Consider the following 113,299-nt stretch of genomic DNA (forward strand, 5'->3'; position numbering starts at 1 on the left):
ACAGCGCGGGCACCTTGGTCTCGGCAGTCGTCGCGGTCTGTACGGCGAGCCGCGCCATGTCGGCCGACTCGGCGAGATGACCGGCGGCCGCCGCATCGTCGGCGGCCCGGGTCAGTCGGCGGGCACGCTCATCCGGTTGCGTTCCGGGCGTACGGTCCGCGCTCAGCCGCCAGAGCGTCGCGGCGGCACCGGGCGCACCACGACCGGCGGCGACGGTGGCCGCCTCCTCGATGGTGCCGGCCAGCTCCGCGTCGGCTTCCTGGGTGGCCAGCGCCCGGTGGGTCGCGTTCTCCACCGGTTCGTCGACCACGGCCGCGAGTTGGGCGTGCGCCTGGCGACGGGCGGCCGACGTTGCTTCGGCGTACACGAACTCGCGCAGCAACGGGTGGGTGAAGCGGAGCCGCTCGGCCGAGATGTCGATCAGCCCCAGCGTCTCGGCCTCGACCAGCTCGGCGTCGATCGGGCGGCCGAGCGAACCGGCGAGCTGGGTCGTGGTCGGGCGCGGCGATGACGCGGCGTGCAGGAGCAGCTCGTGCGCGCACGGCGTCAGGTCGGAGAGCCGTTCGCCGAGCAGGGTCTTCAGCCGGCTCGAAACCGGGAGCGGGTCGTTCGGCGAGACGTTCTTCGGGTGCCGCAGGACGGCCCGGCCGAGCTCCAGGGCCATGAACGGGTTGCCGGCGCTCGCGGTGAAGATCCGGCGGGCCGTACGCACCGGGAGCGGGTCGGACAGTCGCTGGCGGAGCAGCCCGAGCACGTCCGGTTCGGTCAGCGGCGGGACCTCAAGCTGCAGCGCGGGCTCCGGGCACGCCTCGGCCATGACCGGGAGGTCACCGTCCGCGACCTGCTCGGTCGCCAGCATGTGTACGCCCTCGGACAGCCGGCGCGCACAGAACGTGAGCACCTCCAGGCTGGACGGGTCGACCCACTGGATGTCGTCGACGACCAGCAGGACCGGCCCGGTCGTGGCGAGTCGCCGAAGCACATGCAGGACGGCGAGACGTACCGCCAGCTCGTCACGCACCGTGTCCGGCGCGCTGGCCTTGAGCAGGGCGACCTCAAGCGGCTGCCGAAGGTGGTCCGGCAGTACCTGCCAGCAGAAGTCGAGCTGGCTGGACAGCAGATCGAGCAGCGTGACGTACGGCAGGCCGGCCTCGGAGTTGGACGGCGCGGCGCTCAGGATCCGGCAGCCCTTGCGCCCGAGATCCGCGACCAGCGCGCGACCGAGCGCCGACTTGCCGATGCCGGTCGGGCCGTACAGCAGCACGCTGCCACTGGTCTCGAGCTGCTTGGTAGCACGCTCGGCCAGCGCTGTACGTCCGACCAGCTCGTCAGTCATCCAGTCTCCTCGAAGGCCACTCCTTCATGATGCGGCCCTCGCCGAATGTCACAGCTTCTGACCGTTCGACACGGCGAGTGTCACATGAGGAAAGTTTCCGGTCACCATCCTGTCATCGTTCGCTGCTCAGTTCCGAGCAGTCAGCGCGGCACGATCGTGCCGGGGCACCGAACGGTCTCCCGGCGTACCAAGGGTCAGATCGACTCCAGATCACGCTCGATCGCGGCCAGTTCGGCCTCCGTACCCTGCACTTTCGGGCCGGTGAACCAGTGCCGGGCCGAGATGAACCAGTACGCCGCCGCGAAGCCGAGCACGACCAGTACCGCGACCGGCGTGTAGTTGAACGTGCTACCGGTCACCGGGCTGACCTGCGGCAGCATGAACAGGATCGTGATGAAGCAGACCCAGACGATCGCGACGATCCCGATCGGGCGGCTCCAGCGGCCGAGATGCCACGGTCCCGGCTGGAAATGGTCACCCTGCAACAGCCGGAGCAGCGTCGGCAGTACGTACGCGATGTAGAGGCCGATCACCGCGATCGAGGTCACCGCGGCGTACGCGGTCGCGTTCCACAGGTACGGCAGACCGAGGACGAAGGCGCCGCCCGCGGCCAGCCAGATCGCGTTCGTGGGTGTCCGGGTGCGGTGGTTGATCCGGTGCCAGAGCTTGGAACCGGGCAGCGCGCCGTCGCGGGAGAACGCGTAGATCATCCGCGAGTTCGCCGTCACCGAGGACATCCCGCAGAACAGCTGCGCGCCGATCACCACCAGCAGCAGGATCTTGCCGGTCACCGATCCGACCGCGTCGATGAAGATCTGCGCGGGCGGTACGCCGGTCTTGCTGCCGAGCGCCCCGTCGTAGCTCTGGATCGCGAAGGTCAGGCCGATCAGCAGCACCCAGCCGGCCACCAGCGACACGATGATCGACATCACGATCCCGCGCGGACCGGAGCGGGCCGCGTCCTTGGTCTCCTCGGTCATGTGCGCGGACGCGTCGTACCCGGTGAACGTGTACTGGGCGAGCAGCAGGCCGAGCAGCGCGACGTAGAACGTCGATCCCCAGCCGGTGTTGTTGACGAAATGGCCGAACACGAACGAGGCCGACTGGTGCTTGTCCGGCACGATCACGAGCGCGCCGACGATGAACAGTACGCCGAGGATGTGCCACCAGACGCTGATGTCGTTCAGCTTGGCCACCAGGCGTACGCCGAGTGAGTTCAGCAGGGCGTGCACCAGCAGGATGATGCCGAACAGCAGGATCGTGTGGCCGGGCGTCGCGCTGAAGCCGAACTGCAGGTCCAGGAACGCGTTCAGGAAGAACGCCGCGCCGAAGTCGATCCCGGCCGTCACGGCGACCTGACCGAGGAAGTTGAACCAGCCGGTGAACCAGGACCAGGCCGCGCCGTTGGACGGGGCGAGTTTCGCGGCCCAGTAGTACAGACCGCCGGCGGTCGGGAAGCTGGAACACACCTCGGCCATCGCGAGCCCGACGAACAACGTCATCAGCCCGACCACCGGCCAGCCCCAGACGATCAGCACCGGGCCGCCGGTGTTCATGCCGAAGCCGTAGAGGGTCAGGCAGCCGGACAGGATCGAGATGATCGTGAACGACACCGCGAAGTTCGAGAACCCGGACATGGTCCGGGACAGTTCCTGGGCGTAACCCAACTGGTGCAGGCGTTTCTCGTCGTCGGTCATCGGGGCGGATGCGGACAGTTCCTCGCTCACTGGGGCCTCCTCGGCACAGCCGTACGCCGCAATGGTCTCCCCGCAGACCTTTAACTCATTGAGGCATGGGTCACATCGGCTGTCAAGAATCAGCGCGCTTCCAGCTCCCACCCGATCAGGCCAGACCAGCCCGATCAGGCCAGGAAGGCACGGAGCAGGGCGGCCGTACCCGACAGGTGTTCCTGCATGGCGCGGCGGGCGGCGGCCGGGTCGCCGGTCAGGATCGCGGTGACGATCACCGCGTGCTGCACGTTCGAATGCGCGATGTTGCGTTCCAGCAGCGGGATCGCGTCGAGCAGTTCGTTCAGGCGCATCCGTACATCGGCGACGGCCGACGTCAGGGACGGTGATCCGGTCACCTCCGCGACCGCGAGGTGCAGGCGCGAATCCAGCCGGCGGTAGTCGGTCAGGCTGGCGGCGGCGTTCTCGTCCAGGCAGCGCCGGAGGTGGTCCCGCTCGGCCGTCGTCAGCTCCCGGGCCGCGGCGGCCTCCGCGGCACCGGTCTCCAGGACGTTGCGCAACGTGAGCGCGTCCTCCAGGCCGTCGGCCAGGTCACGGGCGATGCGTTTGGCCGGCGTACGCGGTGGTTTCGGCAACTCGGCGTTGACGAACGTGCCGCCGTACCGGCCGCGGCGGGACTCGACGTACCCGGCCTCGGTGAGCGCGTGGATCGCCTCCCGGAGGGTGACCCGGCTGACGCTCAGCCGGGCCGCCAGCTCACGCTCCGGCGGCAACCGGTCGCCCGGGCCGACGACCCCGAGCTTGATTGCCTGCAGCAACCGCTCGACCGTCTCCTCGAACGGGTTCCCGGCCCGCACCGGCCGGAACACCGCTTCGTCTGCCTGAACGACCATGCCTCAAGACTAGGCGCCACGCCGAGCGCGCCGCGGGAGGCGACGACGCCGGCCGCGCCCACCCGCCGCGTGGACTAGAGCGGGGTCACGTAGGCGCCGGAGATTCCCCCGTCCACCAGGAAGGTGTTCGCGGTGATGAAGGAGCTGTCGTCGCTGGCCAGGAAGGCGACGGCGGCGGCGATCTCCTCCGGTTCGCCGAACCGGCCCATCGGGACGTGGATCAGGCGGCGCTGGGCCCGCTCCGGGTCCTTCGCGAACAGCTCGGTCAGCAGCGGCGTGTTCACCGGGCCGGGACAGAGCGCGTTCACCCGGATCCCCTGCCGGGCGAACTCGACGCCGAGCTCCCGGCTCATCGCCAGTACGCCGCCCTTCGACGCCGAGTACGAGATCTGCGACGTGGCCGCGCCCATCACCGCGACGAACGAGGCGGTGTTGATGATCGACCCCTTGCCCTGCCGCTGCATGTACGGGATCGCGGCCTTGCAACACAGGTACACCGAGGTCAGATTTACCTCCTGGACCTTCCGCCACGCCTCCAGCCCGGTGTCCAGGATCGAGGCGTCGTCCGGCGGCGAGATGCCCGCGTTGTTGAACGCGATGTCCACCGCGCCGTACGTGTCGAAGGCCTGCTTGAACAACTGGTCGACCGCCGCCGGATCGGTGACATCGGTCGGCACGAACAACCCGCCGACCGCGTCCGCGGCATCCTTGCCCGCGACCGGGTCGACGTCGCCGATCACGACCCGCGCGCCCTCCGCCGCCAGCCGCCGAACCGTCGCCAGGCCGATCCCGCCGGCGCCGCCGGTCACCACCGCGACCCGGCCCTCGAGCCGATGCGCATTGCCACTGATGTCAACAGGCATTCAGTCCTCCGTGGAGATGAAGATGTTCTTGGTCTCGGTGAACGCGGCCGGCGCGTCCGGGCCCAGCTCCCGGCCGAGGCCGGACTGTTTGTAACCGCCGAACGGCGTCGAGTACCGGACCGACGAGTTGGAGTTGATCGAGAGATTGCCGGCTTCGACGCCGCGACCGGCCCGGATCGCCCGGCCGAGGTCCCTGGTCCAGATCGAGCCGGACAGGCCGTACTCGCTGTCGTTCGCGATCCGGAGCGCGTCGGCCTCGTCCGTGAACGGGATCACCGCGACGACCGGGCCGAAGATCTCTTCCCGCGCGGCGCGTACGGTCGGCGGCGCGAGCACGGTCGGCGGGAACCAGTACCCGTCCCCCGACGGCGCGGTCCCTTGAAACGCAGGGTTCTCGACGTACGCCGCGACGCGTTCCAGCTGCTGCCGCGAGATCAACGGACCCATCTCCGTGGCCGGATCATTGGGGTCACCAACCTTGAAGTCGCGGACCGCCGGTTCGAGCAGTTCCATGAACCGGTCGTACGCGGTCCGTTCGACCAGGATGCGACTGCGCGCGCAGCAGTCCTGCCCGGCGTTGTCGAACACGCCGTACGGCGCCTGCGCGGCCGCCTTCTCCAGATCCGCGTCGGCGAACACGATGTTCGCGGACTTGCCGCCCAGCTCCAGCGTCACCCGTTTCACCTGGTCCGCGCACCCGGCCATGATCTGCTTCCCGACCGTCGTCGACCCGGTGAAGACGATCTTCCGGACCGCGGGATGGGTGACGAAACGCTGCCCGACCACAGTCCCCTTGCCGGGCACGACTTCGAGTACGCCGGGTGGCAGACCGGCTTCCAGCGCGAGTTCGCCGAGCCGGATCGCGGTCAGCGGAGTGAGCTCGGCGGGTTTGAGTACGACGGTGTTGCCGGCCGCGAGCGCCGGGGCGAATCCCCAGCCGGCGATCGGCATCGGGAAGTTCCACGGCACGATGACGCCGACCACGCCGAGAGGTTCCTGGAAGGTCAGATCGATGCCGCCGGCAACTGGGATCTGCTTGCCGAACAGGCGTTCCGGGGCGGCCGAGTAGTACGTCAGCACGTCGCGGACGTTACCGGCCTCCCAGCGGGCGTTGCCGATGGTGTGGCCCGCGTTCTCCACCTCGAGCGCGGCCAGGTGCTCCAGGTCCTGGTCGACCGCGTCGGCGAACCTGCGCAGCAGTCGGCCACGGTCGGCCGGTGCCACGTTTCGCCAAGTTTCAAAGGCGTTCGCGGCCCGGGCGATCGCGGCGTCGGCGTCGGTTTCCGAGGCGAGCTGGACGGTCCGGATCACCTTCTCGGTGGCCGGGTTGATCACGTCGTACGTCATCTGGTGCTCCTGATCAGGGCTGTGAAGAGCCGCAGGTCATCGCGGGTCTCTTCCGGGTGCCACTGGATGCCGAGGGCAAAGGCGCGGTCCGCCACTTCCGCCGCTTCGATCGTCCCGTCGCCGGCGCGGGCGGTGACGGTCAGGGCGGGCGCGAGTACGTCGATCGCCTGGTGGTGGTAGCAGCTGCCGGTCGCCTGCGCGCCGAGGATGCGGTGCGTCAGGGTACCCGGCTCGACCTTGATCTCGGTGCTGCCGAACGCTGCCGGCGCCGGGCGATGGTCGTCATGGGCAACTACTTCCGGCAAGTGCTGGTGGAGGGTGCCGCCGAGGGCGACGTTCAGTACCTGCAGGCCGCGGCAGACCGCGAGCAACGGCAGGCCAACTGGTCGGCCAGGACGCTCCCATTCCAGGGCCGCCTGGATCAGCGTGGCGTCGTGCTGGTCTCGGCCGGGACTGGTGCCGATGGTCTCGGGATGGGGCGTCGCGCCGTACGCTGCTGGGTCGACGTCGCATCCACCGGCGATGACGAGCCCGTCGAGTACGCCCAGGACCGAGGGGTCCGTGCCGACCGGGGGCAGCAGTAGTGGCGTGCCACCGGCCGCGACAACCGCGTCCAGGTAGACGCGCGGAAGCAGAGCTGCCTCGCGTTGCCAGATCCCCCAGATGGCCGGTTCGAGGTACGTGGTGATGCCGATGCGCGGCCGGTCAGAGGCGTTCGAAACCACGGACTCGCTCCCAGTCGGTGACGGCGGCGTCGTACGCGTCCAGCTCGACCCGCGCCGCGTTCGCGTAATGGTCGACCATTTCGTCGCCGAAGGCCGTCCGCGCCAGTTTTGAGCCGGTGAAGAGCGCGGCCGCTTCGCGCAAGGTGGCCGGCACGTGCTCCTTGTCGGACTCGTACGCGTTGCCTTCCAGCAGCGGCTCGAGCTCCAGTTCGTTCTCGATGCCGTGCAAGCCGGCCGCGATGATCGCGGCGACCGCGAGGTACGGGTTCACGTCGCCGCCGGGGACGCGGTTCTCGACCCGGAGCGAATCGCCATGGCCGACCACGCGCAGCGCGCAGGTGCGGTTGTCGAGGCCCCACGCGACCGCGGTCGGCGCGAAACTTCCCTTCGCGAATCGCTTGTAGGAGTTGATGTTCGGGGCCAGCAGATAGCTGAACTCGGTCAGGCAGGCGAGCTGACCGGCGATGAAGTGCTCCATCAGCCGGGAGAACCCGTGGTCGCGATCACCGGCGAGTACGGGCGCGCCGTCGGTGGACCGGAAGCTCAGGTGAATGTGGCACGAGTTTCCTTCACGTTCGTCGTACTTGGCCATGAACGTGAGGCTCTTGCCATGTTTCGACGCGATCTCCTTCGCGCCGGTCTTGTAGATCGAGTGGTTGTCGCACGTCGCCAACGCTTCGGCGTACCGGAAGGCGATCTCGTGCTGACCGAAATTGCACTCACCTTTCGCGGACTCGACGTACAGGCCGGCACCGGTCATGCCGTTGCGGATGTCCCGGAGCAGCGGCTCGATCCGGGACGTACCCAGCAGCGAGTAGTCCACGTTGTACTGGTTCGCCGGCGTGAGGTCGCGGTACCGCTTGTCCCAGGCCGCTTCGAAGGTGTCGCCGAAGACGATGAACTCCAGCTCGGTCCCGACGTACGCGACGAGATCGCGCTCCGCGAGCCGGTCCAGCTGCCGCCGCAGCACCTGCCGAGGCGAGGCGATCACCGGCGTACCGTCCAGCCACTCCACGTCGCACATCACCAGGGCCGTGCCTTCGAGCCAGGGCAGCAGCCGCAACGTGTCTAGGTCCGGAGCCATCACCAGGTCGCCGTAGCCTCGCTCCCACGACGACATCGCGTACCCGTCCACCGTGTTCATGTCCACGTCGACCGCGAGCAGGTAGTTGCACCCCTCGGTGCCGTCCTTCAGTACCTCCTCCAGGAAATACCGAGCGCCGCACCGCTTTCCCTGCAACCGCCCCTGCATGTCCACGATCCCCACCAGCACCGTGTCGACCACACCCCCCTCAACCAGCCTGCGCAACTCGCCAACACTCAGCACGACCACTCCCGGAGTCTATTGGTCTACGTACAGTCCATTGACGCAGGCCGGGCCGACCGGTGTCAACGGCAGGCGCGGCGGTGCCGTGGCACTGAACTGTCAGTGAACGGGTTGGCACTGTGCGGAATCACGGCGAAAATCTCCGGATTCGGCCGCACCGCCCAAGCGGCCCGATCCTGGAGGACCGCCATGCAGTCTTCAATACCTTCCCCGCCCCACCACCCCGGTCGGTTCATTACCCGCCCCCGTGTACTGGCTGTCATGCTGGCCGGTACGGCGCTGGTGTTCAGTCCGCTCGGAGGGCAGGCCAACGCGCAACTGCCTGCCGATCAGACCGGGAACCCAGCCTGTTTCACGCCTGAAGAAGGAGCCGCCGCCCGCGGTGGGTTCGGCGCCGATCACCGGGACCTGTCGGTGACCGAGCAGAAAGCGATCGAGGCCCGGACCGCGCAGATCCTGAAGGCCAAGCAGGCGCGTGGACTCGCGCCGAAAGCCGGCAAGCTGGCGGCCGCGACCGTGCCGGTGTACGTGCACGTGATGCGGAGCGCGAGTGGTGCCGGGGATGTCACCGCCACCCAGATCAGCAACCAGATCGCCGAGCTGAACCAGAACTTCGCGGGCGGTGAGTCGTCACAGGCCGCCAACACCGGGTTCAGCTTCACCCTGGCCGGCACCTACCGGTACAACAACGACACCTGGCACCGCGACGGCGCGAGCACCACGTACCGGTCCCAGACCCGCAAGGGCGGGAAGAACGCGCTGAACATCTGGCTCGTCGACTTCTCCTACCTCGGGATCGCGACCTTCCCGTGGGACTACGCGAACAACCCGTCGATCGACGGCATCCGGGTGCAGTACACCTCGCTGCCCGGTGGTTCGGCGACCAACTACAACCTCGGCAAGACCGCCTCCCACGAGGCCGGGCACTGGTTCGGGCTGTACCACACGTTCCAGGGCGGCTGCACGAGTACGAACGACTCGGTGGCCGACACGCCCGCCCAGAGCAGCGCCTCCAGCGGCTGCCCGACCGGCCGTGACTCCTGCTCACTGCCCGGCCTGGACCCGATCCACAACTACATGGATTACTCGTACGACTCCTGCTACAACCAGTTCACCCCGGGACAGTCAACCCGGATCAGCAACATGTGGACTGCCTATCGCGCATGAGACCCGTTTGTGACATCTGGACCATCGGCCAACTAGAGTGCGGCCGATGCGTTTGCTTCTGACGGCTTGCGCGACCGCCGCACTGGTGGCCGCCGGGCCCGTGACAGCGACCGCCGCCGGCCAGGGCTCACAAGGCCCGGTCGGCGGCGACCTGCTGACCGCGAAGCCGACGGTGGTCGCCACGGGGGCGTCGCCGCCGGCGGTGCAGGCGTCGGCCTTCGTGGTCGCCGACCTGGACACCGGTCAGGTACTCGCGGCCAAGGCACCGCACGCCAAGCTCCGCCCGGCCAGTACGCTCAAGACGCTGACCGCGCTGGTGCTGCTGCCCCGGCTGAAGAAGACCGATCCGGTGATCGGCTCGGACGCCGACGCCCGCATCATCGGCAGCAAGGTCGGGGTGTACCCGGGCCTGCACTACACCGTCGACCTGCTCTTCCAGGGCATGTTCCTGGCCTCCGGGAACGACGCCGTGCACGCGCTCTGCGCCCACGACCAGGGCGGCGTCCCGGCCACCATCCAGCGGATGAACGCGAAGGCCAAGGACCTCGGCGCGCTCGACACCACCGTCACCGACCCGACCGGCCTCGACGCCGACGGGCAGTACTCCAGCGCGTACGACCTGGCGCTGTTCGCGCAGGCAGGACTGTCCCGGCCCGACTTCGCCAAGTACGCGTCGACGAAGTTCACGAACTTCCCGAATGCCGGCAACAAGGGCACGTACCAGGTCGCGAACCAGAACAAGTTGCTGTTCAGCTACGACGGAGCGCTCGGCGTCAAGACCGGGTACACGACGCTGGCCCGGAACACGTTCGTCGGCGCCGCCCGGCGGAACGGTCACACCCTGGTGGTGACGATGATGAACGCGCCGCACGGCATCACCGAGGACGCCGCCAACCTGCTGACCTGGGCGTTCGCCAACTACGGCAAGCTCCAGCCGGTCGGCACGCTGGTCAGGCCGGCCGCCACGCCGCCGAAGACCACGACCGACCACAAGGCCACCACCACCGGCCCGGAACCAGGCCCGGACCGGCCCGACCGCAGCCGCACCGTACTCAGCCCCGGCCAGGCGATGCAGTCCCTCGCACTCCGGATCCCGATCTGGGTGTACGCGGCCCCGCCCGTCCTCCTACTCGGCCTGTTCCTCCGCCGCCCCCGAACCCTCCGCCGCGGCCGCCGCCACTAAGCGCTAACGCCTACGCACCGACCGGGCAGCACGTACGGCACCAACGGCCAATGTAGTCAGAGTCGCACCGAGTACCGCGCCGGCTGCTACCGCGACCGTATCTGCCTTTCGCTCCGGGATCGGCACCACCTTGTACCGCTTCCCCGGCGGCCCCAACAGCAACGGCTCCTCGGCCGCCTGTGCCGCCACGGGAGCGTCCTCGGCCTCCTCGGCTGTTCGGGCATCCAGGGTTGCTTCCTTTGCCCAGGCGGCGATCAGCATGATCACCCGGGTCATCAGGTAGATCCAGACCAGCAGCGCCAGCGGAAGCGCGAGGGCGCCGTACGCGGCGTTCGAACCGATCACGTGGTCCACGTACACGTTGCCGAGCTTCTGAGCCAGGTAGAACACGACCCCACCGGCCGACGCGGCGATCAGCGCGACCTTCCGCGGCAGGATGATCCGCGGCAGAGCCGTCTCCAGGTACAGGAAGAGCACCGCGCCGGCGCCGATCCCGACGACCACGCTGATCAGGTCGAAACCCCAGTTCGCCAGCCAGGTACCGGACAGGTCGGTGGCCTCGACGATGCGCTTGGACAAACCGGTCAGCACCGACGACGCGCCGGTCGCGATCAGCCCGATCAGGCCGAGGCCGATCATCGCGGCCAGGTCCGCCAGCTTCAGCTTGATCGCGTTCCCGGGCTGGTCGTCCAGCTCGTGCATGGACCGGATCGACGCCCGCATCGAGTCGATCCAGCCGAGACCGGTGAGCAGCAGCGACACACCCGAGATCAGCCCGATCGTGCCGGCGTGCTGGATCAGCCCGTCGATGTCGATGTTCTTGCCGATCCCGGGCAGGTTCTGCTGGATCGCGTCCTTCAGCGCCGCCACCGCGTGCTCGCCGAGCAGCGGCCCGGTGATCGCCGCCGCCAGCACGATCAGCGGGAACAGCGACAGGAACCCGAAGAAGCTGGTGGCGCCGGCCAGCCGGTTCCCGCGCCGGTCACCGTACCGGTTCCAGGCCCGCCACAGCCGCGTACGGCTGAACCGTTTCCAGGCGGCCTTCAGCGTCTTCATCGTTCTCCTGTACCCGTGCCGAGGAGAGTCAGCCTGCCAGCGGGAACGATCGTTGCGGCCGCCACACGCCGTCGGCACCGTGTTCGTACCGGCTGAAGTACTCCACGTCGAAACCACAGTCGTACTCGGACAGGGCGTCGTACGCGCGGTCCAGCGCGTCCTTGCCCAGGTCGTGCGCGACCGTGACATGCGGGTGGTACGGGAACTTGAGCTCGACCTGCAACGGGCCGGACCGGACCTGCGACTGCAGCACCTCGCAGGACGAGATGCCCTCCGCGAGCGGCACGAACACCACCGGCGAGATCGGCCGGAAGGTCGCCGTACCACGCAGCCGGATCCGGAACCGCGGGAACCGGGCCGCGACCGCGAGCAGGTGCTCGTCGATCGCCGCCAGGTCGTCCGCCGCGATCTCGGTCGGCGGCAGCAGCGTCACATGGGTCGGGATCGACGCGGCCATCGGATCACCGAAGTCGGCCCGGTACTTCTGCAGCTCGCTCCCGTACGGCTCCGCGATCGGAATCGCGACACCGATCGTGGTCATGCGGTGGCCGGGCCTGGTACGAAGCCGAGGCGGTCGTACACCTTGGCCAAAGTCGGCGCGGTGACCGCGCGGGCGCGCTCGGCGCCGGCGGCCAGGATCGCGTCCAGCTGGGCCGGGTCGTCCAGGTACGACAGCGCCTTCTCCCGGAACGGCGTGACGAACTCGACCACGACGTCGGCCAGGTCCTTCTTGAAGTCGCCGTAGCCACGGCCCGCGTACTCGTCCTCGAGCTCGCTGATCTTCCGGCCGGTCAGGGCCGAGTAGATGGTCAGCAGGTTCGCGACGCCGGGCTTGTTCTCGACGTCGAAGACCACGTCCCGGCCGGAGTCGGTGACCGCGGAGCGGATCTTCTTCGCGCTCGCCTTCGGCTCGTCCAGCAGGTCGATGATGCCGGCCGGTGACGAGCTGGACTTGCTCATCTTCGCCGTCGGGTCCTGCAGGTCGAAGATCTTCGCGGTCGCCTTCACGATGTGCGCCTCGGGCAGCCGGAACGTCTTGCCGAACCGGTGGTTGAAACGCTGCGCCAGGTCGCGGGTCAGCTCCACGTGCTGGCGCTGGTCCTCACCGACCGGGACCCGGTCCGCCTGGTAGATCAGGATGTCCGCGGCCTGCAGGATCGGGTACGTGAACAGGCCGACGGTGGCGCGGTCCGCGCCGCCCTTCGCGGTCTTGTCCTTGAACTGGGTCATCCGGCTGGCCTCGCCCATGCCGGTGATGCAGGACAGCGCCCAGGCGAGCTGAGCGTGCTCCGGCACCTGCGACTGGACGAACAGGGTGGACCGCTCCGGGTCGATCCCGGCCGCGAGCAGCTGCGCCGCGGACCGGCGGGTGCGCTCGCGGAGCGCCTTCGGCTCGTACTCCACCGTGATGGCGTGCAGGTCGACGACGCAGTAGAACGCGTCGTGGTCGTCCTGCAGAGCCACCCACTGCCGCAACGCGCCGAGGTAGTTGCCGAAGTGGAAGGAGTCCGCCGTCGGCTGGATCCCGGAGAGCACGCGCGGGCGTCGCTGGGAACCGGCTGCGGAGGGGTCAGACGCAGCATGGGACATGGGCCCGATTCTGCCAGCGAGGAGAGATCACTCCACACCCGGGCGGGTCTATGCGTCCATAAGCCAAGAACTATGCCCGCCTCGCTCCGCTCGGCGGGGTTGTTATGGGGGGGGCAACCGGGCGGAGGTGGTGCCGGGCCGACGCGCACCCCTCGGTGCGAAGTGACGCCCAGGCGTGGGGTTACCAGGTCCAGCCGCGGGCGGAGAGTTCTTGTTCTTCTTGCCAGCGTTTTTGTTCGGAGTGGGGTTGGGCGGGGGTGGTGGGGACGCCGGCCAGGCGGCAGGCTTCGTCCAGGAGGTCGTCGTAGGCGGCCTCCAGTGCCATCAGCCGGTGCGCGCGGGCGTAGATGTGCGGGGTGGACTCGACCGTGCGGATCTTGCTGGACAGGCAGGTCAGCCGGGTCTGCAGGCGCAACGTGTCGAACGGATCAGGAACCGGCACCGGCGGCGGGCGCAAGCGTGCAGGCAACCGGGTACGCAGGCGGGCGTGCAGCCAAGCGCGGGGGCGCTTGAGGCGTCGGGTGATGCGGTCCTGCAGGTCGCGGCGCCGGCGCGAGGGTGGTGGGTTCGGCAGGATCAGGCCGAGCAGGACGCAGAGCACCAGGAACAACCCCAGTGAGAACAGCCACGCCATCGCACTCACTCTCCACTTCAGAGCGTACGGCGCCAACCGCCCGACCGCGACGGCAAATCAGCCAGTCGTCGCCGGATTCCCGTCCGCCGCGGCCGCGAGCTTCGGTACCAGGTCGTCGAGCACGATCGGCAAACTGAGCACCGAGACAAAACTGATCGCGCCGTACAGCGGGTCGTCGTAGTTCTCCTCGACGAACACGTCCCGCCGCTCGGTACGTACCTTCAGGTTCCGGTAAAGCGGATCAGCTTTCAGCTTCGCCGTACCGCCCTTGGACGGGAACCACAGCAGCACCTCCTGGTCCAGCAACGTGATCCGTTCAGCACTGAGATTCCCGCCGAACTTGTCCCCGATCACCTTGTCCAGCCCGGCCGGCAACGTGAACCCGAAGTCGGTCAGCAACCGCGACCGCGGATCCTGCGACCCGAACACGAAGAACCCCTCGTACGGCGAAGCGATCAACGCGCTCTTGCCCTTGAACTCAGGATGTTTCGACCGCACCTCCGCGAACCGCTGCTCGATCCCCCGCACCAGGTCATCGGCCTGCCGCGCCTTCCCGACGGCCTGACCGACCGTCCGCGCCACCACCTGCCACGACACGCCATAGTCCGGTACGCCGACCGGCTGCGCGACCGTCGGCGCGATCGCGGTCAGTTTCTTGTAGTCGTCCGCGGAGATCCCGGAGTACAGCCCGACGATCAGATCCGGCCGGAGCGCGGCGATCTTCTCGAACTGCAGTCCGTCCTTCTCGCTCAGCACCTGCGGCAGCGCGGCGTCCCCGAGCTTCGCCTTCGCCCACGGGAACAGCGCCCCGGGCTTCTCGCCGAACCACTCGGTCGTCGCCACCGGTACGACACCCAGCGCCAGCATCGCGTCCTGCTCGACCAGCCCGACCGTCACGATCCGCTTCGGCGCTTCCTTGACGACCGTGTCGCCGTACTTGTTCTTGATCGTGACCGGGAACCCACTGCCCTGGTCCGCCGCGGCTTGTGGCGCCTCGTCGGCACCGCTTCCGCACCCGGTCAGGGCGAGCAGGAGTACGGCCAGGAACACCAGCGGACGCATGCGGACCTCACAGATTCGAGTTAGGTTGCCCTAACCTAACCCGAAACTCATCCCCGGCGGTACTTGGTGATCGCGTCGTCCGCTTTGAGCTTGTCGGCGGCGGCCTGAATCCGGGCGGTCCACTCGGACTGCTGCAGTCCGCCGGCCAGGTACTGACCGGTGGCCGCCGCGGCCTCGTTCGCAAAGGCCGGGTACCAAGTGTCGAAGTACCAGGCGATGGTCTGGTCGCCCGCGGCCGCCAGCAGATCCCGAGCCGACCGAAGCGCCGAGCCGATCTCCAGACCGTCCGCCGCGCCCCGCACGATGGTGAGCTGATTGGACTCCGAACTCACCTGCGCCGCGACGTCCTGGGACAACTGCGCCCGCAGGTACTCCAGTCCACCGGCCGCATTCTTCGCCTTCGCCGGCACCAGGAACGGCGCGGTCGCCGCGACATGCAGCCCGCTGACCAGCGCGGGCGACGTGTCCAGCGCCGGTACGGCGAACATCGTCAGCGCGAAGTCGGCCGGGATCTGGCCCTTCATCTCGTTCTCCAGCCAGTTCCCGCACGGCAGCATCCCGGCCTTCCCGGCCAGGAACCGTTTCTGCGAGCCGAGATGGTCGTACTTCGCACTGCCCGGCGCGATCAGCCCGCGCTTGGCGAGCTCACCCACCGCGGCGATCGCCCGGGTGACGTGCTCGTCCTTCCAGGCGCCCGCCTCCAGGTTGTCGATCCGCTTGAGCACGTCCGCGCCGCCGGACTTGGCGGCCAGCGTGAGTACCAGCTCGAGCAGGTAGTACGGGTGCGTGCCGGCGTAGATGAACGGGCCGATCCCGGCCGCCTTCATATCGGTGCCCAGGGCAAGCAAATCCGGCCAGGTCCGTGGTACGTCCCAGTTGTGCCGCTGGAACAGGCTCGCGGAGTACCACAGCCCGTACACGGTGACGATGTAGTTGAGCGTGCGCTGCGTACCGTCGTAGCGCCCGGCATTGAGCAACGGCAGGAGCTGGTCCTTGACCGTCTTGTTCGGATCGTCCCAGGACGGTGCGGTGAGGAGCCGGCTGAGATCGCTGAGCTGGTTGTCCTTGACCAAGCGGCCGAGATCCAGCGCGCCATCGCCGCTGCTCAGCACCACATCGGGTGGCGTACCGGTGGCGAAGCGGGGCAGCAACTCCTCCGGCAACTGAGCGGTCAACTTCGGCGTGACACTGGCCCCGGCGTACTTCTTCCGGTACGCGGCCGCGCCGAACCCGCCGTACTCGTCACCGATCACCACGTCGACCGCGGCGGCGCCGTCGACCTGGAACGGGTTCTGCGGCGACACGGTCGGAGCCGTCGTCGACGGGCCCGACGAGCAGCCACTCAGGACCGCGCCGCCCAGCACTCCCTGCAACAAGGTCCGCCGTTTGAGCACCACCGCAGGCTAGTCCTTCAGAGTGCCGCGGCGGCCGGCATCATGCCGACCGCCACGGAACGAATCTTTCAGGCAGTACGCCGGATTCGGCCTTCGTACCGGGCTTCCAGGGCGTGGTTGTGCTCGTCGCCACCCGGGATGTTCGCCGACAGGTACACCGGCGGGGTCTCGCCGGCCTCGGTCATCCGGCGCAGGACCTCCGCGACCAGCATCTGCGCGATCAGGGCCGCGGTGATGGACGAGACCGCGCAGACCTTGCCGCCACCGTCCGGCAGGTCCAGCACCGAATCGCCGAACGGCGCGTGGTTGTCGAGCACGACGTCCGCGAAGTCGATCAGCTTCTTGCCGGACGGGTGCCGGGACTCCATCCCACTGGTGTGCTGCATCGAGGTGATCGCGATCAGCGGGTGGCCCTTCTCCTTCACCACGCTGGCCAGTTCGACGATCGAGCCGTTCACGCCGGAGTTCGACGCGATGATGAACAGGTCGCCCTCGCGGGCCGCGGACAGCTCGTAGAGCTTCCGCGAGTACGCCGGGTCGCGCTCGAGTTCGGCGCTGCGGAGCAGTTCCTTCGGCTCACCGCCGAGCAGGACCAGGTCGCGCAGCGCGATCCGGTTGCTGGCGATCAGGCCGCCGGCCCGGCCGGCGATCTCCATCGCGAGCGCCTCCGAGTGCCCGGACCCGAAGGCCTGGATCACCCCGTTCGCGCGCAGCGACGTGGTCATCAGGTCGGCGGCGGCCTGGATCGGGCCGTCGATCTGCGCGGTCACCGCGGACAGCACCGGCATCAATGTCCGCACATAAGCCTGCGCGCTGACGCCCGAAACGCTCGCGCCGTCCCCCGAAACACTGCTGGCCATCAGCGGCCCCACCCCTCGATTAATCTGTTCACTTCGGCAGGCTCGATGCCGACAAGTGCGCAGGTTTGCGGTTTGCTGGACAGAACTTTTCTCAACTGACAGCTAAAGTCAAGGCTCATCTAGAGGATCTCCTCAGATCGGGACCGTTGCGTGACCTTGTTCTATTGTGCTTGTTAATAAGCTCTTTTGAGCAGTTTGGAGCATTGAGTATGTCGGTAGAACGCCCTCTGCCGGACCCTGCCGACACCGCCGCCGGCCAAGTGGTCCAGGCGCCGGCCGGTCCGCTGGTCCTCGGCGGGGACCTCGGTGGCACCTCCACCCGAATCGTGATCGCGGACTCCGAGGGCAACGTAGTCGGTCGCGGTGCCGCCGCGGGCGGAAATCCGACCAGTCATCCGGCAAGCGCGGCGGCCAACTTCGGTCAGGCGCTTCACATCGCCGTCACCGGGCTGGACCCCACGACCGTCCGCGCGGCGGTGGTCGGCATGGCCGGCGGCGTGGCGCTCGCGCGGCCGGACGTGGCGGCCCAGTTCGAGGCGGCGTGGACGGGCGCCGGGCTGACGGTTCCGCCGCGGTACATCGGTGATCTGGAGGTCGCGTTCGCCTCCGGCACGCCGGAACCGGACGGCACCGTGCTGATCGCGGGCACCGGCAGCAACGCCGGCCTGATGCGCAACCACGAGCTGGTACGGATGGCGGGCGGGCACGGCTGGTTGCTCGGCGACGACGGTTCCGGCTTCTGGCTCGGGCGCGAGGCGGTACGCAGTGCCTTGAAAACGCTGGATCTCCGGGAGCCGCTCGGGCCGCTCGGGCAGTCCGTCGTGCTGGCGATCCTGCCGGAGCGGACCGCAGAATCGATTGCACAGGGTGAAGGATACGATACTCTGCGTGACGATTTGGTGCGTACGGTGAACGGGCGGCCGCCGGTCATGCTGGCCGAACTGGCGCCGGCGGTGATCGCGGCGTACGCGGCGGGTGATGAGACCGCTCAGGCGCTGGTGAAACGCGCAGCCGAGTTGCTCACGGAAACCGCCGCGCGGCTGCAGACAACGTCGGACACCGGCCCGATGGTGCTGGCCGGCAGCGTCGCGGGCGAGTCCTCGCCGGTCGGGCAGCTGATCCGGAAGTTCTTCGACGGCGACGTCCGGACCGCCCGGGACGGGGTGAGCGGCGCGACCTGGCTGGCCCTCGACCGCCTCGACCCCGCCCTCGCGACGGAACAAACCCACTCCCGCCTGGTCCTGTCCTAGAACCCGGTCCTGTCCTAGAACCCGGCCCTGTCCTAGAACCCGGCCCTGTCCTAGCACCGGTCCGATCCTGGAACCGGCCTTGTCCCCAGGACCGGACCTGGCCTGGAACCGGCTCAGTCGAAGACCGACACCGGCCGGACCTCGACCGCGCAGAACTCGGCCTCCGGAATGGTGGCCGCGATGTCTTCGGCGCGGCCGGGTCCGGCCACGTCGATCAGGAAGACGCCGGCCAGTTGCTCCTTCGTCTCCGAGTACGGGCCGTCGGTAGTGGCCCGGACGCCTTCGCGGACCCGGACCACCCGGGTCTTCGCCGGCGGGTCGAGCGGGACCGCGCTGATCAGCTCACCGGACTCCTGGAGCTCGCCGAGCAACTTCTCGAGCTGCGCCGACAACGCGGCCCGGGCCTGCTTCGGCAGCGCCTTTCCCCGCTCGGTGTTGAGGAACGACGGGTGCCCCCAGGTGACCGGGTTGCTGTGAATGAGCAGCAGGTACTTCATGGTCGAACTTCCTTTCGGACAGCGAATCTTTCGCAGCAGAGGTCGGAAGCGATCCGGGCCACTCGACATTTCGGCACTTAGAGGGTGTCTGAGGACACCCTCTTAGGCTGGCCGGCATGGATGAGATCGATTTCCGCCTGGCGGATGGACGGATTCTGCACGGGTACGACAGCGCGCCGGGTGACGACAGCCGGCTGGTCGTGGTCTGGCATCACGGCACGCCCAATCTGGGTACGCCGCCCGCGCCGCTGGCCGACGCGAGTGAGCAGCTCGAGATTCGGTGGATCGGCTTCGACCGGCCCGGGTACGGCGGATCGACGTCCGCGCCGGGCCGCACGATTGCCTCGACGGCAGCCGATCTGACCACCGTCCTGGACACCCTGGGGATCGCGACCTGCGCCTTGATGGGGTACTCCGGCGGCGGCTCGTTCGCGCTCGGCGCCGCCGCGGTACTCGGTCCGCGCGTCACCGCGGTCGCCACTCTCGCCGCGGTCGCGCCGTACGACGTACCCGGCCTCGACTGGTATGCCGGGATGATCCCGTCCGGCGTCGCATCACTCGAAGCGGCGGTCGCCGGGCGGGACGAGAAGCTGCGGTACGAGACCTCGGGCGTCGAGTACGACCCGGAGTTCACCGAGTCGGACGTGGCGATGTTCGGCGGACCGTGGGGCTGGCTCGGCTCGGTCGCCGGAGAGCCGGCGATGCCGAACGGCCCGGACGGCCTGGTCGACGACGACTGCGACTACGTCCTGCCGTGGGGCTGCGACCCGGCAACGATCACCGCCCCCGTACACCTGATCCACGGCACCGCCGACCGAATCATCCCCAGCACCCACTCCGAGTGGCTGGCCGCCAACCTCCCGAACGCCACCCTCGACCTACACCCCGGCCTAAGCCATGTCTCGATCCTCACCCACGCTACCCCCGCCCTGACCTGGCTCCGCCAAGCAGTACCGAAGAACAGGTAGTCCTTCCCCAGTCCCGGCGTGCCGCCGCCCATCCGCGGCGTGTCGGGCGACTTGGGCCTACCACTACCTGTCGTTCGGTGCGCGGCTCCGATTCCAAGCAACAGCTTGACATCTGACTGAGGCATGCCGCATATTCCAAGCATGTCTTTGGAGAATGACCCGCGGCGTACCCGGTTGCTGAACGATCCGCTGGCGATTCGTGCGATGGCGCACCCGGTCCGGCTGGACCTGCAGGCGTTGCTGGGCCGGGAGGGGCCGATGACGGCGGCGGACGCGGCCCGGCGGCTGGGGATCAGCCAGGCGCTGGCGTCGCATCACCTGCGGCAGCTGGCGAAGTACGACTTCGTCGAGCCGGCGCCCGGGAAGGACAACCGCGAGCGCCCGTGGCGACTGGTCTCGACCTCGCAGTCCTGGCGTGACGCCGGCGCCACTCCCGAGGGCGCCGCGGCCGCCGAGGTACTGGAGCAGTTGCTGGCCGAACGCGCCCTCGACTCACTCAGCCAGTGGCAGCAGCAACGCCCGACCGAGGACGCGGTCTGGCGGGACAACTCGGGTATCGGCCAGAGCGGCTTCTACCTGACCCGCGACGAGCTGGCCGAGCTGGTCACGCAGATCGACGCGCTGCTGCAGCGCTGGGTCGACGAGCGCCCGATCGACGACAAGTCCACCCGCCCGCCGGGCAGCCGGCACGTCCAGTTCACCCAGATCGTCACCATCTCCCCCGAAGAGGAGTAGCCATGAAGGACTTGTGGGGCGTCCTGGTTCGGCAGCGTGACTACCGGCTGATGCTGAGCGCCGGCCTGATCTCGCTGACCGGCGATTGGCTGCTGCGTACGGGCCTCGCCTTCCAGGTGTACGTACTGACCGGGTCGACGCTCGCCTCGGGCGGACTGCTGCTCGCATCGTTCCTGCCCGCGGTCGTACTCGGTTCGCTGGCCGGTGTCTTCGTGGATCGCTGGGACCAGCGCACCACGATGCTCGTCACGAACGTACTCAACGTGGTCGTCCTACTGCCGCTACTGGCGGTCCACGGCGCCAGCACGATCTGGATCGTGTACGCGGTCGTGCTGGCGCAGAGTTGTCTGCAGCAGTTCTTCACGCCGGCCGAGCAGTCACTCGTACCCGTGCTGGTCAGCTCCGAGCAACTGGTCACCGCGAACGCGTTGAACAGCCAGATCCGCGATCTCGCCCGATTGATCGGCGCGGCGCTCGGCGGACTGTTCGCGGCCATCGGCGGCCTCACGATGCTGGCGATCGGCGATGCGGTGACGTTCCTGATCGCGGTCGCGCTGGTCGCGGCGATGCGGTACCGGCGTACCCACCCGAACCAGGCCGAAGAGACAACCTCGGAAGAGACTGCAGGCGGCGCGATCCGGCGGCTGAAGACCGAGTGGACCGAAGGTTTGCGGCTCTGCGTGGCCGGGCCGGCGATCCGGTTGCTGTTCGTCTTCTCCCTGGTCACCGGGGTTGGCGAGGGCATCATGAGCACGCTGTTCGCGCCGTTCGTCAGCGCCGAGATCGGCGGCGACGGCAAGGTGTACGGCCTGATCGTGTCGTCGCAGGCGATCGGTGGCATCGTCGGCGGCCTGATCGCGGCCGCGATCGGCTCCCGCTGGCCGGCCGCGACGCTGTGGGGACTCGGCGCGTTCGCCTTCGGCGTGATCGACGTCGCGCTGTTCCTCTACCCGTTGGTCTCGGACAGTACGTTGCCGGCGTTCGTCTTCATGATCGTCGTCGGCCTGCCCGGCGCGCTCAGCCTGGCCGGGATGATGACGGTCTTCCAGCACCTGACCGCCGACGGCACCCGGGGCCGGATCTTCGGTGCGATCGGCGCCGCCGAGAGTGTCGCCGTCCTGGTGGGGATCACCTCGGCCGGTTTCCTCGGCGACGCCGTCGGCATCATCCCGGTCCTGGTCGTCCAGGGTCTCGGGTACGTGGTCGGCGGGCTGGTCGTGTTCAGCCGCCGGCGGGGGCTGCTGCCTCAGAGGGCGGTTGCTCCTCCGCTGCCGGCGTGACCCGGTGCAGCCGGACCCGCGCGACCCGGCGGCCGTCCATCTCGGTGACGGTCAGGGTGTGGGTACCGAGCGGGACCTCGTCGCCGGTGGCCGGGACCTTCCCGAGCGCGGCGGCGAGGAACCCGCCGACGGTCTCGTACGGACCGTCGGGCAGCTCGATCGTGGTCGCGTCGGCGAAGTCGTCCAGGTTGAGCAGGCCGTCCACGACCAGGTCGCCGCTGCCCAGCCGGGTGGTCTCGGCCGCTTCCTCGTCGTACTCGTCCTTGATGTCGCCGATCAGTTCCTCGACCAGATCCTCCAGCGTGACGATGCCGGCGGTGCCGCCGTACTCGTCCAGGACGATCGCGAGGTGGGTACTGCGGCGGCGCATCTCGGTCAGCGTCGGCAGCAGCTTCGCGGTGTCGGGCAGCATCAGCACTTCGCGGGCCAGGTCGCCGACCCGGACCGAGCGGGTCGCGACCGCCGGGTCGAACAGGTCCCGGACGTGGACGAAACCGGCGATGTCGTCCGCCGAGCCGTGCATCACCGGGTACCGCGAGTGTGGCCGCTCGGCGGCGAACTTGACCGCCTTGTAGGCCGGCATCTCGGCGTCGACGAAGTCCACCTCGGTCCGCGGCAGCATCACCTCGCGGAGCTGCCGGCTGCCGGCCTCGAAGACGTCGTCGACGATCTTCCGCTCCTCCTCGCCGAGTGACTCGTGCCCGGAGACCAGGTCGCGGAGCTCCTCGTCGGACATCACCTCGCGGTTCGCGTTCGGGTCACCGCCGAGCGCGCGGACGACCAGGTCGGTCGACTTCGACAGCAGCCAGATCACCGGCCGGGCGCCGGAGGCGATCCGGTCGACCATCGGGCCGAGTACCAGCGCGAACCCTTCGGCCCGCTGCAGCGCCAGCCGCTTGGCCGCCAGCTCGCCGACCACGATCGAGACGTAGGAGATGCAGATGGTGATCAGTACCAGCGCGACCGTGTTCGCCACCGAGGCCGGCAGGCCCAGGGCGCGCAGGTGCGGCGCGAGCGCGTCGGCCAGGGTCGCGCCACCGAAGGCCGCGGACAGGAACCCCATCAGCGTCACGCCGATCTGCACGGCGGAGAGGAACCGGTTCGGGTTGGCGGCCACCTTGGCGACGATCTCGCCGCGCCGGCCGCGGTGCGACAGGGACTTGAGCTGGCTCTCCCGGAGTGAAACCAGGGCCATCTCGGCGGCGGCGAAAACGCCGCCGATCAGTACGAAGACCAGAATCAGAACGATGTTGAACAGGGTTTCGTTCATGGGTGGGATGTCCTAGCGCCCTCTCGTCAGACCACGAGAGGGCGGGCGTTGGGCGTAATCGTCGTCCATTTCCCAATCGTACCGGCAGCGCGACTGTTCGACTTTGTTGGTTTATGCTGATTCCTGGCCGGACACGTCGAACGGCCGGGAGGGCCACACGATGAACACACCCCGCGGAGTACGCCGGACCGGTACCACCCTGTCCGACGGACGCGAGCTGATCTACTACGACCCGGCCGACGCGCCGGTACGAGTACCGCTCGAGGACAGCCGTGGCCTGCCCGCGCCCCAACCGCAGGTGGAGCTGCGTACGGACCCGCTGACCGGCGACGTGATCACGTACGCGACCCACCGCAACACCCGGACCTACCTGCCGCCGGCCGATCAGTGCCCGCTGTGCGCGAGCAAACCCGGCAACCCGACCGAGATCCCGGACCACGACTACAACGTGGCCGTGTTCGAGAACCGGTTCCCGTCCTTCGCCGGCCCCGGCCGGACCGAGGTGGTCTGCTTCACCAGCGACCACAACCGGTCCTTCACCGACCTGTCCCAGGGCCAGGCCCGGCTGGTCGTCGACACCTGGGCCGACCGGACCGCCGAGCTCGGCGCCCGCGACGACGTCGAGCTGGTCTTCCCGTTCGAGAACCGCGGCCGCGAGATCGGCGTCACGCTCAGCCACCCGCACGGCCAGATCTACGCGTACCCCTTCGTCCCGCCGCGGATGCGGAACCTGCTGACCCAGGCGCGCAAACACCAGGAAGTTGCCGGTAGCAACCTGTTCGCCGATGTCCTGGCCGCGGAGCGCAAGGAGGGTACGCGCGTCGTCGCCGAGAACGGGAACTGGACCGCGTTCGTGCCGGAAGCCGCCCGCTGGCCGGTCGAGGTGCACCTGTACCCGCACCGGCAGCTGGCCGGGATCGACGAGCTGTCGGTCGGCGAACGCGACGACTTCGCCGAGCTGTACCTGGACGTCCTGCACCGGCTCGACGGGCTGTACGGCGAGCCGCTGCCGTACATCGCCGCCTGGCACCAGGCGCCGGTACGCGTCGACCGTGAACTCGGATACCTGCACCTGGAGGTGTTGTCGATCCGGCGGGCCGCGGACAAGATCAAGTACCTGGCCGGTTCCGAGTCCGGGATGGGCGCGTTCATCAGTGACACCCGGCCCGAGGACGTGGCCGAAACCCTGCGGAAGGCCGGTTCGTGAGCTCCTTCGAAGATCTTTTCGGCAAGCCGGCGGACGGCAGCTGGCGGGCACCCGGCCGGGTCAACCTGATCGGCGAACACACCGACTACAACGACGGCCTGGTCCTCCCGATCGCGTTGCCGAACCGGATTCTGGTCACCGCCGCCAAGCGCGACGACGGCCGGATCGCGGTCTCGTCCGCCGGGCGGCCCGGGGTGATCGAGTTCGGGATCGACGAGCTGGCGCCTGGTTCGGTCGGCGACTGGGCCGCGTACCCGGCCGGGGCCGCGTGGGTGCTGCGCGAAGCCGGCTACCCGATCGGCGGCGCGAACCTGCTGTTCGACTCGGACCTCCCGTCCGGCGCCGGACTGTCCTCGTCCGCCGCGTTGCTGTGCGCCACGTTGTCCGCGTTACTCGGCCTGGCTGAGGCCGAAGTCGATCCGGCCGAGGTCGCGCGGCTGGCGCAGCGGGCCGAGAACCAATATGTCGGGGCGCCGGTCGGGCTGATGGATCAGATGGCCTCGATGTGCTGCACCGCGGGGCATGCGCTGTTCTTCGACATTCGCGCGATGGCCACCGATCAGATCCCGTTCGATCCGCCGGCCGATGGTCTCGCGCTGCTTGTGGTCGACGTGAAGGCGCCGCATCGGCATGTCGACGGCGAGTACGCCGCCCGCCGGAAGAGCTGCGAGCAGGCGGCGGCCGAGCTCGGCGTACCGGCGCTGCGGTCGATCGCGTACGCGGACCTGGACGATGCGCTTGCCCGGCTGAAGGACGAGGTCGTACGAAAGCGCGTACGCCATGTGGTCACCGAGATCCGGCGGGTCGAGGACGCGGTCGCGTTGATGCGGGCCGGCAAACTGCGCGAGGTCGGGCCGCTGTTCACCGCGTCGCACGCTTCGTTGCGGGACGACTTCGAGATCACCGTGCCGGAGCTGGATGTCGCGGTCGACACCGCGCTCGCGGCCGGTGCGCTCGGCGCGCGGATGACCGGCGGTGGTTTCGGCGGCTGCATCATCGCGCTGACCGAGGCGGACGCGGCCGAATCCGTCCTGGCCGCGATTGAGAAGGCCTTTGCCGAGCACGGTTTCAGCGCCCCGAGTTCGCTCGCCGCGACACCGTCAGCCGGCGCTTCCCGCCTCAGCTGACGCCTTCCCGGGATCAGCTTGTGGTTCCCGGGATCAGCTTGCGGTTCCTGCCTCGGCTGCGGCCGTCGTGGGGGCTGAGGCGCGTACCTCGCGCCGGATCAGCGGTGCGGACACGGCCGTGGCGACCAGTTGCAGCACGCCGAGGGCGAAGTACGGCGTCCGCAGGTTGGTGGTGTGGGCGAGGAAACCGGCGCCGACCGCACCCACCGGCGCGGCGCAGAACGCGACCATCCGGTAGACCGCGGTCACCCGGCCGAGCAGCTCGGCCGGGACGATCCGCTGCCGCAGGGTGATCGACACGACGTTCCACCAGGTGCCGCCGAAACCGAGCATGATCGACGCGCCCGCGACCACCGCGAACACCGGAACCAGGCCGAAGACGATCGTCGCCACACTGCCGATCACCATCGCGCCGACCAGGTTCACGGTGATGCCGAACCGGCGCGACAACCGCGGTGCCAGGAACGCGCCGGCGACGCCACCGACCGCGTAGATCGCGACCAGCCAGCCGAAACCCTGCGCCGGCAAGTGCAGCACCTCGAGTACGTACAGGACCAGGATCGAGATGATCCCCGCACCGACACCGTTGACAACGGTCAGCAGCAGGCAGAGCGTACGCAGCAGTTTGTGCTGCCAGAGGTAGACAAGTCCTTCGCGAAGTTCACGCCCGAGATGCCGGTCGGGCGCGCGTACGCGGGCCGGCGCCGCGCGGCGAACCGTCCACACCAGCAGGGCCGCGAGCGCGAACGAGATCGCGTTCAGCAGCATCGGCAGCCCGTGGCTGAGGACGAACAACGCCGCGCCGAGCGGCGGGCCGATCAGGTTGCTCAACAGCAGCAGGGACGCCTGGTTGTAACCGTTGGCGCGTTCGAGGGCGGCCGGTGCCACGACGTCGATCACCACCACCGATGCCGCGTTGTCGAAGAACGGCGCCAGCATGCCGAGCAGGAACGCGGTCACCAGCAACAGCGGGATCGTCACCAGACCGGACAGCACGGCGGCCGCGAAGACCCCCGCGAGCACGGCCCGGACCGCGTCGACGATCCACATCGTGCTCGTCCGCCGCCAGCGGTCCACCATCACGCCGGAGATCAAACCGAGCAGCAACCACCCGACGTTCCCGGCCGCTTCGCTGAGCGACACGATCCGCGGATCCCGGGTGATCGACGCCGCCAGCAACGGCAACGCCCCGAACATGATCCCGTCCCCGGCAAACGAAACGGCACCAGCGGTCCAGAGAATCCAGTAGGACCTGCCGAGCTTCATGAAGCGACGACTAGGTCACATCCGGTGTCGCGCATCGCTTTGCGGGCGGCCGTGGAGAGGCCGTTGTCGGTGACGATCACGTCCAGGTCGGACCAGGTCGCGAACGTACTCAGGCCGACCGTCCCCCACTTGGTGTGGTCGGCGACCACGACCACCTCACGGCTGGCGGCGATGAACGACCGGTTCGTCTCGGCTTCCATCAGGTTCGGCGTACTCAACCCGTGCTCCGCGTCGACACCGTGTGCCCCGAGGAACAACAGGTCCAGATGCAGCGATGCCAGCGCGGCGGTCGCGATCGGGCCGACCAGAGCATCCGACGGCGTCCGGATGCCGCCGATCAGGACGACGGTACGGTCCGAGCGGCCGTTGCCGTGGAACACGTCGGCGATCCGCGCCGAGTTCGTCACGACGGTCAGGTTCTCCACCCGGAGCAGCTGCCGGGCCAGCGCGTACGTGGTGGTGCCCGCGCCGATGCCGATCGCGCTGTCCGGTTGGACCCGGGTCGCGGCCTCGGCGGCGATCGCCTGCTTGGCCGCGGACTCCTGCGTCAGCTTGGCGTCGAAGCCCGGCTCGTGCGCGCTGCGCAGTCCGACCGACGTCGCGCCGCCGTGCACCTTGTGCAGCAGGCCGCTGGAGTCCAGCGCGTCCAGATCGCGCCGGATCGTCATGTCCGAGACCCCGAACCGGTCGACCAGCTCGGCCACCGTGATCGCGCCCCGGCTGTTGACCTCGGCAACTATCGTGGCCTGGCGCTGGGCGGCCAGCTGGCCACCGCGGCCCCGTGGCGGTTCTGCTCCGGCTCCGTTCACAGCAGCCACAATAGCCCCGCGAGCGGTGAAACGCGTTCAAATATGTTGCTTGCCCGGGGGCAGCGGGTCACCCTGAAGCATGCGATTTCCCGAAGATGTCCCGGTCCTGACCGACGGCGTGGTGACCCTGCGTGCACACTCGGCGGACGACATCGACACCGTGTTCGAGATGTGCCAGGACCCCGTGATGCAGCGCTGGACCACCATCCCGGTCCCGTACCTGCGCGAGCACGCGGTCGGCTTCCTGACCGAGCAGATCCCGGCCGGCTGGCGGGAGAACACCGGCTGGTCCTGGGCGATCGAGTACGACGGCGCGTACGCCGGCACCGTCGGCCTGCACGACGGCGAGGGCGGCGTCGGCGAGATCGGGTTCGCGGTCGGCCCGGCGGTCCGGGGCCAGGGTGTGATGACCCGGGCGGCACGACTCGCGGTGCGGTACGCGTTCGACGAACTGGACTGGACCCGAGTGATCTGGCGCGCGTTCGTCGGCAACTGGGCGAGTCGCCGGGTGGCGTGGAAGACCGGGTTCCGGGACCTGGTGACGATTCCGGACGGCGGCCGGGCGCGCGGCGTACGCGAGGACGAATGGGTCGCGTCCGTGAGTCGCGGCGACGAGCTGGAACCGCAGGGCAACTGGTGGACCGTGCCCGTACTTGAGGACGGTGGCGTCCGGCTGCGGCGGTTGCGGGAGACGGACGCACGGCGCGTACAAGAGGCTTGCAGTGACGAGCGGACGCAGTACTGGCTCACGGGCATGCCTTCGCCGTACGAGCTGAGCGACGCCGAGAAGTTCATCGCCGGGGAAACGGCCGGGCAGGCGAGCGGACGGGTCGTGTCCTGGGCAATCGCCGATGCCGTCAGCGACGAACTTCTCGGCAACGTGAGCATCTTCGACCTGGACAACCGGTTCGACCCGACCAGCGGCGAGATCGGGTACTGGGCGCACCCGGATGCCCGCGGCCGCAAGGTGATGACAACGGCGGTCCGGCTGGTCATCGCGCACGCCTTCACCCCGATCGCGGACGGCGGTCTCGGCCGGCGTCGCCTGGTCCTGCACGCGGCGGACGGGAACACCGCCTCCGCCCACGTCGCCGAAGCCACCGGCTTCACCCTGGTCGGCACCGAACGCCTCGCCAGCCCGCGCCGCGACGGCACCCACAACAACCTCCTCACCTTCGACCTCCTCCAAACCGACCACGCCACCGATCCGCCGGCCAAAACCATTTGAGTGGTTAACCTCCGGCGCTGTCCCTTCGCCCCACGCATGCGGGTGGTGAAGGGACAACCGCGGTGGTTCACCTCTGAAATGGCGTGGGGTTGGGGGTTGCGCGGTGGTGTGGGGCGGGGGTAACGGTTACCGGGTGGAGGCGGAAATTTACGGCGGGTTGGTGAGATGCGACACCGGTTCCCCTCGCCGTGCGGGGATCGGGCTGCTTGAATCGACGGGTGAGAGATCGTGAGGAACTCGTCCGCCGTTGGCAGGCCGGGTGGTCCGTCTCGCGTGGCTGGACCACGGTTGAGGACGACAACGACGGCATTCTGACCGTCCGCGCAGGTGAGGAGAGCCGACCGACGGAGTACGTCGTACTGGACGCGGACGACAAGCCTGAACGGGTGGAACGAGCGGCGCAGCTGGCCCTCGCCGACGGCGGAGGCCGCGGCGCCGGGTGGATCACCCTGGCCACCGACGACAAGGAAGCCCGGATCGAGCAGTTGGAGGATCTCGGTCTGGAGGTCCAGCAGGATCAGGACTGGCTGATGACCATCCAGCTGTCCGAGCAACCGGCGCTCAAACTGCACGAGCGGTACGCGTTGCACACCGAGCTCGAGGACGACCTGATCATCACCCGGGCCACGTTGCACGGCGGCGTGGTGTCGAGCGGCCGGATGGCGGTCGTCGGCGAGGACGCGGTCGCGGACCGGATCGAGACCGACCCGGCGCACCGGCGGCGCGGACTGGGCAGCGCGGTGATGGCGTCGCTGGTCGAGGCAGCGGCGGCGAAGGGCGCGAAACGCGGCATCCTGATCGCGTCGATCGACGGCCTGCGGCTGTACCGAAGTCTGGGCTGGAAGGTCATCGCGGACATCGTGATCGCCCGCTCGACGGCTTGATGCTCCGGCCGTTTGAAACGGTTGCGATAGTCAAAGGTTCGTGAAGGGGCCGGGTACGGCGGCATCGGCAACCGCGTGCCCGGGCAAGGCTGCACGACATGACGAACCACCGACGGTCCCGGGCAAGTGGTGTGGCCGGGCCGCTGATCGCATCGTTGTCGGCGCTGGTACTGCTGGCGGGGGTGGGGTGGTTCGTTCTGCGCGAGTCCCACCCGGGCAAGGTGGTCAGCCAGGAGGGTCTGGTCACCTCGGTGACGCCGGCTGGCGACGACGCGACGACGAGCGCCTCGGCGCGGCCTTCCGCATCACCGCCAGCATCACCGTCCGCATCGGCACCGGCCTCGGCGTCCGCGTCGGCGTCGGCGTCGGCGTCGGCGTCGGCCAAGCCGCGTGTGACGCCGGGGCGTACGAGTAGCGCGCCGAGTCGCGGGAGTACGCGTACGCCGAGCCCCACCAAGACGACGTCCACGCCGACCCACACTCCGACGCCGACACCCACGGCGAAGAAGACGAAGACCAAGGCGCCCAAGCCCGATGGCGGGTCAGGGCCGGCGGAGGCGCAGGTGCTCGCGCTCACCAACCAGGAACGCGCCAAGGCCGGCTGTGGTCCACTGCGGACGAACAGCGCACTCACCAAGGCCGCCGCGGCGCATGCGGCCGACATGGTCGACGAGCACTACTTCGCGCACGACAGTCTGGACGGGCGCAGTCCGTTCGACCGGATGAAGGCGGCCGGGTTCGGCGGGGGTTCGATGGCCGAGAACATCGCGGTCGGGTACACCAGTGCGGCGGCCGTACTGAAAGGCTGGATGAACAGTCCCGGTCATCGCGCCAACATCCTGAACTGCGCGTACTCCATGATCGGGATCGGCTACGACAGCGGGCGGGTCAAGGACGACTGGGGCAACGGCAGCTGGGTGCAGGACTTCGGCGGCTGAACATCGGCCGCCGAGCCGCAACACGTTCAGTCAATCGTTTTCTTCAGGGATTGTTAAGAGGGTTCTCGGGTTTGTAACGATGACCTCGCGCGTCGGTTAAGGTCGCTGTTCGGTGACCAGGGGGGGACCTGGCAGGACCAACGGGGAACGACGCGCACACGGTACGACGAAGAACAAAGGATTCGCCCAGCCATGACGGATTCGCCTACCCCCCGGCGGCACCGCGGCAGCAGACGAGCTCCCCGGCGGAGCCGTGGCCTGATCGGCCCGATCGTCAGCGCGCTGTCGGTACTGCTCGCGATCGGCCCGGTGGTCTGGCTGATGTCGCGCGACACCTCGCACACCAACGACGCCACCACCGTGCTGAACGTCGCCGAGAACAGCCGCGTCGACGGCGGGTCGAGCGAAGGTACGTCCGGTACGCCGCTGATCACCATCACCAAGACACTGCCGGACGGGCGCACGACGACCGCCGTGATCGGTACGCCGGCGCTCGGAACCGGGACGACCTCGACCTCGACGTCGACGACACCGGCCACGACCGGTACGCCGAGTGACAGCCCGAGCAGCTCACTCACCACCCCCACGGTGTCGACTGTGCCGACTGTTGGGGTGACGACCGTGACCGTGCCGCCGACCCCGGGGCGCACAGACCACGGAGCCGGGAAACCGCGGCCGACCCGGAGTACGAGCAGCACGCCGCGGGACACGCCGACCAAGACGAAGACGACCGAGCCGAAGCCGAGCGATACGCCGGAACCGCCGCCCAGCGGAGGCGGTACGAACGCGCAGGAGCGGCAGGTGCTCGACTACACGAACCGGATCCGTGAGCAGCAAGGCTGCGGACCGCTCCGGCTCGACAGCGCGCTGGTCGAGGCGGCCGGGCGGCACGCGTCGGACATGGTCCGGCGGCACTACATGGACCACAAGAATCCCGACGGCGAAGGGCCGGGCGACCGGATGGCGGCCGCCGGGTACCGGGGGTCGGGCTGGGGCGAGAACATCGCCGCCGGGTACGACTCCGCGCAGAAGGTGGTCACTGCCTGGATGAAGAGCGACGGCCACCGGAAGAACATCCTGAACTGCCGGTTCACCTCGATCGGAGTCGGGTACGACCCCGGCCAGGTGAAACCGGACTGGGGACCGGGCAGCTGGGTCCAGGATTTCGGCCGGAGCTGACCGGTGCCGCTTGTTCAGGTTGTACCGGCTGTCACTGTTGTCCCGGATGTCACTGTGCTGAAGACACCGAGTGTTGATGAAACGTTGTGTCACGCTCACAATGTCCGGCCGATTCGCGGCCGGTCGTGGCGGGTAGATCCGTCCTTGTCCTGTCGCCGGGCGTACCTGGGGGGCACCGGTGAGACGGCTGATGAGGCACGTCTTGGGGGCGCGACTTTGAGAGGAACAACGAAATAATGTCCGAGTCCGGCAACGGCCGGTACAAACCGCGCCGGAAGGCGACCCGAGCGGCGACCCGCTCGTCGCGCTCCGGCAACCGGTCCACCCCGCCCGCGGAATCAACCCCGCCCGCACCACCCGAACCACCACGCTACGCACCACGCTCCACCGACGACTCACCGTTCTGGGCCCAGAACACGAGCACGTCGAACGAGTCCCCGTTCTGGGCCGGAAGCACCCAATCCCGCCCAGCCACCCCGCAGTACGCACCCCGCACCGCCCTACCCAGCTACACGGCCCCAGAGAACAACCCCCCGGCCTCAACCGCCGACGCCGGGTCGTCCGATGGGTCGGCTGCTGGGCCAATTCCTGGGTCGTATGCCGGGTCGTCCGGTGGGTCGGTTGCTGGGCCGATTCCTGGGGTTGGGTCTGGTTCCGGGTTGGGGCAGCGGGCGGCGGGTGGGAATCCGTCGTGGGTCGCACAGTCAATTGCCGGCGTGGACCCTGAGCCGACGCCGGCCACTCCACCACCGAGCCGAGCCCGCCGCGCGGCCCGCCGCACCCCGGCACCAGACCAGCCGACAGCCAAACCTCCCGCCGGCGCCACCACTGGTACGACCGCCGGTGCCGCTGATACTGCCGCTGGTACTGCCGCCGGTGCCGCTGGTACGACTGCCGCCACCACCGCCTGGTCCTCCCGCCAGGTGGCCGACGACTGGGCTTCCCTCGGCGACGCACCAACCACCCCGGTCACCACACCCACGAACACCAACCACCCCGCCCACACCACCGGCGCGGGCGCTGCAGGTACAGGTGCTGCCGGAGCAACCGGTGGCCTGGGTGCTACCGGGTCGACGGGCCGGCCGGGCGCTGCGGGGGCAGGCGCGGCCGGTGTAGGTGCTGCCGGTGCGACCGGTGGTGCGGGTGCTGCCGGGTTGACCGCTGGTGTTGGGTCGATTGGGGGTGTTGGGGTCTCGAGCAGTGCCTCTGGTGAGCGCGTCGTTGGCGCGGGAGTTGGTTCGTCGGCGGCTGCTGCCGGTGACTCGAGTGCTGCCGGTGCTGCCGGTGGCTCGAGTGCGGCGGGGACGAGGGCTCTTGGAGGGGCTCGTACTTCAGGGCGTAGTGGATCCGGTGCTGGTGGGTCCGGGGCTGGTGGATCCGGCGCTGGTGGTTCCGGCGCTGGTGGATCGGGTGCTGGTGGGTCCGGGGCTGGTCGGTCTGGGGGGCGTGGGGGTCGGGGGGAGCGGCCGGTTGGGCGGGGGCGGCGGGCGGTGGTTGCTATTGGTGCTGTGGTGGTGGTGATTACGCCGGTTTCGTGGATCTTGTTGCATCAGCCGCAGAACGACAACGCGGATGCTTCCGTGCCGGTTGTGACGCGGACGGATGACACGTACATCACGCCGAGCACCAAGGCGGCGAAGTCGACTCCGTCGGCGCCGGTGAGTACTCCGCCGAGCGCGACGCCCACCGGTACGCCGACGGTCACGCCGAGCGCCACGCCGACCGCGACACCGACGGGTACGCCGACCAACTCGGCGTCGCCGACCACGGTGCCGACCGGTACGCCGACCGACTCGCCGACGGATGGACCGACGTCCGCTCCGACCTCGACGGAGCCGACAACGGGACCGACCTCGCCGGGACGCACGATCACCACGTCGAAGCCGACGCCGACGAAGACCACGACGTACACACCGCCGCCTCCCCCGCCGGTGGACGGCCGGATGACCAGCACCGAGAAGCAGTTGTTCGATCTGATCGACAACGCGCGGGTGGACAACGGGTGCGCGCGCCTGAAGCAGGACCCGAGCCTGACCGGCGGCGCCCGGTCGACCGCCTCCGACCGCGCCGCGTCAGGCCAAAACCTGAACAGCGGCACCGGAGCCGGCGGCAACAAGATGACTGCACAGCAGGCCTACAACCGGTTGATGAAGAACGCCCAAAGCACCGTGCTGAATTGTGGGCTGACCACTCTTGGTGTCGGTTTCGATTCCAAGCAGACATGCACGTTGCTGATCATTTGCACCGACCGCAACGCGTGGGTGGCGAAGTTCTCGTAGGTGGGTTCGGTTGTTTCTCGTGGGTTGGTGGGACCATGGGCGTAGGTGCCTGGTTCACCGACCTGCGGGAGGCTGGATGTTTTTCGAGCGGGACGATGTGGATCGGGCCGGGCCGGCGCATTTCGGGATTCATCCGGACGCGTTCGCGGCGGAGCGGCCGGATCGGCGGCCGGAGGAAGCGAAGCGGATGGGGTTGAGCCGGCACACCGAGGAGGGCGCGGTGCTGTCGTTCGCCTCGTCGCTGGACCGTGGCAAACCGGGGCACCGGATGATCGCCTGGGTGCTGCTCGTGACGTTCGCGGCGCCGGCGATCTACACCCTGTTCGCGCTGCTGTAGAACTCCTGCCGGTGCCGTTGGGGTGTCGTTCCGAGCACCGAGTGGAAGTGGTGCCGGAGCGTGTCCGCGCTGCCGAAGCCGCTCTCGGACGCGACCCGCTCGACCGGGCGATCGGTTGTCTCCAGCAACAATCGGGCCCGGTCCAGCCGCTGCCGCAGTAGCCACGCCTGCCCGGAGCTCCCGGTCCGGGCCCGGAACTGCCGGGTGAACGTCCGCCGCGACATCGCCGCCACCCCGGCCCACTCGTCCAGCGACACCGGCCGGTCGAGCCGTTCGCGGGCCCACACCATCGCCTTCTCGATCGGGTCGTCGGCCGGGTCCGCCGGTACGGGCACCGGGATGTACTGCGCCTGCGACCCGCTCCGGTGTGGCGCGACGACGATGTCGCGGGCCACCTGCTGCGCCACCTCGACGCCATAGTGCGTACGCACCAGGTGCAGGCAGCAGTCCAGCGACGACGCCGTACCGGCCGAGGTGATGACGTCACCAAGGTCCGACCAGAGCACATCGGCGCGAACCGCGAGGCCCGGATAGCGCGTACGCAGCTCGTCCGCGAAGCGCCAATGCGTACACACCTCCCGGCCGTCCGCGATCCCGCTCGCCGCGACCAGGAACGCCCCGATGCACAGCCCGACCACGGTCGCCCCGCGCGCGTGCGCCCGCCGGATCGCGGTCAGCAACTCGTCCGATGCGTCGAGGCCTGGTTGCCAGCTGGGCAGTACGACGACGTCGGCCTGGTCCATCGCGTCCAGGCCGTGCGGGACGCTGATCCCGAAGCCGGCGTTCGTCCGCAGCGATCCCGGTTCCCCGGCGCAGACGCGTACGTCGTACCGCTCCGCCGGCGCGCGTCGTTCGCCGAGCACCAGGCACGGTACGGACAGGTGGAACGGGCTGATCCCGTCGAAGGCGAGGACCGCGACTTTACGCACCCGTCCAGTATGCGTCAGGTTGGCCCGATCTTCGGCATCCATGACTCGCGGGCCACTGTTGGAGCGTGCTCGCGGCGGCGAGGATCGTGGTCATGAAGATCACGCACATCGGCGGCCCGACCGCCGCCTTCGAGCTCGGTGGCCTGACGTTCCTGATCGACCCGGCGTTCGACGAGCCGCGCGAGTACCAGCTGCCCGGCCGGGTGATGCGGAAGCTGACCGGCCCGGCGGTACCGTTCGCCGAGCTCGGCCGGGTCGACGTCGCGCTGGTGTCGCACGACCAGCACAAGGACAACCTCGACGACGCCGGCCGGGAACTGCTGCCGTCGATCCCGACCGTCCTCTCGACACCGGACGCGGCGACGCGGATCCCCGGCGTACGCGGCCTGGCGAACTGGGAGTCGATCGAGCTCCCGCGCCCGGACGGTGGCGTACTCACGGTGACCGGCGTACCCGCGCTGCACGGCCCGGAAGGCGCCGAGGCAGTACTGGGTGTGGTGACCGGATTCGTCCTACAGGGCGACGGTCTGCCGACCGTGTACGTGTCCGGCGACAACGCGAACGTTGGCCTGGTCAAGGAAATCGCCGACCGTTTCGCCCCGATCGACGTCGCCGTCCTGTTCGCCGGCGCGGCCCGCACCACGCTCTTGGACGGCGCCAACCTCACCCTCACCTCAACCGACGCGGTCGAAGCAGCCCGCCTACTCGCCCCGGCCACCATCATCCCCGTACACACCGAAGGCTGGACCCACTTCTCCGAAGGCCCCGACACCTTCGTCGCCGCCTTCGAAGCAGCCGGCCTGGCCGACCGAGTCACCCTCCTACAGCACGGAGTCACGGCAACCCTGAAATGACCCCTTGACGAGCACGGAGCGTGACAGCTAGCGTGTGCGTCCGCCGGGGGGAACCGGCAGCTTTCACTCATCGGGCCGGGGGGACATCGGCCCACTGCCGAAGGGGATTCCGTTGTCCGTACGACGCTTCCGCACGCTCATTTCCGCTGCCACCGCCGCGGTTGTCCTGGCTGGGTCGGTGGCGATTGCGCCGTTGACCGCGTCGGCGGCGATCACGGTGGTGCTGAGCGGCATCCAGTACGACCCGCCGGGGCCGGATGTGCGGACGAACGCGCAGTTGAACAACGAGTTCTTCACCGTCCGGAACCTCAGCAGCCGGCCGATCAACCTGTCCGGGTACCGGGTGCTGGATGCGGCGAACCACAAGTTCGTGTTCCCACGGGGGTACGTGCTGCCGGGGCGGACGACCGCGATCGTGCGGACCGGGAAGAACCGGAACCGGGCGCAGACGCTGTACTGGAACCAGGGCAACTACATCTGGAACAACACCGGCGACACCGCCCGGTTCCAGACGCCGGCCGGTAAGACCTTCGACACCTGCACCTACAAAGCAGTCAGCGGTCGCGCGCGGGTCGGCTGTTAGCTACAGGCGGCTGTTAGGTACGAGTAGCCGGGGCGGGGTCCGCGCCCTCGGCGATCCATTCGTGGACGGTGATTTCGTCGCCTACGTGGAGGGTTCCGGGGGTCAGCACGGCGGCTTTGATGCCGAAGCTGACCCCGCCGCCGTACGCCGGTTCGCGCCGGTACGTCGCCAAGGTCCGGGTCGGTTCGGGGCCGGACTTGGTGCCGGTGGCCTGATCGACGGTCGGTACGGCGCAACGGATGCCACGCGCGGAGTACCCGATCTCGACCGTCCCGGCGGTCATCCGGAGCACCTGGTCCTCGGTGTGCGGCTCCGGCCAGCCACTGATCACCAGGTTCGGGCGGAAGCGGTTCATCGGGATCGCGGCGCCGCCGTGTTCGAGGATGCGCGCGTTCAGGCCGTCGAGTGATGCCAGCGACGTGACCATCAGCGCGTGCGCGTCGCCGAAACCGGTCAGCCCGCGGTGCGCGCCCCAGCCGGGCCGTTCGTGTTCGGGCGTCACGCGGACCAGCGCGGCGGACGTACCGAGCCGGGCACTGAACCACTCGTCCACGGCCGGCTCCTGTACTACGCCCAGGCCGAACCACTTCCCGAACAGACTGACATCCCGCCGCTTGCCGTCGTACCGGATCGGCACTTCCAGGTCAGGGGCATCGGCGGCCGACAACCGGAGCCGGTCGCCGGCCAGCTCGGCGCGCAGCGTCGCCATCGCGGGCAACTTGCGCTGGCTGAGGAACGTGCCGTCGGGCTCGACCAGCATGAAGTTCCGGTCGTCGAGCAGACCCGTCGGGCCGACCTCGGCCTGCTCGACGGGGATCCCGGCCAGACCTTTCACCGGGTAATAGGCCAGGGCGGAAACCGTTGCGACAGACACGTCCCCAAGCCTAACCGGCTTCTTGATCTGTTGAATGATGTTGAGTTATGTTTAAACGCGTGGATGACTTCGCGGCTGCCTTGGGTCGGGTCCGCCGGCACGCCGGGCTCACGTACCGGCAGTTGGCCGAGCGGGCGCACTACTCGCATCCGCAGCTGATCCGCGCCACCAGCGGGAAGCAGCTGCCGACCTGGGCGGTGACCGCGGCGTACCTGACCGGTTGTGGCGTACCGGCTGATCTTCTGCCGGTGTGGCGGCGTCGTTGGGAGCGAGCGTCTCGTGATCCGCGCGACCTTGTGCAACTGCTGGAGAACGCGGAGAGCCTGACTGACCTCGGTGCCGCTGTCGCCGCGCTGGTGCGGCCGCGATCGTCGAGGACCCTCGAACAACTGACGGGCATCCCCCGCACGACCATCCAGGCCTGGCTCCAGGGCACGCGCCTACCGGGTCGTGACCGGCTGGACCACCTGATCCAAGCGACCGGCGCGACGCATGCGGAACGATCAGCCGCCGCCCGCGCCGTCGACCGAGTCAGCTCGGCGCGAGCAGACGCCCGCGACCAGGAACGGCTCAGGCCCGGAAGCCAGGACGAGGTCAGGTGCGGAAGACAGCGGGTGGTGCCTGCGGTGTGACGAAGCCTTCGGCGTCGGTCAGCGGCGCTGCCTTTCCGGCCATCTCCCCCAGCGGCTGCACGTCGTACGGCGGTTGTGCCCGCCGACCCGCGTCAACCAGCTCCGGTACGGGTTGCGCCGACGCGACCATGATCACGTTGCCAAATCCCTTGCCTCGCAAGATCTTCCGCTCCGCGAGTACGACCCCCGCCCCAACCACCGACTGCACGGTCGCGGCGGTCCGCCGGATGAACGGCAACCCGGCCTTCCCGTCGATCAGATTCGCCACCAGTACGCCGGTCGGCCGCAGTACGCGCCTGCACTCCGCGAAGAACTCGGCGGTGACCAGATTCGCCGGTACTGCCTCGTGCTCGAACGCGTCCAGGATCAGCAGATCCATCGAGTCGTCGTACAGTTCGCCGATCCCGGCACGGCCGCTGACCGGCCGTACCTTGATCCCGGCCCGCTTCGGCAGCGGCAGCGCCTCCCGGACGAAGTCGGTCAGGTCCTCGTCCGGTTCCAGCACGATCTGCCGGGATCGCGGGCGGGTCGCGGCGACGTACCGCGGCAGGCTGAGCGCGGCCCCGCCGATATGCGCGACCGCGACCGGCTGCCGCCGCGGCGCGACCGCGTCGACGACGTCACCGATCCGGCGCATGTACTCGAACGGCAGGTGGGTGGGATCGGCGAGATCGACCTGGGACTGAGGCGTGCCGTCGATCCGCAGTACGAACGTACCGTCGGCCTGTGCTTCCACGCTCGCGATCCCGGAGCCGACCTGTCGTTCCACCCACCCATCCTGTCAGCTACCTACTTGCCGTCGCGCTCCTCGGCGACGGCGATGTCGGTGTTGTCGGTGAACAGCCCGTCGATCCCGGCGCGCCGGAACGCGGCGATCTCGCCGAACAGGTTGCCGGAGTCACTCGGGTTCGCGGAGCTGTCGTACTCGGCCGGCAGGAAGGTGTTCTCGACCCGGAAGGTGTACGGGTGCACGACCAGGCCCGCCCGGTGCGCGTCCGCGACCAGGCTGGTCGGCTTCCCGAGCTTGCCGGCGGCATCGAGCGGAATGACCTGGTCCTTGCTCGGCCCGACCCCGGCGGCGTACGTCGCGACCTCGCGCAGGCCCAACGCGGTGACCACATCGGCGTACGTGCGCTTGTCACCGGCGACCACGAAGTCGTACGGCGCACCGGACGCGCTGGTCAGCTGCACCAGCGGGACGCGAAGCTCCTTGTGCAGCGCCTTCAGGTTGGACACCTCGAAGGACTGGACGTACACCTTGGCGTCCTTCTTGTTCAGGTTGTTGCGGTTCAGGGTCTTCACCAGCGCGGGCTCGAGCGCGAGGCCCTGCTGGCGGAAGTACGTCGGGTGCTTGGTCTCCGGGTAGATGCCGATCGGCCGGCCGAGCTCCTTGGACAGGCGGCGGCTGAGGTCGATCACTTCCTGGAAGGTCGGCACCTGGTAGCGCCCGTCGAAGACGGTGTTGTGCTGACGGGTGGCGGGAATCCGCTCCTTGGCGCGCAGCGTCTTCAGCTCGGCCAGCGTGAAGTCCTCGGCGAACCAGCCGGTGACCGCGACGCCGTCGAGCTGCTTGGTCTTCTTCCGGGCCGCGAACTCCGGGTGGCTCGCGACGTCGGTGGTGCCGCCGATCTCCGGTTCGTGCCGGGCGACCAGGACCCGGTCCTTGGTGGTGACCAGGTCGGGCTCGATGAAGTCGGCACCCATCCGGGCGGCCAGCTCGTACGACGCCAGGGTGTGCTCCGGCCGGTACCCGGACGCGCCGCGATGACCGACGATGACGAAGTCGTCGTGCTTGCTCGCGGCGGCGCTGTCAGCGCCACCCATTGGGGCCGGCTGCCCGGACGGTAGTGCCTGCGGGACGATGGCGGCCGCGGCGACCGCGAGGGCCGAGGCGGCGACCGGCACCAGCCGGCTGGACAGCTTCATGGGCTTCTCCTTACAAGTCAGGGGACTGCGAGCCACCCTCGGGTACGGCATCGGCGCCGCGACGTACGCCGGATGACCGATCGGTGAACGATGCATTGGGATGTGAGCTATTCGGCTCCCCCCAGCGTTGGTCGGCAACGTACGGCTTGCTAGCGTCCGAAGCACACAATCGGATGAGCTAGGAGCGTGTCGTGAGCACTACACCGGTGAAGGTGGCCGTCACGGGGGCCGCGGGGAATGTCAGTTACGGCCTGCTGTTCCGAATCGCGAGCGGCGCGCTGCTCGGGCCCGACACCCCGGTGGAGCTGCGGCTGCTGGAGATCACCCCAGCGCTGAAGGCCCTCGAGGGCGTCGTGATGGAGCTCGAGGACAGCGCCTTCCCGGGGCTGGCCGGGATCGAGATCGGCGACGACCCGAACAAGGTCTTCGACGGTGTCAACGTCGCGCTGCTGGTCGGCGCGCGGCCGCGGACCAAGGGCATGGAGCGCGGCGAACTGCTGGCGGCGAACGGCGCGATCTTCACCGGCCAGGGCAAGGCGCTGAACGACCACGCCGCGGACGACGTCCGGATCACCGTCACCGGCAACCCGGCGAACACGAACGCGCTGATCGCGAAGACCAACGCGCCGGACATCCCGGCCGAGCGGTTCTCGGCGCTGACCCGGCTGGACCACAACCGGGCGCTGGCGCAGCTCGCGAAGAAGGCCGGCGTCCACGTCACCGACCTGAAGAAGATGACCATCTGGGGCAACCACTCGGCCACCCAGTACCCGGACATCTTCCACGCCGAGGTAGCCGGCAAGAACGCCGCCGAGGTCGTGAACGACCAGGCCTGGCTGGAGAACGACTTCCTCCCGACCGTGCAGAAGCGCGGCGCCGCGATCATCGAGGCCCGCGGCGCGTCCTCGGCGGCCTCGGCCGCGGCCGCCACCATCGACCACACCCGCGACTGGCTGCGCGGCACCGCCGACGGTGACTGGGTCTCGATGTCGGTCGTCTCCGACGGATCGTACGGCGTGCCGGAGGGCCTGATCTCGTCGTTCCCGGTGACCACGAAGGACGGCAACTGGGAGATCGTGCAGGGCCTGGAGCTCAACGACTTCTCCCGCGGCAAGATCGACGCCTCCGTCGCCGAGCTGGGCGAGGAGCGCGCCGCGGTGAAGGACCTCGGCCTGATCTGAGCCAACGAAAACAGCAGGTCCCCGGGGCGAGCGGGGGCCTGCTGTTTCGTTGTGGGGCGGATCAGCGGCTCGACAGGAGGTGTCCGGCGGTGACCTGGTGCACCTGAGCGTGATCGCTCTTCCGTGTACGGTGTTTCGCCGGTGCACTACCTGTCGAACTGCAGATGGTCACCGCTGGTTGTAGGCAGCGATGACGGTTTGGGTGGTGGTGTTGCCGGCCGCGTCGGTGGCGGTTGAGCGCAGGGAGACCGACTTGCCGGCGGGGGTTGGGAAGATCGCCTTGCCGCCGGTGACCGGCGCCTGCCGCCAGGTGACGCCGGCGTCGCCGGAGTACTCGATCTTCAGCTTGCTCACCGGGCCGCCCTGCACCTGAACGGGCAGGACCGTGACCGGCTTCCGGGCCATCGTGTTGGTCCCGTCCACCTCCGGCCGGAACCCGACCGTGTGGATCGCGACTCCGGGCTGATCTGCCGACGAGGTGAAGGTTGCCTCCAAATCGATCCTGGTCGAGAACGGCAGCACCGCCTGCGTCCCGGTCGCGACCAGCTTGTACGACGCCTTGCCGGCCGGCAGACCACTGGCAACCAGTTCGTAGAACGAGTCGGCCGAGGCGATCTCCGTCCCTTCCCGGTAGAGCTTCATGCCCCCGGAAGTCGTGTCCACCCAGCCCACATGACCGTCGGCATCGGCGAGGTTGGACACCGACAGCGCCAGCGCGTCCGCGGACCGCTTCGCCGTCCGTACCGACGGCACGAACGTGGCCGCGTTCCACCGCTCCTGGTACGACCGGCCGGACCGGTAGTTCACCGGAGCCTCGTCAAGCCGCCAGGCCGGGATAGGAATCGGCAGGTGGTCGGTGTCCGGTTCGATCGCGCCGTTCCAGCCGTCCGCGATCTCGTCGAGGTAGTACCGGATCGTTCGCGGCGCGTCGACGCGAATGACGCGCGCATACCCACCGCTGCCGTTCGGGGCGTTCGGGAACATCAGCTTGAACATCCGCGCCCCGTCGGTCGCGTTCACGGTGCTGTCCACGGTGGCGAGGTCGGACTGCTTGACCTGCCGGTGGAAGCCGGTCGGCAACTCGCCCGGGATGTAGTCGGCGATGCCGTACAGGTACGGCGTGTTCGAGTACAGTCCGTCGGCGCCGGGTACGCCCCACTGGGACGTGATCTCTCCGTTCAGCTCGGCAGCGGACAGCTTCGGTCCGGTGCTGTACGTGAACATCGTTCCGGACTTGAACCCGGCCGCTCCGTACGAGTACGGCGCACCCTGGTCGACGACCCGGGTGTACCCGATGAAGCCGTTCGCCTGCTGGGCGTCGGCGCGTGGCACCGTCGTCGTCACGGGCTTCGCCTTGCGGGCGTCGAGGACCACTGTCCGGTCGGAGGTCAGCTCGATCTTCGGGGCGGTCAGCACGAAGAAGATCCAGTCCTCCGGTCCCCGCTCGAACTCCTGGAACTGGTCGACCAGGTACTCGCCCTGCGGCAGCCGAAGCGTCACGGTACCGGTCGAGTCCGGCAGGTACCTTTCCGAGACGTCCTTGTCGATGCCGAGCAAGTGCACGTCGTAATCGGTGTTCGGCTTGCCGTCAGCCTGAACCGTCTTGACGGTCAGGTTGTAGACCGGACCTTCCTTGTTGACACCCGCCGGGACGACAACCGTCTGGCCGCCGCCGGTTGCCGTGATGCGGCCGCTGTACAGACCGTCCGCACCGCCCAGCGAGGTGTCTGACATTGCCTGTACGGACGCCGTGCCGCCGGCCGGGACAGTCACCGAGTCGGCGCTCAGCTTCAACGCACCGGCCGGTGCCGGCGACCCGCCTGGAGCAGTGAGCTCCGAGGTCAGCGACAGTGTGACGGGGTCACCACCCAGGTTGCGGAACGTCACCGCACGAGTCACCGGCTGGTCGTCGGTGTGGGGAAACAACGCCTTGCCGAAGGAGATGCTGCCGGGCTCGGCGACCACGGTCTGCTTGATCGCCTTGGTCAGGTCGATCCGGCCCGCGCCCTGCTGGAAGGAGGTCTGATCGGCGACCACCTTGGCCGAGCCCATCAGTGCGGACTTGACGTCGGCCGGCTTCCAGGACGGGTGCTCCTGCAGCAGGATCGCGGCCGCGCCGGCGGTGTGTGGCGTCGCCATCGATGTTCCGGACAGTTTCAGGTACTTGTCGCCGACCGGCTCACCGATCGACGAGTCCTTCGACTTCGCCGCGACGATGTCCGTACCCGGCGCGGTCACATCCGGCTTCAGGGCACCGTCACCAACTCGCGGGCCACGACTGGACGTCTCGTTGAGGGCATCCTGCTTCGTCACGTTGCCGACGGTAAGGGCGGCGTCGGCGCTGCCGGGCGAGCCGATCGTGCCGTCACCCGGTCCCTCGTTGCCGGCCGAGATCACGAACAGCGTGCCGGTCTCGGCGGTCAGCCGGTTCACCGCTTCTTCCACCGGGTCCAGCTCCGGGGTGTCCGTGCCGCCGAGACTGAGATTGACGATGTTCGCCTTGACGTCCTTCGCGGCCCACTCCATCCCGGCCAGGATGGCGGAGTCCGCGCAACCCCGGCCCGTACAGACCTTGCCGTCGTAGATCTTCGCGTCCGGCGCGACACCCTTGTACTTACCGCCGGACGCCGCGCCCGTACCCGCGATCGTCGAGGCGACATGCGTCCCGTGGCCGATCAGGTCGTCGGTCGACTCGGTCGACTCGGTGGTGAAGTTCTTCGCGCCCGCGATCTGGGTCGCGAGGTCCGGATGGGTCGCGTCGACACCGGTGTCGAGGACCGCGACCGAGACGCCCTTGCCGGTGTACCCGGCCTGCCACGCGACCGGACCACCGATCTGCGGCACGGACTGGTCAAGGGTGAGCTTGCGCTTGCCGTCCAGCCAGAGCTTGCTGAAACCGGCCGTGCTCAGGAAGGTTTTCGCGTTGTTCTTGCTGACTTTCAGGGCCGCGCCGCCGATCGACGGCAGTTGCCGGGTGAGCTTCGCGCTCTTCGGCACGGCACGTTTCGCGGCTTTGGCGTACGTCGTCAGCACCGGAATCGTACTGGTCGACGTGTCGTCGTAACCGTCCTTCACCAACTGCGTCACGTCGAAGAGCCGGCGATCGATCCGGCCGGCGCCGACGTCCTTCGTCACATCGGCCGGGATGAAATACGTGTGATCCTTCAGGCTGTAGGTGGTGAAGCCGACGTTCTCCCGGCCCGCCGCCGGCTCGACGGCCACCTTCTTCGTGTCCCCGCCCGGCAGCCGCACCTTGTCGCCGGTGATCAGCGTGACGCTGACGTCCTTGCCGGACTTGGACGTTTCTGCCGCCGGGGCGGAAGCCGCCGCGGGTGGTCGGGCCGTCGGTTCGGCCTGGGCGGGTGCTGGTAGGGCGGCGGTGAGGCCCGCGATCGCCACGGCGGCGATCGCGGGCCTGCCTCTACGCACGGATTTCGGACTCAAGGCCACTGAAGGTCTCCCAGGAAGTCGGATTCGTCGACGTACTGCCAAAACGTGACGACCGATCTCCCTGGTTGCACCGTCAGCGAAGGTTGTACGCGGTGATCACCGTTTGGGTAGTGGTGTTGCCGGCGGCGTCGGTCGCGGTCGAGCGGAGCGACACCGTCTTTCCGGCCGGGGTGGTGAAGGTGGCCGTCTTGCCCTTGACCTCGGCCTTCTTCCAGGTGCTGCCGCCGTTGTCGGAGTACTCGACGGTCACCTTCGTCACCGGACCACCCGCCACCTCGAACGGGATGCTCGTCATCGGCTTGCGCGCGACCGTGTTCTTGCCGTCCACGTCCGGCCGGAACGCGACGGTGTGCAACGCGATCTCCTGCTGATCCGCGGCCGAGCTGAACGTCGCTTCCAGATCGATCCGGGTCGAGAACGGCACCAGCTTCTGCGTACCCGTCGTCACCAGCCTGTACGTCGTCTTGCCGGCCGGCAGGTCCTTCGCATCCACCGTGCCGAACGAGTCCGAGTTACTGACTATGGTGCCGCCGCGATAGAGCTTCGTACTGGCTGACTGCATCCGTACGCCACCGAGATGACCGTCCGCGTCGGTCAGGCTGGCGATCACGATCCCGAGCCAGTCGGAAGTACGCGCGATCCGCCGCACCGCCGGGCCGAACACCGCCGCGTTCCAGCGTTCCTGATAGTGCCGACCGACCTGGTAGCGCGTCGCCGGGCTTTCGATCGTCCAGTCCGGGAACGGGACCGGCTTACCCGTGATGTCCTGCTGGACCGCGCCGGACCAGCCGTACGCCGTCTGGTCCAGGTAGTAGCGGATCGATCGGGGCGCATCGAGACCGATGACCCGTGCCCACCCGGTGTCGCCACCGATCAGCTCCGGCGCCATTGTCTTGAACACCTTCGCGTCGGTCGCGTGCACGGTTTGGTCCACCACGGCGAAGTCCGACAGCTTCGCCTTCCGGTTGAACCCGGTCACGACCGCGCCGGGCTTGAAGTCGGCGGTCCCGTACAGGTATGGCGTGTTGGTGAAGCGCCCGTCCGCACCCGGCACACCCCACTGTGAGGTGATCCGCCCGACCAGTTCCTTCGGGCTGAGCGTCGGTCCGGTGCTGTAGGTGTAGACCTGGTTGAGCGCGGTGGCCGTCGTCGACCCGTCGCGGTAGTCGGCTCCGATCTTTCGGTTGTACCCGATGTCCAGATTCGCCAGCGCCGCGCCGGCCGTCGGTACCGTCACGCTGACCGGCTTCGCCTTCCGCGCGTCGAGGACGATGGTTCGGTCGGACGTCAGCTTCACGCTGGGTGCCAGCAGTTTGTAGAACACCCAGTCGTCTTTCTTCCGTTCGAACTCCTGGAACTGGTCGAGCATGTACTCGCCCTGCGGCAGCCGCAGCGTCGCCGTGCCGGTCGCGTCCGGCGTGTAGTCGTTCGAGCTGGCGTTGTCGATGCCGAACGCGGTCACCGGGTACTGCTTGTCCGGCTTGCCGTCGGGCCGGATCAGCTTGACCTTCAGGTTGTACGTCGGGCCTTCCTTGTCGAGCCCGATCGGAACGGTGACGGTCTGGCCGCCACCTGTCGCGGTGATGCGGCCGCTGTACAGACCGTCCGCGCCGCCGAGCGTGGTGTCCGAGGTCGCCTGTACGGACGCCGTGCCGCCGGCCGGGACCTGCACCGAGTCGGCGCTCAGCTTGAACGCACCCGCCGGCGCCGGCGAACCATCCGGAGCTGAGAACACGGACGTCAGGGCGAGCGTGACCGGCGCGGTGCCCAGGTTGTGGAACGTCACCGGACGAGTCACCGGCTTGTCGTCGGTGTGCGGGAACAACGCCTTGCCGAACGACACACTGCCTGGCTCGGCGACGACCGTCTGCTTGATCGCCTTGGTCAGGTCGATCCGGCCGGCGCCCTGCTGGAACGACGTTTGATCAGCCGCGATCTTGGCCGATCCCATCAGCGCGGACTTCAGGTCGGCCGGCTTCCAGGACGGGTGCTCCTGGAGCAGCAGCGCGGCCGCGCCGGCGGTGTGTGGCGTCGCCATCGACGTACCGGACAGTTTCAGGTACTTGTCGCCAACCGGCTCACCGATCGAGGAGTCCTTGGACTTGGCGGCCACGATGTCCGTACCCGGCGCGGTCACGTCCGGCTTCAGCGCGCTGTCGCCGAGGCGCGGGCCGCGGCTGGACAGCTCGTTGAGGGCATCCTGCTTCGTCACGTTGCCGACGGTGAGGGCGGCGTCGGCGCTGCCGGGCGAGTTGATCGTTCCATCGCCAGGCCCGTCATTGCCGGCCGAGACCACGAACAAGGTGCCCGTCTCGGCGGTCAGGCGGTTCACCGCTTCTTCCAGCGGATCGACCTCGGGCGTGTCCGCGCCGCCGACGCTCAGGTTGACGATCTTCGCCTTGACGTCCTTCGCGGCCCATTCCATCCCGGCCAGGATGGCGGAGTCCGGGCAGCCGTCCAGGCCGCAGATCTTCCCGTCGTAGATCTTCGCGTCCGGCGCGACACCCTTGTACTTACCGCCGGACGCCGCGCCCGTACCCGCGATCGTCGAGGCGACGTGGGTGCCGTGACCGACCAGATCGGCGGTCGACTCGCTGGTGAAGTTCTTCTCCCCCGCGAGCTGCGTCGCGAGGTCCGGATGAGTGGCGTCGACACCGGAGTCCAGTACGGCGACCGAGACGCCCTTGCCGGTGTACCCGGCCTGCCACGCGACCGGACCACCGATCTGCGGCACGGACTGGTCAAGGGTGAGCTTGCGCTTGCCGTCCAGCCAGAGCTTGCTGAAACCGGCCGTCTGCAGGAAGGTCTTGGCATCCGGCTTGTCCACCCTCAGCGCGGCGCCACCGATCGCCGCGAGCTGCCGGACAAGCTTCGTGCCTTCTGGTACGGAACGCTTCGCCGCTTTGGCGTACGTCGTCAGCACCGGAATCGTACCGGTCGACGCGTCGTCGTAACCGTCTCGCACCAACTGCGCCACGTCGAAGAGCCGGCGATCGATCCGGCCGACGCCGATGTCCCGCGCGACATCCGCCGGGACGACGTACGCATGGCCCTTGAACCGGTACGTGTTGAAGCCGATGTTCTCCCGGCCGGCGGCCGGCTGGATCGACGCCTTGCCGACGTCCCCACCCGGCAGTAGCACCTTGTCGCCGGTGATCAGCGTGACGCTGAGGTCCTTACCGGTCTTCGCCAACGCGGCGGGCGCTTGGGCAGGTGCTTGGGCGAGCGTTTGGGCGGGCAGAGCCGCGTGAACAGGCGCCGGCACGGCGGCGACGAGACCCGCGACCGCCAGGGCGGCGATCGCGGGCACTGATCTTGGTAACACAGCCACTCGGGCCTCCAGAAGTCGGTTGTCTGCGCACGTTCAAGACGGAACACCCGACTTCCGGGGTTGCATGCCCAACGCAACGAATAGGCCCAGATCACGCTCTGGTCCGTTCCGGTACGTCAGGCAGGCGGGGCGACGGTCGCGTCGGCCTGGCCGGAGGTGGCCAGGGACGTGGCGATGAAGCCTGAGGACTTGAGGTCCTCGATCAGGGCGTGCAGGTACGCGACGGTGTCCGGGTGCTTGGACTTCGCGGTGCCGACGGCCTGCTGGATCTGCATGAAGCGTTCGTCGATCAAGCGCAGGTCCGGGTGCTCGGCGACGTACCGGGTGATCGGCTGCCGGATGCCGGCGGCCACTTCCAGTTTGTCGGCGCGGAACACGTCCACGCCCTCGGCGCCTCGGACCACCGTTGCCTGCTGCAAGGTTCGGGTCAGGTACAGGTCGTACGCCGAGCCTTGTTTCACGCCGATCCGTACGCCGGCCGCGTCGACGTCCGCGACCGTCGTCAGCGCGGACTCACGCGGTACGGCGAAAACGCCCTCGATCACGACGTACGGCGCGGTGAACGCGACCTCCTCGGCCCGGGCCGGGTCGACGGCGAGGAAACAGAGGTCGGCCCGGCCGGCCGTCATCGCCTCGAAGGACTTTCGGGCCGCGTCGAAACAGACCAGCTCCAGCGGAAGCTCCAAGCGGCGGGCCAGCTCGCGGGCGAGGTCGACGGTGACTCCGGCCGGCGCATCCGGCGTACCCTGCGCGAGAACCGGATTACCCAGATTGATCGAGGCCCGCAGGACACCGCCCGGCGCGAGATCAGCTGCAACTGTGCTCATACCGGCGACCCTATCCACCACCGCGCCCGATGCCATCGGGCTGACTGATTCCGTCAGTCCAAAATGCCGGGGCGGCTTCCGGTGCGGCGTCGTAGGCTTCGGGAATGGATCTGACGGCTCTCCAGGAGCAGTTCGGCGCGTCCGGGGCCGAGGTGGTGCGCTTGGGATGCTCGGACGCGACCGTGGTGCGGCTGGAGCGGGGGCGCGAGCGGCTGTTCTACAAGCATGGCTCGGAGGTGGGCGCGGAAGCGGACCGGCTGGCCTGGCTCGCGGGTACCGGGTTCCCGTGCCCACAGATCGTTGATCGGGCCAACGACTGGCTGCTGACCAAGGAACTGCCCGGCGTGGACGCGTCGCAGCCCTGGCCGGCGCGGGACCGGCCGGCCGTACTCGCGGCGATCGCCGCCGGGTTGCGCGCGCTGGACGAGCTGACGGACTGCCCGTTCCGATCCCCATTTCCGGGCACGGCCGACGCGGTCACGCACGGGGACGCGGTCACGCACGGGGACGCGGTCACGCACGGGGACTACGCGGCGCCGAACGTGTTCGTCGATCCGGAAACCCTTCGGTTCACCGGCGTCCTGGACCTCAGCCGGCTCGGCCGGGGCGATCGGTACCTCGATCTCGCGCTGATGTTCAAGAGCCTGCGCGGCAATCTCAACCCGCAATACGGCGGACCGCCCGCGGCCCGGCGGTTCGTCGAGTTGTACGGCGCCGATCCGGACGACCCGCGGATCGAGCACTACATCACCCTCGATGACACCGAGGGCTACCTGCCCTGATACGCCCGGCGGTAGGCGCTCGGCGTAGTCCGGACCGCCGCCCGGAACCGCCGGCGCAGGTTGGTTGCCGAGGACAACCCGACCTTCAGCGCGATGGTTTCGACCGAAAGGTCGGTTTCCTCAAGCAGGGCACGAGTTCTGGCGATTCGCTGGGCCAGCAGCCATTGGCCGGGCGCGACAATCCTGTGGACAACGCGATGACGTCCATCAGCCCGGGCCGGAGGAGGTGTTCGTCGTGGATGGCGTGTTCAACGACGGCGACCGTGACTACCCGGCCGGTTCGTCCATCCACGCCCCGGCCGGGGCGTCGCACGTGCCGCGGTCCGCTACCGGCTGCACGTTGTTCTTGTTCTACCCACAGGGTTAGTTGGTGCTGCGGAGCTCGGTGGGCGCGCCGTGGACGGCGGGGATGCTGCCGAGCTTGCCGGCCTGGAAGTCCTCGAACGCCTGGATCACCTCGGCGCGGGTGTTCATCACGAACGGCCCGGCCATCGCCACCGGCTCCCGGATCGGGCGGCCGCCGAGGACGAGGACATCCAGGTTCGGCTCGGCCTGCGGCTGGGTCGGGCTCGCCGCCGTACGGACCGTGTCGCCGGGACCGAAAACGGCCAGCTGACCCTTGCGGATCGGGCGGCGGTCGGCGCCGACCGTACCCTGACCGGCCAGCACATAAATGAGCGCGTTGTACTCCGGCTGCCACGGCAGCACCAGCTCCGCTCCCGGGCTGACCGTTGCATGGACCAGCGTGATCGGGCTGTGCGTCGTACCCGGACCGTCATGACCGTCCACCGACCCGGCGATGACCCGGATCAGCGAGCCGCCGTCGGCCGTGGACAGCAGCGCGGAATCGCCACCCCGGATGTCCTGGTAGCGCGGCGGTGCCCACTTGAGCGCCTTCGGCAGGTTCACCCAGAGCTGGATGCCGTGGAACAGGCCGCCACTCGTGACCAGCTGCTCCGGCGGCGTCTCGATGTGAAGGAGCCCACTGCCGGCCGTCATCCATTGGGTGTCGCCGTTCGAGATCACGCCGCCGCCACCGTTGGAGTCCTGGTGCTCCATGATCCCGTCGAGCATGTACGTGACGGTCTCGAAGCCACGGTGCGGGTGCCACGGGGTGCCCTTCGGCTCACCCGGCGCGTACTCCACCTCACCCATCTGGTCCATGTGGATGAACGGGTCCAGGTCACGGAGATCGACGCCCGCGAACGCGCGCCGGACCGGAAAGCCCTCGCCCTCGTACCCGCTCGGCGCGGAGGTCACCGAGCGGACCGGGCGCTCGTGCGCGACGACCGGATCCGGCGTGGTGATGCGGGGCAGGACGGTGATGTCGCTGACGGTCACGGCGGGCATGGTGGGCTCCTCGCTGGCTAGTAGTTCAAGAATAAACTATCTGCTGGAACCACGGCAAGCCGGGCCGCATTCCCGGCTCCCAGCGACCTCCCAGCCGACCCGCAGGGACGCCGAAGGCCCAGTTGCCATCGTCACCAGTGGAAGCCATCCGCGAACTGGAGACGATCATGACGACGCTGCTCGGCCGGCCGCCCGGAACCCAAGAGTCCGCCGTACCACCGCCCCGCCCGCCCGGCCGGCTCCGGCGGCTGGTCCGCGGACCGTCGGCCCAGGCCGCGTACGTCCGGCCGGCGGCGCTGGTGATGCTGGCCGCGACAGCCTTCCTGTACCTGTGGAACCTGACCGCGTCGGGGTACGGGAACAGCTTCTACGCGGCCGCTCAACAGGCCGGGACGAAGAGCTGGAAGGCCTGGCTGTTCGGGTCGCTGGACGCCGGGAACGCGATCACCGTCGACAAACCACCGGCGGCGCTGTGGGTGGGGACCGCGTTCGCGCGGGTGTTCGGGTTCAACAGCTTCACGGTGCTCGCGCCGCAGGCGTTGATGGGAATCGCCGCGGTCGGGCTGCTGTACCTGACCGTGCGCCGGATCGCGGGACCGGTCGCGGGACTGATCGCGGGGAGTGCGCTTGCACTCACTCCGGTCGCGGTGCTGATGTTCCGGTTCAACAACCCGGACGCGTTGCTCGTCTTGCTGATGGTCGCGGCGGCGTACTGCGTCGCCTGTTCGCTGTCTCGCGCTTCGGCTCGGTGGTTGATGCTGGCGGGGGTTGCGATCGGGTTCGCGTTCCTGACCAAGATGATGCAGGCGTTCCTGGTACTGCCGGCGTTCGGGCTGGTGTACCTGATCGCGGCGCCGACCTCGTTGCGGCGACGGGTACTGCATCTGGCCGGGGCGCTGGGAGCGGTGATCGTCAGTGCGGGCTGGTACGTCGCGCTGGTGGAGCTGTGGCCCGCGTCGAGCCGTCCGTACATTGGTGGGTCGACCAACAACTCGCTGCTGGAGCTGGCGCTCGGGTACAACGGGCTGTCGCGGCTGCTCGGCGGGGCAGGCAATGGTGGCGGCGGCGGCGCTGGTGGTGGCGGTGGTGGGAACAGTGGGTTCGGTGGGAGTACCGGTATCACCCGGATGTTCGGTGCGTCGTTCGGTACCGAGATCTCGTGGTTGCTGCCTGCTGCGCTGATCGCGCTGGCCGGCGGGTTGTGGGTGACGCGGCGAGCGGCGCGTACGGATCTGTTGCGGGCCGGGTTCGTCCTGTGGGGTGGCTGGTTGCTGGTGACGGCGGGTGTGTTCAGCTTCATGAGCGGGACGATTCATCCGTACTACGCGGTCGCGCTGGCACCTGCGATCGCCGGGTTGGTGGCGCTTGGGGTCTGGGTCGGACGTCAGCACCGGTGGTTGCTGGCGGCAATGATCCTGCCGACGGCGGTGTGGGATTACGTACTGCTCGAACGCACACCGGAGTTCGTGCCGTGGGCGAAGTGCGTGGTGGTCGGCGCGGGCGTGCTGGCGGTCGTACTCCTCCTCGCCGGTCGGCGACTGCGCCGGATCCTGCCTGCTGTTGTCCTCGCCGTCACTGTCGCGCTGGGGCTCGGCAGCACGGCGTACGCCGCCAGCACCGCCGCTCAGCCCCACAACGGCTCCATCCCCGCAGCCGGTCCCGCCGGCACAACCACCGGCGGCAAACTAGGCGCCCCAGGCAACGGAATGGGCGCCCCCGGCAACGGCCTGCGCGCTCCGCGTGGAGGTGTTTCCAGCAGCAGTGAGTTGACGGCTGTGTTGGAGAAGACGAGCAGCACGTGGGCCGCGGCGACCAGCGGGGCTCAGTCGGCGGCGTCGCTCGAGCTCGCCACCGGGAAGTCCGTGATCGCGATCGGTGGCTTCAGCGGGATCGACAACGCCCCGACCCTTGCCCAGTTCAAGCAATGGGTCGCCGAAGGGAAGATCAGTTACTACATCGCCGCGGCGCAGGGCGCGGGCGGCGGGCGCGGTTCGTCCGCCGCGACCGAGATCCAGTCCTGGGTCGAATCCACCTACAAGGCGACCACCGTCGGCAACACGACCGTCTACAAGCTGACCAGCTGAGCACGGAAGAACGGGTAGTGGTCACGGTACGGTGCCCGGCGTGGCAGACTCTGGAGTCGTGACGGCGCAGATTCTGGATGGCAAGGCGACGGCGGCGGCGATCAAGGACGAGCTGAAGGTCCGGGTCGCGAAACTGGCCGAGCAGGGCGTGGTGCCCGGGCTCGGCACGATCCTGGTCGGTGACGACCCCGGCAGCCGGGCGTACGTGGCCGGCAAGCACCGGGACTGCGCCGCGGTCGGGATCTCCTCGATCCAGGTCGAGCTGCCGGACACCGCGACCCAGGACGAGATCGCGGCGAAGGTCCAGGAGCTGAACGAGAACCCGGACTGCACCGGTTTCATCGTCCAGCTGCCGCTGCCCAAGCACGTCGACACGAACACGATCCTCGGCCTGATCGACCCGGCCAAGGACGCCGACGGACTGCACCCGGTCAGCCTCGGCAAGCTGGTCCTCGGCCAGGACGGGCCGTTGCCGTGTACGCCGAAGGGTTGTGTGGAGATCCTCCGCCGGTACGACGTACCGATCGCCGGCGCGCAGGTCGTCGTGGTCGGGCGCGGCGTGACCGCGGGGCGGCCGATGGGGTTGCTGTTCACTCGCCGGAGCGAGAACGCGACGGTCACCCAGTGCCACACCGGTACGAAGGACCTGGCCGCGGTGGTTCGCACCGGCGACATCGTGATCGCGGCCGCGGGTTCGGCCGGGCTGATCACCGCGGACATGGTGAAGCCGGGCGCCGTCCTCCTGGACGTCGGCACCAGCCGCAACGCGGAGGGCAAGATCGTCGGCGACATCGACCCCGCTGCCCGCGAACAGGCAGCCTGGATCGCCCCGATGCCCGGCGGCATCGGCCCGATGACCCGGGCCATGCTTCTCACCAACGTAGTGGAAGCTGCCGAAGCGGGTCTGGGCCAGTGAGCACGTCCGCGGCGGTCGTACGCTCCTCGGAAACAGGTGAGACGTGCTGATGGCCGGTGAGGTGCAGCGGCCGCCACGCCAAAGTCAGTGGCCGCTGGCGTTGACGATTCTGGTCGGGCTCGGCGGCCTGGTCGTGCTCTGGTTCTACAACTGGCGCAACGGCGTGCTCATCTTCGCCGGCAGCGTAGCCCTGGCCGGCCTCCTCCGCGCCGCCCTCACCGACACCGCCGCCGGCCTCCTCCACGTCCGCGGCCGCATGTTCGACACCACCTTCCTCCTCCTCACCGCCGCCGCCATAGCCATCCTCGGCCTGATCGTCCCGAACTAGCCGAACAGAAAGGCCCTGGACAAGCTGCCTGCTTTGTCCAGGGCCTTTCCGTTGTTCTGAGGGTCAGTGGAAGAAGTGGCGGGTGTTGGTGAAGTACATGGTGATGCCGGCCTTGGTGGCTGCCTCGATGGCGGCTTCGTCGCGGATGGAGCCGCCGGGCTGGACCACTGCCTTGACGCCGCCTTCGATCAGGACCTCGAGGCCGTCGGGGAAGGGGAAGAAGGCGTCCGAGGCCGCGACCGAACCGGGGGCGCGGTCGCCGGCGCGGGTGACGGCCAGGCGGCAGGAGTCGACGCGGTTGACCTGACCCATGCCGACACCGACCGAGGCGCCGTCGGCGGCCAGCAGGATCGCGTTGGACTTGACCGCGCGGCACGCCTTCCAGGCGAACGCCAGGTCGGCCAGCACCTCGGGTGACGCGGCCGCGCCGGCAGCCAGCGTCCAGTTCGCCGGGTCGTCGCCCTCGGCCTGGAAACGGTCCCGGTGCTGCATCAGCAACCCACCGCTGATCGCCCGGATCTCCACCGGATCGCCGGCGTCGACCGCGGGAGCCACCAGCAGCCGGATGTTCTTCTTCGCCTGCAGGATCTCGGCCGCGCCGTCCTCGAACCCGGGCGCGACCAGCACCTCGGTGAAGATCTCCGCGACCTGCTTCGCCAGCTCCACCGTCACCGGGCGGTTCGTCGCGATCACACCGCCGTACGCGGAGACCGGGTCGCACTCGTGCGCGCGCCGGTGCGCTTCGGCGATGTCCTTGCCGACCGCGATCCCGCACGGGTTGGCGTGCTTGATGATCGCCACCGCCGGCTCGCCGAAGTCATAGGCGGTACGCCGGGCCGCGTCCGCGTCGACGTAGTTGTTGTACGACATCTCCTTGCCGTGCAACTGCTCCGCGGCCGCCAGACCGCCCCGCCCGTTCAGGTACAGCGCGGCCGGCTGATGCGGGTTCTCCCCGTACCGCAGCACGGCCGACTTGTCCCACGAAGCACCCACCCAGGCCGGGAATCCGGTGCCAACGCTGGAGTCCGTGAGCACATTGCCCATCCAGGACGCGACCGCGATGTCGTACTCGGCCGTGTGTACGTACGCCGCCGCCGCCAGCTGCTGCCGCTGCTCCAGCGAGAACCCGCCGTCACCCAGCGCCGCGACCAGGGCCGGGTACTGGGAAGGCGAGGTCAGCACGGCGACGTTCGCGTGGTTCTTCGCGGCGCCGCGAACCATCGACGGGCCGCCGATGTCGATCTGCTCGATGCACTCGTCGACCGACGCGCCGGACGCGACCGTCTCGGTGAACGGGTACAGGTTGCTGACCAGCAGCTCGAACGGCTCGACCCGCATCTCCTTCAGCTGCTCGAGGTGATCCGGCTTCCGCAGGTCCGCGAGCAGGCCCGCGTGAACGAGCGGATGCAGCGTCTTGACCCGCCCGTCGAGGCACTCCGGGAACCCGGTCAGCTCCTCGACCTTCGTCACCGGCACCCCGGAGGCCGCGATCCGGGCGGCAGTGGAGCCGGTCGACACCAGCTGGACACCGGCGGCGTGCAGCGCGGCCGCGAGCTCCTCCAGACCGGTCTTGTCGTAGACGCTGATCAGCGCCCGGCGGATCGGCCTGCGGTCGGTGCTCACTTCAGTCGAACCTTTCGTCCGGTGATGGTCCAGCCGTCGCGGACCAGCCGGCCGACCCACTCCACCAGCTGGCGGCGTTCGACCTCCTTGATCCGCTCGGTCAGGGTTTCTTCGGTGTCGTCGTCCTCGACCGGGACCACGACCTGGGCGATGATCGGCCCGGTGTCGACGCCGCCGTCCACGAAGAACAGCGTCGCGCCGGCCACCTTCACGCCGTACGCGAGCGCGTCCCGCGGCCCGTGAATCCCGGGGAAGGCCGGCAGCAGCGCGTTGTGGGTGTTGAGGTACCGGTCGCCGAACGCGGCCAGGAAGTCGTCCCCGACCAGCTTCAGGAATCCGGCCGAGATGACCAGATCGGGTTTGTGCTCGGCCACCGACGCGGTCAGCGCCTGGTCCCAGCCGGACCGCTCCGGGAACTCCTTGACCTTGTGTACGAAGGTCGGCACGCCGGCCGCCGCGGCCCGGTCCAGTCCGGCGATCCCGTCGCGGTCGGCGCCGACGGCGACCACCTGGGCGCCGTACGCCGGGTCCGCGCAGGCGTCCAGCAGGGCCTGCAGGTTCGACCCGGACCCCGACACGAGCACGACGAGACGTGCGGGACCGGGATCTGCAGCAGAAGTCACGCCCGGAGCTTATCGCCCACCGTCACCTGTCCCGTCAGCCGGGCGCGGGGACGCTACTCGGCCGGGGTGGCCGCTGGGTCGGGCCGGCGGCGGGACGACACGACGGCGGCCGTGATCGCGGCACCGATCGCCATCCCCGCGGCCAGTACGCCGGCCGCCGGCAGCGCCTGCGGTACGCCGACCGAAGCCATCCGCCCCGGTCCGGCCGACCCACCGGCGAGCGCCATCAGCGCGAACAGCACCACGCCCGCGAGCAGCGCGGACATCCCGCCGCGAAGCGCGTACGCATCCCAGCCGAGCGCGTCCGCGTCCTGCGCGGCCAGCCCACGGCGTACGACGATCAGCCCGGCGACCACGCCCGCGAGCAGCGGAACGACCGCGGTCAGCACCAGCAGGTACGAGGGCGTCGAACCGTCGGCGGGTACGGCGGCGAGGAGCGGAAGCGCGGGCAGGTTCCCGACGTCCACGCCGGTCGGCGCGACCGTCGTGCCGGTGCCGAGCTGGAAACCCGGTCCGGCCAGAAACGCGACCACGTACAGGATCATGTTCGGCATCAGCATCAGGCAGATCGCGAACAGTACGACCGACCCGATCACGCCCGCGTCGAGGAGCTCGAGCATCCCGGTGATCCGGGAGAAGTGGATCGCGAGCAATACGGCGTACAGCACCGCGGCGAGCGCGATCACCGTCAGTACGGCGGCCAGCGCGGCCGGTACCGCGTCCCGCAGCCCGGGCGGGGTCGCGTCGGCAAGATCCTCGGCGGCACCGGACTCGACCAGAATGCCCGCGGACCCGGCCACCAGCGCCAGCGAGAACGCGCCGAGGAACGCTCCCAGCGCCGACACCTTCAGCGAACCGTCCGCGACGAACAGCGCGACGATCAGGGCGCCGAGGCCGTACACCAGCGCGTACGCCCCGGACAGCGCGAGCAGGTCCTTGGTCCGGTCGGCCGCGCTGGAGCGGGCCGCCGCCTTGCCGCCGCGGTACAGGCACCAGGCGAAGAACAGGCTCAGCCCGAGCGGCGCGATGGAGATCCGGCCGGTACCAATGGTGACGCCGGCCTTGTGCGCGACCAGCCAGGCGGACGCGCCGGCCCGGACCGCGCCGGAGGCACCGCCGAAGGTGGCGCCGAGCCAGCCGATCACCGCGACCGCGGCGCAGGTCAGCAGACCGGTGAGCAGGCATGCTCCCGCGGAGATCACGGCCGCCACGACCATCGGTTTGGTCTGGGCGTCGATCTCCGGCGCGCCCGATTCACCGTCCCGGGCGTTGGGTCGGCTCAGCATGTCGGTCATCTGACCCCCATCGTCTCCCCGCACCCGGACCCCACTCGTCCTGACACGCCGGATGTGCGAGACTTCAGCCCGCCTGTTCACCCTCAGTTGCCCTGCGTTCGCATGCTGGTGGCTGGGTTGGGGGCGACATGGGTCCACCCGGTACTGTCGGGTGGAATCAGTCAGGAGGTCGAGCTTTGGCCGGTTCCCACCGTGCATCGCGCGGCGGCGGTCGCGCCGCTGCCCGGGAAGCGCGTCGGCAGCAGACGCGGAAGCGGAACCAGACGATCGCCGCCGGAGTCGCGGTCGTGGTGCTGGTCGGCGGCGGCGGTGTCGCCGCGCTGAACGCGTTCGGCGGCGACAAGGCGGCCGGGCCGAAGGCAGGTAACAGCCCGTCCGACGACAAGCCGTCGCAGTCGAAGGTGCTGGCCGACGACAAGACGCTGCTGGACGCCGCGGGCGCGAAGTCGCTCGGCGCGGCCGGCGCCTGGGCGGTCGCCAAGACCACCGACGGCGAAGCGACCCCGAACAGCTCCTTCGTCTGCCAGCCGCAGCGCTACGCCGACCCGTCCGGCCTGCGTACCTGGGTTCGTACCTTCCAGAACCCGGCCACCAAGGAGACCGCGGTCCAATACGTCGAGGTCTCGAACGACCAGCCGACCGCCGCGAAGACGTACAACGCGGTGGTCCGCTGGCTGAGTCAGTGCAGCACGCCGCAGACCCGGCTGTCGGCCGGCTACCTGACCACCGGCGTCGGCCAAACCGGCGTGATCGCGGTCTTCGGGCAGACCCCGGGCGTCACGACCAAGTACAAGACGGTCGCGGTCACGCTGGTCGGGCAGGCCACGATGGTGGTCGAGCACGACACGGTGGCCGCCAAGCCCCCACTGCCGGCCGCGGTGCTGGCCACCGCGAACACCGCGGCGAAGAAGATCTGCGCCGAGTCCGGCGGCTGCGGCACCGGCGCGCCGGTCGCGAAGCCGGCCCTGCTGCCGAACACCGACAGCCCCGGGTTCATGGCACCGGTGGACCTGCCGCTGCTGCCCGCGATCGACAAGCCGTGGGTGAGCGCGACCGCGAAGGCGGCCGGCCCCGGTACCGGCTGCGAGAAGCTCGACTTCAAGAAGGCGAAGGCGGCGAAGTACGGCAGCGTGACGTACGTGACGCCCGACGCGAAGGTACCGACCGAGTTCGGCCTGGACGACACGGTGGCCAAGTTCGCCAGTACGAACGCGGCGGCGAGCTTCGTCAGCCAGATCCGGAAGAACGTGGACAGCTGCGAGAAGAACGTCTCGAACGCGAAGGTGGAGTCGACCGGGACGCTACAGACCAGCACGATCAAGGGCGAGAGCTGGAAGGCGACGTACGCCACCGGCGACGGGAAGAAGTACGTGTACCGGATCGGAATCGCCGGATCCGGGGACCGCGCGGTGTACCTGCTCTTCCCGGTGCTGAAGTCACTCGACCTGACCGATGCCGCGTTCAACGAGACGCTGGCGCGGGCCGTCGACCGGTCCGCCGCCTACAAATAGCAACGGGACCTGCCCCCAGGTAAGAGGGCAGGTCCCGCGCCGCGAGACTACTTCGTCAGGTCCTGCATGATGCCGCGCATCAGGTTGGCGGTCTCGGTCGGCGTCTTGCCGACCTTCACGCCGGCGGCCTCGAGGGCCTCCTGCTTCGCGGCCGCCGTACCGGATGAACCCGAGACGATCGCGCCGGCGTGGCCCATCGTCTTGCCCTCCGGCGCGGTGAAGCCGGCCACGTAGCCGACCACCGGCTTGGTCACGTTCGCCTTGATGAACGCGGCCGCCCGCTCCTCGGCGTCGCCGCCGATCTCGCCGATCATCACGATCGCGTCGGTGTCCGGGTCGTCCTGGAACGCCTGCAGCGCGTCGATGTGGGTGGTACCGATGATCGGGTCACCGCCGATCCCGATCGCGGTGGAGAAGCCGAAGTCACGCAGTTCGTACATCATCTGGTACGTCAGCGTGCCGGACTTCGAGACCAGCCCGATCCGGCCCTGACCGGCGATGTCGGCCGGGATGATGCCGGCGTTCGACGCGCCCGGGGTGATGATGCCGGGGCAGTTCGGGCCGATGATCCGGGTCTTGCCGGACGCCTGCGCGGCGGCGAAGAACGCGGCGGTGTCGTGGACCGGCACGCCCTCGGTGATGACGACGACCAGCGGCATCTCGGCCGCGATCGCCTCCAGCACGGCGTCCTTGGTGAACTTCTCCGGGACGAAGATGACCGACACGTTCGCGCCGGTCTCCTTGATCGCGTCCGCGACCGAACCGAACACCGGGACGGACAATTGTCCACCATCGAAGGCTGCGCCCTCAAAAAGAATGCTCTGCCCGGCCTTACGGGGGTTCACGCCGCCGACGATGTTGGTACCCGAGGCAAGCATCCGGGTGGTGTGCTTGGTGCCCTCGGAGCCGGTCATGCCCTGGACGATGACCTTGCTGTCCTTGGTCAGGAAGATAGACATTTCGGCGATCCCTTACTTCGCTGCCAGCTCGGCGGCGCGCTTGGCGGCGCCGTCCATCGTGTCGACCCGCTCCAGACCGGCGAGGCCCGCCTCGTCGAGAATCCGGCGGCCCTCCTCGGCGTTGTTCCCGTCCAGCCGGACCACCAGCGGCTTCGAGACGGCCTCGCCCCGCGAAGCCAGCAGCTCGAACGCCTGCACGATGCCGTTCGCGACCGCGTCACAGGCGGTGATCCCGCCGAACACGTTCACGAACACGCTCTGTACCTGCGGGTCCGAGATGATGATCTCCAGCCCGTTCGCCATCACCTCGGCGCTCGCGCCACCACCGATGTCGAGGAAGTTGGCCGGCTTCTGACCGCCGAACTCCTCACCGGCGTACGCGACCACGTCCAGCGTCGACATGACCAGACCCGCGCCGTTGCCGATGATGCCGACGGAGCCGTCCAGCTTCACGTAGTTCAGGCCCTTGGCCTTGGCCGCCGCCTCCAGCGGGTCGGCCGCGGTGACGTCCTCGAACTCGGCGTGGTCCGGGTGCCGGAAGGACGCGTTCTCGTCCAGCGAGACCTTGCCGTCCAGCGCCTCGACGTTGCCGTCCTCGAGCTTGACCAGCGGGTTCACCTCGACCAGCGAAGCGTCCTCGGCGATGAACACCTGGTACAGCTTCACGATCTCCGGGACCACCGCGTCGATCACGTCGGCCGGGTACTTGGCCGCGGTCGCGATCTCCCGCGCCTTCGCCTCGTCCACGCCGGTGGCCGGGTCGATCGAGATCTGCGCGACCGCGTCCGGGTTGGTGTGCGCGACCTCCTCGATCTCCATCCCGCCCGCCGCGGAGGCGATGCAGAGGTAGTTCCGGTTCGCCCGGTCGACCAGGAAGGAGAAGTAGTACTCCTCCGCGATCGCCGCGGCCGGAACGATGTTCAGGATCTTGACGACGTGGCCCTTGATGTCCAGCCCGAGGATCTCGCGGGCCTTCTCCTCCGCCTCGTCCGGGCTGCTCGCCAGCTTCACGCCACCGGCCTTGCCGCGGCCACCGGTCTTGACCTGGGCCTTCACGACCACCCGGCCGCCGATCTTCTCGGCCGCCGCGCGGGCTTCCTCCGGAGTCGTGACAACCGCACCCACGGTCGTCCGCACCCCGTGCTTGGCGAAGACCGTCTTCGCCTGGAATTCCATCAGATCCACGAGTGTGGTCCCTCTCTCGCCTGTACGGATTCCTGACACTAGCCACCCTGGTGTCGCGGGCAACAGCCGGGGTACTCGCTGAGACGACTGTCACAGCCGCTCCCGGCCCCGTGCGAGGCTTGTCCGCATGACTGATTCTGAGACCAGACCAGCTGCCGACTGGTGGCGTAGCGCGGTCGTTTACCAGGTGTACCCGCGGTCGTTCGCCGATGCGGACGGTGACGGCACCGGTGACCTGAACGGCATCCGCGCCAAGCTGCCGTACCTGGCCGAGCTCGGCGTGGACGCGCTGTGGATCAGTCCCTGGTACCCGTCCCCGCTGCTCGACGGCGGGTACGACGTGGCCGACTACCGTGACATCAACCCGGAGTTCGGCACCCTCGCCGACGCCGACGCGCTGATCGCCGAGGCGCACGCGCTCGGCCTGCGGATCCTGATCGACCTGGTCCCGAACCACTGCTCCTGGGAGCACCCGTGGTTCAAGGCCGCGCTGGCCGCCGGCAAGGGCTCGCCGGAGCGCGACCTGTTCTGGTTCCGGGACGGCAAGGACGGGCAGCCGCCGACCAACTGGCCGGCCGCGTTCGGCGGCCCGGCCTGGCAGCAGCTCGACGACGGCGACTGGTACCTGCACCTGTTCGACATCTCCCAGCCGGACTGGAACTGGGACCACCCGAAGGTGATCGAGGAGTTCGATTCGATCCTGCGGTTCTGGTTCGACCGCGGCGTGGACGGGTTCCGGATCGATGTCGCCGACTCGATGGCGAAGGACGCCGGCCTGCCGGACGTACCGCTGGAGGACGGGCAGCCGACCCGGGAGAAGTACGTCGGGAACCCGTTCTACGACCAGCCCGGCGTACACGCCATCCACCAGCGCTGGCGCGCGATCGCGGACGAGTACGCGGACACGCCGCAAGGTCCGCGGGTGTTCGTCGCCGAGGCGTGGCTTTCGCCGGCCGAGCGGCTCGCCCAGTACGTCCGGCCGAACGAACTGCACTCCGCGTTCAACTTCGACGCCCTGCGCGCGGCCTGGGACGCGAAGGAACTGCGCGAGGTGATCGACCACACCACCGAGAACCTGTGGGCGGTCGGCGCGCCGGCGACCTGGGTGCTGAGCAACCACGACACGATCCGGCACCGCACCAGGTTCGGGCGGGACAAGAAGGACGCGCTGGAGGGCGCGGGGGTCGTACCCACCGATCTCGCCCTCGGCCTGCGCCGGGCCCGGGCCGCGGCTCTGCTGGAGCTGGCGCTGCCGGGCGGCGCGTACGTGTATCAGGGTGACGAGCTCGGTCTGCCCGAGGTGGAGGACCTGCCCGAGGACGTACTCGACGACCCGACCTGGGAGCGCTCCGGCCACACCGTCCGCGGCCGCGACGGCTGCCGGGTACCGATCCCGTGGTCCGGCTCGGAGCCGCCGTACGGCTTCGGCCCCGGCACCGAGCAGCCGTGGCTGCCGCAGCCCGCGGACTGGTCACCGCTGACCGCCGAGGCGCAGACCGACGACCCGGACAGCCACCTGAACCTGTACAAGTCGGCGCTCCGGATTCGCCGCGGCCACGCCGCGCTCGGCGAGGGCCGGCTGGCCTGGGACCAGGACGCACCGGAGGGCATCCTGTCCTTCACCCGCGACCCCGGCTTCCAGTGCGTTGTGAACCTGAGCGACGCCCCGGTCCCGCTGCCCCCGCACCAGAAGATCCTGCTCACCAGCGCCCCACTGAGCGCCGGCGAGCTCCCGCCGGACACCACGGTCTGGCTCGAGAGCTGACACAAAAGAACGGCCGGGGCGAGCGCCCCGGCCGTTCTGTTTGCTGCCTGCAACTGTTACCGGAACCGCGAGCGGTCCTCACGGTCCCGGCGGTCCCGCTCCCTGTCCTCGCGGTCCCGCCGGTCGCGATCTTCCCGATCGCGGCGGTCCCGGTCGGCCTGCGCCCGGCGGTCGCGCTCGTCGCGCTCCCGACGGGCCCGGTCCTCCGCGTTGCGGCGGAACAGGCTCACTTCACGCCGCCTGCCGTCAGGCCGGCCACGATCCGGCGCTGGAACAGCAGCACCGCGATCACCAGCGGGATCGTGACGACCACACCGGCGGCCATCTGACTACCGAACGGTTGGTCCCGTCCGGTCGCGCCGGTGAACTGCGACACGATCACGTTCGCGGTCTGGATCGACTTCTTGTTCGTCATGCTCAGCGCGATCATGAACTCGTTCCAGGCCGCGATGAAGGTGATGATCGCGGTGGTGAACACGCCGGGCGCCGCCAGCGGGATGATGACCTTGCGGAACGCCTGAGCCGGCGTACAGCCGTCCACCATCGCCGCCTGCTCGAGTTCCTGCGGCATCTGCCGGAAGAACGCGGTCAGGTTCCACACCGCCAGTGGCAGCGCGAACGACAGGCTGGGCACGATCATCGCCTGGTACGTGTTGATCCACTTGATGTCGACGAACAGCTTCAGCAGCGGCACGACCAGCGAGATACCGGGGAACATCGAGGTGGTGATGATGATCGCCAGCACCAGGTTCTTGCCCTTGAAGTCCAGCCGGGCCAGCGTGTACGCCGCCACCATGCCGATGATCAGCGTCAGGATCGTCACCGACCCGGCCACGATCAGGCTGTTCAGCAGACCCCGGCCGAAGCCGTTGCCGCTGGCAAACACGTCCTTGAAGTTCTGGATCGAGAACGGCAGCGGGAGCGGCGCGTTCGAGAACTGGTCGGACGGCCGGCGGAAGGCCGAGACGACCATCCAGTAGAACGGCGCCAGGCAGTACAGCACGATCACGACGATGCCCAGCAACGGCAGCCAGCGCTTCAGCGCGGCGTTCTCACCGGCCCGGACCTGCGGAATGTCGGCGGCCATCAGATGTTCCTCCCAGATCCGGACGCGGCACTCACGGTGACCGCGGCACTCGCGGACGCCTTGACCGCGTTCGACCGCTTCCAGCGACCGCCGCCCTTGCCACCACCTGGTTTCTTGGCACGGGCCTCACCGATCACGTCGGCGCCGAGAATCTTCACGAACAGGTACGCGACCAGGGCGATGTAGACGAACAGCACGGTCGCGTACGCCGCCGCCGGCCCGAATCTGGTGTTGAAGGCTTCGTCGTACGCCAGCATCGACAGCGTCTCGACCGAGTCCTTGTGCGGACCGACGAGCACGAACGGCAGATCGAAGATCCGCAGCGTGTCGAGGATCCGGAACAGTACCGCCACCAGCAGCGCGGGCTTCACCAGCGGCATCGTGATCCGGGTGAACGTCTTCCAGGCGTTGGCACCGTCGACCTTCGCGGCCTCGTAGACCTCGGCCGGGATGGTTTGCAGCCCGGCCAGGACCAGAAGGCCGATGAACGGCGCGGTCTTCCAGGTGTCGGCCAGCACCACCGAGAGCTTCGACTGCCAGCCTTCGGTCGACCACAGTATCTGGGTACCGAGCAGGGCGTTCGCGACGCCGTCGGCCTGGAAGATCCACTTCCACAACAGCGCCGAGATGACGGTCGGGATCGCCCACGGGACCAGGATGCTGGCCCGGACGATACCGCGGCCCTTGAAGGCCTTGTGCATGATCAGCGCCATCGCGACGCCGAGCACGGTTTCGAGGACCACACAGACCACGGTGAAGAAGGTCGTGTTGTAGAAGGCGTTCCAGAACCGGGTTCCGGTCTCGCCACGGAAGATGTCGGCGTAGTTCTGCAGTCCGACGAAGGTTTCGCCCTTGACCACGAACCCGTTCGCATCGAGGTGCTGGCCGCTGGTGAACAGCGACTCGCGCAGCGCCGAGATGATCGGGAAGAGAACCACGACGCCGAGCACCAGCAGGGTGGGGGAAAGCAGGGTAGCGGCCAGCCGGCCGGTGCCCTCGTCGAACCGTTGCTTACGCTTCGGTTCCGTCGCCGGCGCGGTAACCGGCGTTGTTGCAGTCACCTGAGACTCCTTTGCTCCCCGGGCAGTTCCCGGGCAGGGACTGGCCGGGGCCGGTGCGTGGCGACGTATTCACCACTCACCGGCCCCGGCACTCGATCATTGCGTGATGAGCGACTGCAGCTTCGTCTGCAGGTCGGACAACGCCTGGTCAGGCTGCGTCTTCCCACTCAGGGAGTCGTACGCGGCCTGCTGGATCGCTGCCGTCACGTCGCCGTACTTGACCACTCGCGGCCGCGGCTGGGCGTTCTGGATCGACGCCTTCAGCGGAGCGAGGTACGGGAACTGCTTGTTCAGGCCCGCGTCGTCGTACAGCGACGCCCAGGTCGGCGCCTGCGAGGTCTTCTCGACGTTCGCCTTCTGGCGCTCCTCGCTGGCCATGAAGTTGATGAAGTCGATCGCGGTCGCCTTGTTCTTGGCGAACGAGCTGATCGCGTAGTCGTGCCCACCGAGCGACGAGACGCCCGCGCCGGTCTTGCCCGGCAGCGGCGCGACCGCGAACTTGCCGGCCACCTTGGAGGAGCCGTCGGTCTTGTTCGCCAGCGCGTACACGTACGGCCAGTTGCGCAGGAAGACCAGCTTGCCGTCCTGGAACGCGCGCCGGCTCTCCTCTTCCTTGTAGGTGATCGCGGCCTTCGGGATGACGCCGGTCTTGAAGTCGTTGACCAGCTCTTCGAGACCGGCCTTGGCCTCCGGGGTGTTGACGTTCGGCTTGCCGTCCTTGCCGACGATCTCGCCACCGGCCGAGTTGACCGCCTCGGAGAAGTTCACCGTCAGGCCTTCGTACTTCTCGAACTGACCCGAGTAGCAGCTCATGCCCTTGGCGGCCGGCAGTGCCAGCACCTTGGTGCAGGCGGCCTTCATCTCGTCCCAGGTCTTCGGCGCCTGGTTCACCCCGGCCTGCGCGAGCAGGTCGTTGCGGTAGTAGAGCAGGCCACCGTCCGAGGTCATCGGCACCGCGTACAGCTTGTCGCGGTACTTCGCCGTCTCGACCGTTGCCGGCAGCAACTTGCCGAGGTCCGGCACCTTGTCCTCGGGGATCTGGGTGATCCACTGGTTGGCGGCGAACTCCGACGTCCAGACCACGTCCATCACCAGGACGCTGTACGAGTCCGACTGGGCCTGGGCGTTCTGGACCATCTGCTGCCGCTGCGCGTCGGCGTCCTCCGGCAGCTCCTTCAGCTCCACCTTCTCGTTCGGGTGCGCCGCGTTCCAGGCGTTGAGCTGGTTCTGCAGGTTCCCGGAGGTGTCCTTGCCGCTGGCAAGCGTGATCGGCCCTCGGCCGTCCAGCGAACCGGCCGAGCTGCCCCCACTGCTGCTGTTTCCGTCGTCGCCACTACCACACGCGGTGGCGAGCAGCGCGAGGCTGCCTGCCACGGCCACGAAGGCCGTCCTGCGTGCGTGTGATCGTTCAAACCTCATCGTTCTACCTGCCCTCTCCGATGGGACATCCCTTGGGTCCTGCGTCCGCGGGGTCGCAGTCCCCCACCACGCTGCGATCCGCACTGTCCGGACAGTAACCGAGAACCGGGCGATGTGTTCTGAACCACACCCGCCGAGCTCGATCTGTACCGCACAGCCGCATGGCTGTATGCGACCGCGTTTGGGAACCCCGCACAACCGGGCATTTCCTAACGATTCGGTGCTACTGATTAGTAACGTATCTGAAACGGGCAGGTGTGTTCAGATCCGGTTAAAACCGCTCAGGCCGGGGAGGCGGAGGCGTCGCCGACGTGGCCGCGGACCCACTCGACGATCTCGGTGGTGGTCGCGCCCGGGGTGAAGATCTTGTCCACGCCGAGCTCGGCCAGCGGCTCCAGGTCGGCGTCCGGGATGATCCCGCCGCCGAACACCACGATGTCCTCGGCCTCCCGCTCGGTGAGCAGCTCGCGGACCCGCTTGAACAGGGTCATGTGCGCGCCGGACAGCACCGACAGGCCGATCGCGTCCGCGTCCTCGGCGATCGCGGTCTCGACGATCTGCTCCGGGGTCTGGTGCAGGCCGGTGTAGATGACCTCCATCCCGGCGTCCCGCAGCGCCCGGGCGACCACCTTGGCTCCCCGGTCGTGACCGTCCAGACCGGGCTTGGCGACGACGACGCGCAACGGGCTCGTAGCAGGCATATCCGCAGGCTAACCGCTCCGTCAGGCACGGATAAGACACGAAGCAGTGTGTTCCCCCACACGCCGGATGGGAACCGGTTACCGTGAGAGCAGAGATCGGACCACCGGGGGGTCTGGTTCTGTGAGGAGGCGGCCCATGGGCAGCTGGCAGGACGACCTCCGCGGCGCGCTGGACGGACTCGCGTACGGCGCCCGCTCGGCCTTCACGCCGAGCGTCATCCACGGCGCGGCCATCGAACTCGGCTGGCTGACGACGCACCTGGCCATGTACCCGCTCGGCGTCGTCAACCGGGCCGGCAGCGCGTTACCGGCCCGGCTGAACCTGGCCGGGCTGGGCCCCGCGCAGCGCGGCCTGCTGGTCAGCAACGTCCGCGCCGCCGGTACGCCGATCCTGCTCGCGCACGGGATCATCGACAACCACACGATCTTCGCGCTGCTCCGCCGGCATCTGGTCCGCCGTGGCTTCGGCAGCATCCACACGTTCTCGTACTCACCGTTGACGCTGGACGTACGCAGCACCGCGGAGCGGATGGGCCACGAGATCGAAGCGATCTGTGCGGAGTCCGGATCGGATCAGATCCATGTCATCGGGCACAGCCTGGGTGGGCTCATCGCGCGGTACTACGTGCAGCGACTGGGCGGTGATGCGCGCGTACACACCTGCCTCACGCTCGGTACGCCGCATCAGGGCACCGTCGCGGCCAAGCTGCTGCCGTGGCCACTGGTGAAGCAGGTCCGGCCGGACAGTGACCTGATGACCGAGCTGGCCGAACCGGCGCCGGGTTGCCGGACCAGGTTCATCTCGTACTACAGCGACGTCGACCAGTTGATCGTGCCGCAACGGCGGGGCCGCATCCGGCACCCGGATCTGGTCGCGAATAACGTGCGGGTGCACGGCGTGGGCCACCTGTCCCTGCCGTTCCACAGCGACGTCGTCCACGGGATCACCGATGTACTGACCGAGCCGGACGACCAGCCCAAAACTGCCTGATCGGGAAGCTTTCTGGGCTCTTTGAGCAGATGCACGTGCAGGCGCGCATGCAAAAGTTTCGTGAAGTAGCCCGGAAAAAGTGGGTGGCGGGGTTTGTCACCCCGTGACCCTTCCGTTATGGTCTGTGAGTCCTCCCGGGGAACAGAACCTCCGAGAGGGCGGACTGAAGCCCCTCCCCTGTGACCGAAAGGCCACGTTGTGTCCCAGCACCGTGCCGCGGGCGACCGCGTCACGCCCGGCAACGCTGCGCGCAAACCCGGCGCAGGACGTCATAGTGCCAAGCATCGCGTCGCCAGGCGTAACACCCCGAGCAGTACCCAGATCGTCGGACTGACCGCCGCGCTCGCCGCGGCCGCCGGAGCTGTCGGCTTCAGCCACAGCTCATTGGCGTCACCGACCCAGGCCAACACCGCGGTCAACCTCGCGGCCCTCAGCCTGGACACCGGTCAGCAGCTGTCCGGCATCACCACGGCGCGCATCCAGGCCCGCCAGCTGGCCACCCGTGACTCCTCCCGGGTGCAGCTGGCCGACACGACGACCTCCACCAAGAAGCAGGCCGCGGCCAACAAGCTGGCCACCCAGCGGGACGCGAAGATCGCCGCCGCCCGGTCGCTGACCGCCAAGCAGGCGACCGCGCTGGCCGCCGCGAAGGCCAAGGTCGAGGCGGCCGAGAAGAAGGCCCGCGAGTCCGCCAGCCGCTGCCAGATCATGCTCACCGGCTACCACATCACCGCGACCTTCGGTCAGGGCGGCAGCCGCTGGGCCCACCAGCACACCGGCCTCGACTTCGCCGCGCCGGTCGGTACGAAGATCGGGTCCGTGATGAAGGGCGTGGTGATCTTCGCCGACTGGGCCGGGCCGTATGGCCGTCAGGTCCAGGTCCGGCACGAGGACGGCACCGTCACCTGGTACAACCACATGTCGAAGTTCAGCGTGTCGGTCGGCGAGACGGTGTACGCGGGTGACCAGGTCGGCGCGGTCGGCATGACCGGCAACACCACCGGCCCGCACCTCCACTTCGAGGTCCGCCCCGGCGGCGGCAGCCCGATCGACCCGGCCCCCTGGCTCCGCAACCACTGCGGCCTGGACCCGTACACCGCCGGCTGACCACCCTTCGAATCGCACCGCGACTAGGCTGCACGGCATGCGGCCGGCGGTGGGCGAAGTACTCCACTTCTCCGAAGACCCCACGATCGAGCTCTTCCGACCACGTCTCGCCAAACCGGACCACACCACCGCGTACGTCTGGGCAGTCGCCCACGACCGCGCCCCTGACTACTGGTTCCCGAGGCAGTGCCCCCGCGCGATGGCGTGGGTTGGCCCTTCGACCACCTCCGAAGACCGCGACCGAATCATCGGCGCCGACTCCGGCACCCGCGTACACGCCGTCGAGTACGCCTGGCTGGACGCGATCCGCTCGGTCGAGCTGTACGCCTACCGACTGCCCGCGCACCCCTTCACCCAGCATGACGCCGCGATGGTCACCACCACCGTCGTACGCCCCCTGGGCCCGGCCGAACGTGTCGACGACTTGTTCGCCTTGCATGACGAGGCTGGTATCCAGCTGCGGGTGCTGCCACGGCTGCACGACTTCTGGGCCGAGGCGGTCGCCAGCACGCTTGAGTGGAGCGGGATTCGGCTGCGGAACGCTCGGCCGTGAGTCAGCGTTGCCAGACCTCGGCGGTGGTGAGGAAGGCTGAAGAGCCGGGGCGGTCCGGGGAGCCGTCTACCTGGACGAAACCCGGGACGGACGCGCCGCCGATCGAGACCGTCGCGGAGCGGACCGGGGCGATCACCAGGCTGAGGCTGTGGTTGCCGTCGGCAAGCTGGAAGTTGTCGGTCGCGAACAGCCGCCGGTCGAGTACGCCGCTCATCTCGATCTGGATGTCGGCCGCCTTCGCGCTCAACCCGTTGGCCAGGTTCATCGAGACCTGGACCAGGTCGCGCTCGACCGCCGGCTCGTGCCACGGCAGGCCCTGCACCTCAAGGAACGAGCGAACGAAGTACCGCTCCAGCCACGCGGCCAGGTCGACGTCCTCGGACACCACCCGGACGATCCCGTCGAACCACAGCACCACCGCCGTACCGGCGCCGCGGACCGACCAGTCGACCATCCAGATCGACGCGTACGCGGTCACCTTGCCGCGCTCGTCGAACAGCCGCAGCCCAGGATTGGCACCCGCCAAAATGATCCGGCGGTGACTTGCCGAGGACTTGGTGGGCATGGGAGGAAGCTTCCGGGAAGGGGCCGAAGATGCTTGATTGTCTCAATCTCCGGCCCAGACGCAACGTCAACTGTCCAAAACTTGACAAATCTCTCGGCAAATCTTCGTTTGAGCGGGTCTAGATCTTCTCCACCGGCGCGTACCGGAGCAGTAGTCGCTTCACGCCCTCGGAGCCGAAGTCGATGTCGGCCTGAGCCTGCTGTCCCTCGCCCCGAACCACCACGACGGTGCCCATGCCGAAGCTGTCGTGGACGACGCGATCGCCCGGGTTCAGGTTGATCACTGCCTTGTCCGAGCTGGTCCGGCGGGACGGCTCGTACCGGCTCGGGATGCCGCTGCCGCGGGTCGTGCCGCCGCCGCTGCTGGTACCGGTGCCCGACCAGCGGGTGATCGCGGACTCGTCGCGGCGCCAGTCGAGCAGCTCCGCCGGGAGCTCCTCCAGGAACCGCGACGGCGGGTTGTGCTGCGGCGCGCCGTACGCGGACCGGACCGCCGCGCGGGAGATCGCCAGCCGCTCACGCGCGCGGGTGATACCGACGTACGCGAGCCGGCGCTCTTCCTCCAGCTCCTTCAGATCGGTCAGCGACCGGGAGTGCGGGAAGACGCCGTCCTCCATCCCGGTCAGGAACACCACCGGGAACTCCAGGCCCTTCGCGGTGTGCAGCGTCATCAGCGTGACCACGCCACCGTCGTCGGCCGCGTCCGGGATCTGGTCCGCGTCGGCGACCAGCGCGACCCGCTCCAGGAACGCCTGCAGGTCGGACGGCTCACCCGCCGCGGTCCGCTCCTCGACGAACTCGCGGGCGACCGAGATGAACTCGTCCAGGTTCTCCAGGCGGGTCTCGTCCTGCGGGTCGGGCGACTTCTGCAGCGTCTCGTAGTACCCGGAGCGGTGCAGCGCCACGTCGAGGATGTCGTCCGGCGGGGCGCCCGAGTCGACCATCGCGGTCAGCTCGTCGAGGATGTCGACGAAGGCCTGCACCGCGTTCACCGAACGGGACGCCATCGCCGGCGCGTCCTCGGCCCGGCGCATCGCGGCCGCGAACGAGATCCGGTCCCGGGACGCCAGCGCCTCGATCGCCGCCTCGGCCCGGTCGCCGATACCGCGCTTCGGCTCGTTCATGATCCGGCGCAGCGAGACAGTGTCCTCCGGGTTCACCAGCACCCGCAGGTACGCGAGCGCGTCGCGGACCTCCTTGCGCTCGTAGAACCGGACGCCACCGACCACCTTGTACGGATGGCCGGTCCGGATGAACACTTCCTCGAACACCCGGGACTGCGCGTTGGTGCGGTAGAACACCGCCACGTCCGACGGTTTCACCGTGTCCGCGTCGGCCAGCCGGTCGATCTCGTCCGCGACGAACTGGGCCTCGTCGTGCTCGTTGTCGGCGACGTACACCGCGATCTGCTCGCCCTGGCCCTGGTCGGACCAGAGGTTCTTCGCCATCCGGCCCTCGTTCCGGGCGATCACCGCGTTGGCGGCGGTCAGGATGGTCTGGGTGGAGCGGTAGTTCTGCTCCAGCAGGATCGTCTCGGCGCCGGCGAAGTCCTCCTCGAAGGCGAGGATGTTCCGGATCGTGGCGCCCCGGAACGCGTAGATGGACTGGTCCGAGTCGCCGACCACCATCAGCTCGGCCGGCGGCGCCGTCGGACCCTCCTGACCGGTGGCGTCCTCACCGCACAACTCACGGATCAGCGTGTACTGCGCGTGGTTGGTGTCCTGGTACTCGTCGACGAGCACGTGGCGGAAGCGGCGCCGGTAGTACTCACGCACTTCCGGGAACGCCTGCAGCAGGTTGACCGTCGTCATCAGCAGGTCGTCGAAGTCCAGCGCGTTCGCCTGGGCGAGCCGCTCCTGGTAGATCCGGTAACACTCCGCGTACGTCTGCTCGAGATGGTTCTCGGCCTTCGCGGTCGCCGTCTCGTGGTCGATCAGCTCGTTCTTCTGGGTGCTGATCCAGTTCAGTACGGCGCGCGGGTTGTACCGCTTGACGTCCAGGTCGAGCTCGCGGCAGACCAGCGTCATCAGCCGGCGCGAGTCGGTGTCGTCGTAGATCGAGAACGTCGAGCTGATCCCGAACCGCTTGATGTCGCGGCGCAGGATGCGTACGCACGAGGAGTGGAAGGTCGAGACCCACATCAGCTTCGCCCGCGGCCCGACCAGGTCCACCACCCGCTCGCGCATCTCCGCGGCGGCCTTGTTGGTGAACGTGATCGCCAGGATCGACCCCGGATGCACGTCCCGGGCCGACAGCAGGTAGGCGATCCGCCGGGTCAGCACCCGGGTCTTGCCCGACCCCGCGCCGGCGACCACCAGCAGCGGTTTGCCCGCGTGCACGACGGCCGCGCGCTGCTGCGGATTCAGCCCCTCGAGCAGCGCGTCCGGGTCGGGACGGGACGTCTTGGACTCCTCCAGCGGCACCGGAAGCTCATCAGGCGAAAACAGCGTAGTCATCACTCAACACCTTAGGCGCTCCCGCCGACAGTTACCGAAACCCGAGCAGCCCCATGCCGATCAGCCGCTGATTCGCGGCACTTCGTTCGGCCAGCGGACCGGGCGCGAACACCGGATCGTCCAGCGTCGCCGCCAGCACCGGCTCGAGCAGCATCGGCCCGAGAGTCAGGAACAGCGCCTGGTACGGGGCCCAGCGCGCGTCTGCCTCGTCGATCGGCTCGGTGCGTAATGCAGCCAGATGCCGGCGAGCGCCTTCCAGTAGCTGCTGGAACACCGCGATCCCAGCCGGACCACCCTCCAGCAGCACCCTGCGCAGGTACTTCCGCCGCAGCTCGTCCGAGCCGAACAGCCGTGCCGTCACCTGACCGAGCGCGGCCAGATCCGCGGCGTCGAGCTTGGCCAGGCCTTCGTCGAAGGTGTTCAGCACGTCCTCGTCGACGGCGGCCCGCAGCCCGTCCTTGGAGCCGTAGTGGTGCCGCAGCAACGCATGCGACACGCCCGCCTCGGTGGCGATCGCGCGTGTCGACGTCGCCTCGAACCCGTGCTCGGCGAACAGCTTCAGCGCCGCCAGCCGCAACCGTGCCCGCGCGGTCAGGTCCGAGGATCGTGCGTCAACCATTCAGGCTCCAACCCAGGCTCGGAGGTACGGGACGCGGCGCAGCCCCGCCGCCAGGATGAAGCTGACCGGCAACGCGACCGCGCCGACCAGCAGGAACTTCACCAGCGGCGCGGCGGCCAGGTCGCGGACGAACAGCTGCAGTACGACAACCACCGGCACATGCACGATATACACGGTGAACGACGCCGCCCCCAGCCGGGCCAGGAACACGTTCGGCCGGTTCGCGTACTCGCGGAAGAGCACCACCAGACCGACGCACAACGTCACGCACATCGCGCTCTCGACCGTCGACCACACCAACGAACGCACGCCCGTACCGCCCGGTGCATAGAACCGCGACAACGCGGGCAGCGCGGCGTACTGCGCTGCCGCGAGCCCGCCGCCGATCGCCAAGCAGGTGTACCCGACCCGCCGCGTGATGCCGGTCAGCCAGCCGTACCGGTACGCAAGCAGTCCGGCGACGAACAGCCCGCCGTACTGGACCAGGTCGGACGGCTCCGCCTGGATGAACTCGAGGATGCCGATCCAGGTGTCGACCGGCCACTTGATCCGGATCGCGTACGTGCCGAGCGCGATCACCGCGGTGCCGGCGACGATCATCCGGGTGGTCAGAGGGCGTGGCTCCTGGACGACCGGGCGGCGGTGGATCACGGTGCGCCAGGCGGCGTACAGGATCGCGTACACCAGCAGGTGCTGAAGGAACCAGAGGTGGGCGAAGGAGAACTCCGGATACTCGCCGTACGTGCGGTGGTGCAGGTACATCAGCAGCGGAACGATCACCGCGACACCGAACAGGAACGGCGCGCCGATCCGGCGGAAGCGGTCGAGCAGGAACCGGCGGCCGCCCTTGCGCTCGTACGACCGAGGCAGCAGGTACGCCGAGATCGCGAAGAACAGGCTCATGAAGAACGCCCCGTTCACCACTGTGAACCGCTCCAGCGGCTCCCACCGCTCGGTCCCCTGCACGTACCACCAGTCCGGCGGCCCGTACGGCTGCGCGACGTGATGCAAAACCACCAGCACCACCAGGCCGAGCTTGAGGCGGTCCAGGTAGTGCAATTGGGTTGACTGTCCAGTTGGATTATTAGCTGTCCACATGGACAGCATGTTACGAACGAAAGCGCCGTGACCCAACGGTCACGGCGCAGGTTCAGGGTGTTCCCAGGGTCAGGAGGTCTGCCGGGTGAGGAGGAGTTCGACCGGCGCGGTGCTGCCAAGCCAGTGCAGCTTCGCGACCTGGTCGGTGCTGGAGATCAGGCGGAGGCCGGGGACGCCCTCGACCTCGCCCTCGTGGTCCTTCGCGGCCAGGTGGGTCACTACCTCGGCGATCTCCGGACCGTTCATCCACTCGATCCGGGCCCGGTCGGGGCGGGCCTGCCACATGTCCACCCAGGCGACCGGGTCATCGGTGAACAGGGTCGTCCGGAGGATCATCGACACCGCGCCGAGCAGGGTCGCGGCGGGGGGTGGCGGTCAGCTCCAGCAGGGCGCGCTCCGGCCCGGACAGTTCGTCCGCGACCAGGGTCGCGTCGGCACTCGAATTCACCCGGCGGAGCTTGCCACACCGACCGGCTTTGCTCTGGGCAGACTTGCCGTCAGCAGAAAAGGTGGGATGCGACGTTCCGCCCGGTCAGGGTTGATCACATGGCAGAAGACATCAAACCGCCGATGTTCAACGAGACCGCGCGGCAGCGGTTGCTCGGACAGCGGATCGTAGTACTGGACGGAGCCCTCGACGACGACAACGGGACCTTGCTGGCCACCCAGATCCTGACTCTGGCGGCCGAGGACCCGGACACCGACATCGCCTTCTGGATTCACTCCCCCGGCGGCTCGGTGCCGTCGATGCTGGCGATCCGGGACGTGATGCGGCTGGTGCCGTGCGACGTGTCGACGCTGGCGATCGGGCTCGCCTGCAGCGCCGGTCAGTTCCTGCTGTCCGCGGGTACGCCGGGCAAGCGGTTCGCGCTCCGGCACGCCCGGATACTGATGCACCAGGGCTCGGCCGGGATCGGCGGCTCCGCGGCCGAGATCGAGATCCAGGCGAACGACCTGCGGCAGATCCGCGACACCGTCCTCGGGCTGATCGCCACCGACACCGGGCAGCCGTTCGAGGTCGTGCACGAGGACTCGCTGCACGATCACTGGTACACCGCCGACGAGGCCCGCGAGTACGGATTCATCGACCACATCGTCGAGTCCTTCGACCAGGTACTGCCCAGGAGGTCCGCCGCATGAGCAGCTACACCATTCCGAACGTGATCGCCCAGCACCCGCGCGGTGAGCGGATCATGGACGTGTACTCGCATCTCCTCAGCGAGCGGATCATCTACCTCGGTACGGCGATCGACGCCGGGGTCGCGAACGCGCTGATCGCCCAGCTGCTGCACCTCGAGGTCGACAAGCCCGACCAGGAGATCAACCTCTACATCAACTGCGAGGGCGGCGACATGACCGCGATGCTCGCGATCTACGACACCATGCAGTACATCCAGTCGCCGGTCGCGACGTTCTGCGTCGGTCAGGCGATCTCGGCCGGCGCGGTGCTGCTGGCCGGTGGCGCGGAGGGACGGCGGGCCGTCCTTCCGCACGCTCGGGTCGTGCTGCACCAGCCGGCCGCGCGCGGCCAGGGCACCATCCCGGACCTGATCCTGCAGGCCGACGAGGTGGTCCGGGTCCGCGCGCAGGTCGAGTCGATCCTGTCCCGGCACACCGGTCAGACCATCGAACAGCTCCGCCACGACACCGACCGCGACCACGTACTGACCGCGGAAGGCGCGCGGGCGTACGGGCTCGTCGACCACGTGATCACCGAACGGGTTCCCCTTCCGGCGCTCGCCTAGTGACCCAGGACGTCAGGTGGCCGCGCCGAGGATCTTGTCCGCGACGGCCGCGTGATGGGCGAGGTCGAGTTTCGGGTTGCCGACCCGGTTCGTCAGGTACGCGTACGCGATCTGCCGGTCCGGGTCGGCCCAGCCGATGCAGCAGTTGCTGCCGTTGTGACCGAACGTACGGGGGCTGCTGAGCGAACCGAGCGACGTCGGCGCGCCTTCCAGCCAGCGCGGTCCGCCGAGCTGGAAGCCCTGCGACCACCGGATCGGCGCCCGCGCGGTCCGGTCCAGCTCGCCTTCGCTGCTCGGCTCCACCGCGATCGCCAGCGTCTCCGGATCGAGCAACGCACCGACCAGCAGCCCTTGGTAGAACGTGGCGAGATCCCGGGCCGTCGTCGAGATCCCAGCAGCCGGTACGACGGCCGCGCGCGTACTGCGCCGGTTCAGCACCGACTGCACCACCGGTCCGGCCGCGCCACCGGCTTTGATCGGTACGCGCCGGTTCCACTGCTCCGCGGGCAGTCCGAGGTACGTGTCGGTCAGGCCGAGCGGATCGAGCACACCACGCCGTACCAGCTCCTCGATCGGGTGGCCGCCGCATCGGCGCGCGACCTCGGCGAGTACGAAACCGAACGCCAGCGGGCTGTACGCGACGGTCTCGATCGGCCAGCGTGGTTTGGCGTCCTCGATCCGGCGCAGCGCCCGCGCCCAGTCGGTCATCGCGCGCGCCTCACCGATGAACGAGCCGGCGTTCGACAGTCCGGACCGGTGCCGGAGCATGTGCCGGACGGTGATCTCGCGTTTCCCGTTCCGCCCGAACTCCGGCCAGTACGCCGCCACCGCATCGTCCAGGTGCAGCCGGCCGGACTCGACCAGCTGGTGGATCACGATCGCGACGAACGGTTTGCTCGCGGAGAAGATCCAGAACAACGCGCTCGGCTCACACCCGAAGGACAGGTCGACCGCCACCCGCCCGTTGCGGACCACGCAGAGCTGCGCGACCGCGCCCCGCGCTCGCACCAGCTCGACCGCGGCGGCCAGCCCCGCCGGGTCCAGCCCGGCCTCCCCCGGCTCGCACGTACCACCGAACTCCATGAATCCCACTGTGCCTGCCGCAGCAAACAGTTGGGGCGTCGGGCGGGCAGAATTGCCCTAGTGTCGAACGGTGAGTGTTCCTGAGGCCAGGCCGCGGCCTGACAACGAAGTTGAGCGGGTACTGGCGGTGGTCGCGCATCCGGACGACATCGACTTCGGCGGTGCCGGCTCGATCGCATTGTGGACCAAGGCCGGAATCGAAGTGCACTACTGCATCGTCACGGACGGTCAGGCCGGCGGGTTCGAGCCGGATCGCGACCGGGCCGAGATCCCGGCCGTCCGCCGCGCCGAGCAGACCGCCGCGGCACAGCACGTCGGCGTCCACGACCTGCACTTTCTCGGCTACCAGGACGGTGCCGTGGAGGCGACGCCGCAGCTGGTCCGCGAGCTGAGCCGGCTGATTCGCAAGGTTCGCCCGCAGCGCCTGCTCAGCCAGTCGCCGGAGCGCTGGTGGTCACGGCTGCAGGTATCCCACCCGGATCATCTCGCTGCTGCCGAGGCGACCGTGCGCGCGTTCTACCCGGCGGCCGGCAACCCGTACGCGTACCCGGAGCTGTCTGAGGAAGCCTGGGATGTCGGCGAGTTGTGGATGATGGAACATCCGGAGAGCAACCACTACGTCGACATCACCGACACCTTCGACCAGAAGCTTGCGGCGCTCAGGTCACACGCCAGCCAGCATCGCGACCCCGACGGACTCGCGGCCGGCATGCGTACCTACTCCGGCGAGCTCGCTGCCGCCGCCGGGTTCCCCGCGAACCACTACGCCGAATCGTTCGCGGTGATCCGGCTCGGCTGACAATTGTTTTGCTTCTTCGGTACTTGAGCAGTCAGGGTGCGGGCATGACGATTTCTCATGCGGTGGTTGGGGACGGGCCGGACGTACTGCTGGTGCACGCCGGCGTGGCCGATGCGCGGATGTGGGCCGGCCTGGTGGACGAGCTCAAGGGCGACCATCGGGTGATCACGGTGGATCTGCGCGGCTACGGAGAGACACCGCTGGAAGTTGGCGCGGACTATTCCGACGCTGGCGACCTGCTCGCGCTGCTGGACGAGGTCGGGGCCACTGCGGTCACCGCGGTCGGGGCCTCGTACGGCGGGTATGTCGTCCAGCAGGCGGCGAGCCGCGCCCCGGAGCGATTCGCCCGGTTGGTACTGGTTTGCGCGCCGACCGACAACGTGGAACCCGACGAGGACCTTCGCGCGCTGTGGACCGAGGAGAACGAGCTCATCGAGGCCGATGACATTGCCGGCGCGACCGACTTGAACGTACGCAACTGGATCGGCCCTGACGCCGACGACGATGCCCGCGAACTGCTCCGGGCCATGCAGCAGCGCGCGTTCGAAGTACAGATCGCGGCCGGTGACGTGAACAACGAGGAGTACGCCATCGAGCCGGAGAAGATCACCGCGCCGGTCCGGTTGATCACCGGTGGCAACGACTACCGGTTCTTCGCCGACAGCGCCGACTACCTGGCCGAGCGCCTGCCGAACCCGGAACGCGTGCACCTGCCCTGGGCCGGCCACCTGCCGACGCTCGAACGCCCGGCCGAAGCGCTGAAACTTATTTCCTGAGTATTGCCTGAGCAGTTACCGAGCTGAGCGGACGCTGAGTTTCTGTTGACCGGCGGTTCTACAATTTTGCTATGCGCGAAACGGCCGCGATTGCTGTCGCCTGGGGCACCGCCACGCTCAGCCGCCGGCTCGGCCGCGGCGGCCAGGCACTCCCCGGCGCGATCGTCGACAGAATCGCGCCGGAATTACCCCGGAAATTAGCCGCAGAATTACCGCACGGCTGCATTCTGGTGACCGGTACGAATGGCAAGACGACGACCACGAAACTGATCGTCGCGGCGCTCCGCCGGGGCGGCGAGACCGTCGTCACCAACGCCAGCGGCGCGAACCTGCGCGGCGGCGTCGTGTCGGCGCTGGTCTCGGCGGCCGATCTGCGCTGCCGGAGCCGCGCGACCATCGGGGTGTTCGAGGTCGACGAGGCGAGCCTTCGCCTGGTCGGGGCGGAGTTGCAGCCACGGCACATCGTGGTGCTGAACATTTTCCGCGACCAGCTCGACCGGTACGGCGAAGTCGACACCACCGCGGACCTGCTGGCGGAAGGCATCGCCGCGACGGGCGCGCGGCTGTACCTGAACGCGGACGATGCACGTGTCGCGAGTTTGGCCGGAGCAGCGGCGGAGCCGGGCCGGGTCAGCTATTTCGGGATCGATCAGCTGCCGGCCGGTCTGACCGCCGAGCGGACGGCGGCTGATTCGGATCGCTGCCCGAAGTGCGGCGAGCGGTTGACGTTCGGCCGGGTTTTCTACAGCCATCTCGGTCATTACAGCTGCCCGAACGGTGATTTCGCGCGGCCCGATCCGGATGTCGCCGTCACCGGGGTTTCGCGGGCGGACCTGGACGGTACCGAGTTCAGCGTGACCGCGGGCGGTTCGGTGCAGCGGATGCGGTACGGGTTGTCGGGGACGTACAACCTCTACAACGCGCTCGCGGCGGTCGGGCTGGCGACCGGGCTCGGGCTCGACCCGGCGGTGACGGCGGAGGCGGTGCGGACGACCGAGGCCGCGTTCGGGCGGGTGGAGAAGACCGAGTTGCAGGGCCGGACGCTGTGGTTGCTGCTGATCAAGAACCCGGCAGGGTTCGCGCAGGTGCTGGACACGTTCCTGGTCGGGCGGTCGCATCCGCGGGTGCTGATCGCGGTCAACGATCTGCCGGCCGACGGGCGGGACGTTTCGTGGTTGTGGGACGTACCGCTGGAGGGACTGTCGCGCGGCGGGCCGGAGGTGGTCACGGCCGGGACGCGGGCTGCTGAGATGGCTCTGCGGCTGCACTACGCCGGGACCGAGGCGTCGGTGGCGTCGAGCGTCGACGACGGGATCTCCCGGCTGTTGGCCGGGGTGCCGCGTGGTGGGGACGCGTACATCCTGCCGACATACACGGCGATGCTGCAGATCCGGAAAGCGCTGCGGCGGCGGGTGCACGAATGAGATCGCTGCGGGTTGCCCATCTTTATCCCCGGGACCTCAATGTGTACGGGGACCTGGGGAATGTGATCACGCTCGCGAAAAGACTGGAATGGCGTGGATACCGGGCCGAGGTATTGCCGGTCGAACCGGGCCGGTCATTCGATTTCGGCGGGATCGATCTGGTTTTCGGCGGCGGCGGGCAGAATTCCGGGCAGCTGGCCTGTGCCAGCGATTTGTTGCGGTACCGGGACGAATTGTGCAAAATGTCCGCCGCCGGGGTGCCGATGCTGCTGATTTGTGGGAGTTATCAGCTGTTCGGGCGGGAATTTATCGATCTGGCCGGGCGGCGGGTGCCGGGGCTGGGGATCTTCCGGGCCGGAACCACCGCGAACCGGGAGCGGATGATCGGGAACATCGTGATCGACAGTCCGTTCGGGCAGCTGGTCGGGTTCGAGAATCATTCCGGCCGGACGGTGCTGGAGGCCGGGCAGGACGCGTTGGGCACGGTCCGGCAGGGATTCGGGAACAACGGCGGGACCGGCGACGAAGGGGCCGTGTCCGGAAACACGATCGGCACGTACCTGCATGGGCCGGTGTTGCCGAAGAACCCGGCCCTCGCGGATCACCTGTTGCGATGCGCGTTACGGCGGCGGTACGGGATCGACGAGCTGGAGCCGCTGGACGACGAGCTGGCGGTGCGCGCGGCACGGGTCGCGACCGATCGCCCACAGGGCCGGAAGATCGTCCTCCGGCCCAGGCGACGTCGCCTGCACCGCCTCGCCGCCGTCGTCCGCGGGCTGTAGGCAGACCACCGCCGCAACGTCAGCCAGCCGCCCGGCGACGGGTGGGCAGTTCGTGGACATGGCACGTCCCGGGAGCCCGTCGGGGTCCCGGGACGTGTGCGGTGGATCAGTGCGCGAGGGCGCCCATCGGATCCCAGGCGGGCAGGACGATCGGCTCGTCGTTCAGCCGGGCCTGCAGCTCGGCCGGCAGGGCCGAGCGGCGGACGGCGATCTCGAAGACGTGCTCGCCGTACCAGGAGTCGTTCATGGTCCAGAAACCGCTGTCGGCCTTCTCGTCGCCCCAGCTGTTCTCGACCCGCCAGCGGCGCGGCTTGCCGTCGACCACGTCGACGCCGGTGAACAGCATCGCGTGCGTCATCAGGGTCTCGTGGTGCACCAGCCGCTCGGCCTTGTCGAGCGTGAACTCGGTGTCGTACACGGCCTCGTAGTCGTACAGCTTGGCGTCCCAGAAGCCGAGGTCGGCGTTCATCTGCTTGCCGACGTCACAGCCGAACCAGACCGGCTCGCCGCCGACGATCGCGTCCTGGGTGAGCTGCTTCATCAGGTCGATCTCGACGTTCAGGTACACCACCGGCGGCGCGTCGACGATGTTGCCGAGGAAGTCGACGGTGAAGGTCTTGCCGACCGGGCTGGTCGAGCGCGGGTCGTGGACCAGGCAGACGTACTCGTCGACCGGCAGCTGCACGTACTCGGCCGCGAACTCGGCCGGCGTGGTCCAGCCGTCGCGGTGGAAGCCCTTGTCGGTGTCCTTCCACTGCCAGAGGAACTTCTGCGGCGGCGTCCCGAGGTGGATGCTCAGCGCCCGGTGCACGCCGACCAGGATCTCCCGCTTGCGCTCGCGGCGCGCCTCGGCGCCGTCCAGCGCCCGCAGGTCCCGCGCGCCCTGGCGGAGCAGCTTGCGCAGCACGTCGTTCAGCTGACCGGTGGACGACGAGCTCTCGGTCTCCGGCATCGCCGACTTCGGTACCAGGCCGTGCTTCTGGACCAGCGCGACGAACATGTTCCACTGTCCGCCGTCACCGATCGGGTCGGACAGCAGGTGCGCGACCGTACGGTCGTCGGCGTCCCGGTCCGCGGTCTCGATGATCGCTTCGAGGAAGAAGTTCGACCGCTCGAACTTGTCCCAGAACAGCAGGTAGTTCTGTGAGAACTCGAAGTCCTTGACCCCGAGCTTCTCGGCGGCGCCGGCCCGGAGCAGGTTCAGCCCGGCGAACAGCCAGCACCGGCCGCTCTTCTTCTGATTGGTGACCTTCCAGTCGTCGAGCAGGTTCGAGACCGAATGGTCCATCGACGTGACCACCTGGCGGTCCAGCGCGATGCTGTTCACCGAGGTCTGCGTGACGGCGTTCTGCATCACCCGGTACTGCGGGTTCGACGCGAACTCCTTCTCGAACAGGGCAAGCTGGTCGGCAGTGAGATTCCGCTCCATAAGAGTCGACGGTATAACAGCCACCAAGCCCGGGCCGCCGGCACGGGGTGGCGTATCCATGCCCTGGCCGAAACGCGCCACAGTCGAACGCTTGCCCCACCCGCCGGGTGACTAGACCAGTCGGCGGTCGGTGGCCCAGCGGGTCAGTTCGTGCCGGTTCGACAGCTGCAGTTTGCGCAGTACGGAAGAGACGTGCGTCTCAACGGTTTTCACCGAGATGAACAGCTCGCGGGCCACTTCCTTGTACGCGTAACCGCGGGCGATCAGCCGGAGCACCTCGCGCTCCCGCTGCGACAACCGGTCCAGGTCCTCGTCCACCGAGGCGATGTCGATCGCGCCGGAGAACGCGTCCAGTACGAAGCCGGCCAGCCGCGGCGAGAACACCGCGTCGCCGTCCGCGACCCGGTTGATCGCGTCGACCAGCTCGGTACCGGAGATGTTCTTGGTCACATAGCCGCGGGCACCCGCGCGGATCACACCGATCACGTCCTCGGCCGCGTCCGACACCGACAGCGCCAGGAACTTGATATCCGGGTGCCGCTGGTGCACCTGCTTCATCACCTCGGTGCCACCACCGCCGGGCAGGTGGACGTCCAGCAGCACGACATCCGGCTCTGCTCCGACGATCGCCTTCACCGCGGTGTCGACGTCCGAGCCCTCCCCGACGATGTCGACCGCGGTGCCGATCTCGCTGCGTACCCCGGCCCGGAACATGTCGTGATCGTCGATGACGACAACGCGCCTGCTGCTCATCTATCCATCTCCAGTCGCACTTCGGTCCCTGTCTCCGGATCGGACCGCACCGTCGCGCGGCCGCCGTGCCGTTCCATTCTGCCCATCACACTGTGCCGCAGGCCGAGCCGGTCGTCCGGCACGTCGTCCACCACGAAGCCCTTGCCGCGGTCCCGGACGAACATCTCCACCCGGTCGCCGTCCACCTCGACGAACACGTCGATCTTCGCAGCTCCGGAGTGTTTCGCCGCATTCACCATCGACTCCCGCGCGGCCCGGACCATCGAGGCCAGCTGTTCGGTGAGGTCGCAGTCGCCGACCGTGACCACCTCGATCGGTACGCCGTGCGAGTCCTCGACCTCGGCGGCGGCCTGCTTCGCGGCGCCGGCGATGGTCTGGTCCGCGTCGTGCTCCTCGTCGTACAGCCAGGACCGCAGCTCGCGTTCCTGCGAGCGGGCCAGCCGGGCGACCGCCTTCGGGTCGTCGGCCTGCTTCTGGATCAGCGCCAGCGTCTGCAGCACCGAGTCGTGCAGGTGCGCGGCCATGTCGGCGCGCTCCTGCGAACGGACCCGCTCGGCCCGCTCCGAGTTCAGGTCGCGGGTCAGCCGGTGTACCCACGGGCCCGCGATCACGCCGATACCGACCACGGCGAGCAGCAGCGCGATCAGTACGTCGCCGACCATCGAGAGCCGGCCGTTCTGGACCAGGAACAAGGTGACCGCGGTGCCGATCAGGACCAGGCCGACGGCGATCCGGACCAGCGACTTCCAGCCGCCCTTGCCGAGCACCAGGCCGAGGATCGGCACCCGGATGTCCTGCGCCCACTTGTCCTTCTGGTTCTCGTCCGCCTGCCGCCAGATCAGCGCCAGACCGGCCGCGGCGAACACCAGCGGCCAGAACAGCTTGCCGGCGATGCCGAACCCGGCGACCTGGAGCAGCAACAGCACGCCGATGCCGATCGCCACCAGGGCAGGCAGCTGACCGCGGCTCTTCTCCCGCTTCCGCCGCTTCGCCTCGGTCACCGGTGGCGGCGGCTCGTCAGAGCGCAGCCCGCTGCGGGTGTGCGCCGCCAGGCCGGGCGCGTTCGGCAGGGTTTCCGGCGCGAGCGGCATCAGGAACCAGAGCGCCGCGTAGATGAGGACGCCGAACCCGCCGAAGACCGTGGTGCCGATCAGTACGAGCCGGACGATCGTGTCCGAGACGCCGAGGTGATCCGCGATACCACCGGCGACACCGGCGACGACGCGGCCTTCAGTACGCCGGTAGGCGCGACGCGGACCGTCGGTGTGCGGCCGCGGCGCCGCGGCCGGCTGCCCGGGGAACGGCGGCCCGTAGATAGGTCCACCAGCTCCACCAGCTCCGCCTGGTGCGCCTGGTGCGCCTGGTGCGCCTGGTGGCGTACCTGGCTGGGCGCCCTTTTGGCCGGCCATCCGGGCGGCGTACGCGGCGTACGGGCCCTGGTACTGCTTCGGGCCCTGCGGTCCCCAGCCCTTGAACCGCCATTGATCCTGGTTCTGCTGGTCCTGGTTCTGGTTGTTCTGGGTCTGGTTGTTCTGGGTCTGGTTGTTCTGGGTCTGGCCGGCGTCCGGGCCGGGCGCCTGGTTCTGGCCGGGTGCCTGGTTCGGTGCAGGCGTAGGCTCGGGCCGGCCGGCGCTCATGGCTGGCCCACCCGGCGGCGCTGCTGCTGGCTGGCTCATCACCACGATCGTCACATGTGGACCGGCCGGACACCAGCAGGCTTGTCCCGGGCCGCCTCCTCAGCACCGGCGCGGCCCGCTCAGGGTCGGCTCGGGGAGAACCCCGAACCCCCGGCCGGATGACCCCGCCGGGTGATCCGACTCCGGGGCGCCTCAGGGGGTATCCCCGATGTGATCAGGGCCGGGACCGAGCGACCATCGGTGTCATGGACCAGAACCAAAGTGGACCCACGGGGTTCGACCGCAACGGTCTGCAGAACCCGCAGAGCTGGCGGCGCAGCCGGTCGGACCGGTGGCTCGCCGGTGTCTGCGGCGGCATCGGCCGCGCGCTGAACATCGACCCGGTCCTGGTCCGCGTGGTGATGGCCGTGCTGATCGTCAGTGGCCCCGGCGTGATCTTCTACATCGCCGCGTGGGTGCTGATGCCGGACGAGGGCAGCGACCGGTCGGCCGCGCAGGGTCTGCTCGGTGACCGGGTCCGGCCGGACCACCCGTGGCTGTGGCCGGTGGTGGTCGCCGCCTGCGTGTTCGCCGGGATCGCGATGATGTCGTCGTTCGACTTCGGCCGGCTGATTCCCGGGCCGCTGATCGTGGTGGCGATCATCTGGCTGGTCGCCAAACACCGCAAGGGCAACGGCACCCGCCCACAACGCCCCACCTGGACCAACCACCCCGGCCAGCCCGGCCAGCCCGGTAACCCAGGCCAGTTCGGCCAGCCCAGCCAGCCTGGTTCCCCCGCTCAGCCCGGTTACCCCGGCCAGCCCAGTTCTGCCGGTCAGCCTGGTCAGCCGGGCTACACCGGCCAGCCTGCCTCCCCCGGCCAGCCTGGTTACGCCGGTCAGTCCGGGTACGGCGCCCAGCCCGGCCAGCCCGGGTACGGCGGCCAGCCCGGTTACGTCGGGCAGTCTGGCTATGCCGGCCAGTCCGGGTATGGCAGCCAGTCCGGGTCTGCCGGGCAGTCCGGTTATGGGCAGCAGTACGGCGCGGGGTACGCGTCGTCCCAGAGCGGTCCGTCCGGTTCGCCGGCGGGCCCGTCGTCCTCGGCCACACAGCGACCCCAGGACCGCACCGTCGAACCGGTCCAGCCTGTGTGGACCGAGGACGACCCCCTCGGCCTGTACGTCGACGAGCCGGCCGGCGCGCGGTCGACCACCCAGCCGGTGGCCTCGAAGCCCGCCGAACCGCCGGCGAAGGGCGTCCGCGGCATCAAGTCGATCATCGTCGTACTGACCGGCCTGGCGATCGGTATCGCCGCGCTCGCCGGTGCCCCGACGGCGACCATGCTGATCGTCGGCCTGGCCACGCTCGGCGCGGGCATGCTGCTCGGCGGATTCGTCGGCCGGACGCTGGCCCTGCTCCCGCTGGGCCTCCTGCTCGCGGTCGGCGCGGTCGCCAGCTCGGTGTTCCCCGGCGTACCCCGCAACTTCGCCGACACGAACTACGTGGCGCCGGCCGGGCAGACCGTCACCGCGACCGGGACGAGCTACCAGTTCGACGCCGGCTCGGTGAAGCTCGACCTGACCAAGGCCACCTTCGCGCCCGGCGCCAAGGTGGAGGTCCACGGCGGTGTCGGCGAGGTGGTGGTCACGCTCCCGCCGAACGTGGACGTGAAGGGCGACCTGACCACCGAAATGGGCGACGTGGCCTTCCTGAACGAGAACCACAGCGGCCATAATGCGCAGCTGAAGCTCGACGACCTCGGCGCGGACGGCAAGCCCGGCCCGCAGCAGGTCACCCTCGACCTGGACCTCCGGGTGGGCAGTATCAAGGTGGTGCGCGGATGAGCCAGAAGCAGAAGGCACGGCCGGACGTACCCGGCGTGGTTGCCGGGACGGTGCTGGCCGGAGGTGCCTCGATCTGGATGCTGACCGAGAACGGCGTCCTGCAACCCGACGACCTGGGCGTGACCAGCGCACTGCTGCTGGTCACCGCGGGCGTACTGGGTCTCGCCGCGTCCCGACGCGGCTAACTGAGTGGCGTGACTAACTAAGTGGCATGGGCGGACGGCGTTCTCTAAGCTGAGCGCCATGTCCAGCCCGGAGGCGAACAGACCGTAACCACCGGCCGTTCCAGGTGACTGCCCGGAACCGCCGGAGACGACTCACGGCAGGCGATCCGTCCTGCCGCCGTCTTCCTTTGGTTGCGGAGCTTCCTGATGCCATTCGTGCTGTATCTGCTTGGCCTGGCCGTGTTCGCCCAGGCAACGTCCGAGTTCATGCTGTCCGGGCTCGGCCCGGAAATCGCCCAGGACCTGGGCGTCTCGATCCCCACCACCGGCTGGCTGACGTCGGCCTTCGCGCTCGGCATGGTCGCCGGCGCCCCGGCCGTCGCGGTCCTCGGCGCCCGCTGGCCGCGGCGCCGGACCCTGCTACTGACACTGACCGTTTTCCTCGCCGTCCATGTTGTCGGCGCCCTGACCACAAGCTTCACCGTGCTGCTGATCACCCGCGTCCTCGCGGCGCTCGCCAACGCGGGTTTCCTGGCGATCGCGCTGGCCACCGCCACCAGCCTGGTCCGCCCGGACGCCAAGGGCCGCGCGACGGCGGTCCTGCTCGGCGGCACGACGCTCGCCTGCATCATCGGCGTACCGGCGGGTGCTCTGCTCGGCGAGGCGTTCGGCTGGCGGTCCGCGTTCTGGGCGGTCGCGATCATCTCGTTCCCGGCCTTGCTGGGGATCGTGCGCTCGGTCCCGCCGGTGCGTACCGAGCCGGTCCTGGTCGGGCGGTTCCCCGTCCAGCGGCGGCTGACCGTGCTGCTGGTGCTCGGCGCGCTGGTCAACGGCGCGACGTTTTGTTCGTTCACGTACCTGTCGCCGGTCGTCACCGACGTGACCGGGCTGGGATCCGGATGGGTACCGGTGGTGCTGGCGCTCTTCGGGATCGGGGCGTTCGCCGGCGTGACAGTTGCCGGGCGGTACGCGGACCGGCGTGATCACCGGCTCACGTTGGTTGCCGGAGGCATCTTGTTGCTCGGTTGGTGCGGCTTCGGTCTCACCGCCGGCCAGGTCGTACCGACTGTCGTGTTCGCCCTTGTCCAGGGCGCGTTGTCGTTCGCGGTCGGCTCGGCCTTGATCGCGTACGCGCTCTATGCCGGCGCCGGCGCACCGGTACTGACCGGCGGTCTCGCCACCGCCGCGCTCAACGTCGGAGCAGCCGCCGGACCGCTGCTCGGCGGGCTCGCGATCGGCCTGTCCGGCTTCCGTGGACCGCTGTGGGTCAGCGCCGCGCTCGTGGGTACGGCACTCTGCGTGGGAACCGTCTCGGTTAAACTTGTCGATCGCGAGGGGCCTGGGTGAAGCGGGTCCCGTGGTCTAGGAGTCTCGATGGTGCGCGGCACCGTGAAGTGGTTCAACGCCGACAAGGGGTACGGCTTCCTGGCCGTCGAGGGCGGCGCTGAGGTGGACGACGTGTTCGTGCACTGGAGCAAGATCGTCTCCGACGGGTACAAGACCCTCGAGGACGGCCAGCCGGTCGAGTTCCAGATCATCGACGGCCCCAAGGGCCGCGAAGCCGACTCGGTGACTCCCATCTGACCCAGCGGAGTGGACCGGTTACCGGTAATCTGACGGCTCATCGTGTGAGGGGTTGAGACGTGGCAGAGCCGGTACCGGTGATCCGTAAGCTCGAGCATGCGCTGGCCGACGACGACTTCGCCTGGTCGTTGCTGCTGGTCGGCGAGGATCAGACCGACAAGCTCGTCACGCTGACCAGCGATCTGCGCGGGCCGTTCTCGACGTCCGGCAACGGCAAGCAGATCACGTCCGGGTTCTCGTACTGGGGGATCGGCCCCACGATCGCCTGGGCGAACGCGACGAACGACCCGTTCTACCTGGTGATGAAGGCCGGCACCGAGTCGTTCCTGCGGCACTGGCGGAAGATCCGGCCGCATGTCGAGAAGGGCGGCTTCCACCTGGTCAGCCTCGGCGTCGGGACCGGCGTCAAGGACCGGACCATTCTCACCGACCTGCGCCGGCACAACCGGGACATGTACTACATCCCCGTCGACATGAGCTCCGAGATGCTCCGGATGGGCCCGTTGGAGCCGGTTCAGGCCGGCTTCCCGCGTTCCCAGGTGCTGCCGGTCCAGCTGGACTTCTCGATCGCCGACAACATGGACGAGCTGGGCGAGATGCTGGCCCGGCTCGTCGGCGCGGAGCCGTTGCTGTTCACGCTGACCGGCAACACGCTCGCCAACTTCGACAACGACGAGGAGCTGCTCGGTACGTTGACACGGGTGCTGCGGCCGCAGGACCGGTTGTTGCTGGAGGTCGCGAGTACGACCCGGCTCGACCAGGAGACCGCCGACGCGGCCGCGGACGAGTACCACCAGACCAGGGCGTTCGCGGAGTTCGTCACCAGCACGCTGCGGTACAACACCGACCTGAAGATCAGCAACGACCTGGTCAAGTTCGTCGGCGAGGTCGAGGACGACGACGCGCTGCTGGTGAAGATCCTCTGGCAGAACGACACCGGCGAAGAGGTCCGGATGGAGCTGCCGGACCACACCGAGGTGGTGCTTCCGATCGGCGACACGATCCGGCTGTACACCACCCGCAAGTACTCGGCCGATCGGCTGAAGCGGCTTACCGAGGCGTGCAAGCTGACGCCGGTCGAGGCGATCCAGTCCCAGTTCAGGTACACCCGCCGCCCGAACCCGTTCGGTCTGGAGCTGCTGCTGCTCGCACCGGAGGCGGCCGGCGAGGAGGCGCACACCCTCGCCGACGACATCTGGTCGACGTGACCCGGCAGACGGTCTCGGCCTGGGTCGCGTACCGGCGGACCGTGGTCAGCGTGGTCACGTACGGCCTGCTCGGGCTGGCCTTCGTACTCGGCGTGATCTGGTTCCTGTTCCCGGGCAACTCCCGCTGGGAGCCCGCGGTCAACTCACTCACCCTGGTCGCCGGGCTGACCGGCATCTTCGTCGAACGGCTGACGACCGAAGCCGAGCGGCGTACGGAAGTACTGCGCGCCGTCGCCGACGAACTGCACGAGAACACCCGCCTGATCAGCGACCCGCGGTTCTCGCCGGAAGCACCCGGCACTCGTCAGGTGTACCCGCGACTGGTGGTTTCGGCGGTCGACCTTGCGCTGGTATCGGGCGCACTCGGGCTGCACCGCGACGCCGAGCTGGTCGGCATGCTGCACCGCTGGCGGGACACCGTGCACCTGTTCAACCGGCGGCTCGACCTGACCGAGATCAGCACCTTCTCGAACACCATCACCACGGCCGAGCTGGCCGCGTTCCACCGGGCGCTGCACCGCGAGGACAGCTACTTCGCCGAGACCCGGAAGATGCTGAAGAACCTGCTGGACAAGCTGCCCGCGGCTTAACGGCCGAGGCCGAAACCATGGCTCTTGCTGCCAGTAGTGGCAAAATCCGCCGAGCCGTTGACTTGGCCTCGCCGCGAGCGTTTCACTTTCGGACAGGACCGTAAATACGGCACCCCGGAGGCATCGCATGCGATCAGTCCGCTCGCTCATCGCGGTGGCACTCGCCGCCGTTCTCGTCAGCACCCTGGCCAACCCGGCCGGCGCGACCCCCAAACCGCCGACCGCCAACGTCGTCTCCCTCGGCGTCCCACTGTCCGACGTGCTCCTGATCGGCGGCACCGTCGCACCCGGACCGGGCGGCAAGACCGCGATCTGGAACGTGTCCACCGGCAGCCCGGCGTACCTGAACGCCATCGACCCGGCCACCGGCGACAGCCTGCTCTCCGCGGCGCTGCCCGGCGCGGACGGCAGTTACGCGGTCGCGGCCGCGCCGGACGGCACGATCTACGCCGGCACCTACAACAACGGCCACCTGTACCGATTGCGCCCTGGCGAAACCACCGCCGAGGACCTGGGCCGGCCGCTGCCGACCGAGACGTTCATCCTGCGGATCACGGTCGACGAGCAGGGCAACGTGTACGGCGGCACGTACCCGCACGGCAAAGTGTTCCGGTACGACCATCAGACCGGCGCGATCCGCGATTACGGCACGATCAAAGCCGGTCAGGGGTATGTGAAGAGCATCGACTACGCAAACGGCAAGCTGTACGCGGGTTCCCAGCCGGACGCGTACATCTCCGAGATCGACGTGAACACCGGCGCGGTCACCCAGCTACCACCACCGCCCGGTCTCGGCGACCCGAAGGACCAGGTCGTGTACGACCTGAACGCCCGCGGCGGCCGCGTGTACGTCCGGATCAGCACCGCCTTCCCCGGCCCGTTGTACGTGTGGGACATCGCGTCCCGGACCTGGGTGGACGAGATCCCGAACGCGCACGGCCTGGACATCTCGCCGATCGGCGCGGACGGTTCGCTGTACCTGATCCAGAGCAGTGAGCTGAAGAAGTACGACCCGGCGACCAAGACCCTGACCGGTACCGGACTGACCTTCACCGGCCGGATCCAGAACGCCCGCTCGATCGGGTACGCCGACCTGAACCTGCCCGACTACCCCGGCACCAGCGTGGTCGGCACGCTCTGGCGCGGCGAGGAGTTCCGCTACAACCCGCGGACCGGCAAGTCCGAGATCTTCCAGACCAAGGTCCGCCGGGAGCCGATCGAGATCCTGTCAGTGGCCGGCGGCAAGACCAACATCTACGCCGGCGGCTTCCTGAACGGCGGGATCTCGGTGGTCGACCCGGTCACCGGCGCGGCCACTTTCAACCGGTTCTCGCAGGTCGAGGCGCTGCTGGAGGGTTCGGCCGGCAACCTCTGGGTCGGCGCGTACCCGGAGGCGCGCCTCTACTCGTACGACCCGGCCAAGCCATGGAGCAGTCCGGAGTACTCCCCCGGCCCGCCGGGTACGCCGGACAACCCGGCCAAGCTGCTCAATCTCAAGCCGGACATCTTCCAGACCCGCGCCCGCGCGCTGGTCGAGGTGAACGGCAAGATCGCGGTCGGCACCATCCCGGACGGCGATCGGCTCGGTGGCGCGCTGGTCATCTACGACCCGAAGACCGGCAGCACCGAGAAGTACCGGAACGTGGTCCAGGACGAGTCCGTGTACGGCCTGACCGCCCGCTGCGGCATCGTGTACGGCGGAACGTCGATCGCCGGTGGCCTGACCACCACCCCACCGACCCGGGCGGCGGGCACAGTGTTCGCGTGGGACGTGACCGGGAAGAAGAAGCTCTGGGAGACCGTGCCGGTGCCGGGCGCGGCTACCGTCTCGTCGGTGACGATCGGCCCGGACGGGCTGCTCTGGGGCGTGGCCGGAAAGACCGTGTTCGCGCTGGCCCCGGACTCCGGCAAGCTGAAGAAGTCCTTCACGCTCGGTACCACCACGTCCAGCGGCGACATCGTCGCGACCTCGGAGGCGGTGTACGTGAGCATCGACCTGAACAAGATCTACCGGATCGCGCCGGGAAAGAAGGCGGTTCCGACCGTGTTCGTGACCCATCCACACCGGCGGCTCGGCGTCCGCGGCAACCATCAGTTGCTGATGACCAGCGGTTCCGAGCTGTTCCGAGTTGATATCAGCCGTTGACAGCCGAAATTCACCCCGACTACTTTCGGTCCTGACCGTTATTAGGTCGACAACCATCCGGCCCTGCTTCCGGACCCACCCTGGGGGTGCGATGAAATCCACCGTCCGCCGCATCGCGGCACCACTCACGGCGCTCGTTCTCGCCGCCGCGCTCAGTTCCTGCGGCGGTGGCGACTCCGGCTCGTCGAGCGCGAAGAAGAGCGTCACGCTCTGGATGTACCCGGTGATCGCCGACCAGGCGACCAGCGACACGTACTGGAAAAAGGTCGAGACCGACTTCGAGGCGGCCAACTCCGGGATCGACCTGAAGATCGAGATGCAGCCGTGGGCGAACCGCGAGGAGAAGCTCGCCGCCGCGTTCTCGGGCAAGAAGGGCCCGGACGTGCTGCTGATGATCCCGGACCAGATCCCGCAGTACGTGAAGAGCGGCTCGCTGGCGCCGGTCGACGACGTGGTCGATCCGGAGAAGGACAAGTTCCTGCCGGCCGCCGTTCCCGGTCTGACCGTCGACGGCAAGATCTACGGCGCGCCGATCTACCACACGGTCACCACCACCATGTACAACAAGACGATCCTGACCAAGGCCGGGATCAGCAAGCCGCCGGAGACCTGGGACGAGATCAAGGCGGCCGCGCCGAAGATCAAGGCCGCCGGGTTCTCCACGCTGGACTACGCGGCCTCGCCGGAGGCGACGCTGAACCTGAGCTTCTACCCGCTGCTCTGGCAGGCCGGCGGCAAGGTGTTCGCCGACGACGGCAAGAGCGTCACCTTCAACCAGGCGCCGGGTCTGGAGGCGCTGACCTTCCTGAAGGGCCTGTGGGACGAGGGCGCGATCTCGAAGACCGCGCTCGGCAGCGTGAACACGGTCGCGGACTCGGCCCTCGGCAAGGGGCAGGTCGCGATGGCCTACACCAGCGTGCCCTCCGACGCCGCCACGGTCGCGAAGACCTGGGGCGCCGGCAACGTCGAGATCGGGTCACCGCTGACCGGTAAGAAGCAGGTCGGGTACGGCATCCCGGGCGGCCTGGTGATGAACGCGGCGAGCGGGAACACCGACGCGGCGAAGAAGTTCCTGTCGTTCATGATCCAGCCGGCCCAGCTGGACGCGCTGAGCAAGGCCTCCGGGTACTACTCGCCGCGCAAGGACGCCACGTACGCGTCGACCGACCCGAACGCGGCGAAGTTCAAGGACGCGCTGCAGTACGCCGTACCGGGTGAGGCGAACCCGTCCGCGCGGCAGATCATGTCCTTCCTGAGCACCGAGATCCAGGCGGTGCTGACCGGTAAGAAGCAGCCGCAGCAGGGCCTGGACGACGCCGCCAAGCAGGCCAACGACCTCCTGTCGAGACAACGTTGACCTCCGTCCTCCCGCGGTCCACGTCGCGCGCCGGCCGGCGTGGACCGCGCCGGCGCCCGTGGGTCGGCCTGTTGTTCGTCGCCCCGATGCTGGTGCTGTTCCTGCTCTTCCGGTTCCTGCCGGCCATCGGCGCGCTGCTGCTTTCGCTGACCGACTACCGGATCAGCGGCAACTGGGATTTCATTGCCTTTGACAACTACACGCGGTTGTTGTCGGACGGCGTGTTCCACGAGGCGTTGCTGGTCACGGTCACGTACACGGTGATGTTCGTACCGCTGACGGTGCTGCTGTCACTGGGTACGGCGGTGCTGCTGCATCAGGTGGTGTGGAAGCGCGGGTTCTTCCGGGGCGTGTTCTTCCTGCCGTACGTCACCAGCATCGTGCTCGCCGCGGTGATCTGGAAGTGGATCTACGACGCGCAGGACGGCCTGCTCAACACGCTGATCGGGCTCGTACACCTCGGGCCGATCGACTTCCTTAACCAGTCGAACACGGTGCTGCCGTCGATCGCGGTGACCTCGGCGTGGAAGGGCTTCGGGTACTCGATGCTGATCCTGCTGGCCGGGCTGCAGGCGGTACCGAAGTCGTACCTGGAGGCCGCGATGATCGACGGCGCGAGCACCTGGCAGCGGTTCCGGTACGTGACGCTGCCGCAACTCCGGCCGGTGCTGTTCTTCGTCCTGGTGATCGAGACGATCGGCGCGTTCCAGGTGTTCGACGCGATGTACGTGATGACCGGTGGCGGACCGGTGCGGTCGAGCTACTCGCTCGTGTACTTCCTGTACGACAGCGGGTTCAAGTACTTCGACTTCGGTTACGCCAGTGCGATCGGCTTGGTGCTGTTCCTGATCGTGCTGATCGTCTCGCTCGTACAGCGCCGGCTCGTCGGGAGGGACGACTGATGGTGAACGTACTCGAACGCCCGCCGGTGCGGGAAGTCACCGAGTCACGCGCCGCCGGGCGGCGTGGGCCGGCGCGGTTGACGATGCCGACGCTGCTGATCCTGACCGCGATCGTCACCGTCGTACCGTTCGCGGCGATGGTGCTGGTCGCGTTCGCGCCGCCGAGCGGGAAGACCTTCCCGGGCGCGCTGAACCCGGCGAACTTCACCATGGAGAACTTCCGGAACGTGCTCTCCAGCTCGGACATCCCGCGCTGGACGGTGAACTCGCTGCTGTACTCGCTGGTGTCCGTCGTGTGCGTGCTGCTGTTCGCGTCGATGGCCGGATACGCCTTCGCGAAGAAGCGCTTCCCGGGGCGGGAGATCATGTTCTGGGCGTTCCTCGCCACGCTGATGGTGCCGTTCCAGGCGACGCTGATCCCCTCGTACATCCTGGTGTCGAAGCTGGACTGGGTGGACAGCTACTGGGGTCTGATCGTGCCTACGCTGGCGAACTCGCAGGCAGTTTTCCTGATGCGGCAGTTCATCCTGCAGCTGCCGGATGAGTTGTTCGAGGCGGCGGAGATCGACGGTGCTTCGGAGTGGCGGATCTTCACGACGATCGTGGTGCCGTTGATCCGGCCGGTCCTCGCCACCCTCGGCATCTTCGTGTTCCTGTGGCACTGGAACGATTTCCTGTGGCCGTTGGTGATCGGGCAGTCCGGTGAGATGCAGACGCTGACCGTCGGGCTGGCGACGTTGCAGACGCAGTCGGTGCCGATCAACCAGGTGATGGCCGGGGCGACCATTACGGTCGTCCCCAGCCTGCTGGTGTTCGGGTTGCTGCAGCGCTACCTGACGGACTCGATTGCGATGTCCGGCCTCAAGGCTTGAGAAGTTCTCCGTAGGCCTCGATCGACTTGAGGGCTTCGGATTGCGGCATGCCCGGCGGCTGGATGCGGAGGATGATGCCGTCTGCGCCCATTTCCTCGTAATGGGCCAGGCGGTCCGCGCACTCGGCGCTGGAACCGATCACGCTGCGGTTGACGATGTCGTCCCAGCCTTGGGTGTAGCGGGCGGCATCGGTGGACGTACGCTTCCAACCCGTGTACGCGTCGTACAGGTCTCGCAACGGCTCTTCGAGCGCTTGGCGGGCGGCCTGTGAGGTCGGGGCGCAGTAGCCTTCGCGGCAGAGGATGACTTCCTGGCCGAGCGATTCGGCACCACGTGGGTACGACAGGTACTCGGCGATCTTTTCGGGCAGGTCGGCGTCCAGTTCGTTGAAGGACGTGGTCCAGCCGTCGCACATCCTTGCCGTACGCTCCAGGACCGCTGAGACCCGGCCGCCGTTCCACAGCCGCGGGCGTGGCGACTGGACCGGGCGTGGCGACAGGTACGCGTCCTTGATGCTGGTGAACTTTCCTTCGTACGTGACCTCGTCGGACGTCCACAGCCGGGTCAGGATCTCCAGGCCCTCCTCGAAGCGCGCGACCCGCTCGGACTGCTTCACGCCGTACAGCGCGAACTCCTCCGGGCGGTACCCGAGGACGAACCCGGCGGTCAGCCGGCCACCGGAGAGTACGTCGATGTGCGCCAGCGTCTCCGCGAGCACGACCGGGTCGTACAGCGGCGTGACGATGCCCGCGGTGGCGATGCCGATCCGGGACGTGTGCGCCGCCAGCCAGGTCATCGAGGTGAGGATCTCGTGGTAGCCAGGGCGGTGCAGATGCCGCTCGCCGAGCACCACCCACTCGAAACCGGCCTGCTCGGCCAGCCGCGCCTGCTCGACCGCGTCCGCTAGTCGCGGGCGCTCGCCGGGGGTGCCGTAGAGGTTCAGATAGAGACCCAGCCGCATCGGGGTGCCACCTTCCGTTGACAGAGAGCGCTCAGGGTATTTACGGTCTTGACCGTAAATGCTTTGCGCCCAGATTGCGACCCTTAGGAGCCGGAATGAGTCTTGCAGCAGAACCGGCCGGGTTGCCGGCGGGGGGATCCGCGTCCGAGGTCGCGCCGATCAGCGCGGTGAAGACCCGGGTGGTGAGCGCGCGGTACCGGCGGCCGTTCCAGATCAGCAGCGGGGTCAGTACCGAGCTGATCAGCCTGGTGGTCGAAGTGCACACCGCGGACGGCGCCGTCGGTATCGGCGAGACCTCCCCGATGACCGCGTACACGGGCGAGACGCTGTCCGGGGTCACGGCCGCGATCGAGGAGCACCTCGCGCCGGCCCTGATCGGCCGGGACCCGCTCGACCGCGCCGGCGCCCACGTGGTCATGGACGCGGTACTGCGCGGCCAATCGGTCGCCAAGTCCGGACTCGACATCGCGCTGTACGACCTGGCCGGGCGGCTGAGCGGCTGGCCCGTCCACGCGATCCTCGGCGGCAGCGTCCGCGACCGGGTCCAGACCACGTGGGTGGTCGGGCTCGGGACCCTCGACGAGATGGCGGCGGAAGCGGCCGAATACGCCGATCGTGGTTTCCGGCACCTCAAGGTGAAGGGCGGGCACGACCCGGCCAAGGACCTGGAGCTGATCCGCGCCGTCCGCGCCGCGATCCCCGCCGACGCCGAGCTGTGCCTGGACGCCAACGAGGGGTACGACGCGACCACCGCGTTGCCGTACCTCGCCAAGATGAGCGCGGCCGGGCTCACCCTGCTCGAGCAGCCGCTCCCGCGCTGGGACCTGGCCGGGCTGGTCCGGCTGCGGGACCGGCTCGACGTACGGCTGATGGTCGACGAGAGCATGCACTCGCTGCACGACGCGCTCGAGATCGCGCGTCGCGGCGCCGCCGACGTACTGAACATCAAGATCCTCAAGGTCGGCGGACTGCACCGGGCGCTGCAGATCGCGAACGTCGCCGAAGCCGCCGGGCTCGCCGTGAAGGTAGGCTCGATGCCGGAGCTGGGCGTGGCGACGCTGGCCGCCGTACATCTGGCCGCCGCCGTACCGGGCGCGACCGTCGCCGCCGACCTGGTCGGGCCGCTGATGGTCGACCAGGACCCGCTCGCCCCGACCGTGTTCGCGGACTGCGACGGCTGGATCGACGTACCGAACCGGCCCGGTCTCGGGCACGACGTCTGAGAGGTGATCATGCACCCACTGGTTTCCCGACTGCGCGGAACATTACTGCCGGCTGTCGTCACGCCGATGTCCGCTGACGGGGTGGTCGCATATGACGACCTGGCGGCGTACGCCACGTCGCTGGTGACACCGGCGGTTGGCGGGGTTGCTGTTTGGGCGCATACCGGGCGCGGGCTGTACTTGTCGGCGGCGGATCGGGCGAAGGTACTGGAGACGTGGCGGCAGGCGACCGACGTACCGATCGTGGCTGGGGTCGGCGTACCGAAGTCGCCGGATGGTTCGCCGGCGGGCTCGGCGGCGGGGTTGCGGGAGGTGGTTGATGCGACGGTGGAGATGGCTGTTGCCGCCGCGGCCGGTGGGGCTGACGCGGTGATGGTGTATCCGTTGGCGGTGCTGAACGAGCTGCCGGACGGGCACGCCCAAGCGATCGCGCTGCACGAGCGGGTCGCGGCCGAGAGTGGGCTGCCGCTGGTCGGCTTCTACCTGCATGGCGAGGCGGGCGGGTACCCGTACTCACCTGAGCTGATCCGGGACCTGCTGGACCTGGACGCGATGCTCGGGGTGAAGACGGCGACGCTCGACCGCGCGATCGGCTGCCAGGACGCGATCTGGGCCGGGCGCGGCACCGGGAAACTGCTCATCACCGGCGAGGACCGGATGTACGGCCCGTCGTTCATGTGGGGCGCCGACACCGCACTGGTCGGGATCGCGTCAGCGCAGGTCGAGCTGTCGGCCGCCGTACTGCGAGCGTGGACCGCCGGCGATCACACTGAGTTCCTGACGGCGTCCGACCGGCTGGACCGCTTCGCGGCGGCGACGTTCTACGCCCCGATCGAGGGCTACGTCCAGCGCATGTTGTGGGCAGCCGCGTGGGAGGGCCTGATCCCCGCGGCATCAGCCCACGACCCGTACGGCCCGGAGCTCCCGGCGAGCGAACGAGACCTGGTCATCCGCTGCCTCGAAGAGTTGCGCTAGGCACCGGCTGTGGGTGGAGCGCTCCCTCCACGCTCCACCGCACCGCGCCCGATCCGGCCCCGCCACCAGGGTGGCGATAATTGTGGTCTTGACCGAAACTAGGAGAGCAGGGCCGGAACGTCAAGATCTCGCCGGTCACTGCGCTATTCTGCGAGTTGAGGGCCAGGCCAGAAGTCGCCGGAGGACTGTCGTGAGGATCTGCTCAGCTCTGGACACGGTGGACTGATGGCGCTTTCGGTCGGTGTGGTGGGCCCGGAGGACCTGGTGCAGCGGGTGACCGCGGTCGGCGCACCCAGTGGTACGACGCTGGTCCCGCTCCCGTACCGGCACGAAACCGAGGCGATCGGCCTGGTCGAGCAGGCCCACTCCGAGGTCGACGCGTTCCTGTTCACGGGCGTCGTCCCGTACACGATCGCCACCGAGGCCGGCGTGATCGACCGGCCGGCGATGTACGTCTCGTACGACGGCGCGACCCTGCTGCGCGCACTGGTCGAACTGCTGCGGCTCGGGCACAACGTCACCCAGTTCTCGATCGACACGCTGCGCCGCGCCGAGGTACTGGAAACGCTGATCGAGGCGAAACTCCCGACCGACCGGATTCACGTACTCCCGTACCGCCCCGGCCTGACCTCCGACGACATCGTCGAGTTCCACCGCACCGCCCGGGAGAAACACGGCGCGCTGGTCGCGATCAGCTGCCTCGGCTCCGCGTTCCACCTGATCGAGAACGAGATGCCGTCCGTACGCCTCGCCCCGTCCCGCTACTCGATCCGCTCCACCCTGCAGGCCCTGATCCTGACCACCACCGGCCAGCACGTCGGCGACGCCCAGGTAGCGCTCGGCGTCATCGACCTGCCGGAACCCGACGACGCCCTCGCCGCCGACCTGATCACCCTCGGCGGCAGCCTCGCCGCCCTCCCCGACGGCCGCCACCTGGTCGTCACCACCCGCGGCCTGCTGGAACAGGCCACCGAACAGTTCACCCGGATGCCCCTGCTGGACCACCTCGCCGCCCGGCACAGCACCGCGTACGTAGGCTTCGGCGTCGGCCGCACCGCCGCCGAAGCCGAAGCCCTCGCCCGCCGAGCCGCCGCCCGAGCCACCTCCATCGGCACCGTAGCCGGCGTCGTCTCGATGTCCGACGACGTAGAAATCGTCATCGAACCCACCGGCGACCACCCGACCACCCCCCGCGTCCCCGAAAGCCTCCCCCTACTCGCCCGCCGGGTAGGCCTGAACACCCAAACCCTCGCCCGCATGCGCGAGTTGACCGCCACCCTCCCCGACGGCCTGACCACCCAAGACGTAGCCGACCACCTGGCCGTCCAACTCCGCACCGCCCGCCGAGTCCTGAAACGCCTGGAACGAGCCGGCCTAGCAGCCCCCACCGGCACCCAACAACACGGCCGAACCGGCCGCCCACCCACCATCTACCTGATCCACCTGTAACCCCGCCCCCTGGGTGGGGCGTACTGCCTAGGGGGTGATGATGGTGACGCCGGGTGGGGTGCCGGTGGTGAGGGCTGTTAAGGCGGTGGGGGTTTCAGTGAGGGGGATGGTGCGGGTTACCAGTTGGGCTGGGTTTAGGTTGCCGGTGGCAACTAGGGCGAGCATTTCGGGGTAGGCGTGGGCGGGCATGCCGTGGCTGCCCAGCCAGGTTAGTTCCTGGGCGATGAGGCGGCCGGCGTTGAGGGTTACGGCTGTTGGGAGGAGGCCGATCTGGACGTGGCGGCCGCGGGGGCGTAAGGACTCAAGAGCTTGCTGGGCTATTTCGGCGGAGCCCAGGGCGTCGATGGTGACGTGGGCGCCACCCAGGTCGTTGATCGCACCAACAACTGGAGCGGCCGGAGTCAGGGTGTGTACGGCGCCGTAGGAGCGGGCCAGGTCGAGTGCGGCCTCGTTGGTGTCGATGGCTATTACCTCGGCGCCCAACGCGGCGGCGATCATGACTGCGGACAGGCCGACGCCGCCGCAGCCGAAGATGGCTACGCGTTCACCGGCGGCGACCCGGGCGACCTGGTGGACGGCGCGGAACGAGGTCGCGAAGCGGCAGCCCAAACCGGCGGCGGTTGCGAAGGTCAGCTCGTCCGGCAGCCGCACCAGATTCACCGACGCGTACGGCACCGCAACGTACTCAGCGAAAGAGCCCCAATAGTTGAACCCAGGTTGCAACTGATTGGGGCAGACCTGCTGATTGCCCTCAAGGCACTGCTCGCATTGCCCGCAAGCACAGATGAACGGCGTCGTCACCCGATCACCAACAGCCCACCCGGCAACGCCGGCACCAACAGCCGCGATCGTGCCGGCGAATTCGTGCCCGGGGACATGTGGCAGCACGATGTCAGGGTCGTGCCCCATCCAGCCGTGCCAGTCGCTCCGGCACAGTCCGGTCGCTTCGACGCGGACCACCACGGAGCCGGCGTCCGCCGAAGGCTCCGGCACGTCACGGACCTCCGGCAGTACGCCGTACTCAGAAACTACAACCGCACGCACACAGCGGAGTTTAAGCTCGGATCAGCCGCCGGCGACAGCGGGGATGATGGAGATCTGGCCGCCGTCCTTGACCTCGGTCTGCAGGCCGGAGGCGAACCGTACGTCGTCGTCGTTCACGTACACGTTGACGAACCGGCGCAGCTCGCCGGACTCGTCCAGTACGCGGCCCTTGATCCCCGGGTACGAGGTGTCGAGTGACTCCAGCACCTCCAGCAGCGTGGCGCCCTCGGCGGACACCTCGGAGACGCCCTGGGTGTAGGGGCGGAGGATGGTCGGGACGCGCACACTCACACTCACTGCAGGCCTGCCTTCACGAAGGCGTCGTACGACGCGGGGATGGTCACCTTGGGGCCGACCCGGTCGGCCACGGCGTCGAGCGTCTTCAGCCCGTCGCCGGAGTTGATGATCACGGTCTCGGCCTCGGGGTCGAGCTGCCCGGTCGCGATCAGCTTCTTCAGCGTCGCCACCGTCACGCCGCCGGCGGTCTCGGCGAAGATGCCTTCGGTACGGGCCAGCAGCTGGATGCCCTCGACGACCTCTTCGTCGCTGACGTCCTCGATCGCGCCACCGGTACGCCGGGCGACGTCCAGCACGTACGGACCGTCGGCCGGGTTGCCGATCGCCAGTGACTTGGCGATCGTGTCCGGCTTGACCGGCTTGACGACGTCATGCCCGTCGCGGAACGCCTGCGCGACCGGAGAGCAGCCGGTCGCCTGCGCGCCGTACACCTTGTAGTCGGTGGCGTCGACCAGCCCGAGCTTGCCGAGCTCGGTGAAGCCCTTGTCGATCTTGGTCAGCTGCGAACCCGAGGCGACCGGAACCACGATCTGCTGCGGCAGCCGCCAGCCGAGCTGCTCGGCGATCTCGAAGGCCAGCGTCTTGGAGCCTTCGGAGTAGTACGGGCGGACGTTGACGTTCACGAACGCCCAGCCCTCTTCCTCACCGGCGATCTCGGAGGCCAGCTTGTTCACGTCGTCGTAGTTGCCCTCGACGGCGACCAGCGTGCCGCCGTACACGGCGGTGGTGATCACCTTCGGGCGCTCGAGGTCGTGCGGGATGAACACGACCGAGCGGATTCCGGCCCGGGCGGCGGCCGCGGCGACGGCGTTGGCCAGGTTGCCGGTGGAGGGGCAGGCGAAGACCTTCATGCCCAGCTCGCGGGTCGCGCTCAGCGCGGAGGCGACGACGCGGTCCTTGAAGGAGTGCGTCGGGTTTCCGGAGTCGTCCTTCACCCACAGCTTGCGCAGTCCCAGCTCACGGGCCAGGTTCTGGGCGTCGACGAGGCGGGTGTACCCCGGCTCGGTGTTCGGGAAGCCGGCCACGTCCACCGGGACCGGCAGCAGCGGCTGGTACCGCCAGATGTTCTTCGGTCCGGCCTCGATCTGCTCACGGGTGATGGCCGGATACTCGTACCCGACTTCGAGCGGACCGAAGCACTCCATACAGGCGTAGAACGGGCCGAGCGGCGACTTCGCCCCACAGGCGCGACAGCTCAGGTGCGTACCGTTGCCGAAGGCACCGTCCCGGATCGTGTGGGTGGTGGCGGTCAGGCTCATGAGTGAGGTTCCCCTCTCATCTTCCCCGGCACCGGATCTCGGTGCCAGGACGGATTTGGCACCGTTCCACCGCGAGGCGCCCCGGGCGGGGGCTCGACGGGGAGGGTTGCCGGGACGTCAACGGGCCGTTTCCCTCAGTCCCTCTGGATGAGCTGCCCCCGAGATTACCCAATCGGGTCCATATTGTGTCCTGCGTTCCCGCCATGTGAGACAGGCGATCTCAGCTCAGCGGAGCCGGTGGGTGGCTCCCGGGGTGTGCGTCGGCAGCGATTTGCGCGGCCCGAAGCGGGGGTGACCGATGCCCGCGAGCTCGATCAGCCGCTGGACGCGGAACCGGTGGCCGCGGTACGGCTCGATCAGCTCGGCGCACCCGTCGTCGTCCAGTTCCTCACCGATCAGCGCGTACGAGACGTTCCGCGAGACGTGATAGTCCGCGAAGGAGAAGGCATCCGCGTCACCGTGCGCGCGCTGCCGTACCTCGGCCGCCGTCCACACGCCGACCCCGGGCAGCGACCTGAGACGCCGCTCGATCTCCGCGGAATCGGTCAGCTCCAGCGTCCGCTCCAGCGCCTTGGCCCGGGTCGCCGCGGTCGTCACCACGCGAGACCGCCGCCCTTCGACACCCGCTCGCAGCCACTGCCAGGACGGGATCAGGCGCCACTCCTCGGGCGCCGGCGGCACCATCAGCTGCCGCCCGTCCGGCGGCTTCGGCCCCGGCGCGGGCTCGCCGTACTCACGCAGCAGCAGCCGCCACGCCCGGAACGCCTCCTTGCCCGTAACGACTTGCTCGATCCCCGCCGCGGCCATCGCCTCGAACACCGCCCGCGACCGCGGCACCCGGACATCCGGGAACCGCCGCGCCGCGTCCACCAGCACCCGATGCTCCGCCAGCGGCTCGAACCCGTCCCAGCTGTCCCGCTCCCCCAGCAACTCCGGCACGCCGTCCAGTGCCCACGCCGCGCCCGGCCCCCACGCCTCGGCCTCGACCTCCCCGGCGCGCGCCCGCAACCGCAACGTCACCGGCCCGTCCGGAGTCCGTGTCGCTCGCCACACGGTCCGCGACCCGGCATCGAACACGTACGCCGGATCGCCAGGCCCTTTCCGGAACCCACCGATCACCGAATGCGGATCGACCACCCGCCCAGGCCGCCAGACCCGCACCACCGAACTCACCCCCAAGTCTTACCGCACCCCACCGACAGAACCCATACTGATCCGCATGACCGCCTGGCAGTGGGTGAAGGTGATCGGCAACTTCGTCAATCTGTCCACGCTGAGCGGCCTGTTCGCCGGCCTGCTCGGCCGGGCGACGTTCACGCGGGGACCACGCGGACTGATCTTCGCGAACGGGTACCAGCTCGGCTTTCCGATCGCCGGCGCGTTCACGATCGGGAACGTCGTACTCAGCAAGCACGACCGGGCGTACTTCGGCAACGCCGCCCTGGTCCGCCACGAGGAAAGACATTCCTGGCAGTACTTCTGTCTGATCGGCCTGCCGATGCTCCCGTTGTACGTGATCGGGGTCGTCGTGTCGTTCCTGCTCACCGGTGATCCGGCCTCGCGAAACCCCTTCGAACGGCTCGCGAACCTCGACGACGGCGGGTACGTCGAACGTCCGGTTCAGCCGATCGGCAGGACCGTGGCGCAGGCGTTCAGCGGGCGGCGATCGCGTCCGAAAGGGCAGTGAGCACGGTCACCGCGCCACTCGGGTCGTCCACCACGACATCGGCGGCATCGATCAGTTCGGTCGCGTTGGACGAGCGGGTCGCGAGCAGGACGGCGCGTACGCCGGTCGCGCGCTGTTCCTGGATCGCCCGGAACGCGGCGAGATCGCCAAGGTCGTCCCCCGCGTACAGGATCGACCGTGCGCCGGTCGACTCGAGCAGGTGCCGAACCGCGACGCCCTTGTCGATCCCGGGCGGCCGCAGCTCCAGGACCAGGTTGCCCGGCTCCAGCCGAAGCTCGGTCTCCTCGGCGAGCGCGGTCAGCGGGCCGCGCAGCAGCTCGAGCGCACCGGTCGGATCGTCCAGCCGACGGGTGTGTACGGCCAATGAACTGTTCTTGTCCTCGACGAACGCATCCGGTACGCCGGCGTCGCTCAGCAGCCCCGGCAGCCGGTCGCGCGCCGTCGTGACACCTGCCGGCACCGGCTCGCTGGTGACCTTCCCGGTCGCCGCGTCCCACCGCTCCAGCCCGTAGTGCCCGAGCACGACAAGCCGCCCGAGCCCCGGGTACCCGCTCACGCCGGACAGCTCGGTCGCGACCAGCGCCGGACGGCCCGTGACGATTGCTACCTGGTTGACGGACCGCGCCAGCCGGGCCAGCGCGTCCAGTGCGCCTTCGACCGGCCGGGAGCGCGCCGGGTCCTCGACGAGCGGCGAGAGTACGCCGTCGAAGTCGGACGAGATGACCGCGGACGCCGGGTCGGTGACGATGGCTTCCCAGCCGTCCCGGCCGACCTCGGTCTGCAGGACCGGAGTGCTCATCCTGCGTAGTCCGAGGTCAGGATCACGGTCAGGCGGTCCTTCTTCATGTTGTCCAGCGCGCCCTTGGTCCGGCTCACGCCGAGGTCGTGGGCGAGCTGGTTGGCGGCGTCGAGCATGCCCGGCGGGTAGTACACGGTGCTCTCGGCGACCTTGCCGTGCCAGTTGTCCGGCGAACCGGACACCGTCCAGCCGGCCTGCCGGGCCCGGTTCGCGACCGAGTCGGCGAGGCCCTTGCGCGGGGTGTTGTTGTAGACCTCGATCGCCGGCCGTTCCTCGGCCGGAATCGTCGCCGGCTGGGTCGGCCGTGGCGGCTGGGTCGCGCCTTGAGTTGGCTGGCCGGTCGGCTCGTTGGTCGGGGGTTCACTCGGTGGCGCCGGCGGCGGCACGGTCGACGACGCGGCCGGCGTGGACGGCTTCCCGGTCGGCTTCTCAGTCGACTTCTCGGGCGGCCGCGGCACGCTGGCGCCCACGGTCGACGGCCCGGCCGACGGCTGCTTCTCAGCGGTCTTGCCGGCAGGCGTACTGGCAGCGGCCGGCTTCTCGTCGGCGTTGCTGTTGTTCCCCCTGGTCCCGAACAGCACCAGCAGACCGGCAACGATCGCGACGACGGCGGCCACGGCGACCAGCGACGACAGCACCTGCCCCTGTTCGCCGCCACGGGTGCGGCGCGGCAGGCGTGCGGACGCCGGCCACGCCCTGAGGCGGGACATGCTCAGACCTCGATACCCAGTCGGCGAGCGGAGCGGGCGCGCTGCCGGGCGGCGCGGAGGCGGCGCAGGCGCTTGACCAGCAGTGGGTCGTGCACGAGGGCCTCGGGCCGGTCGATCAGCGCGTTCAGTACCTGGTAGTACCGGGTCGCGGACATCTGGAACTGGTCCCGGATCGCCTGCTCCTTGGCACCGGCGTACTTCCACCAATGCCGCTCGAAAGCAAGAATCTGGCCGTCCCGCTCGGTCAACCCTTCGACGACCGGCGGCGCAGCTTCGGCGGGGCCGGGAGAGCTGGCGTTGGCGCTGTCCATCTGCTGCTGACTCCTGTGCGGTCGGTGATCGTCCGTCCGCCTGCCACTGTACGTGCTGAACAACAGCAATGTCATTCACCCGTGACACGACACGAAGCGTGTCGGACGCGGACGGCCGGACCCGGGCAACTCTGGCAGGATCTTTAGGGTGAGCTCAACTTCTTCGAGCCGGGGTGACGGGGTGGGGAACGAATTCGGCGCGGCGGCGCTGGTGGACCAGCTGCAGACCCGGATGCGTACGGTCGACCCGCTCATCAACGCCATCTGCACCCCCAACCCGAACGCGCTCACCGAAGCCGCCCGCCTCGACACGGAGCGTGACGAAGGCCGGGTACGCGGACCGCTGCACGGCGTGCCGGTCCTGGTCAAGGACAACATCGACACCGCCGACCTGCCGACCACGGCCGGTTCGCTGGCGCTCGCCGACCAGCCGCCGCCACTCGAAGACGCCCCGCTGGTACGCCGCCTGCGCGACGCCGGCTGCGTGCTCCTCGGCAAGACCAATCTGAGCGAATGGGCGAACTTCCGCGGCTCGGCTTCGTCATCCGGCTGGAGCGCGTACGGCGGGCTGACCCGCAACCCGTACGCGCTGAACCGGTCCGCCGGCGGCTCGTCCAGCGGCTCCGGCGCCGCAGTGGCCGCCGGCCTCGCCGACTACGCGATCGGTACGGAGACGAACGGGTCGATCGTCTGCCCGGCCGCGCTGAACGGCGTGGTCGGGATCAAACCGACCGTCGGCCTGATCCCTCAGCAGGGCATCGTCCCGATCTCGCACTCGCAGGACACCGCCGGCCCGATGACCCGTACGGTCGAACAGGCCGCCGCGCTGCTCACGGTCCTCACCGGCAGCAGCACGGAGTACGCAGACAACTGCCGCGGCACCGACCTCAGCAACGTACGCATCGGCGTGCCGCGCGGACCGCTCTGGGGCTACTCGACCGGCTTGGACCAGGTCAGCGAGCGGGCGCTCGAGCTGCTCAGCAGCTGCGGAGCGACCATCGTCGACCACCTGTCCCTGCCGACGCCCGGCGGTGACGAGGACCAGCTTCAGGTCCTCGCCCACGAGCTCAAGGTGGACCTGGAGGCGTACCTGGCCACCCGCGCGCCGGGCGGACCGCGCACGCTGGACGAGCTGATCGCGTTCAACAACGACCACGCGGACGTCGAGCTGCGATGGTTCGGTCAGGAGCTGTTCGAGCGCGCCGCGGCCACGGAGGGTCTGAGCTCACCGGTGTACGTCGCCGCGCGCCTGACCGCGCTCCGCGCCGGCCGGGACGGGATCGACAACCTGCTCCGCGACAACCAGCTCGACGCGATCGTCAGCCCGGCGTACTCGCCGGCCTGGGCGATCGACCTGGTGAACGGCGATCACGTCCTCGGCAGTTCGTCGTCGCACGCCGCGCTGGCCGGGTACCCACTGATCTCGGTGCCGTCCGGAACCGTCGCCGGACTGCCGGTCGGGCTCACCTTCGGCGGCACGGCCCGAAGTGAGGTCACGCTCATTCGCTTGGCGCACGCCTTCGAAACAGCGAGAATCGTTGCGGACGGACCGTTCCCGACCCCGGAGTTCACCCAGTGGGCATAGATCGTGTCAGATGGGGCATCGTTGCTACCGGCAACATCTCGACCCAGTTCACGCACGATCTGGGGCTGCTGCCCGACGACGCCGTCGCCACCGCGGTCGCCTCTCGTACCCAGGACAGCGCCGACCGGTTCGCCGCCGCGCACGGCATCCCGAACGCGTACGACGACTACCGGAAGCTGATCGATTCCGGCCAGGTCGACGTCATCTACATCGGTACGCCGCATCCACGGCACTACGCGATCGCGCGGACCGCGCTGCGGGCCGGCGTCGCCGTCCTGTGCGAGAAACCCGTCACGCTGACCGCCAAGCAGGCCCGGGATCTGATCGCGGTCGCGACCGAGCACCGGACCTTGTTCGCCGAGGCGATGTGGATGCGTACGAACCCGGTGATCCAGGCGCTGTTCCAGGACCTCGAGCGCGGCGTGATCGGCGAACCGCAGCAGGTGGTCGCGGATTTCGCCTTCCACAAGGCTGAGCTGCCCCATCGCCTGCTCGACCCGGCGCTCGGTGGCGGCTCGCTGATGGACGGCGGCATCTACCCGATGACGTTCGCGTACATGGCGCTCGGCCGCCCGGCGGAGCTGAAGGCGGTCGGCTCACTGAATGACGACGGCGTCGATCTGAACGTGGCAATGGCCTGGCGGCACGACAGCGGTGCGGTCGCGGCGCTGACCTGCGGCCTGCGCTCGCAGAACCCGTGGGTCGCGTCGATCAGCGGCCCCGAGGGCAGTCTGCGGCTCCCGCACCGGTTCCACCACCCTGACCACTATCTGCGTACGACTGCTTCCGGAACGGAGCGGATCGACGTCAGTACGCATGGGCGTGGGTACCACTATGAGGCAAGCGCGGTGAGTCAGGCGCTGCGTTCGGGGCTGATCGAGGTACCGGCTCTACCCCATCTCGCCACCGTCGAGATTCTCGGCCTGCTCGACGAAACCCGGAGACAGATCGGGGTCCGCTACCCCGGTGACGACGACGACCTGAGTGGATGACGCTGAAGATGCCGAACGGTAGGAGTTCCTTCGTAGTGGTGGCCAACCGGCTGCCGGTCGACCGACTCGAGATGCCCGACGGCAGCACCGCGTGGCGCCGCAGCCCCGGCGGGCTGGTGACCGCGCTGGCGCCGGTCATGCAGTCCCATCAGGGCGCCTGGATCGGCTGGACCGGCAGTGCGGACGAGAAGCTGGACCCGTTCGACAACGACGGGATGCACCTGGTCCCGGTGATGCTGACGGCCGAGGACGTGCAGCTGTACTACGAGGGGTTCTCGAACGCGACACTGTGGCCGCTGTACCACGACGTGATCGTGGCGCCGGAGTTCCATCGCGAGTGGTGGGAGTCGTACGTCGCGGTGAACCGCCGGTTCGCGGAAGCGGCCGCGGATGCCGCCGACGACAACGCGGACGTCTGGGTGCACGACTACCAGCTGCAGCTGGTGCCGGCGATGCTCCGGCGACTACGTCCGGACGTACGGATCGGGTTCTTCCTGCACATCCCGTTCCCGCCGACCGAGCTGTTCGCGCAGATGCCGTGGCGCCGGCAGATCCTGGACGGGCTGATGGGCGCCGACCTGGTCGGTTTCCAGCGGCCTGGCGCGGCGTCGAACTTCGCCCGGCTGGCCCGGAACCGGATGGGCCTGCGGACCCGCGGCGACCGGATCCACCTGCCCGACGACCGGATCGTCCGGGCGAAGGCGTTCCCGATCTCGATCGACGTCGGCGAGCTGGAGCAGCTGGCCCGCCAGCCGGAGACCACGGCCCGCGCCGCCGAGCTGCGGCAGGAGGTCGGCAACCCGCAGCACGTCCTGCTCGGCGTGGACCGGCTGGACTACACCAAGGGCATCCGGCAACGGATGCGGGCGTTCGGTGAGCTGCTGGACGAGAAGCGGGTGTCGGTGGACGACGCCGTCTTCATCCAGGTCGCCACGCCGTCCCGGGAGCGCGTCGAGCAGTACCGGGTGCTCCGCGACGAGATCGAGCTGCTGGTCGGCCGGATCAACGGCGAGCACGGCAAGATCGGTACGCCGGCGATCAACTACCTGCACACGTCGTACTCGCGGACCGAGATGGCCGCGCTGTTCCGGGCGGCCGACGTGGCCGTGGTGACACCGTTGCGGGACGGCATGAACCTGGTCGCGAAGGAGTACGTCGCCTGCCGGTACGACGACACCGGCGCGCTGGTACTGAGCGAATTCGCCGGTGCGGCGGACGAGTTCCGGCAAGCTTTCCTCGTGAACCCGCATGACATCAACGGTATGAAGGACACCATCGTCGACGCGATGAACACCGACGACCGCCAGCTCGGCCGCCGGATGAAGGCGATGCGCAAGCACCTCGCCGCGCACGACGTGAACATCTGGGCCCAGACCTTCCTGCGGGCACTGCATGACGAAGACTGACGACCGGGTCCTCGCCCTCGACCTCGGTACGTCGTCCGCGCGAGCGCTGGTGCTGTCCGCCGCCGACGCGGCCCCGATCCCCGGCGCGCTGGCCCGGCACAAGATCTCGCCGACGTACGGTCACGACGGCTCGGCGACGCTCGATCTGCACGAGTACGTCGAGGGGCTGCTCGGCTGCCTTGACGAACTGCAGCAGAACGGTCAGCTGGACGAGATCGGCGCGATCGTGCTGTCCTCGCAGTGGCACTCGATCGTTGCCCTGGACAACAAGGGCGGCGCGCTCACGCCGGTGATCACCTGGGCCGACACCCGGACCGTCGACCTGGACCTCGGTACGGCCTTCGACGAGCCGGCCTTCCACACCCGGACCGGCGCCTGGCTGCACCGGCTGTACTGGACCCGGCGGATCCCCTGGCTGCTCGCCTCCGAATCCCCGGCCGCCTTCGCCGGGTTGCCCGATCTCGTCCTGGAGCGGCTCACCGGCGAACGCGTCACCTCGGTCTCGATCGCCTCCGGCACCGGGACCCTCGACCTCGCGACCGGCGCGTACGACGACGAGGCGCTCGACATCGCCGGGGTGAAACCCGATCGGCTCCCTTCGATCGTCCCGACCGGCTGGACCGGGACATTGCGGGCCGAGTACGCCCGGCGCTGGCCTGGTCTGGTCGGCGTTCCCGTGCATCCGCCGACCGGCGACGGCGCCGCCTCGAACGTCGGGACCGGCGGGTACGACATCGGCACCGCGGCAGTGACAGTAGGGACATCGGCCGCCGTGCGCGTCGTACACCCGATCGACGACGCGCCGGAGCTGCCGTGGGAGCTGTGGCGCTACCGGGTCGACGACCAGCGTGCCGTGACGGGCATGGCGTTCTCCGCCGCCGGGAACCTGCACGCCTGGCTGACCGGCCTGCTGCAGTTGGAGTCCGACGAGCCGACCGGCGTAGAGATCGGCGCGTCGCACGCGATCGCCATCCCGTTCATGGCCGGGACCCGGCCGCCCGCGACGGTGCCTGGCGGCTCGGGCGTGTACTTCGGCCTGTCCTTCGATGACACCGCGGCGGATCTGCTCGCCGCGTCGCTGCAGGGCGCGTCGCTGGAGATCGACCGCGGTCTGCGGCAGCTCGACGCGCTGTTCGGCCGGAAGCTGGATGTGGTCCTCGGCGGCGGCGGGATCGACGCGTCGGAGTGGTGGCGGCGCTGCCTGACTGCCACCTTCGACCGTCCGACCACCGTCTGCGCCGAGCCGGAGGTCGGCGCCCGCGGCGCCGCGGCAATCGCGCTCGGCCTGTCGCCGTCGCCAGGCGGCGAGCACCTCACCCCGGTGCCCGCGGACGCCGAACGGGTAGCCGGGCTGCGCGACAGGTACGAGACGCTCCGCGCGCTGGCTGTGCAGGCCTCAGCGATCTAGTACCGCGGCTGCGGTACGGCTCGGATACGGCCGGAGGACGACGCGGAACGCCGCAGTGTCACGTACTGTGAATGGCATGGACGCGGTGTCACAGCGGTGGCGGAACCTGCGGGTGCCGCCACTGCTGCTGGATGCCGTGCTGGCGTTCGTGATCATGATCATCAACGGGATCTCGCTCAGTGAGCGGCAGCACGGACACGTCGCGCTGACTCTGTCCGGGACCGTCTTGATCACCGCCGGCGCGGTGTTCATGATGCTGCGGCGCCCGTTCCCGGTGATCGCGCTGGCGCTGACCAGTGCGGTCGGGATCACGTACACGATCACGCAGCAGGCCAAGAGTCCGATCGGGTTGTTCATGGCCTGCGCGGCGTACACGGTCGTGATGCGGACCGAGCGGCGTACGCGGGCGGTGGCGATCGTCTCGGTGATGGCGGTCACCGTCGTAGCGGCGGCCGTGTACACGAACGGCGAGCTGTTCGCGAACCTGATGAACGGGATCGTGGTGCTGTTCGGCGCGGCGATCGGCGAGGCGACGCGGTACCGGCGGGCGTATCTGCGTGAGCTGGAGGAACGTGCGGTCCGGGCCGAGCAGTCCCGTGACGAGGAGGCGCACCGCCGGGTCACGGAGGAGCGGCTGCGGATCGCCCATGAGCTCCATGACGTGATCGCGCACCACATCGCGTTGATCAACGTGCAGTCCGGCGTCGCGGCGCATGTACTTCGTACCCAGCCGGCTGAAGCGGAGCGAGCGCTCGCCCTGGTCCGTTCTGGCGGTCGCACTGTCCTGCAGGAGCTGACAGTGCTGCTGGGCGTGCTGCGGCGTTCTGGTTCGCCACTACCTACCGCACCGGCTCCATCGCTGCATGACCTGGATGCGCTGATCAAGTCGTTCACTGCGGCCGGGCTGAAGGTGGAGTGGAACCCACCGGAGGCGCTCGGTCCCCTACCGGACGTCATAGAGCTCACTGCGTACCGCCTCATCCAGGAGTCGCTCACCAACGTGCTGAAGCACGCCCCGGGCGCCACGGCTCAGGTCACCATCACCCGCAGGCCCGGCACGCTCAACCTGACAGTCA

General features: G+C 68.8%; 109 protein-coding genes and 1 riboswitch (2 of these 110 only partly in view). Of the genes, 53 read left to right on the forward strand and 56 right to left on the reverse strand.

Translation table 11 applies throughout. The features are described from left to right. The 7 genes from HDA44_RS20030 to HDA44_RS20060 form a co-directional block, all read right to left on the reverse strand. Positions 1–1,336, reverse strand: the 5' end (the start) of a protein-coding gene (locus tag HDA44_RS20030) for an AAA family ATPase (RefSeq protein WP_184836646.1). The gene continues 1,424 nt to the left of window position 1, outside the view; only the first 1,336 of its 2,760 coding nucleotides appear in the window; it begins with the start codon at positions 1,334–1,336; its stop codon lies off the left edge, out of view. Between the two features lie 194 nt (positions 1,337–1,530). Continuing rightward, positions 1,531–3,063, reverse strand: coding sequence for an amino acid permease (locus tag HDA44_RS20035; RefSeq protein WP_337906176.1), 1,533 nt, complete (start codon positions 3,061–3,063; stop codon positions 1,531–1,533). Between the two features lie 134 nt (positions 3,064–3,197). After that, positions 3,198–3,917, reverse strand: a complete 720-nt coding sequence (locus HDA44_RS20040; RefSeq protein WP_184836648.1) for a FadR/GntR family transcriptional regulator — start codon at positions 3,915–3,917, stop codon at positions 3,198–3,200. A 74-nt stretch (positions 3,918–3,991) separates the two neighbouring features. Then, positions 3,992–4,780, reverse strand: coding sequence for a 3-oxoacyl-ACP reductase (locus HDA44_RS20045; RefSeq protein ID WP_184836649.1), 789 nt, complete (start codon positions 4,778–4,780; stop codon positions 3,992–3,994). Then, the gene (locus HDA44_RS20050; RefSeq protein WP_184836651.1) at positions 4,781–6,127 is read right to left on the reverse strand and encodes an aldehyde dehydrogenase family protein; all 1,347 of its coding nucleotides are present in this window, start codon (positions 6,125–6,127) and stop codon (positions 4,781–4,783) included. It lies immediately after the preceding gene. After that, positions 6,124–6,852 carry a gamma-glutamyl-gamma-aminobutyrate hydrolase family protein gene (locus tag HDA44_RS20055; RefSeq protein ID WP_184836653.1) on the reverse strand — a complete coding sequence of 243 codons (729 nt, stop codon included), beginning with the start codon at positions 6,850–6,852 and terminating at the stop codon, positions 6,124–6,126. Before HDA44_RS20055 ends, HDA44_RS20050 begins: the two co-directional genes overlap by 4 nt. Then, complete coding sequence (locus HDA44_RS20060) at positions 6,833–8,137, reverse strand: glutamine synthetase family protein (protein ID WP_337906178.1); 1,305 nt, start codon at positions 8,135–8,137, stop codon at positions 6,833–6,835. Before HDA44_RS20060 ends, HDA44_RS20055 begins: the two co-directional genes overlap by 20 nt. A gap of 303 nt (positions 8,138–8,440) precedes the next feature. On the opposite strand from HDA44_RS20060, the gene HDA44_RS20065 reads away from it, so the two are divergent. Together HDA44_RS20065 and HDA44_RS20070 are read left to right on the forward strand one after the other, a co-directional pair. Beyond that, positions 8,441–9,346, forward strand: a complete 906-nt coding sequence (locus tag HDA44_RS20065; protein ID WP_238352493.1) for a zinc metalloprotease — start codon at positions 8,441–8,443, stop codon at positions 9,344–9,346. Between the two features lie 46 nt (positions 9,347–9,392). After that, positions 9,393–10,529: a D-alanyl-D-alanine carboxypeptidase family protein gene (locus tag HDA44_RS20070; RefSeq protein ID WP_184836657.1), complete on the forward strand. Its 1,137-nt coding sequence runs from the start codon at positions 9,393–9,395 to the stop codon at positions 10,527–10,529. 3 nt (positions 10,530–10,532) lie between these two features. On the opposite strand, the gene HDA44_RS20075 is transcribed toward HDA44_RS20070, so the two are convergent. From HDA44_RS20075 to HDA44_RS20105, 7 genes are all read right to left on the reverse strand, one after another. Then, positions 10,533–11,585 (reverse strand): YihY/virulence factor BrkB family protein, encoded by a 1,053-nt coding sequence (locus HDA44_RS20075; RefSeq protein ID WP_184836659.1) that lies wholly within the window; start codon positions 11,583–11,585, stop codon positions 10,533–10,535. Positions 11,586–11,613: 28 nt separating this feature from the next. Then, entirely contained in the window at positions 11,614–12,126 is a 513-nt protein-coding gene (locus HDA44_RS20080; protein WP_184836661.1) for a 2'-5' RNA ligase family protein, read from the reverse strand. Further along, entirely contained in the window at positions 12,123–13,175 is a 1,053-nt protein-coding gene (gene trpS, locus HDA44_RS20085) for a tryptophan--tRNA ligase (RefSeq protein ID WP_184836663.1), read from the reverse strand. Before trpS ends, HDA44_RS20080 begins: the two co-directional genes overlap by 4 nt. A gap of 181 nt (positions 13,176–13,356) precedes the next feature. Continuing rightward, positions 13,357–13,809: a hypothetical protein gene (locus tag HDA44_RS36745; RefSeq protein WP_202887458.1), complete on the reverse strand. Its 453-nt coding sequence runs from the start codon at positions 13,807–13,809 to the stop codon at positions 13,357–13,359. Positions 13,810–13,866: 57 nt separating this feature from the next. Next, on the reverse strand, positions 13,867–14,871 hold the full coding sequence (locus HDA44_RS20095; protein WP_184836665.1) for an iron-siderophore ABC transporter substrate-binding protein: 1,005 nt from the start codon (positions 14,869–14,871) through the stop codon (positions 13,867–13,869). 47 nt (positions 14,872–14,918) lie between these two features. Continuing rightward, the gene (gene ngcE / locus HDA44_RS20100; protein ID WP_184836667.1) at positions 14,919–16,265 is read right to left on the reverse strand and encodes an N-acetylglucosamine/diacetylchitobiose ABC transporter substrate-binding protein; all 1,347 of its coding nucleotides are present in this window, start codon (positions 16,263–16,265) and stop codon (positions 14,919–14,921) included. A 68-nt stretch (positions 16,266–16,333) separates the two neighbouring features. Continuing rightward, positions 16,334–17,125, reverse strand: a complete 792-nt coding sequence (locus tag HDA44_RS20105) for a sugar isomerase domain-containing protein (RefSeq protein ID WP_184836669.1) — start codon at positions 17,123–17,125, stop codon at positions 16,334–16,336. A gap of 209 nt (positions 17,126–17,334) precedes the next feature. On the opposite strand from HDA44_RS20105, the gene HDA44_RS20110 reads away from it, so the two are divergent. Further along, on the forward strand, positions 17,335–18,375 hold the full coding sequence (locus HDA44_RS20110) for an N-acetylglucosamine kinase (RefSeq protein ID WP_184836670.1): 1,041 nt from the start codon (positions 17,335–17,337) through the stop codon (positions 18,373–18,375). Between the two features lie 113 nt (positions 18,376–18,488). Here HDA44_RS20110 and HDA44_RS20115 read toward each other — a convergent pair whose 3' ends face one another. After that, entirely contained in the window at positions 18,489–18,872 is a 384-nt protein-coding gene (locus HDA44_RS20115) for a YciI family protein (protein ID WP_184836671.1), read from the reverse strand. Positions 18,873–18,988: 116 nt separating this feature from the next. Between HDA44_RS20115 and HDA44_RS20120 the strand changes: the two genes are divergently transcribed. The 3 genes from HDA44_RS20120 (at position 18,989) to HDA44_RS20130 (ending at position 21,855) form a co-directional block, all read left to right on the forward strand. Then, positions 18,989–19,840 carry an alpha/beta fold hydrolase gene (locus HDA44_RS20120; RefSeq protein WP_184836673.1) on the forward strand — a complete coding sequence of 284 codons (852 nt, stop codon included), beginning with the start codon at positions 18,989–18,991 and terminating at the stop codon, positions 19,838–19,840. Between the two features lie 141 nt (positions 19,841–19,981). Continuing rightward, positions 19,982–20,575: a helix-turn-helix domain-containing protein gene (locus HDA44_RS20125; RefSeq protein WP_184836674.1), complete on the forward strand. Its 594-nt coding sequence runs from the start codon at positions 19,982–19,984 to the stop codon at positions 20,573–20,575. 2 nt (positions 20,576–20,577) lie between these two features. Beyond that, positions 20,578–21,855: an MFS transporter gene (locus tag HDA44_RS20130; protein ID WP_184836675.1), complete on the forward strand. Its 1,278-nt coding sequence runs from the start codon at positions 20,578–20,580 to the stop codon at positions 21,853–21,855. Here HDA44_RS20130 and HDA44_RS20135 read toward each other — a convergent pair. Next, positions 21,797–23,125 carry a hemolysin family protein gene (locus HDA44_RS20135; RefSeq protein ID WP_184836676.1) on the reverse strand — a complete coding sequence of 443 codons (1,329 nt, stop codon included), beginning with the start codon at positions 23,123–23,125 and terminating at the stop codon, positions 21,797–21,799. The two genes, HDA44_RS20130 and HDA44_RS20135, sit on opposite strands and share 59 nt — an antisense overlap. 160 nt (positions 23,126–23,285) lie before the next feature. Here HDA44_RS20135 and galT point away from each other — a divergent pair, with 160 nt between their 5' ends. Both galT and galK read left to right on the forward strand, forming a co-directional pair. Beyond that, positions 23,286–24,332 carry a galactose-1-phosphate uridylyltransferase gene (gene galT / locus HDA44_RS20140; protein ID WP_184836677.1) on the forward strand — a complete coding sequence of 349 codons (1,047 nt, stop codon included), beginning with the start codon at positions 23,286–23,288 and terminating at the stop codon, positions 24,330–24,332. Further along, positions 24,329–25,459, forward strand: a complete 1,131-nt coding sequence (galK, locus tag HDA44_RS20145; protein WP_184836678.1) for a galactokinase — start codon at positions 24,329–24,331, stop codon at positions 25,457–25,459. Before galT ends, galK begins: the two co-directional genes overlap by 4 nt. A gap of 33 nt (positions 25,460–25,492) precedes the next feature. Here the strand turns inward: galK and HDA44_RS20150 are convergent, their stop codons facing one another. Both HDA44_RS20150 and HDA44_RS20155 read right to left on the reverse strand, forming a co-directional pair. Then, positions 25,493–26,725, reverse strand: a complete 1,233-nt coding sequence (locus HDA44_RS20150; RefSeq protein WP_184836679.1) for an MFS transporter — start codon at positions 26,723–26,725, stop codon at positions 25,493–25,495. Beyond that, complete coding sequence (locus tag HDA44_RS20155; RefSeq protein ID WP_184836680.1) at positions 26,722–27,534, reverse strand: DeoR/GlpR family DNA-binding transcription regulator; 813 nt, start codon at positions 27,532–27,534, stop codon at positions 26,722–26,724. The genes HDA44_RS20150 and HDA44_RS20155 overlap by 4 nt, the downstream gene beginning before the upstream one ends. Before the next feature lie 79 nt (positions 27,535–27,613). Here HDA44_RS20155 and HDA44_RS20160 point away from each other — a divergent pair, with 79 nt between their 5' ends. From HDA44_RS20160 to HDA44_RS20175, 4 genes are all read left to right on the forward strand, one after another. Continuing rightward, positions 27,614–28,762, forward strand: a complete 1,149-nt coding sequence (locus tag HDA44_RS20160; protein ID WP_184836681.1) for a GNAT family N-acetyltransferase — start codon at positions 27,614–27,616, stop codon at positions 28,760–28,762. Between the two features lie 218 nt (positions 28,763–28,980). Continuing rightward, positions 28,981–29,646 (forward strand): GNAT family N-acetyltransferase, encoded by a 666-nt coding sequence (locus HDA44_RS20165; protein ID WP_184836682.1) that lies wholly within the window; start codon positions 28,981–28,983, stop codon positions 29,644–29,646. Positions 29,647–29,744: 98 nt separating this feature from the next. Then, positions 29,745–30,584, forward strand: coding sequence for a CAP domain-containing protein (locus HDA44_RS20170; RefSeq protein ID WP_184836683.1), 840 nt, complete (start codon positions 29,745–29,747; stop codon positions 30,582–30,584). A 192-nt stretch (positions 30,585–30,776) separates the two neighbouring features. Continuing rightward, positions 30,777–31,763: a CAP domain-containing protein gene (locus HDA44_RS20175; RefSeq protein WP_184836684.1), complete on the forward strand. Its 987-nt coding sequence runs from the start codon at positions 30,777–30,779 to the stop codon at positions 31,761–31,763. 1,549 nt (positions 31,764–33,312) lie between these two features. On the opposite strand, the gene HDA44_RS38145 is transcribed toward HDA44_RS20175, so the two are convergent. After that, on the reverse strand, positions 33,313–33,675 hold the full coding sequence (locus HDA44_RS38145; protein WP_272956428.1) for a hypothetical protein: 363 nt from the start codon (positions 33,673–33,675) through the stop codon (positions 33,313–33,315). A gap of 31 nt (positions 33,676–33,706) precedes the next feature. Here HDA44_RS38145 and HDA44_RS37395 point away from each other — a divergent pair, with 31 nt between their 5' ends. Together HDA44_RS37395 and HDA44_RS20185 are read left to right on the forward strand one after the other, a co-directional pair. Then, positions 33,707–34,042, forward strand: coding sequence for a spore germination YkwD domain-containing protein (locus HDA44_RS37395; protein ID WP_238353601.1), 336 nt, complete (start codon positions 33,707–33,709; stop codon positions 34,040–34,042). Between the two features lie 76 nt (positions 34,043–34,118). Beyond that, complete coding sequence (locus tag HDA44_RS20185; RefSeq protein WP_184836686.1) at positions 34,119–34,379, forward strand: hypothetical protein; 261 nt, start codon at positions 34,119–34,121, stop codon at positions 34,377–34,379. Here the strand turns inward: HDA44_RS20185 and HDA44_RS20190 are convergent. After that, positions 34,355–35,308: a GlxA family transcriptional regulator gene (locus HDA44_RS20190; RefSeq protein WP_337906180.1), complete on the reverse strand. Its 954-nt coding sequence runs from the start codon at positions 35,306–35,308 to the stop codon at positions 34,355–34,357. The two genes, HDA44_RS20185 and HDA44_RS20190, sit on opposite strands and share 25 nt — an antisense overlap. A gap of 92 nt (positions 35,309–35,400) precedes the next feature. Here HDA44_RS20190 and HDA44_RS20195 point away from each other — a divergent pair, with 92 nt between their 5' ends. Both HDA44_RS20195 and HDA44_RS20200 read left to right on the forward strand, forming a co-directional pair. Then, positions 35,401–36,162, forward strand: coding sequence for an MBL fold metallo-hydrolase (locus tag HDA44_RS20195; RefSeq protein WP_184836688.1), 762 nt, complete (start codon positions 35,401–35,403; stop codon positions 36,160–36,162). A 112-nt stretch (positions 36,163–36,274) separates the two neighbouring features. Next, positions 36,275–36,745, forward strand: coding sequence for a lamin tail domain-containing protein (locus HDA44_RS20200; RefSeq protein WP_184836689.1), 471 nt, complete (start codon positions 36,275–36,277; stop codon positions 36,743–36,745). A 13-nt stretch (positions 36,746–36,758) separates the two neighbouring features. Here the strand turns inward: HDA44_RS20200 and HDA44_RS38610 are convergent, their stop codons facing one another. Beyond that, positions 36,759–37,619 (reverse strand): MOSC N-terminal beta barrel domain-containing protein, encoded by an 861-nt coding sequence (locus HDA44_RS38610; protein ID WP_184836691.1) that lies wholly within the window; start codon positions 37,617–37,619, stop codon positions 36,759–36,761. A 59-nt stretch (positions 37,620–37,678) separates the two neighbouring features. On the opposite strand from HDA44_RS38610, the gene HDA44_RS20210 reads away from it, so the two are divergent. Then, the gene (locus HDA44_RS20210; RefSeq protein WP_184836693.1) at positions 37,679–38,251 is read left to right on the forward strand and encodes a helix-turn-helix domain-containing protein; all 573 of its coding nucleotides are present in this window, start codon (positions 37,679–37,681) and stop codon (positions 38,249–38,251) included. On the opposite strand, the gene HDA44_RS20215 is transcribed toward HDA44_RS20210, so the two are convergent. Both HDA44_RS20215 and HDA44_RS20220 read right to left on the reverse strand, forming a co-directional pair. Next, positions 38,214–39,020 (reverse strand): fused MFS/spermidine synthase, encoded by an 807-nt coding sequence (locus HDA44_RS20215; RefSeq protein ID WP_184836695.1) that lies wholly within the window; start codon positions 39,018–39,020, stop codon positions 38,214–38,216. The two genes, HDA44_RS20210 and HDA44_RS20215, sit on opposite strands and share 38 nt — an antisense overlap. 20 nt (positions 39,021–39,040) lie before the next feature. Continuing rightward, on the reverse strand, positions 39,041–40,177 hold the full coding sequence (locus tag HDA44_RS20220) for a glycerophosphodiester phosphodiesterase (RefSeq protein ID WP_184836697.1): 1,137 nt from the start codon (positions 40,175–40,177) through the stop codon (positions 39,041–39,043). 191 nt (positions 40,178–40,368) lie between these two features. Here HDA44_RS20220 and HDA44_RS20225 point away from each other — a divergent pair, with 191 nt between their 5' ends. Then, positions 40,369–41,358: a malate dehydrogenase gene (locus tag HDA44_RS20225; protein WP_184836700.1), complete on the forward strand. Its 990-nt coding sequence runs from the start codon at positions 40,369–40,371 to the stop codon at positions 41,356–41,358. A gap of 168 nt (positions 41,359–41,526) precedes the next feature. Here the strand turns inward: HDA44_RS20225 and HDA44_RS20230 are convergent, their stop codons facing one another. The 3 genes from HDA44_RS20230 to HDA44_RS20240 all read right to left on the reverse strand — a co-directional run bounded on the left by HDA44_RS20230 (position 41,527) and on the right by HDA44_RS20240 (position 48,966). Further along, positions 41,527–44,787 carry a S8 family peptidase gene (locus tag HDA44_RS20230; protein WP_337906181.1) on the reverse strand — a complete coding sequence of 1,087 codons (3,261 nt, stop codon included), beginning with the start codon at positions 44,785–44,787 and terminating at the stop codon, positions 41,527–41,529. A 94-nt stretch (positions 44,788–44,881) separates the two neighbouring features. Then, positions 44,882–48,139: a S8 family serine peptidase gene (locus HDA44_RS20235; RefSeq protein ID WP_337906182.1), complete on the reverse strand. Its 3,258-nt coding sequence runs from the start codon at positions 48,137–48,139 to the stop codon at positions 44,882–44,884. Positions 48,140–48,255: 116 nt separating this feature from the next. Then, positions 48,256–48,966 (reverse strand): transporter substrate-binding domain-containing protein, encoded by a 711-nt coding sequence (locus HDA44_RS20240; RefSeq protein WP_184836703.1) that lies wholly within the window; start codon positions 48,964–48,966, stop codon positions 48,256–48,258. A gap of 104 nt (positions 48,967–49,070) precedes the next feature. Between HDA44_RS20240 and HDA44_RS20245 the strand changes: the two genes are divergently transcribed. Further along, a complete protein-coding gene (locus tag HDA44_RS20245; protein WP_184836705.1) occupies positions 49,071–49,748 on the forward strand; it encodes a phosphotransferase in 678 nt (225 codons plus the stop codon). Here HDA44_RS20245 and HDA44_RS20250 read toward each other — a convergent pair. Further along, the gene (locus HDA44_RS20250; RefSeq protein ID WP_319041342.1) at positions 49,736–49,930 is read right to left on the reverse strand and encodes a helix-turn-helix domain-containing protein; all 195 of its coding nucleotides are present in this window, start codon (positions 49,928–49,930) and stop codon (positions 49,736–49,738) included. The genes HDA44_RS20245 and HDA44_RS20250 overlap by 13 nt on opposite strands. Here HDA44_RS20250 and HDA44_RS38160 point away from each other — a divergent pair. Next, complete coding sequence (locus tag HDA44_RS38160) at positions 49,912–50,115, forward strand: cupin domain-containing protein (RefSeq protein ID WP_337906825.1); 204 nt, start codon at positions 49,912–49,914, stop codon at positions 50,113–50,115. The genes HDA44_RS20250 and HDA44_RS38160 overlap by 19 nt on opposite strands. Here HDA44_RS38160 and HDA44_RS20260 read toward each other — a convergent pair. After that, a complete protein-coding gene (locus HDA44_RS20260; RefSeq protein WP_184836707.1) occupies positions 50,112–51,098 on the reverse strand; it encodes a pirin family protein in 987 nt (328 codons plus the stop codon). The genes HDA44_RS38160 and HDA44_RS20260 overlap by 4 nt on opposite strands. Before the next feature lie 137 nt (positions 51,099–51,235). Here HDA44_RS20260 and HDA44_RS20265 point away from each other — a divergent pair, with 137 nt between their 5' ends. From HDA44_RS20265 to HDA44_RS20275, 3 genes are read left to right on the forward strand one after another with little or no spacing between them, the layout of a single operon-like run. Further along, positions 51,236–53,182, forward strand: coding sequence for an ArnT family glycosyltransferase (locus tag HDA44_RS20265; RefSeq protein ID WP_337906183.1), 1,947 nt, complete (start codon positions 51,236–51,238; stop codon positions 53,180–53,182). A gap of 58 nt (positions 53,183–53,240) precedes the next feature. After that, positions 53,241–54,098: a bifunctional methylenetetrahydrofolate dehydrogenase/methenyltetrahydrofolate cyclohydrolase gene (locus tag HDA44_RS20270; protein WP_184843961.1), complete on the forward strand. Its 858-nt coding sequence runs from the start codon at positions 53,241–53,243 to the stop codon at positions 54,096–54,098. A gap of 49 nt (positions 54,099–54,147) precedes the next feature. Beyond that, positions 54,148–54,426 (forward strand): DUF3017 domain-containing protein, encoded by a 279-nt coding sequence (locus HDA44_RS20275; protein WP_184836709.1) that lies wholly within the window; start codon positions 54,148–54,150, stop codon positions 54,424–54,426. Between the two features lie 63 nt (positions 54,427–54,489). Here HDA44_RS20275 and purH read toward each other — a convergent pair whose 3' ends face one another. Genes purH through HDA44_RS20290 form a run of 3 tightly spaced genes read right to left on the reverse strand, consistent with a single transcriptional unit; the run spans position 54,490 to position 57,967 of the window. Continuing rightward, positions 54,490–56,049 (reverse strand): bifunctional phosphoribosylaminoimidazolecarboxamide formyltransferase/IMP cyclohydrolase, encoded by a 1,560-nt coding sequence (gene purH / locus HDA44_RS20280; RefSeq protein WP_184836711.1) that lies wholly within the window; start codon positions 56,047–56,049, stop codon positions 54,490–54,492. Then, on the reverse strand, positions 56,046–56,672 hold the full coding sequence (gene purN / locus HDA44_RS20285; RefSeq protein ID WP_184836713.1) for a phosphoribosylglycinamide formyltransferase: 627 nt from the start codon (positions 56,670–56,672) through the stop codon (positions 56,046–56,048). The genes purH and purN overlap by 4 nt, the downstream gene beginning before the upstream one ends. A gap of 53 nt (positions 56,673–56,725) precedes the next feature. Continuing rightward, positions 56,726–57,967, reverse strand: coding sequence for a cell division protein PerM (locus tag HDA44_RS20290; RefSeq protein ID WP_184836715.1), 1,242 nt, complete (start codon positions 57,965–57,967; stop codon positions 56,726–56,728). Between the two features lie 176 nt (positions 57,968–58,143). Here HDA44_RS20290 and HDA44_RS20295 point away from each other — a divergent pair, with 176 nt between their 5' ends. Next, the gene (locus HDA44_RS20295) at positions 58,144–59,478 is read left to right on the forward strand and encodes a hypothetical protein (RefSeq protein WP_184836717.1); all 1,335 of its coding nucleotides are present in this window, start codon (positions 58,144–58,146) and stop codon (positions 59,476–59,478) included. A gap of 47 nt (positions 59,479–59,525) precedes the next feature. Here the strand turns inward: HDA44_RS20295 and sucD are convergent, their stop codons facing one another. Continuing rightward, a complete protein-coding gene (gene sucD, locus HDA44_RS20300) occupies positions 59,526–60,437 on the reverse strand; it encodes a succinate--CoA ligase subunit alpha (RefSeq protein ID WP_184836719.1) in 912 nt (303 codons plus the stop codon). A gap of 12 nt (positions 60,438–60,449) precedes the next feature. Continuing rightward, positions 60,450–61,622, reverse strand: coding sequence for an ADP-forming succinate--CoA ligase subunit beta (sucC, locus tag HDA44_RS20305; RefSeq protein ID WP_184836721.1), 1,173 nt, complete (start codon positions 61,620–61,622; stop codon positions 60,450–60,452). 127 nt (positions 61,623–61,749) lie between these two features. On the opposite strand from sucC, the gene HDA44_RS20310 reads away from it, so the two are divergent. Continuing rightward, complete coding sequence (locus HDA44_RS20310; protein WP_184836722.1) at positions 61,750–63,387, forward strand: glycoside hydrolase family 13 protein; 1,638 nt, start codon at positions 61,750–61,752, stop codon at positions 63,385–63,387. 56 nt (positions 63,388–63,443) lie between these two features. Here the strand turns inward: HDA44_RS20310 and HDA44_RS20315 are convergent, their stop codons facing one another. The 5 genes from HDA44_RS20315 to HDA44_RS20335 form a co-directional block, all read right to left on the reverse strand. Further along, on the reverse strand, positions 63,444–63,617 hold the full coding sequence (locus HDA44_RS20315; protein WP_184836723.1) for a hypothetical protein: 174 nt from the start codon (positions 63,615–63,617) through the stop codon (positions 63,444–63,446). Then, positions 63,614–64,474, reverse strand: coding sequence for a carbohydrate ABC transporter permease (locus HDA44_RS20320; protein ID WP_184836724.1), 861 nt, complete (start codon positions 64,472–64,474; stop codon positions 63,614–63,616). Before HDA44_RS20320 ends, HDA44_RS20315 begins: the two co-directional genes overlap by 4 nt. Then, positions 64,474–65,535 (reverse strand): ABC transporter permease subunit, encoded by a 1,062-nt coding sequence (locus HDA44_RS20325; protein WP_184836725.1) that lies wholly within the window; start codon positions 65,533–65,535, stop codon positions 64,474–64,476. Before HDA44_RS20325 ends, HDA44_RS20320 begins: the two co-directional genes overlap by 1 nt. 96 nt (positions 65,536–65,631) lie before the next feature. Then, complete coding sequence (locus HDA44_RS20330) at positions 65,632–66,915, reverse strand: ABC transporter substrate-binding protein (protein WP_337906186.1); 1,284 nt, start codon at positions 66,913–66,915, stop codon at positions 65,632–65,634. 320 nt (positions 66,916–67,235) lie between these two features. Beyond that, entirely contained in the window at positions 67,236–67,655 is a 420-nt protein-coding gene (locus tag HDA44_RS20335) for a coenzyme B12-dependent isobutyryl CoA mutase small subunit (RefSeq protein WP_184836727.1), read from the reverse strand. Between the two features lie 136 nt (positions 67,656–67,791). On the opposite strand from HDA44_RS20335, the gene HDA44_RS20340 reads away from it, so the two are divergent. From HDA44_RS20340 to HDA44_RS20350, 3 genes are all read left to right on the forward strand, one after another. Further along, entirely contained in the window at positions 67,792–68,646 is an 855-nt protein-coding gene (locus HDA44_RS20340; RefSeq protein ID WP_184836729.1) for an esterase/lipase family protein, read from the forward strand. A 198-nt stretch (positions 68,647–68,844) separates the two neighbouring features. Beyond that, the gene (locus HDA44_RS20345; protein ID WP_319037535.1) at positions 68,845–69,753 is read left to right on the forward strand and encodes a M23 family metallopeptidase; all 909 of its coding nucleotides are present in this window, start codon (positions 68,845–68,847) and stop codon (positions 69,751–69,753) included. 37 nt (positions 69,754–69,790) lie between these two features. After that, positions 69,791–70,306 (forward strand): DUF6886 family protein, encoded by a 516-nt coding sequence (locus HDA44_RS20350; protein WP_184836731.1) that lies wholly within the window; start codon positions 69,791–69,793, stop codon positions 70,304–70,306. Between the two features lies 1 nt (position 70,307). Here the strand turns inward: HDA44_RS20350 and HDA44_RS20355 are convergent, their stop codons facing one another. The 6 genes from HDA44_RS20355 to HDA44_RS20380 form a co-directional block, all read right to left on the reverse strand. Next, the gene (locus HDA44_RS20355; protein WP_184836733.1) at positions 70,308–70,871 is read right to left on the reverse strand and encodes a hypothetical protein; all 564 of its coding nucleotides are present in this window, start codon (positions 70,869–70,871) and stop codon (positions 70,308–70,310) included. A gap of 118 nt (positions 70,872–70,989) precedes the next feature. Next, positions 70,990–73,326, reverse strand: coding sequence for a DNA helicase PcrA (gene pcrA / locus HDA44_RS20360; RefSeq protein ID WP_184836735.1), 2,337 nt, complete (start codon positions 73,324–73,326; stop codon positions 70,990–70,992). 31 nt (positions 73,327–73,357) lie between these two features. Beyond that, positions 73,358–73,945, reverse strand: coding sequence for a TetR/AcrR family transcriptional regulator (locus HDA44_RS20365; protein WP_184836737.1), 588 nt, complete (start codon positions 73,943–73,945; stop codon positions 73,358–73,360). Beyond that, entirely contained in the window at positions 73,946–75,004 is a 1,059-nt protein-coding gene (locus tag HDA44_RS20370; RefSeq protein ID WP_238352496.1) for an acyltransferase family protein, read from the reverse strand. 108 nt (positions 75,005–75,112) lie between these two features. Beyond that, positions 75,113–75,385, reverse strand: coding sequence for a hypothetical protein (locus tag HDA44_RS20375; protein ID WP_238352497.1), 273 nt, complete (start codon positions 75,383–75,385; stop codon positions 75,113–75,115). After that, positions 75,348–75,491, reverse strand: coding sequence for a hypothetical protein (locus tag HDA44_RS20380; protein ID WP_184836742.1), 144 nt, complete (start codon positions 75,489–75,491; stop codon positions 75,348–75,350). Before HDA44_RS20380 ends, HDA44_RS20375 begins: the two co-directional genes overlap by 38 nt. A 98-nt stretch (positions 75,492–75,589) precedes the next feature. Between HDA44_RS20380 and HDA44_RS20385 the strand changes: the two genes are divergently transcribed. Both HDA44_RS20385 and HDA44_RS20390 read left to right on the forward strand, forming a co-directional pair. Beyond that, a complete protein-coding gene (locus HDA44_RS20385; RefSeq protein ID WP_184836743.1) occupies positions 75,590–76,183 on the forward strand; it encodes a ClpP family protease in 594 nt (197 codons plus the stop codon). Then, positions 76,180–76,788 carry a ClpP family protease gene (locus HDA44_RS20390; protein ID WP_184836746.1) on the forward strand — a complete coding sequence of 203 codons (609 nt, stop codon included), beginning with the start codon at positions 76,180–76,182 and terminating at the stop codon, positions 76,786–76,788. Before HDA44_RS20385 ends, HDA44_RS20390 begins: the two co-directional genes overlap by 4 nt. A 12-nt stretch (positions 76,789–76,800) precedes the next feature. Here the strand turns inward: HDA44_RS20390 and HDA44_RS20395 are convergent, their stop codons facing one another. Then, positions 76,801–77,871 (reverse strand): serine hydrolase domain-containing protein, encoded by a 1,071-nt coding sequence (locus HDA44_RS20395; protein ID WP_184836748.1) that lies wholly within the window; start codon positions 77,869–77,871, stop codon positions 76,801–76,803. 70 nt (positions 77,872–77,941) lie between these two features. Between HDA44_RS20395 and HDA44_RS20400 the strand changes: the two genes are divergently transcribed. The 4 genes from HDA44_RS20400 (at position 77,942) to HDA44_RS20415 (ending at position 81,652) form a co-directional block, all read left to right on the forward strand. After that, positions 77,942–78,670: a PIG-L family deacetylase gene (locus HDA44_RS20400; protein WP_184836751.1), complete on the forward strand. Its 729-nt coding sequence runs from the start codon at positions 77,942–77,944 to the stop codon at positions 78,668–78,670. A 44-nt stretch (positions 78,671–78,714) separates the two neighbouring features. Beyond that, entirely contained in the window at positions 78,715–79,446 is a 732-nt protein-coding gene (locus HDA44_RS20405; RefSeq protein WP_184836753.1) for an alpha/beta fold hydrolase, read from the forward strand. A gap of 71 nt (positions 79,447–79,517) precedes the next feature. Continuing rightward, entirely contained in the window at positions 79,518–80,870 is a 1,353-nt protein-coding gene (locus tag HDA44_RS20410) for a MurT ligase domain-containing protein (protein WP_184836756.1), read from the forward strand. After that, positions 80,867–81,652 (forward strand): type 1 glutamine amidotransferase, encoded by a 786-nt coding sequence (locus HDA44_RS20415; RefSeq protein WP_184836757.1) that lies wholly within the window; start codon positions 80,867–80,869, stop codon positions 81,650–81,652. The genes HDA44_RS20410 and HDA44_RS20415 overlap by 4 nt, the downstream gene beginning before the upstream one ends. A gap of 106 nt (positions 81,653–81,758) precedes the next feature. On the opposite strand, the gene HDA44_RS20420 is transcribed toward HDA44_RS20415, so the two are convergent. From HDA44_RS20420 to HDA44_RS20430, 3 genes are all read right to left on the reverse strand, one after another. Continuing rightward, positions 81,759–83,081 carry a C1 family peptidase gene (locus HDA44_RS20420; RefSeq protein WP_184836760.1) on the reverse strand — a complete coding sequence of 441 codons (1,323 nt, stop codon included), beginning with the start codon at positions 83,079–83,081 and terminating at the stop codon, positions 81,759–81,761. A 111-nt stretch (positions 83,082–83,192) separates the two neighbouring features. Further along, positions 83,193–83,834 (reverse strand): response regulator, encoded by a 642-nt coding sequence (locus HDA44_RS20425; RefSeq protein WP_184836763.1) that lies wholly within the window; start codon positions 83,832–83,834, stop codon positions 83,193–83,195. After that, positions 83,831–85,510, reverse strand: a complete 1,680-nt coding sequence (locus HDA44_RS20430; protein WP_238352498.1) for an ATP-binding protein — start codon at positions 85,508–85,510, stop codon at positions 83,831–83,833. The genes HDA44_RS20425 and HDA44_RS20430 overlap by 4 nt, the downstream gene beginning before the upstream one ends. A gap of 206 nt (positions 85,511–85,716) precedes the next feature. Between HDA44_RS20430 and HDA44_RS37405 the strand changes: the two genes are divergently transcribed. The 10 genes from HDA44_RS37405 (at position 85,717) to HDA44_RS20485 (ending at position 96,117) form a co-directional block, all read left to right on the forward strand. Continuing rightward, positions 85,717–87,294: a PspC domain-containing protein gene (locus tag HDA44_RS37405; protein WP_238352499.1), complete on the forward strand. Its 1,578-nt coding sequence runs from the start codon at positions 85,717–85,719 to the stop codon at positions 87,292–87,294. Then, positions 87,291–87,479 (forward strand): hypothetical protein, encoded by a 189-nt coding sequence (locus tag HDA44_RS20445; protein ID WP_184836765.1) that lies wholly within the window; start codon positions 87,291–87,293, stop codon positions 87,477–87,479. Before HDA44_RS37405 ends, HDA44_RS20445 begins: the two co-directional genes overlap by 4 nt. Before the next feature lie 186 nt (positions 87,480–87,665). Beyond that, positions 87,666–88,805: a Cmx/CmrA family chloramphenicol efflux MFS transporter gene (locus tag HDA44_RS20450; protein WP_184836766.1), complete on the forward strand. Its 1,140-nt coding sequence runs from the start codon at positions 87,666–87,668 to the stop codon at positions 88,803–88,805. Positions 88,806–88,832: 27 nt separating this feature from the next. Continuing rightward, positions 88,833–89,042, forward strand: a complete 210-nt coding sequence (locus tag HDA44_RS20455; protein ID WP_184836768.1) for a cold-shock protein — start codon at positions 88,833–88,835, stop codon at positions 89,040–89,042. A 59-nt stretch (positions 89,043–89,101) separates the two neighbouring features. Continuing rightward, the gene (locus HDA44_RS20460) at positions 89,102–90,250 is read left to right on the forward strand and encodes an L-histidine N(alpha)-methyltransferase (RefSeq protein WP_184836769.1); all 1,149 of its coding nucleotides are present in this window, start codon (positions 89,102–89,104) and stop codon (positions 90,248–90,250) included. Further along, positions 90,247–90,840 (forward strand): hypothetical protein, encoded by a 594-nt coding sequence (locus HDA44_RS20465; protein WP_184836771.1) that lies wholly within the window; start codon positions 90,247–90,249, stop codon positions 90,838–90,840. Before HDA44_RS20460 ends, HDA44_RS20465 begins: the two co-directional genes overlap by 4 nt. Positions 90,841–90,967: 127 nt before the next feature. Further along, complete coding sequence (locus HDA44_RS20470) at positions 90,968–92,986, forward strand: ligand-binding sensor domain-containing protein (protein ID WP_184836773.1); 2,019 nt, start codon at positions 90,968–90,970, stop codon at positions 92,984–92,986. Positions 92,987–93,077: 91 nt separating this feature from the next. Next, on the forward strand, positions 93,078–94,343 hold the full coding sequence (locus HDA44_RS20475; RefSeq protein WP_184836775.1) for an extracellular solute-binding protein: 1,266 nt from the start codon (positions 93,078–93,080) through the stop codon (positions 94,341–94,343). Next, a complete protein-coding gene (locus HDA44_RS20480) occupies positions 94,340–95,245 on the forward strand; it encodes a carbohydrate ABC transporter permease (RefSeq protein ID WP_238352500.1) in 906 nt (301 codons plus the stop codon). The genes HDA44_RS20475 and HDA44_RS20480 overlap by 4 nt, the downstream gene beginning before the upstream one ends. Further along, complete coding sequence (locus tag HDA44_RS20485) at positions 95,245–96,117, forward strand: carbohydrate ABC transporter permease (protein ID WP_184836777.1); 873 nt, start codon at positions 95,245–95,247, stop codon at positions 96,115–96,117. Before HDA44_RS20480 ends, HDA44_RS20485 begins: the two co-directional genes overlap by 1 nt. On the opposite strand, the gene HDA44_RS20490 is transcribed toward HDA44_RS20485, so the two are convergent. Then, positions 96,107–97,078: an LLM class flavin-dependent oxidoreductase gene (locus HDA44_RS20490; protein ID WP_184836779.1), complete on the reverse strand. Its 972-nt coding sequence runs from the start codon at positions 97,076–97,078 to the stop codon at positions 96,107–96,109. The genes HDA44_RS20485 and HDA44_RS20490 overlap by 11 nt on opposite strands. Before the next feature lie 95 nt (positions 97,079–97,173). On the opposite strand from HDA44_RS20490, the gene HDA44_RS20495 reads away from it, so the two are divergent. From HDA44_RS20495 to HDA44_RS20505, 3 genes are all read left to right on the forward strand, one after another. Beyond that, positions 97,174–98,301, forward strand: a complete 1,128-nt coding sequence (locus HDA44_RS20495) for a mandelate racemase/muconate lactonizing enzyme family protein (protein ID WP_184836781.1) — start codon at positions 97,174–97,176, stop codon at positions 98,299–98,301. A gap of 9 nt (positions 98,302–98,310) precedes the next feature. Then, complete coding sequence (locus HDA44_RS20500; RefSeq protein ID WP_184836783.1) at positions 98,311–99,276, forward strand: dihydrodipicolinate synthase family protein; 966 nt, start codon at positions 98,311–98,313, stop codon at positions 99,274–99,276. 225 nt (positions 99,277–99,501) lie between these two features. Continuing rightward, complete coding sequence (locus HDA44_RS20505) at positions 99,502–100,725, forward strand: response regulator (RefSeq protein ID WP_184836785.1); 1,224 nt, start codon at positions 99,502–99,504, stop codon at positions 100,723–100,725. 27 nt (positions 100,726–100,752) lie between these two features. On the opposite strand, the gene HDA44_RS20510 is transcribed toward HDA44_RS20505, so the two are convergent. The 4 genes from HDA44_RS20510 to HDA44_RS20525 all read right to left on the reverse strand — a co-directional run bounded on the left by HDA44_RS20510 (position 100,753) and on the right by HDA44_RS20525 (position 104,498). Beyond that, complete coding sequence (locus HDA44_RS20510; protein WP_184836787.1) at positions 100,753–101,769, reverse strand: alcohol dehydrogenase catalytic domain-containing protein; 1,017 nt, start codon at positions 101,767–101,769, stop codon at positions 100,753–100,755. 21 nt (positions 101,770–101,790) lie between these two features. Next, on the reverse strand, positions 101,791–102,066 hold the full coding sequence (locus HDA44_RS20515; RefSeq protein ID WP_184836789.1) for a ubiquitin-like small modifier protein 1: 276 nt from the start codon (positions 102,064–102,066) through the stop codon (positions 101,791–101,793). Beyond that, positions 102,063–103,325: a threonine synthase gene (gene thrC / locus HDA44_RS20520; protein ID WP_184836791.1), complete on the reverse strand. Its 1,263-nt coding sequence runs from the start codon at positions 103,323–103,325 to the stop codon at positions 102,063–102,065. Before thrC ends, HDA44_RS20515 begins: the two co-directional genes overlap by 4 nt. Before the next feature lie 13 nt (positions 103,326–103,338). Then, positions 103,339–103,479, reverse strand: a riboswitch (SAM riboswitch). A 71-nt stretch (positions 103,480–103,550) separates the two neighbouring features. Next, positions 103,551–104,498: a DNA-3-methyladenine glycosylase family protein gene (locus HDA44_RS20525; RefSeq protein ID WP_319037508.1), complete on the reverse strand. Its 948-nt coding sequence runs from the start codon at positions 104,496–104,498 to the stop codon at positions 103,551–103,553. A gap of 46 nt (positions 104,499–104,544) precedes the next feature. Between HDA44_RS20525 and HDA44_RS20530 the strand changes: the two genes are divergently transcribed. Next, complete coding sequence (locus HDA44_RS20530) at positions 104,545–105,012, forward strand: hypothetical protein (protein WP_184836795.1); 468 nt, start codon at positions 104,545–104,547, stop codon at positions 105,010–105,012. Here HDA44_RS20530 and otsB read toward each other — a convergent pair. Genes otsB through HDA44_RS20545 form a run of 3 tightly spaced genes read right to left on the reverse strand, consistent with a single transcriptional unit; the run spans position 104,978 to position 106,832 of the window. Beyond that, on the reverse strand, positions 104,978–105,811 hold the full coding sequence (gene otsB, locus HDA44_RS20535) for a trehalose-phosphatase (RefSeq protein ID WP_184836804.1): 834 nt from the start codon (positions 105,809–105,811) through the stop codon (positions 104,978–104,980). The genes HDA44_RS20530 and otsB overlap by 35 nt on opposite strands. After that, entirely contained in the window at positions 105,808–106,521 is a 714-nt protein-coding gene (locus HDA44_RS20540; RefSeq protein WP_184836806.1) for a LytR C-terminal domain-containing protein, read from the reverse strand. The genes otsB and HDA44_RS20540 overlap by 4 nt, the downstream gene beginning before the upstream one ends. A gap of 2 nt (positions 106,522–106,523) precedes the next feature. Further along, a complete protein-coding gene (locus tag HDA44_RS20545; protein ID WP_184836808.1) occupies positions 106,524–106,832 on the reverse strand; it encodes a DUF3263 domain-containing protein in 309 nt (102 codons plus the stop codon). A 181-nt stretch (positions 106,833–107,013) separates the two neighbouring features. Between HDA44_RS20545 and HDA44_RS20550 the strand changes: the two genes are divergently transcribed. The 5 genes from HDA44_RS20550 to HDA44_RS20570 all read left to right on the forward strand — a co-directional run. After that, complete coding sequence (locus HDA44_RS20550; RefSeq protein WP_337906188.1) at positions 107,014–108,417, forward strand: amidase; 1,404 nt, start codon at positions 107,014–107,016, stop codon at positions 108,415–108,417. Then, on the forward strand, positions 108,408–109,409 hold the full coding sequence (locus HDA44_RS20555) for a Gfo/Idh/MocA family oxidoreductase (protein WP_184836810.1): 1,002 nt from the start codon (positions 108,408–108,410) through the stop codon (positions 109,407–109,409). Before HDA44_RS20550 ends, HDA44_RS20555 begins: the two co-directional genes overlap by 10 nt. An 8-nt stretch (positions 109,410–109,417) precedes the next feature. Next, positions 109,418–110,815 carry an alpha,alpha-trehalose-phosphate synthase (UDP-forming) gene (locus tag HDA44_RS20560; RefSeq protein WP_184843979.1) on the forward strand — a complete coding sequence of 466 codons (1,398 nt, stop codon included), beginning with the start codon at positions 109,418–109,420 and terminating at the stop codon, positions 110,813–110,815. Further along, complete coding sequence (locus HDA44_RS20565; protein WP_184836812.1) at positions 110,802–112,223, forward strand: FGGY family carbohydrate kinase; 1,422 nt, start codon at positions 110,802–110,804, stop codon at positions 112,221–112,223. The genes HDA44_RS20560 and HDA44_RS20565 overlap by 14 nt, the downstream gene beginning before the upstream one ends. Before the next feature lie 76 nt (positions 112,224–112,299). After that, positions 112,300–113,299, forward strand: partial view of a sensor histidine kinase gene (locus HDA44_RS20570; RefSeq protein ID WP_184836814.1) — the 5' portion only. The gene runs 278 nt beyond the window's last position; the window shows 1,000 of its 1,278 coding nt (coding positions 1–1,000); the start codon lies at positions 112,300–112,302; its stop codon lies beyond the right edge, outside the window.

It is taken from the genome of Kribbella solani (assembly GCF_014205295.1).
Classification (GTDB): Bacteria; Actinomycetota; Actinomycetes; order Propionibacteriales; family Kribbellaceae; genus Kribbella; species Kribbella solani.

Excerpts from the sequence above, each read along its gene's own strand:
- HDA44_RS20040 (WP_184836648.1), bottom strand. The coding sequence starts at position 3,917 with ATGGTCGTTCAGGCAGACGAAGCGGTGTTCCGGCCGGTGCGGGCCGGG.
- HDA44_RS20045 (WP_184836649.1), bottom strand. The coding sequence starts at position 4,780 with ATGCCTGTTGACATCAGTGGCAATGCGCATCGGCTCGAGGGCCGGGTC.
- HDA44_RS20050 (WP_184836651.1), bottom strand. The coding sequence starts at position 6,127 with ATGACGTACGACGTGATCAACCCGGCCACCGAGAAGGTGATCCGGACC.
- HDA44_RS20065 (WP_238352493.1), top strand. The coding sequence starts at position 8,441 with ATGCTGGCCGGTACGGCGCTGGTGTTCAGTCCGCTCGGAGGGCAGGCC.
- HDA44_RS20070 (WP_184836657.1), top strand. The coding sequence starts at position 9,393 with ATGCGTTTGCTTCTGACGGCTTGCGCGACCGCCGCACTGGTGGCCGCC.
- HDA44_RS20075 (WP_184836659.1), bottom strand. The coding sequence starts at position 11,585 with ATGAAGACGCTGAAGGCCGCCTGGAAACGGTTCAGCCGTACGCGGCTG.
- HDA44_RS20080 (WP_184836661.1), bottom strand. The coding sequence starts at position 12,126 with ATGACCACGATCGGTGTCGCGATTCCGATCGCGGAGCCGTACGGGAGC.
- trpS (WP_184836663.1), bottom strand. The coding sequence starts at position 13,175 with ATGTCCCATGCTGCGTCTGACCCCTCCGCAGCCGGTTCCCAGCGACGC.
- HDA44_RS36745 (WP_202887458.1), bottom strand. The coding sequence starts at position 13,809 with ATGGCGTGGCTGTTCTCACTGGGGTTGTTCCTGGTGCTCTGCGTCCTG.
- HDA44_RS20095 (WP_184836665.1), bottom strand. The coding sequence starts at position 14,871 with ATGCGTCCGCTGGTGTTCCTGGCCGTACTCCTGCTCGCCCTGACCGGG.
- HDA44_RS20105 (WP_184836669.1), bottom strand. The coding sequence starts at position 17,125 with ATGGCCAGCAGTGTTTCGGGGGACGGCGCGAGCGTTTCGGGCGTCAGC.
- HDA44_RS20110 (WP_184836670.1), top strand. The coding sequence starts at position 17,335 with ATGTCGGTAGAACGCCCTCTGCCGGACCCTGCCGACACCGCCGCCGGC.
- HDA44_RS20115 (WP_184836671.1), bottom strand. The coding sequence starts at position 18,872 with ATGAAGTACCTGCTGCTCATTCACAGCAACCCGGTCACCTGGGGGCAC.
- HDA44_RS20120 (WP_184836673.1), top strand. The coding sequence starts at position 18,989 with ATGGATGAGATCGATTTCCGCCTGGCGGATGGACGGATTCTGCACGGG.
- HDA44_RS20125 (WP_184836674.1), top strand. The coding sequence starts at position 19,982 with ATGTCTTTGGAGAATGACCCGCGGCGTACCCGGTTGCTGAACGATCCG.
- HDA44_RS20130 (WP_184836675.1), top strand. The coding sequence starts at position 20,578 with ATGAAGGACTTGTGGGGCGTCCTGGTTCGGCAGCGTGACTACCGGCTG.
- HDA44_RS20135 (WP_184836676.1), bottom strand. The coding sequence starts at position 23,125 with ATGAACGAAACCCTGTTCAACATCGTTCTGATTCTGGTCTTCGTACTG.
- galT (WP_184836677.1), top strand. The coding sequence starts at position 23,286 with ATGAACACACCCCGCGGAGTACGCCGGACCGGTACCACCCTGTCCGAC.
- HDA44_RS20150 (WP_184836679.1), bottom strand. The coding sequence starts at position 26,725 with ATGAAGCTCGGCAGGTCCTACTGGATTCTCTGGACCGCTGGTGCCGTT.
- HDA44_RS20160 (WP_184836681.1), top strand. The coding sequence starts at position 27,614 with ATGCGATTTCCCGAAGATGTCCCGGTCCTGACCGACGGCGTGGTGACC.
- HDA44_RS20170 (WP_184836683.1), top strand. The coding sequence starts at position 29,745 with ATGACGAACCACCGACGGTCCCGGGCAAGTGGTGTGGCCGGGCCGCTG.
- HDA44_RS20175 (WP_184836684.1), top strand. The coding sequence starts at position 30,777 with ATGACGGATTCGCCTACCCCCCGGCGGCACCGCGGCAGCAGACGAGCT.
- HDA44_RS37395 (WP_238353601.1), top strand. The coding sequence starts at position 33,707 with ATGACCAGCACCGAGAAGCAGTTGTTCGATCTGATCGACAACGCGCGG.
- HDA44_RS20185 (WP_184836686.1), top strand. The coding sequence starts at position 34,119 with ATGTTTTTCGAGCGGGACGATGTGGATCGGGCCGGGCCGGCGCATTTC.
- HDA44_RS20195 (WP_184836688.1), top strand. The coding sequence starts at position 35,401 with ATGAAGATCACGCACATCGGCGGCCCGACCGCCGCCTTCGAGCTCGGT.
- HDA44_RS20220 (WP_184836697.1), bottom strand. The coding sequence starts at position 40,177 with ATGAAGCTGTCCAGCCGGCTGGTGCCGGTCGCCGCCTCGGCCCTCGCG.
- HDA44_RS20240 (WP_184836703.1), bottom strand. The coding sequence starts at position 48,966 with ATGAGCACAGTTGCAGCTGATCTCGCGCCGGGCGGTGTCCTGCGGGCC.
- HDA44_RS20245 (WP_184836705.1), top strand. The coding sequence starts at position 49,071 with ATGGATCTGACGGCTCTCCAGGAGCAGTTCGGCGCGTCCGGGGCCGAG.
- HDA44_RS20260 (WP_184836707.1), bottom strand. The coding sequence starts at position 51,098 with ATGCCCGCCGTGACCGTCAGCGACATCACCGTCCTGCCCCGCATCACC.
- HDA44_RS20275 (WP_184836709.1), top strand. The coding sequence starts at position 54,148 with ATGGCCGGTGAGGTGCAGCGGCCGCCACGCCAAAGTCAGTGGCCGCTG.
- HDA44_RS20290 (WP_184836715.1), bottom strand. The coding sequence starts at position 57,967 with ATGACCGACATGCTGAGCCGACCCAACGCCCGGGACGGTGAATCGGGC.
- sucD (WP_184836719.1), bottom strand. The coding sequence starts at position 60,437 with ATGTCTATCTTCCTGACCAAGGACAGCAAGGTCATCGTCCAGGGCATG.
- HDA44_RS20310 (WP_184836722.1), top strand. The coding sequence starts at position 61,750 with ATGACTGATTCTGAGACCAGACCAGCTGCCGACTGGTGGCGTAGCGCG.
- HDA44_RS20320 (WP_184836724.1), bottom strand. The coding sequence starts at position 64,474 with ATGGCCGCCGACATTCCGCAGGTCCGGGCCGGTGAGAACGCCGCGCTG.
- HDA44_RS20335 (WP_184836727.1), bottom strand. The coding sequence starts at position 67,655 with ATGCCTGCTACGAGCCCGTTGCGCGTCGTCGTCGCCAAGCCCGGTCTG.
- HDA44_RS20340 (WP_184836729.1), top strand. The coding sequence starts at position 67,792 with ATGGGCAGCTGGCAGGACGACCTCCGCGGCGCGCTGGACGGACTCGCG.
- HDA44_RS20350 (WP_184836731.1), top strand. The coding sequence starts at position 69,791 with ATGCGGCCGGCGGTGGGCGAAGTACTCCACTTCTCCGAAGACCCCACG.
- HDA44_RS20355 (WP_184836733.1), bottom strand. The coding sequence starts at position 70,871 with ATGCCCACCAAGTCCTCGGCAAGTCACCGCCGGATCATTTTGGCGGGT.
- pcrA (WP_184836735.1), bottom strand. The coding sequence starts at position 73,326 with ATGACTACGCTGTTTTCGCCTGATGAGCTTCCGGTGCCGCTGGAGGAG.
- HDA44_RS20365 (WP_184836737.1), bottom strand. The coding sequence starts at position 73,945 with ATGGTTGACGCACGATCCTCGGACCTGACCGCGCGGGCACGGTTGCGG.
- HDA44_RS20385 (WP_184836743.1), top strand. The coding sequence starts at position 75,590 with ATGGCAGAAGACATCAAACCGCCGATGTTCAACGAGACCGCGCGGCAG.
- HDA44_RS20390 (WP_184836746.1), top strand. The coding sequence starts at position 76,180 with ATGAGCAGCTACACCATTCCGAACGTGATCGCCCAGCACCCGCGCGGT.
- HDA44_RS20395 (WP_184836748.1), bottom strand. The coding sequence starts at position 77,871 with ATGGAGTTCGGTGGTACGTGCGAGCCGGGGGAGGCCGGGCTGGACCCG.
- HDA44_RS20405 (WP_184836753.1), top strand. The coding sequence starts at position 78,715 with ATGACGATTTCTCATGCGGTGGTTGGGGACGGGCCGGACGTACTGCTG.
- HDA44_RS20410 (WP_184836756.1), top strand. The coding sequence starts at position 79,518 with ATGCGCGAAACGGCCGCGATTGCTGTCGCCTGGGGCACCGCCACGCTC.
- HDA44_RS20415 (WP_184836757.1), top strand. The coding sequence starts at position 80,867 with ATGAGATCGCTGCGGGTTGCCCATCTTTATCCCCGGGACCTCAATGTG.
- HDA44_RS20420 (WP_184836760.1), bottom strand. The coding sequence starts at position 83,081 with ATGGAGCGGAATCTCACTGCCGACCAGCTTGCCCTGTTCGAGAAGGAG.
- HDA44_RS20425 (WP_184836763.1), bottom strand. The coding sequence starts at position 83,834 with ATGAGCAGCAGGCGCGTTGTCGTCATCGACGATCACGACATGTTCCGG.
- HDA44_RS20430 (WP_238352498.1), bottom strand. The coding sequence starts at position 85,510 with ATGAGCCAGCCAGCAGCAGCGCCGCCGGGTGGGCCAGCCATGAGCGCC.
- HDA44_RS37405 (WP_238352499.1), top strand. The coding sequence starts at position 85,717 with ATGGACCAGAACCAAAGTGGACCCACGGGGTTCGACCGCAACGGTCTG.
- HDA44_RS20445 (WP_184836765.1), top strand. The coding sequence starts at position 87,291 with ATGAGCCAGAAGCAGAAGGCACGGCCGGACGTACCCGGCGTGGTTGCC.
- HDA44_RS20450 (WP_184836766.1), top strand. The coding sequence starts at position 87,666 with ATGCCATTCGTGCTGTATCTGCTTGGCCTGGCCGTGTTCGCCCAGGCA.
- HDA44_RS20455 (WP_184836768.1), top strand. The coding sequence starts at position 88,833 with ATGGTGCGCGGCACCGTGAAGTGGTTCAACGCCGACAAGGGGTACGGC.
- HDA44_RS20470 (WP_184836773.1), top strand. The coding sequence starts at position 90,968 with ATGCGATCAGTCCGCTCGCTCATCGCGGTGGCACTCGCCGCCGTTCTC.
- HDA44_RS20475 (WP_184836775.1), top strand. The coding sequence starts at position 93,078 with ATGAAATCCACCGTCCGCCGCATCGCGGCACCACTCACGGCGCTCGTT.
- HDA44_RS20485 (WP_184836777.1), top strand. The coding sequence starts at position 95,245 with ATGGTGAACGTACTCGAACGCCCGCCGGTGCGGGAAGTCACCGAGTCA.
- HDA44_RS20490 (WP_184836779.1), bottom strand. The coding sequence starts at position 97,078 with ATGCGGCTGGGTCTCTATCTGAACCTCTACGGCACCCCCGGCGAGCGC.
- HDA44_RS20495 (WP_184836781.1), top strand. The coding sequence starts at position 97,174 with ATGAGTCTTGCAGCAGAACCGGCCGGGTTGCCGGCGGGGGGATCCGCG.
- HDA44_RS20500 (WP_184836783.1), top strand. The coding sequence starts at position 98,311 with ATGCACCCACTGGTTTCCCGACTGCGCGGAACATTACTGCCGGCTGTC.
- HDA44_RS20505 (WP_184836785.1), top strand. The coding sequence starts at position 99,502 with ATGGCGCTTTCGGTCGGTGTGGTGGGCCCGGAGGACCTGGTGCAGCGG.
- thrC (WP_184836791.1), bottom strand. The coding sequence starts at position 103,325 with ATGAGCCTGACCGCCACCACCCACACGATCCGGGACGGTGCCTTCGGC.
- HDA44_RS20530 (WP_184836795.1), top strand. The coding sequence starts at position 104,545 with ATGACCGCCTGGCAGTGGGTGAAGGTGATCGGCAACTTCGTCAATCTG.
- otsB (WP_184836804.1), bottom strand. The coding sequence starts at position 105,811 with ATGAGCACTCCGGTCCTGCAGACCGAGGTCGGCCGGGACGGCTGGGAA.
- HDA44_RS20540 (WP_184836806.1), bottom strand. The coding sequence starts at position 106,521 with ATGTCCCGCCTCAGGGCGTGGCCGGCGTCCGCACGCCTGCCGCGCCGC.
- HDA44_RS20545 (WP_184836808.1), bottom strand. The coding sequence starts at position 106,832 with ATGGACAGCGCCAACGCCAGCTCTCCCGGCCCCGCCGAAGCTGCGCCG.
- HDA44_RS20560 (WP_184843979.1), top strand. The coding sequence starts at position 109,418 with ATGCCGAACGGTAGGAGTTCCTTCGTAGTGGTGGCCAACCGGCTGCCG.
- HDA44_RS20565 (WP_184836812.1), top strand. The coding sequence starts at position 110,802 with ATGACGAAGACTGACGACCGGGTCCTCGCCCTCGACCTCGGTACGTCG.